This is a genomic window from Novosphingobium terrae (assembly GCF_017163935.1).
Taxonomy (GTDB): domain Bacteria; phylum Pseudomonadota; class Alphaproteobacteria; order Sphingomonadales; family Sphingomonadaceae; genus Novosphingobium; species Novosphingobium terrae.
On sequence record NZ_JABVZR010000002.1, the window covers coordinates 173,014 to 288,356 of the forward strand.

The 115,343-nt window shown below is 65.1% G+C and carries 102 protein-coding genes and 1 riboswitch (2 of these 103 only partly in view); of the genes, 46 read left to right on the forward strand and 56 right to left on the reverse strand.

From position 1 onward, the window contains the following. The 5 genes from HGK27_RS19380 to HGK27_RS19400 all read left to right on the forward strand — a co-directional run. A protein-coding gene (locus HGK27_RS19380) for a sensor histidine kinase (protein WP_206244492.1) crosses the window boundary here: on the forward strand, nt 1-881 show its 3' portion. Its footprint begins 475 nt before the window's first position; 881 of the gene's 1,356 nt are visible here — the last part of the coding sequence; its start codon lies off the left edge, out of view; the stop codon is at nt 879-881. An 89-nt stretch (nt 882-970) separates the two neighbouring features. Then, entirely contained in the window at nt 971-2,227 is a 1,257-nt protein-coding gene (locus HGK27_RS19385) for an efflux RND transporter periplasmic adaptor subunit (RefSeq protein ID WP_206244493.1), read from the forward strand. Nucleotides 2,228-2,241: 14 nt separating this feature from the next. Next, entirely contained in the window at nt 2,242-5,406 is a 3,165-nt protein-coding gene (locus tag HGK27_RS19390; RefSeq protein WP_206244494.1) for an efflux RND transporter permease subunit, read from the forward strand. Then, complete coding sequence (locus HGK27_RS19395) at nt 5,403-6,848, forward strand: efflux transporter outer membrane subunit (RefSeq protein WP_206244495.1); 1,446 nt, start codon at nt 5,403-5,405, stop codon at nt 6,846-6,848. Before HGK27_RS19390 ends, HGK27_RS19395 begins: the two co-directional genes overlap by 4 nt. 185 nt (nt 6,849-7,033) lie before the next feature. Further along, complete coding sequence (locus HGK27_RS19400) at nt 7,034-7,657, forward strand: hypothetical protein (RefSeq protein WP_206244496.1); 624 nt, start codon at nt 7,034-7,036, stop codon at nt 7,655-7,657. 154 nt (nt 7,658-7,811) lie between these two features. On the opposite strand, the gene HGK27_RS19405 is transcribed toward HGK27_RS19400, so the two are convergent. Continuing rightward, nucleotides 7,812-8,864, reverse strand: a complete 1,053-nt coding sequence (locus tag HGK27_RS19405; RefSeq protein WP_206244497.1) for an aromatic ring-hydroxylating dioxygenase subunit alpha — start codon at nt 8,862-8,864, stop codon at nt 7,812-7,814. A 113-nt stretch (nt 8,865-8,977) separates the two neighbouring features. On the opposite strand from HGK27_RS19405, the gene HGK27_RS19410 reads away from it, so the two are divergent. Next, the gene (locus tag HGK27_RS19410; RefSeq protein ID WP_206244498.1) at nt 8,978-9,607 is read left to right on the forward strand and encodes a TetR/AcrR family transcriptional regulator; all 630 of its coding nucleotides are present in this window, start codon (nt 8,978-8,980) and stop codon (nt 9,605-9,607) included. 20 nt (nt 9,608-9,627) lie between these two features. On the opposite strand, the gene HGK27_RS19415 is transcribed toward HGK27_RS19410, so the two are convergent. Next, a complete protein-coding gene (locus tag HGK27_RS19415; protein ID WP_206244499.1) occupies nt 9,628-11,733 on the reverse strand; it encodes a methyl-accepting chemotaxis protein in 2,106 nt (701 codons plus the stop codon). A 202-nt stretch (nt 11,734-11,935) separates the two neighbouring features. On the opposite strand from HGK27_RS19415, the gene HGK27_RS19420 reads away from it, so the two are divergent. Further along, entirely contained in the window at nt 11,936-12,295 is a 360-nt protein-coding gene (locus tag HGK27_RS19420; protein WP_206244500.1) for a PleD family two-component system response regulator, read from the forward strand. Between the two features lie 3 nt (nt 12,296-12,298). Here HGK27_RS19420 and HGK27_RS19425 read toward each other — a convergent pair whose 3' ends face one another. Then, nucleotides 12,299-13,450: an HlyD family secretion protein gene (locus HGK27_RS19425; protein WP_206244501.1), complete on the reverse strand. Its 1,152-nt coding sequence runs from the start codon at nt 13,448-13,450 to the stop codon at nt 12,299-12,301. A gap of 107 nt (nt 13,451-13,557) precedes the next feature. Between HGK27_RS19425 and HGK27_RS19430 the strand changes: the two genes are divergently transcribed. From HGK27_RS19430 to HGK27_RS19440, 3 genes are read left to right on the forward strand one after another with little or no spacing between them, the layout of a single operon-like run. Then, entirely contained in the window at nt 13,558-15,159 is a 1,602-nt protein-coding gene (locus HGK27_RS19430) for a DHA2 family efflux MFS transporter permease subunit (RefSeq protein ID WP_206244502.1), read from the forward strand. A 13-nt stretch (nt 15,160-15,172) separates the two neighbouring features. Next, complete coding sequence (locus HGK27_RS19435) at nt 15,173-16,579, forward strand: efflux transporter outer membrane subunit (RefSeq protein WP_241127637.1); 1,407 nt, start codon at nt 15,173-15,175, stop codon at nt 16,577-16,579. After that, on the forward strand, nt 16,579-17,178 hold the full coding sequence (locus tag HGK27_RS19440) for a TetR/AcrR family transcriptional regulator (RefSeq protein WP_241127638.1): 600 nt from the start codon (nt 16,579-16,581) through the stop codon (nt 17,176-17,178). Before HGK27_RS19435 ends, HGK27_RS19440 begins: the two co-directional genes overlap by 1 nt. A gap of 15 nt (nt 17,179-17,193) precedes the next feature. Here HGK27_RS19440 and HGK27_RS19445 read toward each other — a convergent pair whose 3' ends face one another. Then, the gene (locus HGK27_RS19445) at nt 17,194-17,961 is read right to left on the reverse strand and encodes an SDR family NAD(P)-dependent oxidoreductase (RefSeq protein ID WP_206244504.1); all 768 of its coding nucleotides are present in this window, start codon (nt 17,959-17,961) and stop codon (nt 17,194-17,196) included. After that, the gene (hisD, locus tag HGK27_RS19450; protein WP_206244505.1) at nt 17,961-19,292 is read right to left on the reverse strand and encodes a histidinol dehydrogenase; all 1,332 of its coding nucleotides are present in this window, start codon (nt 19,290-19,292) and stop codon (nt 17,961-17,963) included. Before hisD ends, HGK27_RS19445 begins: the two co-directional genes overlap by 1 nt. A 149-nt stretch (nt 19,293-19,441) precedes the next feature. Here hisD and HGK27_RS19455 point away from each other — a divergent pair, with 149 nt between their 5' ends. Together HGK27_RS19455 and HGK27_RS19460 are read left to right on the forward strand one after the other, a co-directional pair. Continuing rightward, nucleotides 19,442-20,536: a LacI family DNA-binding transcriptional regulator gene (locus tag HGK27_RS19455; protein ID WP_241127639.1), complete on the forward strand. Its 1,095-nt coding sequence runs from the start codon at nt 19,442-19,444 to the stop codon at nt 20,534-20,536. An 84-nt stretch (nt 20,537-20,620) separates the two neighbouring features. Then, nucleotides 20,621-21,808 (forward strand): CobW family GTP-binding protein, encoded by a 1,188-nt coding sequence (locus tag HGK27_RS19460; protein ID WP_206244506.1) that lies wholly within the window; start codon nt 20,621-20,623, stop codon nt 21,806-21,808. Here the strand turns inward: HGK27_RS19460 and HGK27_RS19465 are convergent. Then, complete coding sequence (locus tag HGK27_RS19465) at nt 21,805-22,506, reverse strand: ZIP family metal transporter (RefSeq protein ID WP_206244507.1); 702 nt, start codon at nt 22,504-22,506, stop codon at nt 21,805-21,807. The genes HGK27_RS19460 and HGK27_RS19465 overlap by 4 nt on opposite strands. A gap of 356 nt (nt 22,507-22,862) precedes the next feature. Between HGK27_RS19465 and HGK27_RS19470 the strand changes: the two genes are divergently transcribed. The 3 genes from HGK27_RS19470 to HGK27_RS19480 are packed head-to-tail and all read left to right on the forward strand — an operon-like array spanning nt 22,863 to nt 25,203. Next, the gene (locus HGK27_RS19470) at nt 22,863-23,549 is read left to right on the forward strand and encodes a CHAP domain-containing protein (protein ID WP_241127641.1); all 687 of its coding nucleotides are present in this window, start codon (nt 22,863-22,865) and stop codon (nt 23,547-23,549) included. Nucleotides 23,550-23,577: 28 nt separating this feature from the next. Next, nucleotides 23,578-24,768 carry a peptide antibiotic transporter SbmA gene (sbmA, locus tag HGK27_RS19475; RefSeq protein ID WP_206244508.1) on the forward strand — a complete coding sequence of 397 codons (1,191 nt, stop codon included), beginning with the start codon at nt 23,578-23,580 and terminating at the stop codon, nt 24,766-24,768. A gap of 15 nt (nt 24,769-24,783) precedes the next feature. Next, entirely contained in the window at nt 24,784-25,203 is a 420-nt protein-coding gene (locus HGK27_RS19480) for a thiol-disulfide oxidoreductase DCC family protein (RefSeq protein ID WP_206244509.1), read from the forward strand. Nucleotide 25,204: 1 nt separating this feature from the next. On the opposite strand, the gene HGK27_RS19485 is transcribed toward HGK27_RS19480, so the two are convergent. Together HGK27_RS19485 and HGK27_RS19490 are read right to left on the reverse strand one after the other, a co-directional pair. Further along, nucleotides 25,205-25,558, reverse strand: coding sequence for a putative quinol monooxygenase (locus HGK27_RS19485; protein ID WP_407674718.1), 354 nt, complete (start codon nt 25,556-25,558; stop codon nt 25,205-25,207). Further along, nucleotides 25,558-26,664, reverse strand: a complete 1,107-nt coding sequence (locus HGK27_RS19490) for an alkene reductase (RefSeq protein ID WP_206244511.1) — start codon at nt 26,662-26,664, stop codon at nt 25,558-25,560. Before HGK27_RS19490 ends, HGK27_RS19485 begins: the two co-directional genes overlap by 1 nt. A 121-nt stretch (nt 26,665-26,785) precedes the next feature. Between HGK27_RS19490 and HGK27_RS19495 the strand changes: the two genes are divergently transcribed. The 3 genes from HGK27_RS19495 to HGK27_RS19505 all read left to right on the forward strand — a co-directional run bounded on the left by HGK27_RS19495 (nt 26,786) and on the right by HGK27_RS19505 (nt 29,271). Next, nucleotides 26,786-27,667 (forward strand): LysR family transcriptional regulator, encoded by an 882-nt coding sequence (locus HGK27_RS19495; RefSeq protein ID WP_241127642.1) that lies wholly within the window; start codon nt 26,786-26,788, stop codon nt 27,665-27,667. A 56-nt stretch (nt 27,668-27,723) separates the two neighbouring features. Continuing rightward, nucleotides 27,724-28,497, forward strand: a complete 774-nt coding sequence (locus tag HGK27_RS19500; protein ID WP_206244512.1) for a hypothetical protein — start codon at nt 27,724-27,726, stop codon at nt 28,495-28,497. Nucleotides 28,498-28,587: 90 nt separating this feature from the next. Continuing rightward, entirely contained in the window at nt 28,588-29,271 is a 684-nt protein-coding gene (locus HGK27_RS19505) for a DsbA family protein (RefSeq protein WP_241127644.1), read from the forward strand. Here HGK27_RS19505 and HGK27_RS19510 read toward each other — a convergent pair. From HGK27_RS19510 to HGK27_RS19550, 9 genes are all read right to left on the reverse strand, one after another. Then, the gene (locus HGK27_RS19510) at nt 29,195-30,070 is read right to left on the reverse strand and encodes a hypothetical protein (RefSeq protein WP_206244513.1); all 876 of its coding nucleotides are present in this window, start codon (nt 30,068-30,070) and stop codon (nt 29,195-29,197) included. The two genes, HGK27_RS19505 and HGK27_RS19510, sit on opposite strands and share 77 nt — an antisense overlap. Before the next feature lie 99 nt (nt 30,071-30,169). Further along, nucleotides 30,170-33,196, reverse strand: a complete 3,027-nt coding sequence (locus tag HGK27_RS19515; RefSeq protein WP_206244514.1) for a TonB-dependent receptor domain-containing protein — start codon at nt 33,194-33,196, stop codon at nt 30,170-30,172. A gap of 350 nt (nt 33,197-33,546) precedes the next feature. Beyond that, nucleotides 33,547-34,509 (reverse strand): prolyl aminopeptidase, encoded by a 963-nt coding sequence (gene pip, locus HGK27_RS19520; protein ID WP_206244515.1) that lies wholly within the window; start codon nt 34,507-34,509, stop codon nt 33,547-33,549. A 6-nt stretch (nt 34,510-34,515) separates the two neighbouring features. After that, a complete protein-coding gene (gene pqqE / locus HGK27_RS19525; protein ID WP_206244516.1) occupies nt 34,516-35,601 on the reverse strand; it encodes a pyrroloquinoline quinone biosynthesis protein PqqE in 1,086 nt (361 codons plus the stop codon). After that, entirely contained in the window at nt 35,598-35,870 is a 273-nt protein-coding gene (pqqD, locus tag HGK27_RS19530) for a pyrroloquinoline quinone biosynthesis peptide chaperone PqqD (RefSeq protein WP_206244517.1), read from the reverse strand. Before pqqD ends, pqqE begins: the two co-directional genes overlap by 4 nt. 3 nt (nt 35,871-35,873) lie before the next feature. Then, a complete protein-coding gene (pqqC, locus tag HGK27_RS19535; protein WP_206244518.1) occupies nt 35,874-36,605 on the reverse strand; it encodes a pyrroloquinoline-quinone synthase PqqC in 732 nt (243 codons plus the stop codon). Next, nucleotides 36,602-37,504 (reverse strand): pyrroloquinoline quinone biosynthesis protein PqqB, encoded by a 903-nt coding sequence (gene pqqB / locus HGK27_RS19540; RefSeq protein ID WP_206244519.1) that lies wholly within the window; start codon nt 37,502-37,504, stop codon nt 36,602-36,604. The genes pqqC and pqqB overlap by 4 nt, the downstream gene beginning before the upstream one ends. A gap of 9 nt (nt 37,505-37,513) precedes the next feature. Further along, complete coding sequence (gene pqqA / locus HGK27_RS31440) at nt 37,514-37,597, reverse strand: pyrroloquinoline quinone precursor peptide PqqA (RefSeq protein ID WP_068087616.1); 84 nt, start codon at nt 37,595-37,597, stop codon at nt 37,514-37,516. Nucleotides 37,598-37,726: 129 nt separating this feature from the next. After that, nucleotides 37,727-38,614, reverse strand: a complete 888-nt coding sequence (locus HGK27_RS19550; RefSeq protein WP_206244521.1) for a LysR family transcriptional regulator — start codon at nt 38,612-38,614, stop codon at nt 37,727-37,729. Between the two features lie 79 nt (nt 38,615-38,693). Here HGK27_RS19550 and HGK27_RS19555 point away from each other — a divergent pair, with 79 nt between their 5' ends. Both HGK27_RS19555 and HGK27_RS19560 read left to right on the forward strand, forming a co-directional pair. Then, entirely contained in the window at nt 38,694-39,404 is a 711-nt protein-coding gene (locus HGK27_RS19555; RefSeq protein WP_206244522.1) for an SDR family NAD(P)-dependent oxidoreductase, read from the forward strand. Between the two features lie 53 nt (nt 39,405-39,457). Then, nucleotides 39,458-39,682 carry a tautomerase family protein gene (locus HGK27_RS19560; protein WP_206244523.1) on the forward strand — a complete coding sequence of 75 codons (225 nt, stop codon included), beginning with the start codon at nt 39,458-39,460 and terminating at the stop codon, nt 39,680-39,682. Here HGK27_RS19560 and HGK27_RS19565 read toward each other — a convergent pair whose 3' ends face one another. The 6 genes from HGK27_RS19565 to HGK27_RS19590 all read right to left on the reverse strand — a co-directional run bounded on the left by HGK27_RS19565 (nt 39,683) and on the right by HGK27_RS19590 (nt 45,975). Then, nucleotides 39,683-40,549 carry a hypothetical protein gene (locus HGK27_RS19565; protein ID WP_206244524.1) on the reverse strand — a complete coding sequence of 289 codons (867 nt, stop codon included), beginning with the start codon at nt 40,547-40,549 and terminating at the stop codon, nt 39,683-39,685. It abuts the gene before it with no gap. A 72-nt stretch (nt 40,550-40,621) separates the two neighbouring features. Beyond that, complete coding sequence (locus tag HGK27_RS19570; protein WP_206244525.1) at nt 40,622-41,851, reverse strand: pyridoxal phosphate-dependent aminotransferase; 1,230 nt, start codon at nt 41,849-41,851, stop codon at nt 40,622-40,624. Next, complete coding sequence (gene hglS, locus HGK27_RS19575; protein ID WP_241127893.1) at nt 41,848-43,176, reverse strand: 2-oxoadipate dioxygenase/decarboxylase HglS; 1,329 nt, start codon at nt 43,174-43,176, stop codon at nt 41,848-41,850. The genes HGK27_RS19570 and hglS overlap by 4 nt, the downstream gene beginning before the upstream one ends. A 159-nt stretch (nt 43,177-43,335) precedes the next feature. Continuing rightward, entirely contained in the window at nt 43,336-44,271 is a 936-nt protein-coding gene (locus HGK27_RS19580; protein ID WP_206244527.1) for a LysR substrate-binding domain-containing protein, read from the reverse strand. A gap of 51 nt (nt 44,272-44,322) precedes the next feature. Further along, nucleotides 44,323-45,453, reverse strand: a complete 1,131-nt coding sequence (locus HGK27_RS19585) for an AI-2E family transporter (protein ID WP_206245434.1) — start codon at nt 45,451-45,453, stop codon at nt 44,323-44,325. A 177-nt stretch (nt 45,454-45,630) separates the two neighbouring features. Further along, nucleotides 45,631-45,975 carry a cupin domain-containing protein gene (locus HGK27_RS19590; protein ID WP_206244528.1) on the reverse strand — a complete coding sequence of 115 codons (345 nt, stop codon included), beginning with the start codon at nt 45,973-45,975 and terminating at the stop codon, nt 45,631-45,633. 136 nt (nt 45,976-46,111) lie between these two features. Between HGK27_RS19590 and HGK27_RS19595 the strand changes: the two genes are divergently transcribed. From HGK27_RS19595 to HGK27_RS19625, 7 genes are all read left to right on the forward strand, one after another. Then, nucleotides 46,112-46,453: a hypothetical protein gene (locus HGK27_RS19595; protein WP_206244529.1), complete on the forward strand. Its 342-nt coding sequence runs from the start codon at nt 46,112-46,114 to the stop codon at nt 46,451-46,453. 16 nt (nt 46,454-46,469) lie between these two features. Next, nucleotides 46,470-47,012, forward strand: a complete 543-nt coding sequence (locus HGK27_RS19600; RefSeq protein WP_206244530.1) for an NADPH-dependent FMN reductase — start codon at nt 46,470-46,472, stop codon at nt 47,010-47,012. A 103-nt stretch (nt 47,013-47,115) separates the two neighbouring features. Further along, a complete protein-coding gene (locus tag HGK27_RS19605) occupies nt 47,116-48,873 on the forward strand; it encodes a chloride channel protein (protein WP_206244531.1) in 1,758 nt (585 codons plus the stop codon). Nucleotides 48,874-49,101: 228 nt separating this feature from the next. Continuing rightward, nucleotides 49,102-51,843, forward strand: a complete 2,742-nt coding sequence (locus HGK27_RS19610; RefSeq protein WP_206244532.1) for a TonB-dependent receptor — start codon at nt 49,102-49,104, stop codon at nt 51,841-51,843. 100 nt (nt 51,844-51,943) lie between these two features. Beyond that, the gene (locus HGK27_RS19615) at nt 51,944-52,486 is read left to right on the forward strand and encodes an RNA polymerase sigma factor (RefSeq protein WP_206244533.1); all 543 of its coding nucleotides are present in this window, start codon (nt 51,944-51,946) and stop codon (nt 52,484-52,486) included. Then, entirely contained in the window at nt 52,483-53,460 is a 978-nt protein-coding gene (locus tag HGK27_RS19620) for a FecR family protein (protein ID WP_206244534.1), read from the forward strand. The genes HGK27_RS19615 and HGK27_RS19620 overlap by 4 nt, the downstream gene beginning before the upstream one ends. A 4-nt stretch (nt 53,461-53,464) precedes the next feature. Continuing rightward, on the forward strand, nt 53,465-56,200 hold the full coding sequence (locus HGK27_RS19625; RefSeq protein WP_206244535.1) for a TonB-dependent receptor: 2,736 nt from the start codon (nt 53,465-53,467) through the stop codon (nt 56,198-56,200). On the opposite strand, the gene HGK27_RS19630 is transcribed toward HGK27_RS19625, so the two are convergent. Both HGK27_RS19630 and HGK27_RS19635 read right to left on the reverse strand, forming a co-directional pair. Then, the gene (locus HGK27_RS19630) at nt 56,197-56,610 is read right to left on the reverse strand and encodes a VOC family protein (RefSeq protein WP_206244536.1); all 414 of its coding nucleotides are present in this window, start codon (nt 56,608-56,610) and stop codon (nt 56,197-56,199) included. The two genes, HGK27_RS19625 and HGK27_RS19630, sit on opposite strands and share 4 nt — an antisense overlap. A 3-nt stretch (nt 56,611-56,613) precedes the next feature. After that, entirely contained in the window at nt 56,614-57,228 is a 615-nt protein-coding gene (locus tag HGK27_RS19635) for a glutathione S-transferase family protein (protein ID WP_206244537.1), read from the reverse strand. A 117-nt stretch (nt 57,229-57,345) separates the two neighbouring features. Between HGK27_RS19635 and HGK27_RS19640 the strand changes: the two genes are divergently transcribed. Then, nucleotides 57,346-58,233, forward strand: a complete 888-nt coding sequence (locus HGK27_RS19640; RefSeq protein ID WP_206244538.1) for a LysR family transcriptional regulator — start codon at nt 57,346-57,348, stop codon at nt 58,231-58,233. On the opposite strand, the gene HGK27_RS19645 is transcribed toward HGK27_RS19640, so the two are convergent. From HGK27_RS19645 to HGK27_RS19655, 3 genes are all read right to left on the reverse strand, one after another. Further along, nucleotides 58,230-58,733 carry a GNAT family N-acetyltransferase gene (locus HGK27_RS19645; protein WP_206244539.1) on the reverse strand — a complete coding sequence of 168 codons (504 nt, stop codon included), beginning with the start codon at nt 58,731-58,733 and terminating at the stop codon, nt 58,230-58,232. The genes HGK27_RS19640 and HGK27_RS19645 overlap by 4 nt on opposite strands. After that, nucleotides 58,730-59,296, reverse strand: a complete 567-nt coding sequence (locus tag HGK27_RS19650) for a helix-turn-helix domain-containing protein (RefSeq protein ID WP_241127645.1) — start codon at nt 59,294-59,296, stop codon at nt 58,730-58,732. The genes HGK27_RS19645 and HGK27_RS19650 overlap by 4 nt, the downstream gene beginning before the upstream one ends. Before the next feature lie 64 nt (nt 59,297-59,360). Continuing rightward, nucleotides 59,361-59,990, reverse strand: a complete 630-nt coding sequence (locus HGK27_RS19655) for a LysE/ArgO family amino acid transporter (protein WP_206244541.1) — start codon at nt 59,988-59,990, stop codon at nt 59,361-59,363. Nucleotides 59,991-60,062: 72 nt separating this feature from the next. On the opposite strand from HGK27_RS19655, the gene HGK27_RS19660 reads away from it, so the two are divergent. After that, a complete protein-coding gene (locus HGK27_RS19660) occupies nt 60,063-60,950 on the forward strand; it encodes a LysR family transcriptional regulator ArgP (protein WP_206244542.1) in 888 nt (295 codons plus the stop codon). Between the two features lie 72 nt (nt 60,951-61,022). Here HGK27_RS19660 and HGK27_RS19665 read toward each other — a convergent pair whose 3' ends face one another. The 9 genes from HGK27_RS19665 to HGK27_RS19705 all read right to left on the reverse strand — a co-directional run bounded on the left by HGK27_RS19665 (nt 61,023) and on the right by HGK27_RS19705 (nt 70,844). Continuing rightward, complete coding sequence (locus HGK27_RS19665) at nt 61,023-61,898, reverse strand: OmpA family protein (RefSeq protein ID WP_407674682.1); 876 nt, start codon at nt 61,896-61,898, stop codon at nt 61,023-61,025. Nucleotides 61,899-62,071: 173 nt separating this feature from the next. Further along, nucleotides 62,072-63,106, reverse strand: a complete 1,035-nt coding sequence (locus tag HGK27_RS19670; RefSeq protein WP_206245435.1) for an HlyD family secretion protein — start codon at nt 63,104-63,106, stop codon at nt 62,072-62,074. Between the two features lie 5 nt (nt 63,107-63,111). Continuing rightward, the gene (locus HGK27_RS19675) at nt 63,112-64,638 is read right to left on the reverse strand and encodes an MFS transporter (protein WP_206244544.1); all 1,527 of its coding nucleotides are present in this window, start codon (nt 64,636-64,638) and stop codon (nt 63,112-63,114) included. Beyond that, on the reverse strand, nt 64,635-66,167 hold the full coding sequence (locus tag HGK27_RS19680; protein ID WP_206244545.1) for an efflux transporter outer membrane subunit: 1,533 nt from the start codon (nt 66,165-66,167) through the stop codon (nt 64,635-64,637). Before HGK27_RS19680 ends, HGK27_RS19675 begins: the two co-directional genes overlap by 4 nt. A 122-nt stretch (nt 66,168-66,289) precedes the next feature. Beyond that, nucleotides 66,290-67,081 carry an AraC family transcriptional regulator gene (locus HGK27_RS19685; protein WP_206244546.1) on the reverse strand — a complete coding sequence of 264 codons (792 nt, stop codon included), beginning with the start codon at nt 67,079-67,081 and terminating at the stop codon, nt 66,290-66,292. Nucleotides 67,082-67,199: 118 nt separating this feature from the next. After that, nucleotides 67,200-68,153 carry a bifunctional helix-turn-helix transcriptional regulator/GNAT family N-acetyltransferase gene (locus tag HGK27_RS19690; RefSeq protein ID WP_206244547.1) on the reverse strand — a complete coding sequence of 318 codons (954 nt, stop codon included), beginning with the start codon at nt 68,151-68,153 and terminating at the stop codon, nt 67,200-67,202. A 139-nt stretch (nt 68,154-68,292) separates the two neighbouring features. After that, the gene (locus tag HGK27_RS19695; RefSeq protein WP_206244548.1) at nt 68,293-68,886 is read right to left on the reverse strand and encodes a septal ring lytic transglycosylase RlpA family protein; all 594 of its coding nucleotides are present in this window, start codon (nt 68,884-68,886) and stop codon (nt 68,293-68,295) included. Between the two features lie 139 nt (nt 68,887-69,025). Continuing rightward, nucleotides 69,026-69,949, reverse strand: coding sequence for an alpha/beta hydrolase (locus HGK27_RS19700; RefSeq protein ID WP_206244549.1), 924 nt, complete (start codon nt 69,947-69,949; stop codon nt 69,026-69,028). A 16-nt stretch (nt 69,950-69,965) separates the two neighbouring features. After that, nucleotides 69,966-70,844, reverse strand: coding sequence for an NmrA/HSCARG family protein (locus HGK27_RS19705; RefSeq protein ID WP_206244550.1), 879 nt, complete (start codon nt 70,842-70,844; stop codon nt 69,966-69,968). A 109-nt stretch (nt 70,845-70,953) separates the two neighbouring features. Here HGK27_RS19705 and HGK27_RS19710 point away from each other — a divergent pair, with 109 nt between their 5' ends. Beyond that, the gene (locus HGK27_RS19710; protein WP_206244551.1) at nt 70,954-71,838 is read left to right on the forward strand and encodes a LysR family transcriptional regulator; all 885 of its coding nucleotides are present in this window, start codon (nt 70,954-70,956) and stop codon (nt 71,836-71,838) included. Between the two features lie 35 nt (nt 71,839-71,873). On the opposite strand, the gene HGK27_RS19715 is transcribed toward HGK27_RS19710, so the two are convergent. Further along, nucleotides 71,874-72,620: an SDR family oxidoreductase gene (locus HGK27_RS19715; protein WP_206244552.1), complete on the reverse strand. Its 747-nt coding sequence runs from the start codon at nt 72,618-72,620 to the stop codon at nt 71,874-71,876. 93 nt (nt 72,621-72,713) lie between these two features. Here HGK27_RS19715 and HGK27_RS19720 point away from each other — a divergent pair, with 93 nt between their 5' ends. Continuing rightward, the gene (locus tag HGK27_RS19720; RefSeq protein WP_206244553.1) at nt 72,714-73,649 is read left to right on the forward strand and encodes an AraC family transcriptional regulator; all 936 of its coding nucleotides are present in this window, start codon (nt 72,714-72,716) and stop codon (nt 73,647-73,649) included. On the opposite strand, the gene mgtE is transcribed toward HGK27_RS19720, so the two are convergent. The 5 genes from mgtE to HGK27_RS19745 form a co-directional block, all read right to left on the reverse strand. Continuing rightward, complete coding sequence (mgtE, locus tag HGK27_RS19725; RefSeq protein ID WP_206244554.1) at nt 73,646-75,001, reverse strand: magnesium transporter; 1,356 nt, start codon at nt 74,999-75,001, stop codon at nt 73,646-73,648. The genes HGK27_RS19720 and mgtE overlap by 4 nt on opposite strands. Before the next feature lie 178 nt (nt 75,002-75,179). Continuing rightward, nucleotides 75,180-76,067, reverse strand: coding sequence for a LysR family transcriptional regulator (locus tag HGK27_RS19730; protein ID WP_206244555.1), 888 nt, complete (start codon nt 76,065-76,067; stop codon nt 75,180-75,182). A gap of 178 nt (nt 76,068-76,245) precedes the next feature. After that, nucleotides 76,246-78,426 carry a hypothetical protein gene (locus HGK27_RS19735; protein ID WP_241127650.1) on the reverse strand — a complete coding sequence of 727 codons (2,181 nt, stop codon included), beginning with the start codon at nt 78,424-78,426 and terminating at the stop codon, nt 76,246-76,248. 183 nt (nt 78,427-78,609) lie between these two features. Then, the gene (locus HGK27_RS19740) at nt 78,610-80,775 is read right to left on the reverse strand and encodes a TonB-dependent receptor (protein ID WP_241127652.1); all 2,166 of its coding nucleotides are present in this window, start codon (nt 80,773-80,775) and stop codon (nt 78,610-78,612) included. A gap of 192 nt (nt 80,776-80,967) precedes the next feature. Then, a riboswitch (cobalamin riboswitch) is annotated at nt 80,968-81,212 on the reverse strand. Between the two features lie 99 nt (nt 81,213-81,311). Next, complete coding sequence (locus HGK27_RS19745; RefSeq protein WP_206244556.1) at nt 81,312-82,367, reverse strand: LLM class flavin-dependent oxidoreductase; 1,056 nt, start codon at nt 82,365-82,367, stop codon at nt 81,312-81,314. Nucleotides 82,368-82,476: 109 nt separating this feature from the next. On the opposite strand from HGK27_RS19745, the gene HGK27_RS19750 reads away from it, so the two are divergent. Beyond that, nucleotides 82,477-83,565, forward strand: a complete 1,089-nt coding sequence (locus HGK27_RS19750; RefSeq protein WP_206244557.1) for a Gfo/Idh/MocA family protein — start codon at nt 82,477-82,479, stop codon at nt 83,563-83,565. Nucleotides 83,566-83,574: 9 nt separating this feature from the next. On the opposite strand, the gene HGK27_RS19755 is transcribed toward HGK27_RS19750, so the two are convergent. Further along, entirely contained in the window at nt 83,575-84,573 is a 999-nt protein-coding gene (locus HGK27_RS19755) for a LacI family DNA-binding transcriptional regulator (RefSeq protein ID WP_241127654.1), read from the reverse strand. A 246-nt stretch (nt 84,574-84,819) separates the two neighbouring features. Here HGK27_RS19755 and HGK27_RS19760 point away from each other — a divergent pair, with 246 nt between their 5' ends. Further along, nucleotides 84,820-87,114 carry a TonB-dependent receptor gene (locus HGK27_RS19760; protein WP_206244558.1) on the forward strand — a complete coding sequence of 765 codons (2,295 nt, stop codon included), beginning with the start codon at nt 84,820-84,822 and terminating at the stop codon, nt 87,112-87,114. A gap of 69 nt (nt 87,115-87,183) precedes the next feature. Here HGK27_RS19760 and HGK27_RS19765 read toward each other — a convergent pair whose 3' ends face one another. Together HGK27_RS19765 and HGK27_RS19770 are read right to left on the reverse strand one after the other, a co-directional pair. Beyond that, nucleotides 87,184-88,392: an MFS transporter gene (locus HGK27_RS19765; RefSeq protein ID WP_206244559.1), complete on the reverse strand. Its 1,209-nt coding sequence runs from the start codon at nt 88,390-88,392 to the stop codon at nt 87,184-87,186. Between the two features lie 181 nt (nt 88,393-88,573). Further along, on the reverse strand, nt 88,574-89,479 hold the full coding sequence (locus tag HGK27_RS19770) for a LysR family transcriptional regulator (RefSeq protein ID WP_206244560.1): 906 nt from the start codon (nt 89,477-89,479) through the stop codon (nt 88,574-88,576). Nucleotides 89,480-89,606: 127 nt separating this feature from the next. Here HGK27_RS19770 and HGK27_RS19775 point away from each other — a divergent pair, with 127 nt between their 5' ends. From HGK27_RS19775 to HGK27_RS19785, 3 genes are all read left to right on the forward strand, one after another. Beyond that, nucleotides 89,607-91,328, forward strand: coding sequence for a thiamine pyrophosphate-binding protein (locus HGK27_RS19775; protein ID WP_206244561.1), 1,722 nt, complete (start codon nt 89,607-89,609; stop codon nt 91,326-91,328). A 61-nt stretch (nt 91,329-91,389) separates the two neighbouring features. Beyond that, nucleotides 91,390-91,569 carry a hypothetical protein gene (locus HGK27_RS19780; RefSeq protein WP_206244562.1) on the forward strand — a complete coding sequence of 60 codons (180 nt, stop codon included), beginning with the start codon at nt 91,390-91,392 and terminating at the stop codon, nt 91,567-91,569. Nucleotide 91,570: 1 nt separating this feature from the next. Further along, on the forward strand, nt 91,571-92,797 hold the full coding sequence (locus HGK27_RS19785) for an MFS transporter (RefSeq protein ID WP_206244563.1): 1,227 nt from the start codon (nt 91,571-91,573) through the stop codon (nt 92,795-92,797). A 4-nt stretch (nt 92,798-92,801) separates the two neighbouring features. Here HGK27_RS19785 and HGK27_RS19790 read toward each other — a convergent pair whose 3' ends face one another. Beyond that, nucleotides 92,802-93,755 carry a DMT family transporter gene (locus HGK27_RS19790; RefSeq protein ID WP_206244564.1) on the reverse strand — a complete coding sequence of 318 codons (954 nt, stop codon included), beginning with the start codon at nt 93,753-93,755 and terminating at the stop codon, nt 92,802-92,804. Between the two features lie 211 nt (nt 93,756-93,966). Between HGK27_RS19790 and HGK27_RS19795 the strand changes: the two genes are divergently transcribed. From HGK27_RS19795 to HGK27_RS19830, 8 genes are all read left to right on the forward strand, one after another. Further along, nucleotides 93,967-94,674, forward strand: coding sequence for a GntR family transcriptional regulator (locus tag HGK27_RS19795; protein ID WP_206244565.1), 708 nt, complete (start codon nt 93,967-93,969; stop codon nt 94,672-94,674). A 112-nt stretch (nt 94,675-94,786) separates the two neighbouring features. Continuing rightward, on the forward strand, nt 94,787-96,106 hold the full coding sequence (locus HGK27_RS19800) for an NAD(P)/FAD-dependent oxidoreductase (protein ID WP_206244566.1): 1,320 nt from the start codon (nt 94,787-94,789) through the stop codon (nt 96,104-96,106). Between the two features lie 28 nt (nt 96,107-96,134). Beyond that, nucleotides 96,135-97,472, forward strand: coding sequence for an MFS transporter (locus HGK27_RS19805; RefSeq protein WP_206244567.1), 1,338 nt, complete (start codon nt 96,135-96,137; stop codon nt 97,470-97,472). Nucleotides 97,473-97,496: 24 nt separating this feature from the next. Next, a complete protein-coding gene (locus HGK27_RS19810) occupies nt 97,497-98,408 on the forward strand; it encodes a dihydrodipicolinate synthase family protein (RefSeq protein ID WP_206244568.1) in 912 nt (303 codons plus the stop codon). Then, nucleotides 98,401-99,888 (forward strand): aldehyde dehydrogenase, encoded by a 1,488-nt coding sequence (locus HGK27_RS19815; protein WP_206244569.1) that lies wholly within the window; start codon nt 98,401-98,403, stop codon nt 99,886-99,888. The genes HGK27_RS19810 and HGK27_RS19815 overlap by 8 nt, the downstream gene beginning before the upstream one ends. 163 nt (nt 99,889-100,051) lie before the next feature. Next, complete coding sequence (locus HGK27_RS19820) at nt 100,052-101,407, forward strand: hypothetical protein (RefSeq protein ID WP_206244570.1); 1,356 nt, start codon at nt 100,052-100,054, stop codon at nt 101,405-101,407. A 33-nt stretch (nt 101,408-101,440) separates the two neighbouring features. Beyond that, entirely contained in the window at nt 101,441-101,926 is a 486-nt protein-coding gene (locus tag HGK27_RS19825; protein WP_206244571.1) for a prolyl-tRNA synthetase associated domain-containing protein, read from the forward strand. Between the two features lie 40 nt (nt 101,927-101,966). Further along, entirely contained in the window at nt 101,967-103,304 is a 1,338-nt protein-coding gene (locus HGK27_RS19830; protein WP_206244572.1) for an MFS transporter, read from the forward strand. Nucleotides 103,305-103,366: 62 nt separating this feature from the next. On the opposite strand, the gene HGK27_RS19835 is transcribed toward HGK27_RS19830, so the two are convergent. Beyond that, the gene (locus tag HGK27_RS19835) at nt 103,367-103,525 is read right to left on the reverse strand and encodes a hypothetical protein (RefSeq protein ID WP_206244573.1); all 159 of its coding nucleotides are present in this window, start codon (nt 103,523-103,525) and stop codon (nt 103,367-103,369) included. A gap of 143 nt (nt 103,526-103,668) precedes the next feature. Here HGK27_RS19835 and HGK27_RS19840 point away from each other — a divergent pair, with 143 nt between their 5' ends. Next, complete coding sequence (locus HGK27_RS19840) at nt 103,669-104,589, forward strand: LysR family transcriptional regulator (protein ID WP_206244574.1); 921 nt, start codon at nt 103,669-103,671, stop codon at nt 104,587-104,589. Here the strand turns inward: HGK27_RS19840 and HGK27_RS19845 are convergent. Further along, nucleotides 104,586-105,995: an amino acid permease gene (locus HGK27_RS19845; protein ID WP_206244575.1), complete on the reverse strand. Its 1,410-nt coding sequence runs from the start codon at nt 105,993-105,995 to the stop codon at nt 104,586-104,588. The two genes, HGK27_RS19840 and HGK27_RS19845, sit on opposite strands and share 4 nt — an antisense overlap. 484 nt (nt 105,996-106,479) lie before the next feature. Here HGK27_RS19845 and HGK27_RS19850 point away from each other — a divergent pair, with 484 nt between their 5' ends. Further along, nucleotides 106,480-107,505, forward strand: a complete 1,026-nt coding sequence (locus HGK27_RS19850) for a GlxA family transcriptional regulator (RefSeq protein WP_206244576.1) — start codon at nt 106,480-106,482, stop codon at nt 107,503-107,505. Between the two features lie 359 nt (nt 107,506-107,864). Here HGK27_RS19850 and HGK27_RS19855 read toward each other — a convergent pair whose 3' ends face one another. The 7 genes in view from HGK27_RS19855 to glyA are tightly spaced (at most 24 nt apart) and all read right to left on the reverse strand, a layout consistent with a single transcriptional unit that may run on beyond the window. Next, on the reverse strand, nt 107,865-108,365 hold the full coding sequence (locus HGK27_RS19855) for a prolyl-tRNA synthetase associated domain-containing protein (RefSeq protein WP_206244577.1): 501 nt from the start codon (nt 108,363-108,365) through the stop codon (nt 107,865-107,867). 11 nt (nt 108,366-108,376) lie between these two features. Then, entirely contained in the window at nt 108,377-109,735 is a 1,359-nt protein-coding gene (locus HGK27_RS19860) for an L-serine ammonia-lyase (protein WP_206244578.1), read from the reverse strand. 3 nt (nt 109,736-109,738) lie between these two features. Further along, complete coding sequence (locus HGK27_RS19865) at nt 109,739-110,317, reverse strand: sarcosine oxidase subunit gamma (RefSeq protein WP_206244579.1); 579 nt, start codon at nt 110,315-110,317, stop codon at nt 109,739-109,741. Continuing rightward, nucleotides 110,310-113,321, reverse strand: coding sequence for a sarcosine oxidase subunit alpha family protein (locus HGK27_RS19870; protein WP_206244580.1), 3,012 nt, complete (start codon nt 113,319-113,321; stop codon nt 110,310-110,312). Before HGK27_RS19870 ends, HGK27_RS19865 begins: the two co-directional genes overlap by 8 nt. Beyond that, a complete protein-coding gene (locus HGK27_RS19875) occupies nt 113,318-113,602 on the reverse strand; it encodes a sarcosine oxidase subunit delta (protein ID WP_206244581.1) in 285 nt (94 codons plus the stop codon). The genes HGK27_RS19870 and HGK27_RS19875 overlap by 4 nt, the downstream gene beginning before the upstream one ends. Nucleotides 113,603-113,613: 11 nt before the next feature. Beyond that, nucleotides 113,614-114,867, reverse strand: a complete 1,254-nt coding sequence (locus tag HGK27_RS19880; RefSeq protein ID WP_068093503.1) for a sarcosine oxidase subunit beta family protein — start codon at nt 114,865-114,867, stop codon at nt 113,614-113,616. Between the two features lie 24 nt (nt 114,868-114,891). After that, nucleotides 114,892-115,343, reverse strand: the end of a protein-coding gene (glyA, locus tag HGK27_RS19885) for a serine hydroxymethyltransferase (protein ID WP_241127656.1). 856 nt of this gene lie beyond the right edge of the window; only the last 452 of its 1,308 coding nucleotides appear in the window; the start codon falls outside the window, past its right edge; it ends in the stop codon at nt 114,892-114,894.

The window sequence follows — 115,343 nt, forward strand, 5'->3', positions numbered from 1 at the left end:
ACGATGTGGTGCGCAAATTTCTCGGCACCTATTGGGTGGTGCTGGTGGGGCTGCTGGCGCTGATGCCGCTGGTCAATGGCATCATCCTGTGGGGATCATTGCGAGGCCTGCGCCGCGCCGCCCGCAATGCCGCCGCCATCCATCCCCGCACCCCGGGCGCAAGGATCGACGAAAGCGGCCTGCCCGCTGAGGCGCAGGTGCTGGTCCATGCCACCAATGATCTGATCGAGCGCCTCTCTGCCGCGCTGCATCAGGTGGAGGAGTTCGCGGGCAATGTGGCGCATGAATTGCGCACGCCGCTGGCCACGCTTCAGCTTCAGGTCGCCACGCTGGGCGATGCCCCGCAGCGCGCCGCTCTGGAGGCAGAGATCGCCCGTATGAGCCATGTGCTGGCGCAATTGCGCGATCTGGCCAGCATGGAGAATGCCGCCAGGGCAGCGCTCGCCCCGCTCGATCTGGGCGAACTGGCGATTGCCACCGTGGCCGACCTCACCCCGCGCGTGCTGGCCGAGGGGCGCAGCATCGCCGTGCTGGGCGCCGAGGCCCCGGTGATGGTCACCGGCAACGCCGGCCTGCTCACCATGGCCCTGACCAATCTGATCGAGAACGCCCTGCTCCACACGCCGGGCGGCACGGTGATCGAGGTGACGCTGGCCCCCACAGGCGCGGTCAGCGTCGCCGATGACGGCCCCGGTATCGCTCAGGCCGATCACGGCAAGCTCGCCCGCCGTTTCTGGCGCGCCGATCACCGCCGCAGCGACGGCGCGGGGCTGGGCCTCTCCATCGTCCAGCGCATTGTCGAGGTGCATCGCGGGCAGCTGGAAACAAGCGATTCGCCGCTGGGCGGCGCTTGTTTCACAATAAAAATTCCATGCGTCTGATCGTGATAGTCCCTGAACAACCGTAAGGTGCATGTAAGCAAGCGCGCATAATCTCAGGCGATTGTCTCGCAGCTTGGGGTTCGCAGCGCATGGATCATATCGCCACCGATGGGCAGGACACGCCTGTGCCCGTGCTGGGCAGGCACCGGCAATGGTGGATCACCGGCGTCCTGCTGGCGCTGGTGATCGCCCTGTTCTGGCTGGTGCCGCTGGTATGGCACGCGATCATGGCGCCGCCGCCCCCGCCCCCTGCTCCCGCCGACGATGGCACCTTCGCTGCGACAGATCGCGAATGGGCCACCCTGCGCTTCGAGACGGTTCACGCCCACAGCTTCAGCGATGCCGCCACCAGCGACGGCAAGATCGCGGTGGATGATGATCTGACCACGCCGGTCTTCTCGCCCTATACGGGCCGGGTGACGCGGATCATGGCCAAGGCGGGCGATCTGGTTCATGCGGGCACGCCGCTCTTCGTGGTGGCTGCCAGCGAATTCGTGCAGGCACAGAGCGATCTGGTGACGGCGCGCGGCGCCATCACCGCCGCCGACGCCCAATACCGCCAGAGCCGCGATGCCGAAGCCCGCCAGCACGATCTCTACGACCACAAGGGCGCCGCCCTGAAGGACTGGCAGCAGAGCCAGACCGATCTGGCCAGCGCCGACGCCGCCAAGCGCAATGCCGAGGCCAGCCTGCTGGCCGTGCAGAACCGCCTGCGCATCCTCGGTGCCGATGGCGCGGGAGCAGCCTCCCTTGGCGGCAGCCATGGCGAGGCCATTGTGCGCGCGCCCGTCGATGGCATCGTCACCCAGCGGCTGATCGGTCTGGGGCAGAACATCGGCAGTGTGTCGGGCGGCGGCAATGCCACGCAAGCCTTCACCATCTCCGATTTCCGCAAGGTCTGGCTGGTCGGCAATCTGCGCGAGGAAGACGCACAGCGCGCCCATATCGGCCAGATGATTCAGCTGCGCCCCTATGTCGGGCAACCCTTGCAGGCGCGGCTGACCTATGTCGCGCCCAGCATCGATCCGGCCACGCGCCGCCTGCTGGTGCGCGCCGAAATCCCCAACCCCGATGGCCGTCTGAAGCCTGAAACTTTCGCCACCTTTTCCCTGCTGACGGGCAGCGAGCGGCAATCGCTCTCCGTCGATCAGGAAGCCGTGATCTATGAGGGCAACACCGCCCGCGTGTGGGTTGCTTTGCCCCGCACGCATCGCCTCGGCCTGCGCCCTGTCACCACCGGCGCCACCGTGGATGGCCGCGTGGAGATCACCGGCGGGCTGAAGGATGGCGACACGGTCGTCACCGCGGGCAGCCTGTTCATCGACCGCGGCGCCAAGGCCGATTGAGGGGTAGCGCGGATATGAACCCCATCGTCGCCTTTGCCCTGCGTCAGCGCATCATGGTGCTGATCGTGCTGGGCGTGTTTCTGGCCGGAGGCGCTGTCGCCTTCCGGCTGCTCAACATCGAGGCCTATCCCGATCCCGTGCCGCCGATGGTCGAGATCGTGACGCAGAACAGTGGTCAATCGGCCAGCGAAATCGAGCGGTCGATCACCATTCCGGTCGAAATCCAGCTGGCGGGCATCAAGAACGTCAAGAAGGTGGAGACGATCTCGCTCTTCGGCCTGTCCGACGTGCGCGTGCAGTTCACCTTCGATTATGATTACGAGCAGGCCAAGCAGCAGGTCATCAACGCCCTGTCGCAATTGCCGCCGATGCCCAATGGCGCGCAGCCGGGCATTTCGCCGACCAGCCCGATTGGCGAAATCTATCGCTATCGCATCCGCGGGCCGAAGAATTATTCGGTCACGGATCTGAAGACCATTCAGGACTGGATTTTGCAACGCCGCTTCAAGGCCGTGCCCGGCGTGATCGATGTCAACGGCTGGGCGGGCAAGAGCAAGACCTATGAGGTGACGGTCGATCAGCGCAAGCTGGTGAGCTATGGCCTGTCGCTGGCGCAGGTGCTGAACGCCATCAACAACGCCAATGGCAATGTCGGCGGGCAGACGATCCAGCTGGGCCCGCAGGCCGCCGTGGTGCGCGGCGTGGGCCTGATCCACACGATGGACGATATTCGCGATACGCTGGTGGCCACGCCTGCGGGCGGGCGCCCGGTGCAGGTGAAGGATATCGCCACCGTCTCGGTCGGCAATGAGCCGCGTCTGGGCATTGTGGGTCAGGATGAGGATGACGATATCGTTCAGGGCATCATCCTGATGCGCCGGGGCGAGGCCAGCCTGCCCACACTGAAAGCCGTCGAGGCCGAGGTCGACAAGATCAACAATGAGGGCATTCTGCCGCCCGGCGTGCATCTGGAAAAGATCTATGACCGCACCGATCTGATCGACGTCACCACCCATACCGTGCTGGAAAACATGGTCTTCGGCGTGGTGCTGATTTTCCTCGTGCAATGGGTGTTTCTGGGCACCTTGCGCAGCGCGATCATCGTGGCGGCGACCATTCCCTTTGCGCTGGCCTTTGCGATCATCATCATGGTGCTGCGCGGGGAATCCGCCAATCTGCTCTCGGTGGGCGCCATCGACTTCGGGCTGATCGTGGATGCCACGGTCATCATGGTGGAGAACATCTTCCGCCATCTGGCCCAGCCGCCCAAGGCCCGTTTTGCGGCCACCGGCGCGCTGGACCATCAGGGCGGCATCCAGAGCTTCTTCGGCAAGCTGGGCATCATCGAACTCTCGGCCACCGAGGTGAACCGGGCGATCTTCTTCGCCGCCGCCATCATCATCGCCGGATTTCTGCCGCTCTTCACCCTGTCGGGCGTGGAGGGGCATATCTTCGGGCCCATGGCCAAGACCTATGCCTATGCCATCGTCGGCGGGCTGATCGCCACTTTCACCGTGGCGCCGGTGCTCTCGGCCCTGCTGCTGCGCGAGCAGGAGGAGGAGAAGGAAACGCTGATCGTGCGCGCCATGCGCCGCGTCTATGATCCGGCGATCCGTTTCGCGCTGGCCAACCGCATCGTGGCGCTGGGCGGCATGGGTGCGCTGCTGCTGGCGGCGGGCATCGCCGTGGGCGGTCTGGGTCTGGAGTTCCTGCCCAAGCTGGAGGAGGGCAATTTCTGGATTCGCGCCACCCTCCCCCCCTCGATCAGCCTTGAGGAGGCGCAGGGCCATGTGAACCGCATGCGCCATATGCTGATGAAGTACCCCGAGGTGAAAACGGTGATCTCCCAGCTGGGCCGCCCCGACGATGGCACCGACACCACCGGCTTTTTCAACGCCGAATTCTATGTGCCCCTGAAGCCCACCAGCCAGTGGCCCAGCGGCATGACCAAGGAGAAGCTGACCAAGCAGGTCAATGAGGAGCTGGCCGCGCCCTTCCCCGGCGTGGAGTTCAACTTCAGCCAGAACATCGAGGACAATGTGGAGGAAGCGGCCAGCGGCGTGAAGGGCGCCAATTCGGTCAAGCTCTACGGCAATGATCTGGAATCGCTGGAAAAGACGGCCTATCAAATCAAGAGCATCATGGCTGGTGTGCGCGGCATCACCGATCTTTCGGTCTTCGATGCGCTGGGTCAGCCCACGGTGAACATCAAGATCAACCGCGACAAGGCCGCGCATTACGGCCTCGCCCCCGGTGACATCAACGCCGTGGTGCAGGCGGCCATCGGCGGTCAGGCGGCGGGCAACCTTTATGAGTATGGATCGGATCGCAACTTCCCGATCATGATCCGTCTGGCGCCGCAGTTCCGTGATCGGCTCGATGCCATTCGTGCCATTCCTGTCGCCGTGCCGAACTCTACCGGAGGCGTGGCGCAGGTGCCGCTTTCGACCGTGGCGGATGTGAACCTCGTTTCGGGCTATTCCTTTATCTACCGCGAGAACCAGTCGCGCTACATCCCGATCAAGTTCAGCGTGCGCGGGCGCGATCTGGGCGGCGCGGTGCTGGAAGCGCAGCAAAAGATCGACAAGCAGGTCAGCCTGCCCCCCGGCAGCCGTCTGGAATGGGTGGGCGAATTCGGCGATCTGCAGGCCGCCATGGCCCGGCTTGAGGTGGTGGTGCCGATCAGCCTGGCGCTGATCATGCTGCTGCTGTTCCTCAACTTCGGCTCGCTCACGGATATGGCGCTGGCGGCCAGCGTGATGCCCATGGCGCTGGTGGGGGGCGTGCTGATCCTGGCCTTCACCGGCACGGCCTTCAGCGTTTCGGCGGCGATCGGCTTTATCGGGCTTTTCGGGATTTCGGTGATGGAGGGCATTCTGGTGCTGGCCTATTTCAACCAGTTGCTGGGCAGCGGTATGGCCCGCAGCGAGGCGGTCCTCCATGCCGCGCGCACCCGCTTCCGCCCGGTGATGATGACCTGCATCGCGGCCTGCGTGGGCCTGCTGCCCGCGGCTCTTTCCAGCGGGATCGGGTCGCAGGTGCAGAAGCCTCTGGCGCTGGTGGTGGTGGGCGGCATTCTGCTGGCCCCGGTGCTGATCCTGATCGTGCTGCCGGTGATGATCGACCTGTTCTCCAAGCGCCAGCCGCATCCCACCCGGCATCAGGAGGAGGTGGCATGAAGCGCGCCTCTCTCGGCCTGATGCTGATGCTGAGCGGCTGCGCGGTCGGCCCCGATTTCCACCAGCCCGCCGCGCCCAAACAGCAGGCCTATACGCCCGAGCCCCTCACGCCGATGACCGCGCCCGAAGGCCTCGCCGGGGGCACGCAGCAGGTGCGTGACGGGGTTGTGGCCGAGGATTGGTGGCGCCTGTTCGGATCGGACCAGCTCGATGCGCTGATCACCCGCGCTCTGGCCGCAAACAGCGATCTGGCTGCCGCGCGGGCGGCTCTGGATCAGGCGAGGGAAAGCTGGAAGGCGCAGCGTGGCGTGCTGTTCCCCACGGTGGACGCCGGGGCCGGCTCCAGCCGCAACAAAAGCTCGCAATATCTCTCGGCGGTCCCGGGAGACAACAGCTATACCTACAGCCTGCAGACCGCTCAAGTGACGGTAGGCTACACGCTCGACCTCTTCGGCGCCAACCGGCGCGGGGTGGAGCAGGCCCATGCCCAGTTCGATGCCCAGCGCTTCCAGACCGAGGGCGCGCGCATCTCGCTGATCAACACGGTGGCCGCCACCGCCTTTCAGGAGGCCTCGCTGCGCGGCCAGATCGCGGCGCAGGAACGGATGATCGCCATCCAGAGCGAAACGCTGGACATCCTGCACCGCCAGCAGGCGCAGGGTCAGGCAGCAGGCGCCGATGTTCTGGCGCAGGAGGCCTTGCTGGCCCAGAGCCGCGCTGCTCTGCCGCCCCTGCAACGCGCTCTGGCGCAAAGCCGCGATCTGCTGGCCTATCTCACCGGCGGCAGCGCGGGGGATGGCTCGGTGTCCGGGATCGATCTCGACAAGGTCACCCTGCCGCGCGATCTGCCGCTCTCCCTGCCCTCGGCGCTGGTGAGGCAGCGCCCCGACGTCCGCGCTGCGGAGGCCAATCTCCATGCCGCCAGCGCCGGCGTGGGCGTCGCCATCGCCAACCGCCTGCCGCAATTGACGCTGACCGCCAGTGCGGGCGGGCAATCGGGAGGCTGGGCCAATCTGCTGTCGGTGGCCAATACCTTCTGGTCGGTGGGCGGCGGGATTGCCCAGCCGATCTTCGCCGGGGGCAGCCTGCTTCACAAGCAGCGGGCGGCTCAGGCGGCTTACCGGCAGGCCGATGCGCAATATCGCTCGGCGGTGCTGGGGGCGTTTCAGAATGTCGCCGATGTGCTTCAGGCGCTGCAGACCGATGCCGCCGCTCTGGATGCCGCCGTGCAGGCCCAGCACAGCGCCGAGGCCAGCCTGGCCATCGCCCGGCGCCAGTACCAGCAGGGCCAGATCGCCTTCCCCACCATGCTGGCCGCGGAACAGACATTGCGTCAGGCCGAGCAGTCGCTGGTGCAGGCGCAAACCGCGCGCCTCACCGATACGGCCGCCCTGTTCGAGGCGCTGGGCGGCGGATGGAGGCCGGATTCCGCCCCAAAATAAAATTCCGTCTCCAGCCTTAAAATCCGCCTTCAGCTGCCGTCCACAGTAACCTCCAGACTGGATGGCAGCATCCGGCGCCCCTATGCGGCGCTATGCGTACAGGCGGTAAAACAGGTCGCTGGAGCGGCGTGTCCGAAGCAAGTCGGGCCCCAAAAGCGCTTCAGGCCGATCCCAGGAGAAGGCCCATGATCGTCAACAGCGTGACTTCGACCCCCAATGATTATCTCGTGACCCAGCGCGTCACGAACAATCTGGCAGCGAACAATCTGGCCGCCATCAACGCGCAGATTGCGCAGGACGCCCAGACCAACCCATCGGATTCCAGTCTGGAGGCCTCTGCCTCCGAGACCGTCGATATGGAGACCATGCGCGCCACGCTTGAACAGCGGATCGCGCAGGATGTCGCCTCCGGCAATCTGTCGGACAGCGACGCCACCACCGTCCGGCTGACGCTGGATGAAATCGACGGCAACGCCAGCAGCACCAGCCAGACCAACGCGACCAACACCCAGACGAACGACACAAGCGCGGTTCAGGCCGGCAACAACGCGGCCGTCAACGGCACCACCGCCCGCACCGTGGTGACCCAGACAGTCACCATCGAGGGCGGGGTGATGACCACCGTGACCTTCTACAGCGACGGCACTCAGGAAACGACCACCAGCGTGGCCACCCCGGATGACGTGCAGCAATATGGCAATCAGGCCCAGATCCAGCAGCAGAACACGGCCCAGGCCACCGCTCAGGCCACGACCATGCAATATCTGGCGACCATCGAGGCCGGCACGCTGTTCAACCAGATGGCCTGACCGTTCTGATCGGCAGGCGCGCGCCTGATCGCGGCGCCCCTGCCGCTGCGAGGTTCAGGAGGCGAAGAACGGCGCGCAACTGCTCATGAACCCCGGGAGGTCAAGCTCCTCTCCGGGGGCGTTCAGGCGGGACGGCGGAGCTGTTTCTGCCGGTCTAACCGGCTTCGGCGCGGATCTGCGCCTCAAGGCGGCGGCGGACCTTCAGCGCGCCATTGTCCACCCTTGCGCTGATCTCCGGAGGCAGCGTTGCGCCGGATTGCAGCACGCGCTCGATGGATTCGATGGCGTCGATGTCCTCGGGCTGGATGCGGCTGCCCATGCCGCGCTGCATATCGCCCAGTTGCGGGCGGTCGAGGCCGAAATCGCGGGCGGTGTTGACGAAATAATGCAGCCGCGTCGGGCTGGCCGGGGTGATCATATGGAGATAGTTCTGGATGCCCAGCGGCGCCCCGCTGGCCGCATCCACCATGGCGCCCCCGGTGCGGATCAGGCAGGGCCCGAGATATTCGGCATCGAAATGCTGATGAACCGGCCCCTGCTGATCAGGAAATTGCATGGCCAGCAAAGGGTTGAGCGGCAGGTTCTCGCCCTTGCGCTGCACCGTGATGCTCTGCGGGCTTTCGATCACGGAGACAGGGATCGCGGCCACCTTCTCGCCGCCCGGAATGGTCTTGTCATGGATAAAGGTGACGTGGCTGAGATCGAGCAGATTTTCGATCAGCAGCGTATAGCGCGCCTCCACCGTCGCCAGCGGATGCTGCTCCACCGCCCAATCCTCGCGCCCCAGACCGATGGCACCCAGATCGGGCAGCAGCGCGGGATCGGCCTTTTCGGGAGCGCCCGTCCAGATCCAGATCAGACCGCCCGCCTCCTCCACAGGATAGCGGCGCAGCGAGGATTTCTGAGGCACGCCGCTCTGGCTCGGCACGCGCAGGCAGGTGCCATCGGCGCCATATTCGAAACCATGATAGCCGCATTGCAGCGCATCGCCCACCAGCCGCCCCCTGGCCAGCGGAAAGGCGCGATGCGGGCAGATCCCCGCCACGGCCACCGCCGCACCAGCCTGCGTGCGGTACAGGATCACCGGCTCGCCCAGAATATCGCGCGCCAGCAGATGGCGGCCCAGCTCATCGGCATAGGCGGCCACCCACCATTGATCATGGGGATAGGGCTCTTGCGTGGTCAGCGGATAGGCGGCGGTGGTCATGGCTCTCTCCCTCTGGATGCCCTATGGGCTTGGGCTCATGTTTGTCATCTGACCAACTTGTTTGTCAATCGATAAACTTGCACGCTGCCTGCCACCGAGGCATGAAGGCCGCCATGCCACGTGAAGCCTCCGCAAAAGCCCGTTATGACGGGCAGGAAAACCGCCGCCTCGTGCTGGAGGCGGCGCTGCAGGTCTTTTCCGATCTGGGCTTTGCCGGGGCCAGCACTCGGGTCATCGCCGCCGCCGCCGGGATCGAGCAGGGCCATCTGGCCTATTATTTCCCCTCGAAACTGGCGCTGTGGCAGCAGGTGATCGAAGCCTTTGCCCGCGATGGCGAGGCTTATCTGGCCGAGCATCTCACCGATCAGGCCCTCGCCGATCCCGCGGCGACGGCCCGCGCCATCCTGCCGGGCTATCTGCGCAGCTTTGCCGCCAATCCACGCCTGACGCGGTTGATGCTTCAGGAGTTTTCCGTGCTCTCCCCCCGCCATGACTGGGTGGTGGAGCATATCGGCAAGCCTGTCTGGCAGCGTTTAAGCCCGCTGTTCCGGGCTTTGGCGGCGGGTGGCCATCTGGGCAGCGCTCAGCCGGAAATCGCCTATTTCAGCCTGATCGGCGCGGCGCTGATCACCTTTGGCAATCCCGAGCTGGTGCAGGCCCTGACCGGCGCCGACACCCATGGCGAAGCATGGATCGATCAGGCCATCGCCCATATGCTGCGGCCCATTCTGCCGCCATCCTAGATCGGATTGCTGCCACGCGATCAGGCGGCCAGTGTCAAAGCCGCCGCATGCTGGTGAGCAATGCGGAACTGCTCGACCTGCTCGGCCAGATCGCCCGCCAGTTGCGAGAGATTGTCCGCCGAGGCCGCGCATTCCTCAACCATCGCCGCATTCTGGCGGGTGAAGCCGCCCATATGCTCCATATTGGCGTTGACGGCGCTGACGCTGTCGAGCTGCTCCTCACTGGCGGTGGAAATGTTTTTGGCCAGATCGCTGATCTCCCCCATCCGCGCGGTGATACGATCGAGCGCCTGATCCATATTGTCGACCAGCGCCACGCCAGTCTCGACCTGATGCAGGCTGGCCCCGATCCGCGCCTTCACATCCGAAGCCGCCTGAGAGGCCCGGGCCGCCAACGCCCGCACCTCGCCCGCCACCACGGCAAAGCCCCGCCCCGCATCCCCCGCGCGCGCCGCCTCGACCCCGGCGTTGAGTGCCAGAAGATTGGTCTGGAAAGCGATGCCCTCGATCACCCAGATGATCTCGGCAATTTCCGAGGAGGAGCGCTGCATCGCATGCATCGAGTCCATCGCCTGCCGGATCACCGTGCCGCCAGCCTCGACCTCGCCGCGGAACTGGCCGATCACCCGGCTCGCCTGATGGGCCGAGCTGGTGGTCCGCTGCGCCTGCGCATTGATGTCCTTCACCGCCTGCGACATCTGGGCCAGACCCAGCGCCTGCCGCTCGGTCCTTTCGGCCAGATCGCGCGAGGCTGAACGGATCTCCGCCGAGCCGACATTGACTGCCCCAGTGCTCTGCGACACCGCCGCAAACGCCGTGCCGACCCGTTGCATCGCCATGTTGAAATCGCTCTGCAGCTGCTGGAACACGCCGTTGAAGCGCCCTTCCAGCTTGGCGGTCAGATCGCCCTCGGCCAGTCTTGCCAGACACTCCGCCAGGGCCGATACGGCGCGGGCCTGCTCCTCTTCGCTCATGCGCTTGGCGATGGCATTTTCGCGGAAGACCTCCAGCGCGGCCTGCATCCGGGCGATCTCCTGCGTATCAGCCCTGAGCTGCGCGCGCACCGACAAATCCCCCCCGGCCAGCGCCACCATATCCGCCTGTACCGCCGCCAGAGGCTGGCCGACGATGCGTTCCGCCGCGCTGCGCAACTGCCAGGCCAGCAGGCCGATCAGCACCAGCGCGGAGAGCAGCAACATCAATTGCGTATGGCGCGCCCGGGCCATCACCGCCGACATCGGCAGATCGACCAGCACCGTCCATTGCGCATCAAAACCGGGGAAGCGCACCGGCGTCTCGACCCGCATCACCGAGCCAAGCCCCGGATCATCGACAAGGGCAAAACCGCCCTTGCTCTTGGGCCCCGGCTTGCCCAGAAGCTTTTTATCCGCCGTATAGATATAAAGGCGCGTGGCCGAGAGCAGCGAAATGCGCCCACCAAAGGGCACGAAAATGCGCCCGACCACCCCCTGCAGATCATCGAGCGCCCGGTCCCCGCCGATCACGGCCACCGCATGCCCCCCTTCGATGATCGGCCATTCCACAGAGGTCATCAGCACCGAACGGTCGCCCACGATATAGGGATAGGGCTCGATCAGGATCGGTCTGGGGCTGCGCAGCGACTGGTAATAGAAATCCGAGGAAGGGCCGCTGAGGTAATCCTTCACCGGATCGAGGGCCAGCCCCCCTTTCGCATCGTGATGCCAATAGGGGATAAAGCGGCCCGTCTGGTCATGGGCCACATCATGCGTGAAATCCTTGTCATGCCCGTCGAAGGCATCGGGGCGCCAGATGGTCCATGTGCCCAGCATATCGGGATTGTCGGCCAGTGTGGCGCGCATGATCTCGCGGTAATAGGCCCGGTCACGCAGTCCAGCCGCGCGGGCCGCCTTGAAGGCGGCCTGCTCGCCCGCGATCACGCCGATGGTTTCGCGGAATTCGGCCCGCACCTCGGCAGAGGCCTGCACGGCGACGATCTCGCTGATCTGGCGGGCCTGACGCTTGGCCGAGGCCTCGAAGATGATCGAGGTGACCAGCAATGACAGTAGAACGATCACCGCGATCACCACGGCAGCCCGCAGGCTCAGCTTGGCAGAAAGGGTTGTAAGCCGTGGCTGGCCGGGCATGGGGCAGTCTCCTGAGGCCCCTCATGAAGGCTCTATGCGAAAATCCGGTGAGGAAAGGCATCAGGGATAGGCGCATAGGCCTGTTAGCACTTCGTAGAGCCTTGGCCGGGGCAACGGATTGTCCATGAAGCCGCGCCCTCGAAATACCCTAGGGAATGCCGCCTGCCCTCCAGACAATCTGAAAATATCCCGGGTAAACCCGTTGCGTTTCACGGCGAAGCGCGGGGTCAGGTGGCACAGGCAGGCGGGATCGGCAGCGGACTTTTGCGGCAGGGCCTGCTGCCTGCTGCTGGGCCTGCCGGGTGCCGGGCGAGCCCATGCGGAGGATGCCGCAGCCACGCATCAGGACATCGTCATCACCGCCCTGACCGGGCAGGCACTGGAAGGTCTGGGCATCGCCAATGCCGGCGATCTGGTGCGCGCGGGAGCCTCGATCCAGATGCCCCCCTCTCTGCTTCAGGCCGCTGATACCGCGCTCTACAAGGCCAGGAGCAACGGGCTCAACCGCGTGGAAACCACCCTGCTGCTTAGCGGCGCAGGCTCCCCTTCCGCCGCCGCGTGACGGTCACTCGCCAACCTTCACCCGGGCCGTCACCGACAGGCCGGGCCGCAGCAAATCCGCCCCGGCCTGATGGCCATCGAAGCGGATACGCACCGGCACGCGCTGCACGATCTTGGTGAAATTGCCCGTGCCCGGCTCGAAGGGCAGCAGGGAAAAGCTTGAGCCTGACCCCGGCGCGATGCTCTCCACCGTGCCGCGCAGCCCATGGCCCAGAGCATCCACCGCAATGGTCACGCTTTGGCCGACGCGCATATGGCGCATCTGCGTCTCCTTGAAATTGGCGGTGATGTAGAGGGCGTCCATCGGCACCAGCGTGAGCAGACGCGATCCCGGCTGCACATAATCGCCCACCCGCACCTGCCGGTTGCCGACCGTGCCATCCACCGCCGCGCGGATCAGCGTATGCCCCTGATCCTGCCGCGCCAGATCGATGGCCGCCTGCGCCTGCTGTTGCCCCGCCAGCGCCTTGTCCAGCGCGGCCTGCAGCCCGGGGCGTCTGGCGGAGGTCACGCCGGATTCGCGCTGCGCCACCGCCAGCAGCGCTGAGGTTTTGGCCGCGGCCTGCTCGGCGGAGACAGCCGTGGTGCGATAGGTATCGGCATCGCGCCGTGCCACCGCGCCTGTCGCCACCAGCGTATCGTAGCGGCGGCGGTCGGCATCGGCACGCTCGGCCTCGGCGGTGCTGGAGCGGATTTGCGTGCGCGCTGCTGCCACCTGCGCGACATTCAGCCTTTCCTCGGCCCCAAGGCTGACCAGCGCCGCGCGTGCGGAAGCGACATTGGCTCTGGCATCGGCAAGGCTGGCCTGCGCCGCCAGCAGCTTCGCGTCGAACTCTTCAGGATCGATGCGGACCAGCGGATCGCCCGCATGGACGGCCTGATTGTCATGCACCAGCACCGCCGAGACAAGCCCGCGTACCTTGGGCGCCACAGAGGTCGAATCGGCGGCGACATAGGCATCGTCTGTCGATTCGGTCGACGGGCTCATGGCGATCCAGCCGATCCCCGCCAGAGCCGCCGCAATCGCCACCGCCGAGGCAATCACCGTGCGCTGCCCGGGCCCGCGCCGCGTGCTTTCAGGCGCCTGTGCAGCGCCGTTTCCGGAGGGTTCCGGCTCGGCCCGGCGGGCTGTGATCTGCTGTACCGCTTCACTCATTGAGACCTCCTGCATCGCCGCCTGAAGACGTGCCCTTGCGAATATGACGATTGTCATTTACATGACGATCATCATATTTGTCGAGATGGAATCGGAAAGGGCCACAGATGACAGCTTGGCTGAAAGGGATCGGGCAGGATTGGGCGCATGACCCGCAAGGCATGCCCACGCCTCGCAAATTCCTGATTCTGGCCGTGATGGCCTTCGGGCAGTTCATGGCCCTGTTCGATATTCAGATCGTCTCGGCGTCTTTGCGGGATGTTCAGGCGGGCCTCGCCGCCGGGCCGGATGAGATCAGCTGGGTGCAGACCGCCTATCTGATGGCCGAACTGGTGATGATTCCGCTCTCGGGCTATCTGGCGCATGCGATGTCGACGCGCTGGGCCTTCACCTTCTCGGCGGCCAGCTTCACCTTTTTCAGCCTGATGTGTGGCCTCAGCTGGGACATGGGCTCGATGATCGCCTTTCGCGCGGCACAGGGCTTTACCGGGGGCACGATGGTCTCGCTGGTTTTCGCGACCGCCTTCACCATCTTCACCGGCAAGCAGCGCGCGATGATCCCGGCCATTCTGGGGGCGGTCAGCGTGCTGGCCCCCACCCTCGGCCCCAGCGCGGGCGGCGCGATCACCGACTGGCTCGACTGGCGCTGGCTGTTCTTCATCAATGTGGTGCCCGGCATCGTGGTGACTTTGCTGTCATCGCAGGTGATCCGCGTCGACCGCGCCAATCCCGCCCTTTTCGCCCGCATCGACTGGAGCCATCTCATCGCCATGGCGGTGTTTCTGGCGGGTCTGGAATATGTGCTGGAAGAAGGCCCCCGCCATGACTGGTTCGGCGATCAGACCATTGCCATGGCGGGCTGGTGCTCTCTGGTGGGCTTTGTGCTGTTTCTGGAACGGTCCTTCTTCTCGCCCAATCCGCTGGTGAAACTCAGCCCCTTTCGCCAGCCGACCTTTGCCTTTGCCTGCATTTTCAATCTGGTGCTGGGGGTGGGCATGTATTCGGCGATCTATCTCGTGCCGGTCTATCTGGGGCAGGTACGCGGATACGACTCGCTGCAGATCGGCGAGACGGTGATCGTTGTCGGTCTGGCGCAGATGATCAGCGTGGTGGTGGCGGCCTCGCTCAGCCAGAAGCTGGATGCGCGCATCATGATCACCGTGGGCTTGGTCTGTTTCGCGCTCAGCCTGTGGCTTTCCTCGAACATGACCAGCGACTGGGGGTTCTGGGAGCTGGCGCCAAGTCAGGCCTTGCGCGGCTTTGCGATCATGCTCTGCATCGTGCCCAGCGTGACGATGGCGCTGGCCGGCTTCCAGCCCGCCGAGCTTAAATATGCCTCGGGCCTGTTCAATCTGATGCGCAATCTGGGCGGGGCCATCGGCATCGCCGTGGTCAACACGCTGCTTCAGGACCACACACGCATCGACAGCCTGCGCCTTGGCGAGGCCATGGCCCATGGCGCCGCCCCCATCAATGACACCATCACCGCCATGGCCGGGCGGATGGGGGCCGTGGCCCCCGATCCGCATCAGGCTTTGCTTTCCGCCCAGGGCCTGTTCGCCCGTGTGGCGGGGCGTGAGGCGCTGACCCTGGCCTTCAACGATGTGTTCCGCCTGCTGGCCTGGATGTTCATCGCCGCGCTGGTGATGGTGCCCTTCTGCCGACCGCCCGCCAATGCCGCCCCGCCGCCGCCCGATGCGGCGCATTGAGGAGATGCTTCCCATGACACGCCTGATCGCGGCTCTGCTCGCCACCAACCTGCTAACAGGCTGCACCGTCGGGCCGGATTACCGCAAACCCGATGTTGCGCTGACCGCCGCCTATCACACGCAAACCGCCATCGCCCCGGCGGAAGCGCAATGGTGGAAGCGCTTTAACGATCCTGTGCTGGATGGGCTTGTCGATCAGGCACTGGCCCAGAACATGGACATTGCCGCAGCCGCCGCGCGGATCAATCAGGCGCGCGGACTCGCCAAGGCGGCAGGCGCGGCCCTGCTGCCCACGGTGGGCGTGGGCGCTTCGGCGGAGCGCGACCATACATCCCTGCAGACGCCCTTCGGCGCCGCCTCGCGCGAATTGGGTTTCCCGCGGGATTATTCGCTTTATCAGGCAGGCGCTCAGGCCAGTTGGGAGATCGATCTCTTCGGCGGCCTGAGGCGCGGGCGTGAAGCGGCGCGGGCCGATCTGGCCTCCACGCTGGCCAATGCCGATGCGGTGCGCCTCAGCATCGCTGCCGAAACGGTCGATGCCTATCTGCAATTGCGCGGGCTTCAGGCGCGGCTGGCGGTGGCGCAGGGCCAGTTGCAGACCGAGAAACAGCTTGTCGATCTGATCCGCCAGCAGAGCGATCAGGGCGTCGCCTCCGACCTGTCACTCAACCGCACTCTGGGCGAGCAGCAGGGCATCGAGGCCTCCATCCCGCCGCTTCAGGCCGCGATCACCGGGCAGATCAACCGGCTTGCCGTGCTGGGCGGCCAGCAGGCAGGCACCGGGGCGGACGCCTTGGCCAATGCCGTGGCGATCCCCCTCGCCCCCGATCCGGGCGGCAGCATCGTGCCTGCCGAACTGATGCGCCGCCGCCCCGATCTGGTCGCGGCGGAGCGGCAGGTCGCCGCCGCCAATGCGCGGATCGGTGTCGCCATGGCCGAGTATTATCCGCATATCTCGCTGGATGGCTTGCTGGGCGTGGCCACGGTGGGCGGGGCCAGCATGTTTACCGGCAATGCGCTTCAGGCCAGCGGCGGCGGCGCCTTGCGCTGGCGGTTGTTCGATTTCGGCAAGGTGGATGCGCAAGTCGCCCAGGCGCGCGGGCGTGAGACCGAGGCACTGGCGCTCTATCGCGGCGCGGTGCTGCATGCCACCGAGGATGTCGAAAATGCCCTCACCCGCCTCGCTCAGGGCCGCGCCGAAATTGCCCTGCGTGAGCAGCAGCTTGCATCGCTCACCAAAGCGCGCGACCAGGCGCGACAAGCCTATGGCGCCGGTGTAGTGTCGCTGATCGATGTCCTTGATGCCGACCGCGCGCTGCTCGCCGCCTCTGACCGACTGGCCATGGCGCGGGCCGACACCGCGCGCGCCAGCGTGGCGGCGATCCGCGCGCTGGGCGGCGGATGGGAGAAAAGGACCTGATGATGAGTGAAAAACTGTCGCATAAGGAACGCACCCGCGCCCGCATCCTCGATGAATCCGCCAAGGCCATGCGCGAACATGGTTTCGACGGCATCGGCGTGGCCGCGCTGATGAAGCGCGCCGGGCTGACCCATGGCGGTTTCTATGCGCATTTCGAGAGCCGCGACGATCTGGTGGCCCATACGATCGACCGCCTGTTCGAGGACAATCGCACCTCTCTGGTGCGTCATCTTGAGCAGCCCGATCTCAAGGCTGGCCTCGCCGCCTATATTGACGATTATCTCTCCGAAGAGCGCATCAACTGGCGCGCGCGCGGCTGCGCCCTGACCTCGCTGATGAGCGAGGTGATCCGCCTGCCGCCCGCAGCACGCACCGCCTTCGCCGCCGGGATCGAGCGTTTCCGCAACCGTCTGCGCGATGTGCTGGTAGCGCTGGGCCATGAGCGGGCCGAGGAAGAGGCCACCTCCGCCCTCTCCGAAATGGTGGGTGCAGCCACGGCGGCGCGGGCCTTTGGCGAGGGCGAGATCGCCTCAGCCTTCCTGCAAACCTCGCGCCAGCAGATCAAGCAGCGGCTGGGGCTGTCCGGCTCTGGCGCCTGACAGCCCTGACCTTGTTCAGTCCGCAGTCCAGCCGCCATCGACGATCAGGCTGGTGCCGGTGATCAGCGCCGAGGCCTCGCTGGCGAGGAACACCACCGGGCCCATCAGATCCTCCACCGTGCCGATGCGGCCCAGCTTGATCTTGGCCAGCACGCTGGCACGGAAGGCTTCGTCCTCGAAATAGGGCCTGGTCATCGGGGTTTCGATAAAGGTCGGCGCGATGGTGTTGGAGCGGATGCCATGCGGCGCCAGATCCAGCGCAAAGGCCTTGTTCATCCCCTCGATCGCCCATTTGCTGGCGCAATAAAGCGAGCGCTTCGGCCCGCCGACATGCCCCATCTGCGATCCCATATGGATCAGGCTGCCCTTGATCCCTTCCGCGATCATCGCCTTCACCGCGCCTTGTGCGACGAAGAAGGCGCTCTTCACATTGAGGTCCAGCACGGTGTCGTAATCACCCTCGCTCACCTCCCACAGGGGCATCGGGCGGTTGGTGCCCGCATTGTTGACCAGCGTGTGGAAGGCCGGGCGCCCGGCAAAGAAGGCCTCGACGGCAGCGAGATCGCTGACATCCAGCACCGCCGCCTGCGCCTGGCCGCCCGCCGCGTTGATGGCGGCCGCGCCCTCTTCGATCTCACGCGCGGTGCGGGCGGCAAGGGTCACCTGCGCGCCCGCCTGCGCCAGAGCGGCGGCGGCGGCAAGGCCAATGCCTCGCCCCGCCCCCGTCACCAGCGCGCGCTGCCCATCGAGCCGGAAAGCCGGGGTTTGGGGCAGCGCTTCCATCAGACTGCCGTCAGTTCGCTGGGCTCGACCTGCCCGGCATAGGGCACGTCGCGATGGCCGAAGCGACGCACGCGGATGTTGGCCTGCTCGCCATGACCGGCAAAGCCTTCCAGCCCGCAGAGGCGGCTGCAATATTCACCGATCAGCGCCGAGGCCTCATCGGTGGTGACGCGCTGATAGGTGCAGGTCTTGAGGAACTTGCCGACCCACAGACCGCCCGTGTAACGCGCCGCCTTCTTGGTGGGCAGCGTGTGGTTGGTGCCGATCACCTTGTCGCCGAAGCTGACATTGGTGCGGTTGCCAAGGAACAGCGCGCCATAGTTGGTCATGTTCTTCAGGAAATAGTCGGGGTCCTGAGTCATCACCTGCACATGCTCGCTGGCGATCTCGTCAGCCACGCGCACCATTTCCTCATAGCTTTCGGCCACGATCACCTCGCCATAGGTTTCCCATGCCTTGCGAGCATGATCCGCCGTGGGCAGAATTTCAAGCAGGCGATCGATTTCCTTCATCGTCGCGCGGGCGAAAGCCTCGCTGTTGGTCAGCAGCACGCCAGGGCTGTCCGGGCCATGCTCGACCTGACCCAGAATGTCGGTGGCGGCCATTTCGGGATCGCAGCCGATTTCGTCGGCAATGATCAGCGTCTCGGTGGGGCCGGCGAACAGATCGATGCCGACGCGACCAAACAGCTGGCGCTTGGCCTCGGCCACAAAGGCATTGCCGGGGCCAACCAGAATATCCACCGGATCGATCGTCTCGGTGCCAATGGCCATGGCGCCGATCGCCTGAATGCCGCCGAGCGCATAGATGGCGTCAGCGCCAGCCAGCGCCTGAGCCGCCACGATAGCGCGGGCAGGCTTGCCCTGAAACGGCGGCGCGCAGGTGATGACGCGCTTCACGCCCGCCACCTTGGCCGTGATGACCGACATATGCGCCGAGGCCAGCAGCGGATACTTGCCGCCCGGCACATAGCAACCCGCCGCATTCACCGGCAGGTTCTTGTGGCCCAGCACCACGCCCGGCAGCGTCTCGACCTCGACATCCTTGATGCTGTCGCGCTGGATCTGGGCGAAATTGCGCACCTGCGTCTGGGCGAATTCGATGTCCTTGCGCTCTTGCGGGGTCAGGCTTTCCACCGCAGCGTCGATCTCGGCCTGAGACAGGCGGTAATCCTCGCGGTCCCAGCCGTCGAACTTGATGCTCATGTCGCGCAGGGCCGCGTCGCCGCGCTTCTCGATATCGGCCAGCGCCGCTTCCACGATATCGCGCACCTTGCGGTCGGCTTCTGCCTTCACCTCGGCTGCCGCGCCGCGCTTGAGATACTGGGCCATCGTCATCCTCCTCTTCGAGCGGCAGGCACGCGCCCGTCCCGACTCGTTGACGACGATGCATACATAATCATAGAAATTTTCCAACCCGGGATTTTTGAAAATATGAAAAGCCAATTTCTGTGGATTTTATGAATGAATGCATATTCAATTTGCCTTGCAAGCCTTTCACCCGCTACCACCCTGCCATGGCTCGCGATCCCAACCCCTCCGCCCCTGCTGTCTCCGTCCATGACGTGGCGCGCGCGGCGGGCGTCTCGCAATCGGCGGTGTCGCGCGCCTTCACGCCGGGCTCCAGCCTGTCGCCCGACAAGCGTGACCGCATCATCGCCATTGCCGCGCAGATGGGATACCGGCCCAATCCGCTGGCCCGCTCGCTGCTGCGCGGCAAATCGAACATCATCGGCGTGGGCGTGGGCGATCTGGCCAACCCCTTTTTCGTGCAAACGCTGCAATTGCTGTCCGAAGCGCTGGAAACCGCCAATCTGCGCCTGATGCTGTTCCCCGCGCATCGTTCAGAGGACGGGGGTTCCTCGGGCGCCGAACCCTCCATTCAGGAGGTGCTGCATTACCGCATCGATGCGCTGGTGCTGTTGTCGGTCAGCCTGTCCTCGAAGCTGGCCGAGGAATGCCGCCGCGCTCAGGTGCCGATCATCCTCTACAACCGCACCACAGGCCAGCACGACGCCTCCTGCGTGGTGGGGGACAACACCACAGGCGCGCGCACCATCGCCGCCCATCTGCTGGGCGGGGGGCATCAGCGCCTCGCTTTCCTGGCCGGAACGCCGGAAAGTTCCACCAATGCCCAGCGTGAGGCGGGCTTCAACGCCTATCTCGCGGAGCAAGGCCACGCCGCCCCGCTGCGCGAGGAAGGCCATTTCTCCTTCGATGCCTCCATGGCCGCGACACGCCGCCTGCTGGTCCGCGCGGACCGCCCCGATGCCATCTTCTGCGCCAATGACACGATGGCTCTGGCCGCGCTGACCGTCGCCCGCCATGAGTTCGGGCTGGATGTGGGGCGCGAGATCTCCATCGCGGGCTATGACGATGTGCCGATGGCCAGCTGGCCCTCTTTTGCGCTGACCAGCTATTCCCAGCCCGCACGGCCCATGGTGGATGAGACCGTGCGGCTGATCCACGCCCTGCGCGCCCATGGCGAAAGTCATGAAGAGGTGACATGCCCCGGCACGCTGATGGTGCGCGGCAGCACGAGGCCTGTCGATATGGCGCGTTTCAAGGGGAGCTAATGGTCAGAGACTGCCTGATTGCTTGCGGCATTTAATGATACAATATATCATTGAGCCCTACGCACTCTCCAGAAAGCTGATTCCTTGGCCACCTTGCTGTCCGGCGCCACGGCGCAAATTCCTGTCTCCCTGCTCACCGGTTTTCTTGGAAGCGGGAAGACCACCTTGCTTAACACGCTGGTCCGCGATCCAAGGATGAGCCGGGCACTGGTGATCATCAATGAGTTCGGCTCGATCGGCATCGACCATGATCTGATCGCCGCCTCCAAGGAGGAGGTGGTTGTGGAAATGTCCAGCGGCTGCCTGTGCTGCACGATCAGGGGCGATCTGGTCCGCACCCTGCGCGATGCGCCATGGCGTTTTGCCCGCGATGGCCTCTGCTGGTTCGACCGGGTGGTGATCGAGACCACGGGCCTCGCCGATCCGGTGCCGATCCTCCACACGCTGATGACCGATGAGCAGATCGCCTCGCTCTATCGGCTTGACGGGGTGATCACCACGGTGGATGCCGCCACCGGCATGGCCACGCTGGACCGGCAGGATGAGGCCGTGCGACAGGCCGCCGTCGCCGACCGGCTGGTGCTGACCAAAAGCGATCTGGTGAGCCCTGCAGATCTCGAAAGGATGGAGCGAAGGGTGCGGGCCATCAATCCTGCAGCGCCATTGATTCATGTGGTGCAGGGCGCTGTCGATCCGGCGGTTTTGTTCGATGCCGCTCTCTATGATCCGGCGGCGCGGGGCGAGGATGTGCAGGCCTGGCTCAATGCCGAGGCCTATGCCTCTGGCCACCATCACCATGGGCATCACCATGGGCATGATCATGCCCACGAGCATCATCATCACGACATCAACCGGCATGACGACCATATTCGCTCGGTCTGCCTGACCTTCGAGGAGCCGCTCGATGGCGAGGGGGTGGAGCGCTGGCTCGATACGCTGATGATGTTCGCCAGTCAGGATATTCTGCGGGTGAAGGCGATCCTCAATCTGGCGGGGGAAGCGGGCCCCATGGTGCTTCATGGCGTGCAGCATGTCTTCCATCCGCCCATGCGGCTGCAGGCATGGCCGAGTGAGGATCGCCGCTCGCGCATCGTCTTCATCACGCGCGATCTGGATGAGGAGGCGCTGCGCTCCACGCTGGGGCTGCTGACCCGGACTCTGACGCGCTTTTCCATCTATGGCCCGGAAGGATCAGCGCTGGCGGGGATGAGCCCGCAGCTTCAGCCTTTGCCCTCGGGGGATGGTGGCGGGCTGTTCGATCTGGCCCGTTAGGAGGCCCCCGCCAGGCCGATCAGATATGTGATCGCCCCCATGCCCAGCAAGCCGGTGGCGGCCAGCAGGCTGGTCGCCCAGGCGGGGCATCGCTCCAGACTGTCCGGGATCAGGTGGAAGGCGGCGATAAACAGGAAGATGCCACCCATCCCCGCCAGCAGGACACAAAGCACCGGCGCCGGAAGATCGAGCGAACCGCCAAGCAAGGCCCCGATCAGCGGCGCCAGCGCGTTGAGGACCAGCCACAGCCGTGCCCTCCCCCGCCCCGCCGAGATGCTGACGATGTTCACGCCGTCGGCCAGATCATGCGCCAGAATGGCCAGCGCCACCATCCAGCCCGCAGCACTGGTCAGTTGAAAGGCCAGAGCGATGCTGGCCCCATCCATCAGGCTGTGCAGCACCAGAAAGGCCGGGATGAGCGAGGTCTGCCTGCCGGTCATCCGCCTCTGCCCAAGGCGGGCCAGCAGCACGCAGGTGACCAGCACAGCCGCCGTGATCAGCAAGGGCCAGAGCGCGACGTGACCATGCAGCGCCAGTGCCTCAGGCAGCAGATCGAACAGCGCCGCCCCCATCACCATCCCGGCGGCAAGCGCCTGAAACAGCCCCACTTTCGTAGGCATGCGCAGCACAAGCTGCCCTCCGGCAAAGGCCGAGCATCCCGCCAGAGCCCCAAGCAGCGGTGGCCAGGCGCTGATCATCTCCACTTGCATGAGCCAGGCCGTGATGCGTGAAAAGGATTGCGGCCCACCGACCGGAAAAGACATTTCGACAAGCGCGCCGCCTGCTATTAATGATACATTGTTACATATGGGAAGTTTTCATACGCGTTCAAGCTGTTGGCGGAAATTTTTCACATGGAATCCCCGCAGCCAGCGTCACACGCCCCTAACCTTGGCATTTATGGTGACTGCCGGGCCCTTCAGCACCGGAACCCCAAGCCCGAATGGCGCCCAACCGTGAGGGAAACGCGGTTAACGGTGGAACCCGAAACTTTCGCCCATCGGGAAATGATATATTATACCCTTAATTCGGGATCGCTTCGGGAGTTACCAGAGTGCTTGGTTCTTATGCGGCGCGGGCGGGCGCCGTCGATGCTTTGCGTGCGCGCTTCGGCAACAGCCTTGCGCGCGCCCTGACATGCTTTGCGTCCATGGCGATGCTTCTGTCGAGCGCGGTGCCGGTTCAGGCCGGGGTGCTGCAATGCGTGCCCTTTGCCCGGGCCATGTCGGGCATCAACATTCATGGCGATGCCGACAGCTGGTGGGGGCAGGCCGCCCATCAGTTCGACCGCGGGTTGCGCCCCAAGATCGGCGCCGTGCTGGCCTTCCGCGCCACCTCGGTGATGCCGCATGGCCATGTCGCGGTGGTCGATGCCATCCTTGATGACCGCCATATCCTGCTCGACCATGCCAACTGGTCGCAGCCCGGGCTGATCGAGCAGGGCGTGCTGGCGGTCGACACCTCGGCGGCAGGCGACTGGAGCGAAGTCCGCGTGTGGTACGGCCCGGTCCATGGGCTGGGCAGCCGCGAAAGCCCTGCCTATGGCTTCATCTATGGCAGCGCCGCCAGGCCCGCCATCTCCGCCTTCGACCGCGCCTTCGCCTCGATGAACGCTGCCGTGCAGACGGAAGGCCAGGCTGACGGCGCCGATTATGCCCAACCCGATCGCTTCGCCGTCATGGATGAACGCCCGGTGCCGCAAAACGCCAGCGCCAACCCCGATAGCACCTTCGCGCGCTGAGCCCGCGCGCCACATTGCCGGACGGATCATGTTTCGCTGCTTCTTCCCCAACCCTCGCGTGTTTTTTCCGTCCTGCCTGCTCTTTGTGATCCTGTGCATCGCGCTGTGGTATGGCGGGGCGCGTGATCTGGGCAGGGTGATGGAACAGGGCGGCGCCGATCAGCCCGGCATGGTCGGCATCTCGCTGTTCTGGTCCTGGCCTTATCTCTGGTTCTACGCCTATTTCTGGCTGTGCAGCGCGCTGCTGGCGGCGGTCTGCCAATTGGTGGCGCCGCATCGCTGGTGGGCCTGGTCCATTCTCGGCTCCGCGCTGGTGATCTTTTCCACCTGGCTGCAGGTGCAGGTCAGCGTGGCCATCAACGACTGGTCCGGCCCCTTCTACAATCTGGTGCAAAAGGCGCTGAGCAGCAGCGGTCAGGTCACGCTCGGCCAGATCTATGGCGACCTGCTTGTCTTCGGCGAGATCGCTCTGGCCGCGGTGACGATGGGCATGCTGACAGCCTTCTTCAGCAGCCATTACGTCTTCCGCTGGCGCAGCGCGATGAATGAATTCTACGCGCAGCACTGGCAACGCCTCCGCCTGATCGAGGGCGCCGCGCAGCGCGTGCAGGAAGACACGATGCGCTTTGCCACCACCATGGAGGATCTGGGCGTCAGCCTGATCAATGCGGTGCTGACGCTGATCGCCTTTCTTCCCGTGCTGGCCACGCTGGGCGCGCATATCACCATGCTGCCGCTGATCGGCCATGTGCCGCATGCTCTGGTGGTGGCCGCTGTGGCATGGTCTCTCTTCGGCACGCTGTTTCTGGCGCTGATCGGCATTCGCCTGCCGGGGCTGCAATTCGCCAACCAGCGCGTGGAGGCGGCCTATCGCAAGGAGCTGGTCTATGGCGAGGACGATCCTTCGCGCGCCCAGCCGCAGACGCTGACCATGCTGTTTGCCGATGTGCGCCGCAACTATGTCCGGCTCTATCTGCATTACACCTATTTCAACCTGGGCAAGATCCTCTACCTGCAGGTGGACAACATCTTCGGCTATATCATCCTTGCCCCAACGATCATCGCCGGGGCGATCACGCTGGGCCTGTTGCAACAGATCCTGAACGCTTTCGATCAGGTGCGCAGCTCTCTGCAATATCTGGTCAATTCATGGACGACGATTGTGGAGCTGACCTCGATCTACAAACGTCTGAGGGCCTTTGAAACGGCAATGCCGTGATGGCATAGGAGGGTTATGACGGCCTCCATCCCCCTGCCTGACGACCATCCCGTCATCGTCTTCGACGCGCAATGCGTGTTGTGCTCAAGCCATGCGCAATTTGTGCTGCACCATGACCGACGCGGACATTTCCTGCTGGCATCGATGCAGGGCAAGGTCGGCGCGGCGCTTTACCAGCGCTTCGGCATCGATCCGGCCAATCCCGACACGCTGATCGTGGTGGAACGCGATCAGGCCCTGCGGGACAGCGATGCGATCATCGCGATCTGGTCCGCCCTTGGCTGGCCATGGCGGGCGCTGCGCCTGCTGCGCCTGATCCCGCGCGCCCTGCGCGATCCGGCATATCGCTGGATCGCGCGCCATCGCTACCGCCTCTTCGGGCAGCGCGAGAGCTGCTGGGTGCCGGATGCCGCTCAGGCGCGCCGGGTGCTGTAGCCTATTGATCCCTGCCGATCCGCTCATCCCAGGGGCTGCCCAGATGCGGATAGAGCTGGCTGCGGAAGGCGCGGAAGGCCTCGCTTTCCACAAAGCGCCGATAGGTTGCCTCATCGGCAAAGCTGGTATCGAGGATAAAGTGATTGGTCGGCGCCAGTTGCCGGATCAGCATCACCGAGCGCACCGCCGGATCGTGGCGGGCCTGAGCGGCATAGGCTTTCAGGATCTGCGCGCCCTCCGCCTCATGGCTGGGCATCACATCGACATTCACGATGGTATGGACAGGCCCCTCCGCCGCCGAGAGCGGCGCGGCGCCCAGCAGCATCACGGCGGCGAAAAGGGCTGTGCGACGCATCACGCCACGGCCCCCAAGGCCAGAGCCGGATAATCGGTATAGCCCTGCGCGCCGCCGCCGAACAAAGTCGCGGCATCGGGCTCGGCCAGCGGAGCGCCTGCCTGCAAGCGCGCGGGCAGATCGGGATTGGCGATGAAAGGCCGCCCGAAAGCCACCAGATCGGCATAGCCATGGGCCAGCACCCAATCGGCCTTGGCCCGATCATAGAGGCCCGCCACGATGATCGGATGGCGGAAACGGTCGCGCAGCTCCTGCCGGAAGTCCTCGGTGAATTCGGGCGCATCGTCCCAATCGGCTTCCACCAGATGGAGATAGGCGATGCCCCGCGCCTCAAGGAAATCGGCGGCCTCCAGAATGGTGGGCAGAATATCGGGGCAGGCCATGCCGCGCGCGGTCAGGAAAGGCGCCAGACGGATGGCGGTGCGCTCGGCACCGATTTCACCGGCGACGGCATTGACCACCTCGCGCAGGAAACGCAGCCGGTTCTGGCGGGATCCGCCATAGGCATCGGTGCGGATGTTCGAGCTGGTGCGCAAAAACTGATCGATCAGATAGCCATTGGCGCCATGCAGTTCCACACCGTCGAAACCGGCCTCAATAGCGTTGCGGGCAGCCTTGCGGTAATCCTCAACGATGGCTGCGATTTCGGCGGTTTCCAGCGCGCGCGGTGTGGGGCATGCCACCATGGCGCCCTGCCCTGTCGCGGGATCGACCTTCCAGATCGCGCCCTCGAAGGGAATGGCGGAGGGGGCCACCGGCAGCGCCCCATCATGGAAATCGGGATGCGACATGCGCCCGACATGCCAGAGCTGCAGGAAGATCCGCCCGCCGGCCTGATGCACGGCCTTGGTCACCAGCTTCCAGCCCTCCACCTGCTCGGCGCTGTGGATGCCGGGGGTAAAGGAATAGCCCTTGCCTTGCGGCGAAATCTGCGTCGCCTCGCTGACGATCAGCGCCGCGCTGGCCCGCTGGGCGTAATAGGTGGCATTGAGCGCATGGGGCACATCGCCGGGCTGGGCGGAGCGCGCGCGGGTCAGCGGCGCCATCACCACACGGTGAGGCAAGTCATGGCCGGACAGGGAAAAGGGCGAGAACAGGCTGGTCATGGGAAGCTCCTTGCGAAGGTTGGGCTTTTCCTAGACCTTTCTCTTGCGTGGCATTATCCTGAAAATTCTCAAATGATCCTCCACCTGTGGGAGACAATCGCTGCTCGACGATCTCAACGAATTGCGTACCTTCGTCCGCATCGCCACCGAGGGCAGCCTGTCTGCCGCCGCCCGCGCGATGGGGCTGGCGCTCAGCGTGGTGAGCAAGCGCCTCGCCACGCTGGAGGCGCGCACCGGCACGCGGCTGATCGCGCGCAGCACACGCCGCCTGTCGCTCACCGACGAAGGCGCCCGCCTCTTCGAACGGGCCCAGCGCATTCTCGCCGAAATCGCCGAGGCCGAGGCGATGCTGACCCATGGCACGCTGGAGCCGCATGGTTTGCTGCGGGTGAGCGCGCCGGTGGCTTTGGGGCGGGCCCATGTCAGCCCGGTGTGCCGCGATCTGGCGCGTGACCATCCGCGCCTGTCCATCGACCTGCAACTGACGGACCGCGTCACCGGGCTGATCGATGAGGGGCTGGATATCGCCATCCGCATCGGCATGCCTCAGGAGTCCGGGCTGGTGGTGCGCAAGCTGGTGGACAATCACCGCATCATCGTTGCCGCGCCCACCTATCTGGCCAGCCACGGCACCCCGCTCACGCCCGAGGATCTGGCCGATCACGATTGCCTGCATCAGGGCCCCGGCGCGATCTGGCCGCTGGTCGGGCCGGAGGGGCGGCAGGTGGCGGTGGATGCGCAATCGCGCCTGCGCTGCGACAATGGCGAGGTCTGGCATGATTGGGCGCTGGATGGCGCCGGTCTGGCGATGAAAAGCTGGATCGATGTGGCAGAGGATGTCGCGGCGGGGCGGCTGGTGCAGGTGCTGCCCGCATGGCGGAGCCCTCCGGCCCCGATCTGCGCGCTGCTGCATGCGCGCAAGCTGGTGCCCACCCGCGTCCGCATCTTTTTGGAGGCCATGGCCACCCGCCTGCGCCAACATGGCCGCCCCTTGCCGTCGTAGCCCCCGGCAATTGCACGCGTGCAACGCCCCGGGGCCTGTCCCGAGCCGGAGGCAGTTTGGCGAAAGCTCATGATCCGGGCCTTTCCGCCGGATCTGCGCAGCGCTATTCGACTGGAATCATGACCATCTTCCCCAAAGCCCTGACCGGCCTGCTGATCGCCTTCTCCGCCATGCTGCCCGCCGCCGCTCATGCCGATCTGACGGCTGTCTATGGCGTGCCGGGCACCGACCACCGGATGACCGTGGCCATCGCAGCGAATGGCGACATTCGTGCCGAGATCGATGATCCATCGATGTATTGGGTGGTCCTTCAGGGCGTGGGGTATTACATCCAGCTCACGCCCAAGGCCACGCATGTCAGCGCGCTGGATGATATCGCCGTGGTGACGCGTGAGGCGATGGACAAGCTCGACCCCGGGCAACAGGCGCAGCTGGCCGGGCATTCCTCTGTCCATACGCTGCTGGCCAAAGGCACAATGGCTGTCGGCGGCAGAACGGGCGATGCCTATTTCATGCAGGCGCCTGACGGAACCATCTCACCCATGCCCTGGGTGGTGATCAGCCATGACCCGGCGCTGGCTCCCCTAGGTCAGGCCATGGCGGAGCAATTTGCCATGTCCGCCAAGATGGACCCCTATGCTATGGCCGGCACAGGCGAGGATTTCGCCAGGGCCGAGGCGGTGCTGCGCAAGGGCGCACCGATCCTGTTTGCCGGGGCGCAATTGCTCTCCGTATCGGAAGCGAAAATCGACGAAAGCCGCTTTGCCCTGCCCGCTCCGCGCGAAACGCGCGATCAGATCCGGCAATGGTACAGCATGCAGGAACATTGAGGGGGCTTGCCTTGCCTGCGGTTGACTGCCTAGGGGAACCTCTTCTCCGGCCCGTCTTCGGGCAGGCCGGTTTCTGAAAGGCGATAAAGCGTGAAAAAGCCCTCCCTCAAGGCCTGTGCCGCCACGGTTGCCGCCCTTCTGCTTGGCGGCATCGCAGCGGCGGGAGTCCAGACCGCCGCGGCGGCAAGGGCGGGCGACAGCAGCAACAACGATGCCCGCGCCATGCTGCTCGATGCGCTGCAGAACGATCCCGGCGTGCCGAAGGTTGAGCCGGCGGGGTATGACGCCACGATCGTCGTCTTTTCCGACTATCAATGCCCCTATTGCCACCAGATCCATCCCCGGCTGGAAGCCTTGCTGCGCGAGGACAAGAAGCTGCGCATCGTCTACCGCGACTGGCCGATCTTCGGCGCGGTCTCGAAGGAAGCGGCGCGGGCGGCGATGGCCTCGCGCTATCAGGGCAAGCATGCGGCCTTCAACGATGCACTGCTCAACACCAAAGGCCGGCTGACCAGCGAGGGCATCCGCCAGGCCGCCGTGAGCGCGGGTGTCGACTGGAACAGGCTGCAGGCCGATCTGGTGAAACATGGCGCCGAGATCGATGGCGCCATCGCCCGGACCGGCCATTATGCGGGGCTGATCGGCCTGTCCGGCACGCCCGCGCTGATTGTCGATTCCTATCTGCTGCCCGGCGCCGTCAGTGTCGAGACGCTGAGGGAAGCGGTGCAGCATGCCCGGAAGAACCAGGCGGCGCGGGCGGCGGAGCAGATCTGACGGAGGCCACGCGGTCAGCCAAGGCCTGTGCCTGTCTGATCAACCGGGCATAGGAGGCCTGTCTGGGCAGCTCCTGCGCATAGCACCGTTCGAAGATCAGATCCTTGTCGGGATGTTGTGCGTAGCGGGCCTTGCAGGCGGGAATCGCCTCCACCTTGGTGGGCTGGATCAGAATGGTGATGCGCTGATCCTGCAACAGCGTGACGCCGATCTGGTCGGGCGGGTTGGGGGCGACCTCATCCTGCCCCTGTTCGAACAGCATGGCCTTGGCGATCATGCCGGGGGCGACAGGCTTGATGGGCAGAGGCGCGAATTTTTCCACGGCGGCATCATTGTTGATGGCCGCAGCGTAAAGCCCCTCGTCATCGAGCGCCGCAATGGCATTCACGGCCTGCCCTTTTGGGGCGGAGGCGCGCAACCATGCTTCCACCAGCGGGCGCGTGGTGACGATCAGCTGCGTGCCATGGGCATCGGTATAAGCCAGCCCGTCGAGCGGGAGGTACTGGGCGTAATCCTCCAGATCGGCGATCGTGGCGCGGCCAACGCCGGTAAAGCCGGAGACATGGACCGGGCCGATCATCGCGCGCAGCATGGCGGCCAAGCGGGCGGCGGCGGCCTTATTGCGCGCTTTCTGACCGGATGGAGGATGTTCGGCATTGGCCTGAGCGGCAGCCTTGTCCCGCGCCGAGAGATAGAGGCTCAGAGCCCCTGGCGTTTGTGCCTGCACCGGCAAGGGGATCGCCGTCAGCGCGCAGAGGGCACCCGTGCAGGCCGCTTTGAAGGCCCATCGTCTGATCATAAGCTTGCCGCTCCAACGGATTGATGCAGCATCCTGAAAAGCGATCGCCGCGGTTGCTGTCAACCACGGCGATCCGTTGCATCGGAGGATGTTACCCCGTCAGAACTTGAAACCGGCGCTCACCCGGAAATAGCGGCCCATGATGGCGCTGTAGTAGCGCTGGACATCCACCGAATAGGGGAAGGGCAAACCGCGATTGAACACATTGTTCACCAGAAAGCGGAAATTGACATTCTTCGACACATCCACCCCGATCGAGGTGTTGAAGGTCACGTAGGAATTGATCGTTGGATACTGATAGGCAGAATCGGGCGAGTTGGGATTGACCTTCGTCGATCCGTAATAGATGCCCTGCACCATCCAGTTGAAGGCCTTGCGCGAGTAATTCGCCGTGGCCGTGAAGGTGTTCGCCGGGTCCTTAGACTGGCCCGCCACCTGCTGCAGATCTTCCGTGCCGATGCGGTAATAATGGCGGAAGGTGTGCAGGTAATTGACGTTCAGATCCAGCACGCCCGCCGAGGATGACAGCCCCAGCCGCTCCAGCGGCAGCGTATAGGCCAGATTGCCCTGCAAGGCGCGGAAGACTTCCTCGCCGATGTTGAAATTGCTCGACGCAAAAGAGGTCACCTGACCGGCGCTGTTGCGGGTGAAGGTCTTGCAATAGGGGCTGGAAAGTGAGGAATCGTAGCAGGCCGTCATCAGATCGGTCAGGCTCAGGCTGGCGATCTCATTGCGGATGTCGATGTTGACATAGTCCGCGCTCAGGGTCAGCCCGCGCAGCATCGGCGGTTGCACCACCGCGCCCACTGTCCAGCTGTTGGCCACTTCATTCTGCAGGTTCGGATTGCCGCCCGCCGTGCCCTTCACGCTGGCCGCCACCACCGAAGAGGTGAAGTTGGCGGGAAGACCGGCAGCAGCGCAATTGGCCGCGCGTGTGGCAGGATTGCTGCCCGCGGTGATATAGCCCTTGTCGCAAGGGTCATTGGCCACCGCTGCCACCGTGCTGACCGGCGCGAACAGCTCGGTGATCGAGGGCGCGCGGAAGGAGCGCGTGAAATTGCCACGGAAGGTCAGCCCCTTGACCGGCGCATAGCTGCCGCCACCCGTATAGGAGGTGAAGCCGCCCGTCAGGCTGTGCTTCACATAGCGCACCGCCGCATTCACATCGAGCTGCGCGATCAGCGGCACATCATTGTCAGGCGCGACGATCGGCGCGCTGAACTCGCCGAAGAACTCGTTGCTGTGGAAGCTGCCAGCCACGGCAGAGACCGGCGCCAGATTGCCATAGGACACGCGCGTGCCATCGGCCTGCAAGGCGCCCGCATAGAAGGCACCCGGATCGAAATTGGCGCTTTCGCGGCGATATTCATAGCCCGCCACGCCCTTGGCATGGCCGCCGGGCAGCTTGATCAGCTCGCCCTTCACATCGGCCACCACATCCGTCTGGGTGTTGAGCTGATGGGTAAAGGCATTGGCGGTGACATAGTCGATCGCCGCCTGGCTGGCATTGCCATAGCCGAAGATATCGAGCGGCGCGCAGGTGCTGCTGATCGTGGGATAGGCCGCATTGGTGTAGCCCGACGCGCAGGCGATCTGGCCGCTGCTGGTGGTCACCGCATTGACCGCATTGTTGAAATTCTGGGTCACCAGCTCGCGCGAGGCGGTCGAGGAGGTGGAGCGGCCATAATTGACCGTCACATCCCAGTCGAACTTGCGCTCACCCAGCGCGAAATCGCCGTTCAGACCGCCCACCATGCGCAGCAGATCGCTGCGGGTGCGGAAAGCACCGGTCGAAAGATCGGTGTTGGCGCGCGTGAGGTAGAAGTGATCCGTGGGCAGACCATAGCCGGCCAGATTGCTGATGATGGTCTGGCGGTCCGCCGCGCTCAGATAGGGGTTGGCGGTGCTGATGATCAGATTGCCGTTGGGCTGGCCCGCAGCGGCGAACTGCCGCGTGTTGTAATAGGGCTGCTTGGCCAGATTGGTGCCATAGTTGCGGCCCAGCCAGAACTCGCCGCTGAAATGGATGTGGTCGGTGAAATCGTAGTGGCCCAGCAGCGTGCCTTGCAGACGCTCGCTGTCGGCCAGGAAATTGTCGTAATCGCTGATGGCAAAGCCGCTGCCGCCCGCCTGATAGGCGGCATTGCCCGTCAATTGCCCATTGACGAAGGGCGTCAACTGCCCGGCGCTGTTGAAGGTCAGCGCCTGCCCGGCGGCATTGGTGACGCCTGCATAAGTCTGCCCGCCGACAATCGGATAGGAATCCGCCACCAGCGGCATACCGGTGTTGGTGAAGAGATTGTAGTGCATCCCCCCATAATAGAGCTGATGCGTATAGCTGTTGCCCGCCGTGGCGGTGCCCGAGAAAGCCCTGCTGCCGCCGATCAGGCTTGAGCGGTCACCATTGGTCAAACCATGCTGGCGATCATAATAGAGGCTGACGGTGATATTACCGCGCCCCTCGGCGAAATTCTTGCCCGCCAGCAGCGAGACATTGCTGTCTTGCGCGTCACCCTGCCCGGAAACGCCCTGCGAGGCGTTGACCGAGAAGCCCTGATAGTTCTTCTTCAGAATGACATTGACGGTGCCCGCAATGGCATCAGACCCATAAATCGGCGCGCCGCCGACCGAGACGGTCTCGATCCGGTCCACCAGAGCCGGGGCGATCTGCGAAAGATCCACCGGCGACCCGGCCACGGCGCCCGAAAGCGAACTGCTGGCCGCAGTGACGAAACGGTTGCCATTGACCAGCGTCAGCGTGCGCTGCGATCCCAGATCATAGAGATTGGCAAAGGTCTGCCCCGCGCCGAAATAGCCCTGGCTGCCGAAGGGGCTGTTGCCCGGCACACCAAAGCCGGGCTGGTCGAGCAGCGCGATGCCAAGGTTGGTGAAACCGCGCCTGGCGATCTCATCACCCGTCACCCGCGTGACCGGCTGCGCCGTAATCTCCGCCGTGGGGATGCGCGATCCGGTGACGACGATGGTGTTCGCCTCGGTCTGATCCTGCTCTGACGGCGTCTGCGCGGTCTGCGCCATGGCGATACCGGCAGGCATCAGGCTGCACAGAGCCGCACCGATCAGCAGGCGCAGGTGGTGGCGACGTGCCCCTTGGATGGGTTCTCTCATGATCAGGTCCCTGTTGCCGATCGCCTGATGCACCCCCAGACGACCGATACCGCCCATCGCCTCTCCAGCGACGTGCTGACATTGATGTAAGCATGATGCGGCGTATCAAGCCCTCAACGCGCCGCAGAGCATGGGCGCCGTTTAGGATTTGAATGGTAAATATCTCACTACCTGTCGGTTTTAACCAAGATCAGGTGTTGAGCCCCGCCCAGCGACTCGCGAGGCCCCTGCAGAAAGGGGCATATGGCGGTTTTTGTTGGAGAAAAGACCTGAGCACAGCAGCGGACTGCTGCCCGCCGGCCTGCGCCGGGCAACAATCCGCTGATCTTTTGCGCGATCAGTCCGCGATATCACCCTTTGGAAGAGGCCGCATAAGCATCCGTGGCGCGGATCAGCCGGTCGAGGATTCCTGCTTCGGAGAAGGCATGGCCCGCGCCCTCGATCAGATGGAACTCGGCTTCCGGCCAGGCCTTGTGCAGATCCCAGGCGGTGCGCGTGGGGCAGGCCATATCGTAGCGGCCATGGACGATGGTGCCGGGAATGCCGCGCAGGCGACTGGCATCGCGGATCAGCTGATTGTCCTCCAGCCAACCGTGATGGACGAAATAATGGTTCTCGATCCGCGCAAAGGCCAGAGCGAAATGCGGGTCCTCAAAGCCCGATGTGGTGTCCGGATCGGGCAGCAGGGTCAGTGTGCGCCCTTCCCAGAGGGTCCAGGCCTGCGCTGCGGCCAGTTGCTCTTCCACATTGTCGCCGACCAGCCGCTTGCGGTAGGCCTTGCGCAGATCGCCATGTTCTTCGGGCGGGATCGGCGCGAGGAACTCTTCCCACTTATCCGGATGCACTTCGGAGGCGCCGAACTGATAATACCATGACAGTTCCGCCTCACGCACGGTGAAGATGCCGCGCAGCACCAGCTCGCTGACCCGCTCGGGATGGGTTTCCGCATAGGCCAGCCCCAGCGCAGATCCCCATGAACCGCCGAACACCAGCCACTTATCCACCCCGGCCAGCTCGCGCAGCCGCTCGATATCGGCGACCAGATGCCAGGTGGTGTTGGCCTCCAGCCCGGCATGCGGGGTGGAGCGGCCGCAACCGCGCTGGTCGAACAACAGCACATCATAGGCAGAAGGATCGAACAGGCGGCGATGTTTGGCCGAAATCCCGCCGCCAGGGCCGCCATGCAGAAAGACCGCAGGCTTGGCGCCCGGCGTGCCGCTGCGCTCATAATAGATCACATGGCCGTCACCGACATCGAGCGTGCCGGTTTCATAGGGTTCGATGGGCGGATAGAAGGTGCGAAGCTGCGTCATGGCCCCTTATTGCATCCTGCGCGGCACAAGTTCCAGTGTTTCAGAAGCAGCGGCTGCCACGACCGCTTCCTCGATCAGATGATGGTCGGGCGCGCGGTGGCAGGCCGGATCGGTTTTCGCTGCGTCGCCGGCCAGCGCCAGAGCCTGACAGCGGCAACCGCCCCAGTCGATCTCACGCCGGTCGCAACTGCGGCAGGTTTCGGGCATCCAATCCGTGCCACGAAAGCGGTTGAAAGCGTCCGATCCCAGCCAGATTTCGGCCAGAGAGGTTTCCTTCACCGAGGGAAAGGTGAAGCCGGGCAAGGTCTCCGCCGCATGGCAGGGCAGCGCCTTACCCGAGGGCGAGATGTTGATGAAGCGGTTCCCCCAGCCCCCCATACAGGCCTTGGGCCGGGCGGCATGATAATCGGGCACCACATAATCGATGGCGATCCGCCCCTTCAGCCTTGCCCGCGCGGCCTCGACAACGCTTGTGGCAAAATCCAGCTGTTCGCGGCTGGGCAGCAGCGCATCGCGGTTAAGCAGCGCCCAGCCGTAATATTGGGTATGGGCGATCTCCATCCGCTCGGCGCCCAGTTCCTCACCCAGCGCGATCATCGCCTCGACGCGAGCGATGTTCTGCTTGTGGATCACGAAATTGGCGGTCAGCGGCAGGCCGGAGTCGCGGATGCGGCGGGCCGCCTCCAGCTTTTTGGCATGGCCGCCGCGATAGCCGCCGTAATGATCGGCTTTCTCCGCATCGGCATCCTGAAAGCTGAGCTGCACATGGTCCACGCCCGCCGCGATCAGCCCTGCCATCGCCGCATCGCTGAGCAGCACGCCCGAGGTGATGACATTGGTGTAGAGCCCCGCCCCCGCCGCATGGGCGATCAGTTCGGGCAGATCGCGCCGCGCCATCGGCTCGCCCCCGGAGAAATGGACTTGCAGGATGCCGATCCGAGCCGCCTGATCCAGCACATGTTTCCACTCATCGGTGGAGAGTTCCGATTTGGGCGCATCCATCTGCAACGGGTTGGAGCAATAGGCGCATTGCAGCGGGCAGCGATGCGTGAGTTCCGCAATCAAGCCCATCGGCGGCGCGGGAATATTCATAGCTGGATGGCCCCCTTCGCCGACAGATCCTCAAGAGTGGCGATCACATCAGTTTCGATCTCCCCGCGCGGCGCATCGAAGCGGGCGGCCAGATCATCGACGATAGCTGCAATGGCGCGCTCACCATCGACCAGCTTCAGAATTTCCACCGCAATCTCATCGGGCATAAACAGCTTTTCGGGGGCCAGCAGCACCCAGCTGTCACGCACGCTGTCGAAGCGGAATTTCACGCCGCGCCGGAACGCGGGCACATCACTGACAGCGCCCATGGCTCAACCCTCCGGCACAAAGGCGCCCGGCGGGATCATCCCCGGCGCGACATAGGCCAGATAAAGCCCGTCCAGCTGGCACCACAGCACATCGCATTTGAAGCGCAGCGCAGCCAGCACCGCCTGCTGCTTCTCGACCGTATCGGCATGCTCCTTCACATAGGCCAGCGCCCAGGCGCTGTCCTGCGGGGCTTGCGTCAGGCGCGGGGTGAAATAGGCCAAAGTCTCCGGCTGGATGAAATCGTAATGGGTCAGCATGCCCGAAACCCGCTCGGCAATGACCTGTGGCGAGAAGAGTTCGGTCAGTGATGACGCCACCGCCTCCAGCAGCGAACGGTCCCGCACGAAATGGAGATAGGCATCCACCGCGAAGCGCGTTTCAGGCAGGATCAGCGCCGCGCTTTCCACCATCGCCCTATCAAGCCCGACACCCTCGGCCAGCTTCAGCCAGCGTTCGATGCCGCCGGGCTTGTCACCATCGCCATCATGGTCCTCGATACGGCGGCGCCATTCGCGGCGCTGCTCCACCGTGGGCAGGCGCGCCATCAGCGTGGCATCCTTGGCGGGGATCGAGGCCTGATAGTAATAGCGGTTGAGCGTCCAGGCCTGAACCTGCCCAAGGCTGAGCTTGCCGTCATGCAGCAGGCGGTGGAAGGGGTGATGGATATGGTAACGCTCGGCACCAATCTGGCGCAGCGCGGCTTCAAGGCCTTCAGGGGACAACAAGTCCGTCATAGGGTGAACTCCATGCCGTCCTCGGCCACGCGCCAGCCTGCGGCTTCGAGCTTTGCGCGTTCGGCGCTGTCGGCCAGCAGCACCGGATTGCTGTTGTTGATATGCAGGGTAACCTTCTGCCCCACGGGTACATCGCTAAGGGCCGCCATCGTCCCCTCCGGCCCGGAGAGGCTCATATGCCCCATCCGCCGCCCGGTCTTGGGGCCGAGGCCTGCCGTCACCATCTCGTCATCGCGCCACAGCGTGCCATCGAAGAACAGCAGATCGGCGCCCGCGATGCGTGCTTTAAGCTCCGGCGTCATCGCCGCGCAGCCGGGGATATAGAGCAGACGCTTCCCGCCAGCCGTGATTTCCAGCCCCACAGTGGTGTCATCCACCACGATGGATGGCGGCTCAGCCCCGCTTTCCAGATAGAGCGGCACCTTGCCGGGCACCGCGAAGAGGGTTGCAATCAGATGCTGATCCAGCGCGAAAGCCTGTTCCAGCGCCTGAACAAGCCGCGTCACCACATCCCGGGCCAGCACCTCGAAGATCGGATTGGCGTCCAGCACGCCATGGATGCGCGCGGTGGCATGCAGCGCGAAGGGCTGCCGCTCCCGCAAGGTCAACAGGCCCGCGATCACATCGACATCGCCGCCTGTCAGCACCACCCCCGTAATCGGCGAGTGCCGCAGCCCTTGCTTCGGGTGCAGCGCAGGCGTCGCGTTAATCTGCTGCCGCAAATCCGGCGAGGCATTGATGACAAACCAATGCTCACCATCGCCGCTCACCGCGATGCTGGCCTGCGTGCGCGCCAAAGCGGCAGGATCACCCGCACGGGCACGCCGGCACCCTGCCCCATGCGAGTTCCATTGGGGGAAGCCGCCACCGGCCGCCGCCCCCAGAACGATGATGTTCACCGAGGCGGCTTAGGCAGGCAGCTCCGCGGAGGCGTAACAGTTGATCTCGGCGCCGAGCACGATTTCGCGGATTTTGGGCGTCTTCCACTTCATATGCACTCTCCTGACTGTTTTATCCTCGGCAGTTGGCTGCCGGGACTCGCATGCTAACCGATGCACCGTCCGCCGCGATAGGACCAAGGTACAGGATGCGACGAGCCGAGGCCGCCGCAAGCCCGGCGCTCAGGCCTGGAACAGCGCCTGTTCCTCGGCGAAGATGCGCATGATCTCATCGGCCACGGCGCGGATCGCGAAGGCTGTCCGGTCGCGGCGGCGGGTCAGCAGGAACAGGTCGCGCGGCGGCGGAAGGCTGCCCAGATCGATCAGCCGTAACGCGGGTTCAGCCCGGCCGATATAATGCGGCAAAAGCGCAACCCCCACGCCCGATCTCGCCGCAATCGCCTGAGCCGCATGATTGTTGGCGCGAAACGCCAGCCGCGCTCTGGGAAACTGCCGTGCCAGCCACGCCGCGTCGCGGACGAAAGCATCAGCCTCATCGAAGCCGATAAAGGTCGGCGGCGCTCCGCCCTCGATGCGGCGGCAGGCCTCCGGCGTACCGTAAAAGCCATTGTGGATGGCGCCGAGCGGACGGGCGATCACATCGCCATCCTCGGGGCGATCCATGCGGATGGCGATGTCGGTCTCATGCCGCTCCAGACTGACCGAGCGCAGATTGGTCGCCAGATCGAGATCGAGCCCCGGATGGCGGCAAGCCACCTGAGCCAGACGGGCCGTCAGAAAACCCAGCGCCAGTCCGGGCGGCGCATTCACCCGCACCAGCCCCGTCGGCATGCCCTCGCCCTCGCCATGCCCCAGTGTCTGGAAGGCCTGATCCATATCGCTGACGGCATCCAGAGTGCGGCTCCCGGCAGGGGTCAGCACATAACCTTCGGGGCGGCGCTCGACCAGTCTGGCGCCCAGCCCCTCCTCCAGCGCGTGCAGCCTGCGCGCGACCGTTGCATGATTGACGCCCAGCGTGCGTGCCGCTCCCGACAGCGTGCCATGCCGCGCCAGCGCCAGAAAGAAGCGCAAATCCTCCCAATCCATCGCTGTGCGTTTTCGATCAGCCATGGTGCAAGGATAGTGAATTTTCACGCAGTCACCAAGGGCCTAAATCCGGCTCCACACCATCCAGCAAGGAGCAGTGACCATGTCCGATCTTCAGAAAACCGCCATCGTGACCGGGGCCTCGCAGGGGCTTGGCGCCGGCATTGTGCAGGCCTATCGGGCGCGGGGGTGGCGCGTTGTCGCCACCTCGCGCTCGATCCAGCCTTCCAGCGATCCCGACCTGCTGACCATCCCCGGCGACATCGGCGATCCGGCAACCGGCCAGCGCGTGGTGGCAGAGGCCATCGCCAGATTTGGCCGCGTGGATACGCTGGTGAACAATGCGGGCATCTTCATCGCCAGCCCCTTCACCGATTACACCGAGGAACAGTACCGCCAGAAGCTGCACACCAATCTGGACGGTTTCTTTTTCATCACGCAGGCCGTGATCCCCCAGATGCTGGAGCAGGGCACGGGGCTGATCGTGCAGATCACCACCACGCTGGTCGATCAGGCGCGCTCGGGCGTGCCTTCGGTGCTGGCCTCGCTGACCAAGGGTGGGCTTGCTGCCGCCACGCGCAGTCTGGCCATCGAATATGCCTCACGCGGGATTCGCGCCAATGCGATCTCGCCCGGCGTGATCAAGACGCCGATGCATGATGCCGCCACGCATCAGGCACTGGGCGGGATGCACCCCATGGGCCGGATGGGCGAGATCGGGGATATCGCTCAGGCGGTGATGTATCTGGAGGACGCCACCTTCGTCACCGGCGAAACCCTCCATGTGGATGGCGGCATGATCGCCGGTTGCTGATCTTCAGAGGGAGGCACCCCGCCTCCCTGCCTCTTATCGAAAGGACCATCATCATGCCCATCGTCACCGTTCAGGTCACCCGTCAGGGCACCGTCCCCGGCGCCGACCGCACCACCTCCGCCCAGAAAGCAGCGATCCACAAGGGCGTCACCGATCTGCTTCAGCAGGTGCTCGGCAAGGACCCCGACGACACATTCGTGATCTTTCAGGAGATCGAACTGGAAGACTGGGGGCGCGGCGGCACATCGCTTCCCGCATGGCGGCAGAGCAAGGGCTGATTACGCTTGCCGGTCAACCTGCCGCGTGGCTGCGCGCACCATGGCCGCCTGTGTCGAGGTCGATGAGGCACTCGGCACAAAGGCGGCGGCGATGCTGACTGCCGCCATATAAGGATCGGAGTCGGTATAGGCGCCATGGAGAACACGCCCATTGGCCAGATGCGTCACAATCGAGCCATCCTGCAGGGCATCCAGCTGCCGCTTGGCATCGATCATCCCGGCCAGCGAGGTGGTTTTGGCCGTCCGCAGGTCGACCGGCTGCCCCCAGCTGTCAGTATAGGTGGAATCATCGGAGGAGTCCGAAGGGGCCGCCTTGTTCACCACCCCTTGCAACAGGGCCAGAACGGGGACCGTGCCGTCGATTTTGGCGGTGGGGGTCTTCGGCGGCGCCGGGATGCCCGCCTCTCTGGCCTTGATGGCGGCGGCGGCGTCAACCACCTTGCCCAGATCGCCGTTGAAGCGGTTCACCACATCGACAAGCGCGGAATTGGCATTGAGCTGCTTTTCCAGCCAGGCGCGATCGTCATCGGTCAGCGCGCTGGAGGTCACCTTGATGCCGTCCTTGCCGCCGGTGAAATCAAAGGTGGCATTGGCCAGATCGGGGCGCTGGGCGATGATCGACTGAAACGCCGCAGTGACCGTGTTGGCCAGATCCTGCGTATCCTGAACGAGCGCGCCTTCCGCCTGCCATTGGGCATACATCTGCGTTCTGGTGATGTCGAAAGGCGTGGTTTGCTTGGCCTGAAGCGGAGCCGCATTCGGATCGTTCCGCGTGGCGGCATCGGGCGCTGTCTTCTGCGTGGCGAGGGCAGCAAGGCTGGCGAACAGCGTCGGGACCGAGGTGAGGCTGTTGCTGATATTCGTCATATCCGCTCCTTTTGCCCAGGAGAGAACGGCGGAAAGACCATGCAATTCAGAGCTGCACGCGTTTTATTGCCCTTATGATCCAGCCAGAGACAGGGCAGCGCAAGCCGCCGCCATACGCTGCAACGCCGTCTCCAGCTCCGCATCGGATGTGGCGTAGGAGATGCGGAAATAGGGCGCGAGACCAAAGCAGCTTCCCGGCACCACCGCCACATCCCAGTCGAGCAGATAATCGGCAAAGGCGCGATCATCGATGATGATCCTGCCATCGCGGGTGCGCGCACCGATCAGCCCCCCGCAGCCCGGATAGGCATAGAAGGCGCCTTTGGGGTTGCGGCAGGACAGGCCCGGAATGGCGTTGAGCCCGCTCACCACCAGATCGCGGCGGGCCTGAAAGCGCGCGCTGCGTTCGCGCATGATGGCGTCCGGCCCGTCCAGCGCGGCAATCGCCGCCGCCTGACTGACCGAGGAAGGGCATGAGGTCGACTGGCTCTGCACGATGGCCATGGCCGCGATCAGCGGCGCCGGGCCCGCGCCATAGCCGATGCGCCAGCCGGTCATGGCATAGGCTTTCGAGACGCCGTTCACCGTCAGGCAGCGCTCGCGCAGATCGGGGGCCACTTGCGCGAATGTGGCGAAACGGGCGCCATCATAGAGGATATGCTCATAGATATCGTCCGACATCACCCAGAGCCGGGGATGGCGCCGCACCACCTGCGCCAATCCGGCCAGCGCCGCTTCATCATAGGCCGCGCCCGAGGGGTTGGAGGGCGAATTGAGCAGCAGCCAGCGCGTGCGCGGGGTGATCGCCGCCTCCAGCTGATCGGGCCGCATCAGGAAATCGGCCTCTGCCGTGCAGGTGACGATGATCGGCACGCCCCCGGCGATCTGCACGATATCGGCGTAGCTGGTCCAATAGGGCGCCGGGATGATCACCTCATCGCCCGGATCGAGCGTGGCCATAAAGGCGTTGTAGAGCACCTGCTTGGCCCCCGCGCCGCAGGTCACCTCATTCTGGGCGAAGGTCAGATCATTGTCGCGGGCGAATTTGCGCCGCACCGCCTCTTTCAGCGCCGCCGAGCCATCGAGCGGGGTATATTTGGTCTCGCCGCGGCTGATCGCCTGGCGGGCAGCCTCCTTGATGTGTTCGGGCGTGTCGAAATCCGGCTCGCCGGCGCCAAGGATGATCATGTCGCGGCCCTGCCGTTTCAGCGCCGCCGCCTCCCCCGAACGGACAAGGATTTCCGACACGCCGATCCCGGCAATCCGCGAGGCCGGGCGGAAGCTCTGCGTCATGACGGTCATGCCTCACCCCGCGCGGCGAAGCTGGTGCCCAAAGCGGTCTCCACAGCCGCGATCGAGGCCTGTTCGATCGCCGCATAAAGCGCAAAGGGATCGAGCACCTTCTGCCCCAGCGCCGCCTCGAAAGCCTGACGCGAGGAATGGGCGGCAAAGCTGGCCTGCTCGGCCCCGCCAAGGTTCGACTGGAAAATCCCCGCCGCGCTGACGGGCAGAAAATCCTCATACAGCACGGGCTCGGCCAGAACCCGGCCTTCCTCGATGCAGCGTTCAAGGCTGGTGGCGGGATCGATGGGCGTGCTGCTGTCGGCCACGCGATAGCGGAAAAAGGCGAGGCCCTGCTGGCGCAGACTGTCCAGATCGTCCGGAAAGCGTGAGAAGGCCGACGTCAGCCGGGCGACATAATCGGCGCCCTGCGATCCGCTGTCCGCGCGGGCTTCGTCAAGGCAGGCATCGTAGAGCGCCCGGCCCTTGGGCGTCAGAGCCGCGCCGCGCTGCTCGATCTCGCCGAAACGGGCGGTATGGGTGCCCTTCGCCTCGCCCTGCTGGTCGGTGAAGCGGATCGGTTCTTCCAGGGCCTTGAAGCTGGTCTGGCGCAGCAGGATCGGCACCTTGCGCGTGGGCGGCCCCTCGATCACCGCCTTGGCATCGATGCCGCGCGCCGCCATAGCGCGATGGGCGGCATCGATATCGAGCGTGCGCGGCGTCAGATGGTTGATATGCGGCCCGGCGAAGGAGACCACATCGGCGATCAGGCGATGGGCGGCATTGAGGCGCCGATAGGTCTCATGCGAGACACGCGCATCGCCATGCCAGCGGAAGATATCCAGCACCTCGCGCACGAAGCTTTCGGCGTCCTGCGGGGTGAGACCACCCTCACGCTCGGCCTGTTCCAGCAAGGCGATGCCGCGCTGGGAAACGATCTGGCGTGAGGCCAAAATCGCGGCGGCCTGAGCGCGCAAATCCTCATCCTCGATCAGATCGAGACGCAGCAGCGAGGTGAAGACCCGAAACGGATTGGCCAGCAGCGCCGCCGGATCGATAGGGCGAAAAGCCGCGGAATGCACCGGCACCCCCGCCACCGAGAGATCGTAATACTCCACCGGATGCATGCCCATCACCGCGAAGATCCGCCGCAACAGCGCCAGCTCCTCCGCCGTGCCCACCCGGATCGCGCCATGCCGCTCGACATCGAGGCGTTCCAGCTCTCCAGCGCCGGAGAGCGCTGCCTTAAGGTCGGCCTGCTGCCCCAGTGCCTCGGCATTGGCATCCCGGACGATCTCGATCAGATCGCCATAGAGCGGCACCTCCTCGCGATACATCGCGGACATCGCCGTGGAAAAAGCGGTGCGGATCGCATCGGCAGGCACGATATCAGGCACGTTGGTCTCCATCTCCGGATGACGCGCCGGGCGAGGCGCGCCGAGGGGAGATTATGGCCTCTTCCATGCTTGCCAGCAAATGATGCTCTTGCGCCATGTCATTCCATTTCAGAATGACCTCTCACTCTCTTCCGCAACCACATGATGCAGCGCATCCTGCTCCGCCTGCTGCACCAGCCACTCACGGAAATGACGCAAGGGAGCATAATCGCGGCGCTCGGCCGGCCAGGCCAGGAAATAGCGCTCGCCGCCGCTCATCGGCGCGTCCAGAGCGAGGATCAACTCGCCGCGCTGCAATTCGCGCTCGATCAGGAAGCGGGGCAGCAGCGCCACCCCCATACCGGCAGCGGCGGCTTGAGAGGTCAGGGTGAATTCATCGCACACCATCCCGCGCAGATCGGTGACCGGGCAATGCATCGCGGTAAACCAGCGCTCCCACGCATCGGGGCGGGAGGCCAGATGCAGCAGCGGCACATTCAGGACATCCTCGATCCGGCCGAGCGGATGGCGCCGGGCAAATTCCGGGCTGCAGACCGGAATGACCACCTCACTGAGCAAAGGCACCATGCGCGCGCCGCTCCAATTCTCCATCCCGTAATGGATGGCCGCATCGACATGATCCAGCGCGAAATCGAAAGGCGCCAGCCGCGTGGTGAGATTGACGGTGATCTCGGGAAAGGCATCGGCAAAGCCGCGCAGGCGCGGGGCCAGCCAGCGCGCGCCGAACGTCGGCAGCACCGCCAGATTGAGCGAGCCCCCACGCGGACTGGCGCGAAAGCCCAGCGTCGCGGCGGACACCATATTGAGCGCATCGCGGATCTCGCGCGCATAGGCTTCCCCGGCGCGGGTCAGGCGCACGGTCTGCCTTTCGCGATGGAACAGATCGGAGCCCAGAATGTCTTCCAGCGCGCGGATCTGGCGGCTGATCGCGCTTTGCGTCAGGCTGAGTTCTGCAGCGGCGGCGGTGAAGCTCTCCAGCCGGGCGGCAGCCTCGAAAGAGCAGAGCAGTTGCATGGAGGGCAGAAAGCGGCGCACGAAAACCACGGAGCATCATCCTGCAGCAGGCTGGAACGCCATCATTCCAGAGCGGAATGGTTAGGTGGCCTGCTCCGCCTCGTCAACACAAGGCGGGTCAACACGGGGCGGGTCAACGCGGGGGCCGTTCGCGGCCTTGCCCATGCGCCGCTCGGTCAGAATGTCCCAGCCGGTCAGAAACAGCGCCCCGACCACCGGGCCGATCACAATGCCGCTGATCCCGGCCACTTCGATGCCGCCCAGCGTGGTGACCAGCACCAGCCAGTCAGGCAGGCCGGTGTCCCGCCCCACCAGAATGGGGCGCAGGATGTTGTCGATCAGGCCGATCACCAGCACGCCCGACAGCACCACCACCACCGCCTGCCAGATCGCGCCCGTCGCCAGCAGGTAAAGCGCCACCGGCCCCCAGACGATGGCCGGACCGATGGCGGGCAGCAGCGCGCCGATCACCATCAGCATCCCCCACAAGAGCGCCGCCGGCAGCCCCACGATCCAGAAGGTAATCGCCCCCAGCGCGCCCTGCGCCAGCGCCACCAGCCCCGATCCCTTCACCGTGGCGCGCACCACAATGGCGAATTTCTCCGCCAGCCTGGCAGCGATGTCCGCCTCCAGCGGCAGGCTGCGCAGAATGGCCGGAGCGATCCGCTCACCATCGCGCAGCAGGAAATACATCACATAGAGCCCGATTCCGAAGGCCAGCAGAAAGCCCGCCGCATTGGCCCCGATCGACAGGGCCTGACGCGCGATCATGCTCAGACTGTTGTTGAGCGCCTCGGCCAGCCGGGCCTGTGCCAGTTCGAAACTGCCCAGCCCCGAGGAATCGAGCCAATGCTGCAGGCGCAGCGGCAGCGCATCGTGAAGCTGGCCGAAATAGCGCGACACATCGATCTGGCCACCGCGCATCTGGTCATAGACCTCGGCGGCCTGCCCGGCCACCAGACTGCCGAGGATCAGCGCGGGAAGAACGACCGCCACGGTGATGATCAGCATCGCCAGCCCCGCCGCCCGGTTGCGATGCCCCGGCCAACGGCGAAGCAAGGTCTGGAACAGAGGCTGAAACAGCAGCGCCCCCAGCGCCGCCCAGAGCAAGGCCCCCATAAAGGCCGAGAGGATCAGCCCAAGCCCCAGGCTGATGAGTGCCAGAAACAGAAGAAAACCGCCGCTCTCAAGGCGCTTTCGGTCGAATGCCATCATCTCGCTTTCACTGGCCTGCCTTGCGCCATGCAGTCTTTCCCCCGGATCGCCCCGATCACTGCATGGCAAGGCGGTATGTCGGTCATGGGTGAACGTTCATGGGTCGGGATGGGTCCCAACCATGCCGGACAAGTGCCCGAAGCCAAAGCAAACATCACCTCTGTAACCAGCATGTCAGCCCGCCGCAGGCAGATGAAGCGCCAGCCAGACCGTCGGCTCGGCGGTGTAGGTGACGCGATGGGCCTGGCCCGAAGGGATCAGCAGATGATCGCCCTTGCTCAGGGAGCGCTTGCCCAGCCCGTCCAGCCATAGCTCGGCCGATCCCTCAAGGATCATCACCCATTCGTCCCAGTCCTGCACATAGGGCCGGTCCACCGGCGTGGTCTGGCCGTGGGAGACAATACGCTCCAGCCTGATGCCGGGGCGCGAGAGAATATCCTCGAAACGCTCCTCCTCCTGCCCGCCGCGCGGCAGGCTGAGAAGGTTGCCGACAAAACATGCGTCCGATGAAGCGTCCATGGCGCAACTATGCGCGCGACCCGTGCTTTGGGGAAGCCCCGAAACAACAATCACGAGATAACCCCGAAGACTATCGCAAAGCTATGGAAAATCATCCAGTTGATGCTAGGTCATGCGCGCAAGCAATGGAGACGCTATGTTCGCCCTGGCATTACTCATCGCGGCCCAGGCCGCACCTGCGATGACTCCCCAGATCGGCGGGCCGCCGCCCGGCGGACACGCCTTCAAGGTCTTCGGCATCGGCGCCACCACCTGCGCGGCCGCCTACAGCAACCGCAACGCCGAGGCGATGTCCGAAGCATGGGTGCTGGGCTATTTCACGGCGCTCAACACGCGGGACACCACCGGCGTCGGCAAAAGCGTGAATGCCGAAGGGGTGCTGGCCGCCGTGAAGCAGGCCTGCGTGCAGGAGCCGTCAGCCTCGCTGGATCGCACGGCCCATGGCGTCTATTCCTTTATGCAGAGCCTGGGCGGGTAAGGCCGGAGCCTATGGCATGAAGATCCTCGCCATCTCGGGAAGCGGTCGGCAGGCCTCGACCAACACGGCCATGCTGCGGACGATCGCGGCCATCGCCTGCGGGCAGCATGAGGTCACGGTTGACAGCGATCTGGCGCGCCTGCCGGTCTTTACGCCGGATCGCGAAGGGGACGCGCTTCCCGCCGAAGTGCTCCGCTTCGCCGATCTGATCCGCGCGCATGACGCGCTGATCATCGCCAGCCCGGAGTATGTCAGGGCGATCCCGGGCGGGCTGAAAAATGCCATCGACTGGCTGGTCTCGCGCGAGGAGCTGGTGGGCAAGCCGATGGCTCTGGCCCATGCCTCGCATCGCGGAAACGATATGCTGGCGCAGCTGAGGCTGGTGCTCTCCACAGTGTCCGACGGGTTTTCGCCCGGCAATTTCCTCCGCATCGATCTGATCAACATGACGCCGGAGCAGATCGACGCCAGGCTGCGCCTGCCCGAGAACACGCAGGCCATTCACGCCTTCCTCGCCGCGCTGTACCAGCAGGTTGCGGCATCGACGGCTGTCGGCTGATCGGCCACCTCGCGCCCTCCATGCCCTCTTCTTCTCACAGCACCTTGATTGTAAGGAGGTTTGCGAAGGGCTCTGCGTGAGGTGAAGAGGTGTGAGTTTGCACATGCGATCGGCCAGATTGCCCAAACATCATCGCTTGCGGCAGGGCATCATCGCGGTGCGGCGCTGGCTGCGCGCCAGTGAAGGCGCCTATATTGTGCTGGCGGCGGTGGTGGGCACCATGGCGGGCCTCTCCACGCTGATCCAGAGCTGGCTGGCCCATGGCCTGCAGCATATCTTCTATGGCGTGACGATCAACCGGCTGAGCGCCCTGGCCTCGATCCGCCATCCATGGCGCCTGCTGGCCCTTCCGCTGGGCGCGCTGGCGCTGATCGGCCTCAACCGCTGGCTGGCCTTGCGCGGGCGCACAGCGGTCGACGTGGTGGAGGCCAATGCGCTGCATGGCGGGCGCATCGCCATGTTCGACAATCTGGTGATCGGCGCGCAGACCATCATCTCCAATGGCTGCGGCGCCTCGGTGGGGCTGGAGGCGGCCTATGCGCAATTGGGCGGAGGCCTCGCCTCATGGCTGGGGCAAAAGGTGCATCTGCGCCGCGCCGATCTGCGCACCCTGGTGGGCGCCGGGGCCGGGGCAGGCGTGGGCGCCGCCTTCGGAGCGCCGCTGGCCGGCGCCTTCTATGCCTTCGAGATCGTGATCGGCACCTATAGCACGGCAGCGGTGGCGCCGGTGATCACCGCCTCGCTGGTGGCGGCCGCGATCATGCGGGCCATCGGCCCAGAACCATGGCTGATGGCAACCACGGCCGTGCGCCAGATCACGCTGGGGGATTATGCCGCCTATGCGCTGCTGGGGCTGCTGTGCGCCGGGCTGGGCATTGCGGTGATGCGGCTGGTCACCGCCGCCGAGCGCGTGATGCAGGCCGTAACGCGTTCCAGCCCGTGGCGACCTTTGGCCGGTTCGCTGCTGCTGATGCCGATTGCCTGGGTGTCGCCTCAGGCGCTGTCGGCGGGGCACGGGGCCTTGCATCTCGATCTGGCGCTCAAGCCGCCGGTGGCGTTTCTGCTGGGCGTGCTGGCGCTGAAAGTGGCGGCCTCGGTGGTGTCCTTGGCCAGCGGCTTTCGCGGAGGGCTGTTCTTTGCCTCGCTGTTTCTGGGCTCGCTGGCGGGGCAGGCCTTTGGCGAGATTGCCAATCTCTGGGGCTTTGCCATCGATCCCAATGATGCCGCGCTGGTGGGCATGGCGGCGCTGAGCGTCTCCATCGTGGGCGGATCGATGACGCTGGCGCTGCTGATGCTGGAGATCACCCATGATTTCGCGCTGATGGGGGTGGTGCTGACCGCCGCCCTGATCTCCAGCGCGGTGACGCGTGAGGCCTTTGGCTATTCCTTCTCGACTTGGCGGCTGCATGTGCGGGGTTCGGACATCCGCTCGCCGCGCGACATCGGCTGGATGACCACGCTGACTGCCGGGCGGATGATGCGGCGCGATTGGGTTGCCGTGCAAACCGGGACCAGCGTGGGCACGTTTCGCCAGACGGTGCCGCAAGGCTCGGTCAGCAAGGCTATTCTGGTGGATGAGGGCGGCCATTATGGCGGGATCATCCCGATGGCGGCGGCGCATGCCCCGACCCTGGATCTGGAGGCGGGCATCGAGACGGTGGCGCGTCTACAAGACAAGGTGCTGATGCCCGCGATGGGCATTCGCGCCATCCTCGACACGCTGGATGAGGCAGGGGCCGACGAACTGGCGGTGGTGAATGCGGAAGGGCTGGTGGTGGGCGTTTTGAGCGAGAAACATGCCCGCCGCCGCTATCTGGAGGAAATCGAGGCAGACCAGAAACGGATGTTCGGAGAGACGTAGGCCCGAAGCCTGCTGCCGAGAAGCTAACGCGACAAAGACAAGAACGGGATTGCAAAGGGTGATAACCCTTTGCCCGCCGGAGGCACACCTTTTCAGCATTTCCCTGATTGTGTCAGTTTCATGAAAATATCGACTTAAATTTATTCGATAATTTCTCCATCCCCCATGTCCCCGCCGGTAAAACGCGGCGTCTTCGGATCAGACTTTCTGCCTGCTCTGGGGACTTTCATGATCCGTACTTCCTTCAAGACCCGCTCATCCCTGCTGGCGCTGGCCTGCGTTCTGGTGCCGCAACTGGCATCGGCCACCACCGCGCCGGACAACACCGACACGCCCGACACCATCGTCGTCACCGGCCTTGGCCAGAGCATCAACGCCACGCAAAATCTGAAGCGCCATGCCTCGGTCGAGATGGACTCGATCCTCGCCGACGACATCGCCTCCTTCCCCGAAACCAATCTGGCCGAAGCGATCCAGCGCGTGCCTGGCGTTGCCATCACCCGCGACGCGGGCGGCGAGGGCAAGCAGGTCTCGCTGCGCGGCTTCACGCCCGATTACACGCTGGTGCGTCTGAACGGCATGCCCGCGCTGTCGACCAGCAATTCGATCGACTCGCGTGGCAGCACCTCCAACTCGCGCTCCTTTGATTTCAACATCTTCGCGGCGGAACTCTTCAACCGCATCGATGTGCGCAAATCGGGCGAGGCCAGCATCGAGGAAGGCGGCATCGGCGGCACCATCGATCTCTACACCGCCCGCGCGCTGGACTACAAGGCGCCGCGCTTTGCCCTTTCCGCGCAGGGTTTCTACAACAGCTACAGCAAGGCCGCTTCCCCGCGCATCGCCGGTCTGGCCAGCTGGCGCAACAAGGAAGGCACCTTCGGCGCGCTGGTCTCGGTGGCCTACAGCGAGCGCGAGGTGGTGGAAAAGGGCTTCTCCACCGTGCGCTGGGGCACCGGCGGCTGGAAGGCCAGCAATGTCTCATCCTCGGTCGATGCCAGCACCGCCGCGCGCCTTAACGCCGGGGCGGCCAGCAGCAGCGCGCTCTATTTCCCGCGCTATCTGCGTTACGACCTCTATGACTGGAAGCAGAAGCGCCTTGGCATCACCACCTCGCTGCAGTTCCACCCCAGCAGCGATCTGCAGTTCGATCTCGACGGGCTTTTCGGCAAGCTGAAAGACCAGCGTGACGAATATCACCTCGATGCCAATGCCTGGAGCACCAGCTCGGGTCTTTCCAACACCACGATCAACAGCCTTGGCGTCACGGGCAACAACATCACCTCGGGCAGCTTCGGCAATGTCTGGGTGCGTTCGGACACGGGCCGCTACAACACCACCAATGATTACTACCAGCTGTCGCTCACCACGAAAGCGCGCCTGTCAGACCGGCTGACGATGGATGTGCTGACCGGTTACAACCTCGCCAAGCTCTCCATGAGCCGCTATGAATTCTACTACACCCATGGCGATGCCACCCATCTGACGGGCGGCACCACGATGAATTACGATTTCAGCCAGAACGCCAATCTGCCGGTCATCAATTACGGCATCGATACCAGCAATCCCAACAGCTATATCTTCAACCTGCTGCGGCTTCAGCGCATCAATGTCATTCACAACAACATGACCGGCAAGCTGAACCTGCATTATGAATTCAACCCCGATCTCACCCTGCATGTCGGCGGTTTTATCAACCGCCAGATGATCAATTACCGCGCCTATGCCCAGACCGACATCACCAGCAATGTCGCCAACTCCAGCCCGACCTCGGCGCTGACCACCCTGCCCTTCAATTACGCGAGCGGACTGGGCGTTTCGGGCCTGCCCTCGGGCTGGGCGGTGGCCGATCTGAACAAGGACATCGCGGCGATGAACGCCGACAGCTACAATCTGGCCATCGACACCGGCGCCACCTTCCGCGTGATCGAAACGGTCAGCGGCGGCTATGGCGAACTCGGCTTCCAGGGCAGCCTGTTCGGGCGCGATATCGACGGCAACGCCGGCCTGCGCATCGCCAACACCCATACCAAGTCCGAAGGCTATGTCGGCGGGCTGTGGGTTGGCCAAGCGAACAATTATCTGGACTTCCTGCCCTCGCTCAATGCGGTGATGAAGTTCGGGCGCAAGCTGCAGCTGCGCTTTGCCGCGGACCGCAATCTGTCGCGGCCCACTTTGGGCAATCTGTCCATCGGCGGCGGTTCGGTCGATCCCAACAACCGGATCATCACCACGGGCAATGTCAATCTGAAGCCCTTCCGCGCGGATTCACTCAGCCTCTCGGCGGAATATTATGCCTCGCCGCGCACGATGTTCGCCATCACCCCCTTCTTCAAGCACATCGAGGACCTGATCATCAGCTCCTATTACGATCAGCCCTTCTCGGCCACCGGCCTGCCGCTCAGCCTTCTGAACGCGGCCACCACCACCAACAGCGCCGACACCATCTTCACCATGAAGAGCTACAGCAACGGCCAGCAGGCCAATGTGAAGGGCGTGGAGCTGACCGGCAATGTCGGCTTCGACTTCCTGCCCGGCCTGTTCAAGAACACCGGCGTACTGGCGAATTACACGCTGGCCGATGGCAGCGCGACCTACACCAATGCCACCACCGGCGTGCCCTTCCGCGCCAGCCTGCCCAATCTGACGCGCCATTCGGCCAACATCACCGCCTATTACACCGACAAGAAGGTCGATGCCCGCGTCTCGGTCAGCTATCACGGGCGTTATCTCACCGATCTGCCCTCGGCCAATGGCAATGATATGGCGGGCTACAACGCCAACACCCATGTCGATGCCTCGCTGCGCTACAACATCAACAGGCTGCTCGCCGTCACCTTCGATGCGGTGAACCTGACCAATGCGGCCGACAGCCAGTTTGTCGGCAATGTCGCGGATGGCTCGAACCGCGTCTACACCTACCTCAAGAGCGGCCGCTCCTTCATGGTCGGCGCGCGTATCGGTCTCTAAACCTCTGGCGGCACGGCGGGAAAAGCACCTCGCCGTGCCGCTTTCACATCCCTGCAACAAACGGACCCTACCGGCCATGCAGCATCCTCGCCGGCATTCCATGAACACCATCGCCCCGCCTTCTCCCGCGCCTTCCACAGCGGCCTCGCGTCTGATCGCCGATCTGGCCCAGACGCTGGGGCGCCTGCGCGCCTATGTGCGGGCCCATGTCGGCGATGCGGCCGATGCCGAGGACATCGTGCAGGAAAGCCTTGAGCGCACCCTGCGCCGCGCGCATGAGACCGATATTGCCCGCCCGGATTTCTTCGCGATCAGCGTGGCGCGCAATCTGATGGTGGACCGCCACCGCCGCCAACCTGCCTTCAACTGCGAGCTGGAGGACACGCTGCCCTGCTCTGCCCCCCTGCCCGACCAGCAGCTGAGCGACCGCGAACGCCTCGCCCGTTTCCACGCCGCGCTGGAGGCGATGACACCCCTGCGCCGCGACATCTTCATCCGCCGCCGCATCGACGGCCAGAGCCGCGAAGACATCGCCCGCGCCCTGAACATGCAGTCCGAAGCCGTGAAAAAGCATATCACCCGCGCCATGGCGCAACTGACCCTGGCCCTCGACGATGACATTGCGGTGAATACGACCGCATGACCAGCCTCACCCTCGATGATCTGGAAGCAGCCGCCGACTGGCTGGACGAAGCCGCAGACGGCTGGTCTCCCGAACGCCGCGCCGATTTTCTGGCATGGCTGGCCGATCAGCCGACACGGCTGGAAGCGGTGCGCCGCGTCGCCCAGACCATGGCCGATCCCATGCTGGATGCCGCCCTGCGTGAAGCACTGGCGACGCCAGCGCCAATCGCGCCGCCCATTGCAGCCCCTGCCGACACCCCAGCTTTCGAAGCCCCCGCCCCGCTCCGCTGGTTCAAACCGGCGCTGGCGATGGCGGCCTGCCTTGCGCTGACGGTGATGGGCGGCGGCTGGCTCTGGATGCAACAGGGCCAAAGCGGCCTCCATCTGGAAACCGCCGCCGGGCCCGGGCTGGTGCAGCAACTGGCCGATGGCTCCACGGTCCATCTCGACGGGCGCAGCGATCTCACCGTCCATCTGCGCGCGGGCAGCCGCGATCTCGATCTGGCGGCAGGGCGTGGCCTGTTCGAGGTCGCCCATGCGCCGCAGCGGCCCTTCACCGTGCGCAGCAACGGCGTGGCCGTCACTGCTGTCGGCACCGTTTTCGAGGTAGCGCAGATCGGCACCGATACGCTGGTCCGTGTGCAGCAGGGGCGTGTGCGCGTCACCGATGGCGGCACATTGCGCTTTCTCGATGCAGGGCACGGACTGCTGCTCTCGGCCAGTCACAAAGCCACGGCCCTCTCCTTCCCCCCCGATCCGGCCGCCGCCGCCAGCGACTGGATCGACGCACGCGGCGACCGGCTCGACAGCGTGCTGGCCCGCCTTGCCCATGCCAGCGACAGACCCATCGATTGCGCGCCCGATCTGGCCGCCCGCCCGATCAGCGGCCGCTATCGCCTCAGCGATCCGGAAGGCAGCCTGCGCCTGATCGCCATGGCCAATGGCTGGACGCTGGAGCCCAGCGCAAGCGGCTGGCACCTGCGCCCGGCCTGAGGGGGTGCCGCTCGCTTCGGCAGCGCTGATCGCGGCGTCATCGCTGGCGGCCCATGCCCCGGCCACGGCGCCCGATCCGCGCCTGAACGCCCCCATCGCCGCAGGCTCCGCCGCTCAGGTGCTGGGCGAGGTGGCGCGACAGGCGGGACTGGCCGTGGCCTGGAAGCAAGGCGACCTCGACGGGCTGCGCCTGCCCGCCCTGCCTGCCGGGCAGCACCTGTCACAGGCCCTCGCCCGGCTGTGCCCTCCAGCGGGGCTGAACTGCCGGATCACGACGGGCGGCCTGCTGGTGAGCCGCGCTCCTCGCCCGGCGCCCCATCCCGCGCGCCCGCAACGCGCCAAACCGCCACCTATGCCTGCCGCCATCGAGGATGCGCCCATGCTGGTGGTTTCGGGACGGCGCGGCCTTTCGCCCATGCTCGACACAGAGCGCAGCTTTTCGCTCACCACCATCGATGCGGGCGAGATCAGCCGCCGCGCGCCGCAATCCATGGCCGCCCTGCTCGACGGTATCCCCGGCGTCTGGACCGACACCTCGGCAGGCACCAGCGCCAACACCGTGCGCGTGCGCGGCATGCCGCTGGACGGTTACAGCGCGCTGGCGGTCGAGGAAGACGGCCTGCCCATCCAGCACATGACCCTGCCATGGACCGACATCGACCAGTTCATGCGCCCCGATATCATGCTGGAGAGCGCCGATTACGTTCATGGCGGGCCTTCCTCCATTCTGGCCAGCAATGCCCCGGGGGGGCTGCTGGATCTGCATATCCGCAAGCCCACCGCGCATCTGGCGGGCGGCGCCAGCCTGACCGTCACAGATTATGGCCTGCTGCGCGCCGACGGCTGGATCAGCGGCCCGGTGGGATCATGGAAGGTGATCGCGGGGGGCTATCTCTCGCGCGATCCCACCGTGCGGCGCATGGCCCAGACCCTGGGCGGCGGGCAGGTGCGGCTGCGGGCCCAGCATGATCTGCCCGATGGCTCGATCCGGCTCAGCCTGCGTTATCAGAATGATACGAGCCTCAACACCTCCTCTTATCCGCTGGTGTCAAAGGGCGGCACGCTGAGCGCCCTGCCCGGTTTCGATCCGCTGCGTGACAGCTGGTTCGGAACGGATCTCAACCATGTGACGTTCACCACCGCTCAGGGTTCTGTCACCCGCGACATCGGGCGCAACAACCGCAACCGGCTGATCGCGGGCAACGCCGTGCTGGTGTTGAACCTCGGCCCCGCCACCCGGCTGACGGCACGTCTGGGCCTGCGCCACTCCGCCACCGAGCGCAATGCGATCCTGTCGAGCGGGCCGCCTGTGACCGCCAGCGCCTATCTGGCTCAGAACCGCAGCACTCTGCTGGCTGCCTTTCCCGGCGCCACGCAACTGGCCTTGCGCACCACCGACACCGGCGCAAGCTACACCGACACCACCGGCAATGGCCTTGTCGAGGTGGTGCAGCCCACCAGCGCCACGGTGGGGCTGGATGAGGCGCTGGGCACGCTGGAACTCACCCACACGCTGGAGGCCGCCGGGCGGCACAATCTCACGCTGGGCACCTATGGCGCTGACAGCTTGTGGCGCTACACCCGGATTGTGGCGCGGGCGCTGGTGTCGGCGCAGGCCGAAGGGCAGTTGCTCGATCTGGTGGCGGTGGACGGCAGCGGGCAGCAGATCGGTTCACAGACCGATGGCGGCTTTCTCAGCCGCAGTTCGACATGGGAGCAGACCCACGGCCACCTCCAGATGCTGGCCGCCTATCTGACCGACGAATGGCAGCTGGCCCGTGACTGGCGCGTGGATGCCGGACTGCGGCACGAGGAGGAAAGCCTGCGCGGCACGGTCTCACTACCGGTCACGCTCAATCTGGCGACGGCGACATCGCTGGCGGGCAGCGCCACGCAGGAGGACAGCGGCCAGAGCGTGCCGTATCGCGGCAGTTTTGCCGCCACCAATGCCACGCTGGCGGTCAACTGGCATCCGGCTCAAGGCCCGCTCAGCCTTTTCGCACGGGCCACGCGCAGCCACAGCCTTCCGGGGTTGGGCAATTATCGCAACAGTCCCAATCCAGCCACCGCTCATGCCGTGGCCGTCAGCGAGGGGGAACTGGGACTGGTGCTGGATCGCAAGGCGCTGCATCTGTCGATCACGGGCTTTGCCAATTATTTCAGCGGGCTGGATGTCAGCGCCAGCACCATCGATGCGCGCACCGGAGCGATCCTGACCATCCCGCGTCTGGCCGATGCCACCGCTGTGGGGCTGGAAGGCGAAAGCCGGATGCGTCTGGCCCGCTGGCTCTCGGCGCGGCTGAGCGTGACATGGCAGCGCTCACGGCTGAGCGATTATCTCTACACCGATGCCAGCAGCGGGGTGAGTGTCACCATCAACAACAACGGCCATGTGCCTCAGCGCGTGCCCGATGTGATGGCCATGGCCAGCCTGAGCGCCGATCTGCCGGTGCGCGGGCTTTCCATGGGCATGGATGTGACCGGCATGGGCCGCCGCTTTGCCGATGACGGGAACACGCTGCGCCTGCCGCCCTACGTGCTGGTGGGGCTGAACGCGCAATGGGCCATCAATGCCGCGACCAGCCTGAGGGCTCAGGTGAGCAATCTGCTCAACACGGTGGCGGTGATGCAGGGTGACACGATTGCCGGTGTCGGCCCCGGCAGTGCGGCCGGCCTTTATGTGACCGGGCGCTCGCTGCCGGGGCGGGTGGTGCAGTTGCAGCTGTCGCGGCAATTTTAGAGCGCTGGAAGGATCTCGTTGAATTCCAGCACATTGCGGTCAGGGTCGCGGATAAAGCAGACGCTGCGGCGGCCATGCCCCATCTCGACCGGCCCTTCGGTGATGGCGATCCCTTCCTGACCCAGCCAGGCCACCAGCTCCGCCATGCTTTCGATGATGAAGGCGGCATGGGTGTAGCCGGGGCGCTTGATCGCGGCGTCGAGCAGCACATTGCCTTCCTCGGCGGCGGTACCGTTGAAGATCAGATGGATGCGCAGGCCGGTGGGGTGAACCAACCCGCAGGCCTTGCCCTCCTCGGAAAATTCCTCGGGATCGCGCAGGAAACCCAGCTTCGCGTAAAAGGCTTCCGATACAGCCAGATCGGTTACCCGAATGCCGACATGGTCGAGCTTGAGTGTCTGGAACTGCATGGCTCAGGCCTCCAATCCGGCACGGGTCCGCGCGAAGGGGAGAAATCCGGGAAGCTGCTCGACCTTGCGCAGCCAGGCAAGCACGCGCGGGTAACCGGAGAGATCGACATTCCCCTCAGGCGCGCGCTCGATATAGCTATAGAGCGCGACATCGGCGATCGTGGGCTGAGCGGTCCCCGCAATCCATGACCTTGCGGCCAAAACCTGCTCAATCACGGCCAGCGTGGCATGGGCGCGGGCGACCACCTCTTCGGCGCGGAAGGGCGCATCGAACACCGTCACCAGACGCGCGGCGCAAGCGCCATAGGCGATCTTGCCCGCCGCCACCGAGAGGAAGCGCTGCACCTCGGCCTCTTCGACCGGGTCGGTCGGCAACCAGTGCGAGGGGCCGATCTTGCGCGCCACATAGACCAGAATGGCGATGGAATCGGCGACGATGATGCCGTCATCATCCAGCACCGGCACCTCGCCAAAGGCGTTGAGGGCCAGAAATTCGGGCTGCTTATGCGCGCCTGCCGCCAGATCGACATGGATCAGCTCATGCTCGACCCCGGCCAGCGACAGGAACAGCGCCGCGCGATGGGCATGGCCGGAAAGCGGGAAATGGTAGAGTTTCATGGGTGGGACCTCGCTGTGCGGATAACGCCTGACCTGTATCGCTCAGCGCAGAATGGATGATAATCTGGCAGATCCGCACTTCATTCTTGCGATCCACGATGATAATGGTCACCAGCGATGGAACAGCTCAAAGCCCTGCGGACCTTTATCGCCGTGGCCGAACAGGCCAGTTTCGCTCAGGCGGCGCGGCGGCTGCATATGTCGCCCACCACTGTCACGCGCACCGTGGCCGCGCTGGAGGACAGTCTGGGCACGCCGCTGCTGATCCGCACCACGCGCAGCGTGCGCCTCACCGAGGAGGGCGCCGCCTTTCTGGAACGCTGCCGCGCCGGTCTGGCCGAGATCGACGGCGCTTTCGAGGCGGTGCGCGGCACGGGTCAGGCCCCGCGCGGCACGCTGACCGTCACCGCGCCGGTGATGTTCGGGCGGCTGCACATCCTGCCCATCGTCACCGAGCTGATCCAGCGCCACCCCGGCCTCAATGTGCGATTGCTGCTGCTCGACCGCGTGGTGCGGCTGGTGGAGGAAGGCGTGGATGTGGCCGTGCGCATCGCCGATCTGCCCGACAGCGCGCTGCATATGCGCAAGGTCGGCGAGGTGCGGCGCGTCTACAGCGCCAGCCCGGCCTATCTGGCCGAAAAGGGCGAACCCCATCATCTGGCCGATCTGCGCCATCACCGCATGATCGCCATCGAGGATGAGGTTGGCGCCCATCGCCTGTTGGACACCGGCCATAACAGAACCGGCGAGGGCCCGCCGCGCCTCTCCGTCAACAGCGTTCAGGCGGGAATCGAGGCGGCAATCAGCGGGCTCGGCATTGTGCGGACGCTGTCCTATCAGATCACGCAGGATCTGCAGGCGGGCAGACTGCGGCAAATTCTCACCGATGTGGTGAGCCCCGCCCTGCCCGTGTCCCTGCTGTTCCAGAGCGGGCGGCGCAACACGCCCAACATTCGCGCCTTCACCGATCTGGTGCAGGAGCGCCTGCGCGGCGGCGCGCTTTAATCAGCCGCTTCGCGCAGCACTCTTTGCATAAAGACCAGATCCAGCCAGCGGTCGAATTTGCGGCCCACTTCGGGCAAGCGCCCCACCTCGGCAAAGCCCAGAGCGTGATGCAGCGCGAGCGATCCGGCGTTCCCGGCCTCGATCCCGCCGATCATGGCATGGAGCCCCGCCGCAACGGCCTGCTCGATCAGCGCCTCCATCAGCGCCCTCCCCACGCCCTGCCGATGGCTTTCGGGATGGACATAGACAGAATGCTCGATCGTATGGACATAGCCGGGCCATGGCCGGAAATCGCCATAGGAGGCAAAGCCCAGCAGGCGATCCCCAACCTCTGCGACCAGAACCGGAAAGCCGCGTTCTCGCTTGCCGGCCAGCCAGCTCTGGCGTTCCTCCAGCGTCACAGGCGTGTCATTCCACACCGCCGTCGTCTGCAGCACGGCATGGTTGTAGATCGCCATGATCGCGGCAAGATCACGCTCGCCGGCGTCGCGGATGATCATGATCTGAACCCTCCCATACGGCCGATCACCACGGCATAATGACAGGGCCGTGGACCGGGATTGTAAAAACAGACTTCCGCAGCCGCGCCAAGGGCCAGACAGTCGCCCGGATGGAGCAGCGTCTCCAGATCGCCTTCGCGGATGGCAAGGCTGCCCTCACGCAGCCAGATCGCATGATGCTGGAAGGCATAGCTCGCGGCGGGAAAGCAGGCCCGGGCGCCCGGCGGCATCTCGATCTCGACGATGTCCAGCGGGAATGGGTCCAGTCCAAGGACCTGTCGGCGCAGATAACCACTCTCCGGATCGACCCAACTCTTGCGGTCCTGCGCCCGGTTCAGGCGGCTTCCGCTTTGCTCGGCGCGCGCGAACAGAGCGGACAGGGTGAGGCCGAAAGCATTGCCGAGCCGCGCCAGCAAGGCCGCTGTGGGGCTGACATCGCCGCGCTCGATCTTGCTGATCATCGCCTTGGAAACGCCGGAGCGTTCAGCCAGATCGGCAATGCTCCACTGATGCGCCAGCCGCTCCGCCTTGAGGCAGTGGGCGAGTTGGCCAGCGCTATCCACTATATGATCCATTTAGCTACTATTGTTGAAATCGCCCCGCAGGTCAACGGTTGAAACCCTTGCGTCAGGTCCCGGGGGGCAGTGCATGCAGCGCCAGAGACGCGGCCAGACTCAGCATCACCACGCCGACAAAAGCATCGAGCATCCGCCATGCCGCAGGCTTGGCAAAGACCGGTTTCAGCAGTCGCGCGCCATAGCCCAGGCTGATAAACCATGTGAAACTGGCCGTTGCCGCCCCTGCCACGAAGATGGGCCGCAGCAGCGCGGGTTGCGAGGCGCCAGCGGCGCCCATCAGCAACACCGTGTCGAGATAGACATGGGGGTTGAGAAAGGTGAAGGCCGCCGTGGTGGTCAGCGCCCGGGCCAGCGTGACGCCGCCGGCCTCGGTGACCAGCATTGCCTCGGGCGCGGCCATGCGGCGCAGGGCCGCCACGCCGTACCAGCCCAGAAAAGCGGCGCCCCCCAGCGACAGGGCCATGGTGAGGCGGGGAATGGCGGCCAGAAAGGCTCCCATCCCGGCCACGCCCAGCGAGATCAGCAGCGCGTCGGATGCCCCGCACAGCAGGACAATGGCGCCGACATGCTCGCGCCGCAGCCCTTGCCGCAGCACGAAGAGGTTTTGCGCGCCAATCGCCATGATCAGTGCGCCGGACAGGAGAAATCCCGAGGCGAAAGGGGTAAAAAGGCTTGTCATGCGGTGGGAATGGGCAAGGGCGATGAATAAGTAAAACTTGTTCTTCTTATCCTGATGAAGCAATGCTTCATCATGCTGGACTATCCATCGCTCTGCGCCGTCTCCGCTGTCGTCACCGAGGGCAGTTTTGAAAAGGCCGCTGCCGCGCTCGCCATGACGCCTTCCGCCGTGTCGCAAAGGGTGCGCGGGCTTGAGGAGCGGCTGGGCTCGATCCTGATCCTGCGCGGATCGCCCTGCATGCCAACGGACCTGGGCAGCGCGCTCTGCGCCCATCTCGACCGGGTGCGGCTGCTCGAACATGATATGGGCGCTGTGTTGGGGCAGCAGGCAGACAATCCCGCAGCGCTGACCTTGCGGGTGGCGGTCAATTCCGACAGCCTCGCGACATGGTTTCCCGCCGCCATCGCCACCTTTGCCCGCCAGACAGGCATCGCGCTGGACATCCGCATGGATGATGAGGAGCACACCGCCGACCGCCTGCGCTCAGGCGATGTGCTGGCCGCGGTGACGGCGGACACAAGGCCCGTGCAGGGCTGCAAAACCGCACATCTGGGCGCCTTGCGCTATGTCGCCTGCGCCAGCCCGGCTTTTATCGCCAGACATTTCGCGCAAGGCGTGACGGCGGAAACGCTGGCCCATGCGCCCTATCTGCGGTTCGATCGCCGCGATCTGTTGCAAGCCCGCTGGGCGCGTGAAGCCTTGGGCGCCGAACCGACCGGCCCCGTCCACTGGGTGCCCTCCACCACCGCCTTTATCGATCTGACGCTGGAGGATCTGGGCTGGAGCCTGCATCCCCTGTCTCTCGTGCAGGATCATCTGGCCGCCGGGCGGCTGGTGGAACTGCCTCCGCAGCGCCCCCTTGATGTGACGTTGCATTGGGTCGTGCCGCGCCTGCATTCGCCATCGCTGCAGCATTTGTCGGCAGCGATCCGCGAGGTGGCAGGGCGCCTGCTGATGTAACAGCCCCAAACGCCAGCAGGGCGGGCTACCGAAGTAGCCCGCCCCACTTTTTCACGCCTGAAGCGATCAGCGTCAGCCGTTGACGTCAACTGCCTTGCTGACCAGAATGTTCACCGACACGCGGCGGTTCTGGGCCTTGCCCTCGGGCGTGTCATTGCTGGCGGCGGGGTCAGCCGTGGCCATGCCGCTCGGGGTCAGCATGCGATAGGGCTTCCAGTGGCAAGCCTGCTGCAGGTAATGGATCACGCTGCTGGCACGCTTTTCGCTGAGCGCCTGGTTCGTATCGTCGCTGCCGGTCGAGTCGGTGTAGCCCACCACCAGGATCAGAGCGTTTTCAGTGCCTTCAGCCTGAGTGGCGGTCTGGCAGAGCTGGTTCTTGTCCTCAGCCGACAGCACGGCCTTGCCGGTGTCGAAGTGGACATTCATCGTGCTCTTGATGTTGTACTTGTCGATGTCGCCCATGCGGCCGCGCAGCGCCTCGGTGGCGGCTTCATTGGCGGTGAAGCGCTGATCTGTGCCATTATGGATCATATTGGCAGTCTTGAGGTCGCCATTGCGCAGGGTGATCTGCGCAGCGAGCAGGCCATCGGGCGCCTGAACCGTCTTCACCGTCACCGGCAGACCGTTCATCAGCGAGCCGGGGCTCAGCTTGTTGCTGCCGAACAGACCTTTACTGGCCTTGATGGGCGTATTTTCATTGAAGCTGATGATCTGCTTCGTACCATCGGCGCCCGTGACTTGCATTTTATTGCCAGTGCGGGCGGAAATGAAGCCCTTTACCTCAGGCCCGGCAGGCAGCTTTGAGGGGTCGGGGGCCTGCTCACCGGTGACGGTGATGTCGCTGCGGGGCGCTGGCTGCTGGTCCTGCGCGTAAAGGCTGGAAGCCATTGGCATGGTACTTGCCGCCAGAAGGGCAATCATCCCTGTTTTCTTGAACATAGCACGCATAACGAGACTCCTTGCAAACACTGTTCTTGGCTTGCGCTTTTAATTCTGTCTCGCAGATGAAAAGTGCCCGCAAACCGGTTTTCACTTGGACGAAACGGGCTTGACATGCGGCAAGTTGCAATTTTGGCACCAGTGATCCCATGCAACGCACGGCTAAACACAGCTGAACGGGGTCAGCTGGCGGTCTGAACCGTGGGAATCACCGACATGCCGACATGCAGGCGATTCGCGCCCGTCTGACCCGGATCGATGACGATCCGCACCGCGAGTCGCTGGGTGATCTTGGTGAAATTGCCGGTGGCATTTTCCGGCGCCACGGCGGCGAAGGAGACGCCGGTTGCCGGGGCGATGCTTTCCACATGGCCCTTCAGCACCAGCCCGGGCACGGCATCCACCGCCACGCTGGCCGCCTGACCGGGCCGGATGCGTGCCAGCTGGGTCTCGCGGAAATGGGCCTCGACATAGGCCTGCGCCACCGGCACCACCGCCAGCAGCGGCGCGCCCACCTGCACATAATTGCCCACCCGCACCCCGCGCTGGCCGATCACGCCATCCACGGGCGCGCGCACCTGCGTGTAGGAGAGGTTGAGCTTTGCCGCCTCCATCGCCGCCCGCGCCCGCGCCACAGCGGCCTCGGCATCGGCCAGCCGGGCCTGAAGCACCGGCAGCTGCGAGCGGGCCGCATCATGCCCGGCACTGTCGCGCCGTCTGGCGGCCTGATCGGCGGCCAGACGGGCACTGGCCTCCTGCTGCTCCTGCCGGCTGCCCGAACCGTCGCTGGCCAGATCCTGATAACGCCCCGCATTGGCCTGCGACAGGCTGATCGCCGCCAGATCGGCCTCCACATTGGCGCCGGCCTGAGCGATCAGGCTGGACTGGCGCGCCAGTTCACGCCGCAATTCCTCGGCCTTGGCCTGCGCCGAGGCGAGGTCGGCCTCGCTGGCCTGAAGCGCGACCCGGTAATCACGGTCATCGATCACGGCCAGCAGCTGGCCTTGCCGCACGCTCTGATTGTCGGCCACCAGCACCTGCGCCACAGTGCCCGAGACCTTGGGCGCCACCGTGCTGAAATCGGCGCCGACATAGGCGTCGTCGGTGGTCTGGCTGCTGCCGGCGCCTTCGTCGCGGGCCACGGCCCAGCCTGCTCCGGCAAGGGCGATCAGGCCAAGGCCGATCATCACGGGTTTGGGCGAAAGGGGGATGGGCATCATCGTCAATCCTTCGAGGGAGGCGCGGGAGGCGCGACATAAGTGAGGCACAGCGTCGGCGGGATCAGCAGCAGGGCCAGCAAAGCGGCAGCGCGATAGGCGTCGGCCACGGCCAGCGTGGCGGACTGGGCATGCACCTGTTCGAACAGGCCCGGGGCATGGTCGCCCAGCATGCCAGCACGGTCGGCAAAGCCGCGCAGATGGGCAGAGGCGCTCACCAGCAGCAGCCTTTCGACCAGCACCGCCCCGATCACCGAGGCCAAGGTCTTGAGCGTGTTGATCAGACCCGAGACATAGGGCGCCTCGGCAGGCCCGATCACGCCCACGGCCAGATAGAGGAAAGCCACCACGGACAGCGGCTGGCCAAGCGTCTGCAACGCCTGCGCCAGCCAGAACTGGCGCACCATCCAGTCCCCGGTCACGCCCGAGGCGATCCAGCAGGAAAGGCCGATCAGCAGCAGACCAAGCGCCATCACCTGCCGCGCATCCACCCAGCGCCGATAGAGCAGCCATGAAACCAGCGGCGCCAGAGCCAGCTGCGGCAGGGCAATGATCAGGCCGATCGGCGCGATCTGCTGCGGGCGGAAGCCCTGCGCCTCGCCCAGCTGCACGGCAGGCAGCAGCGCGGCGGCAATAATCACCACCAGCATGGCCAGGAACACCGGCATGCCAAGGCCATAGTTGCGGCGGCCCATCAACTGCAGCTTCACAAAGGGCGCCGGATGAAACCACTCGCTGACCAGAAACAGCGCGATCAGCGCCAGCCCGGCGGTGAAGCTTCCGGCAATCAGCGGGCTGTGGAACCAGTCCAGCCGCTCGCCCTCTTCCAGCGCAAAGGCCAGCAGCATCAGCCCGGAGGGGCCGGCCAGCAAGGCGGGCAAGTCCATCTCGCGCAGCCGCTCAAGGCGCAGCGGGTCTTGAGGCAGGCCCCACCAGATGGCCCAAAGCACGGCCAGAGCGGCAGGGATCACCTGCCAATAGGCCAGACGCCAGTCTCCCAGCCCGTCGATCCATGTCGCGGCGAGCCAGAGCGCCAGATTGGGGGAGAAGGTGGCCGTCAGCGAATAGAAGCCCAGACCCTGCAGCTTGATCGCCGGGGGCAGAAAGCGCAGGGCGGCGCTCATCAGCAGCGGGATCATCGCGCCTCCGGCCAGCCCCTGCACCGCGCGCAGGCCCATCATCCAGCCCAGATCGGGCGCCAGCGGCAGCAGCACCGCGCAGAGCAGAAAGACACCGGTGATCGCCAGATGAAAGCGCCGCAGCGAGAAGGTGCCCGCCAGCCATGAGGCCACCGGCATCGCCGCCAGCTGCGCCCCTTCATAAATGGTGCTGAGCAGATGGGCATCATCCGTGGCCAGTCCGCGCGCTCCGGCGATATCGGCAAGCGCCAGCCCGCCGACCCGGTCGTTCAGCCCGGACATCATCGCCGCCAGCAGCACCCCGCCCAGCCCGGTGGCGATGCGCAGGTTCCAGACCGGAGCTGGCGAGGGGGCGGGTTTCGGCGGTGCCTCCAGCGCCACTGCAGCCGTCATGCGCCATGCTCCGGCGCGGCAGGGGGCGTCCATCCGCCGCCGATGGCCTTGTAGAGCGCCACCAGCGCGTCATTATGGGCCTGCCGGGAGGCCACATAATCAGCCTCACGATCCAGCCTCGCGCGCTGGGCGATCAGCACGGCCAGATAGCCGGTCGCGCCGGCCTGATAGCGCCGCTGCGCTACATGAGCCGCCACCCGGCTCTGATCGACGCCGGTTTTCGCGGCGGCCATCTGCGCCTCGCTGGTGCGGACTTCTTCGATGGCATCGTCGATCTCATGCCAGGCGCGCAGCACCGTGGCGCGGTAATGGATGGCAGCGGCCTGCTGATTGGCCTTGGCAAGGTCCAGCTGCCCCGCCAGTCGCCCGCCCTGAAAGATCGGCAGGCGCAGGATCGGCCCCAGCACAAATTGCCGCGCATCCCACAGCGGCAGATTGCTGAGGTTCAACGCCTGAAACCCCAGACTGCCCCCCAGCGAGACCGAAGGGTAGAAATCGGCCTTCGCGCTGCCGATGTCAGCCGTGGCCGCATGCAGGCTGGCCTCCGCCGCGAGGATATCGGGCCTCCGCCGCGCCAGATCGGAGGGCAGGATGGGGGGCGGCGCCGCGGCAATCTCGGGCAGGGTCCGGGCCGGGCTGGCCAGCATGGAATCGAGCGCATGAGGCTCCAGCCCCGCCAGCAGGGCCAGCGCATTGCGGGCTTGTGCCGCCGCGCGTTCCAGCGCGGGCAATTGCGCATCGATGGCGGCCAGTTGCGTGCCTGCCGTGGCGGCATCGAAGCGGGTGGTCGCGCCGCGATCGAGGCGCTTTTCCGCGATGCGCTGCCCTTGCTCCACCGCCGCGCGATTGTCGCGCAGGATCGCCAGCTGCGCCTCCGTGGCGCGCAGATGGAGATAGGTGCGGGCCACCTCGGCGCTGAGCGAGACCTGCAGGGCCTCACGATCAAACCACGCCGCCTGCGCCAGAGCGCGGCTGCCCTCACGCAGACGTCGCGCCTTGCCCCAGAGATCGAGTTCCCAGCTGGCATCGACACCGGCCTGAAACAGATCATACTCGCTGGAGTTGCTGGCGGGCAGCGTGGTGGAACCGAAAGCGGCCGTGCCCCCGGCGTCTTCATTGGCCGGGCTGCCCGAACCGGTCAGCGAGAGAATGCCCTTGGGGCTGGCCCTTTCCCGCTGATAGGAGGCCCCTGCCCCCGCCTGAGGCAGTCCCGCCGCCCCGGCGATCCGCAGCGCGGCCCGTGCCCGGCCAATGCGCGTTCCGGCCTCCGCCAGATCGAGATTGCCGGACAGCACCTGCTTTTCCAGCGCATCGAGCGTGCCATCGCCAAAACCCTGCCACCACGCTGGCGTGGGTGCGGCCTGCCCGGGCAGGGCACTGGCCGCAACGACGGTCGCGCGGGGAGGCGGCAAGGCGGTCGGCGCCTTGAAATCAGGGCCCGCCGTGCATCCGCTCAGGGCTGCCGCTATGCCGAGGGCGCAGAGGCTGGCGGTCAGGGCGCTGCGCGGGGCGATATCATCCGGGAGCATGGCGGGGCACTTTCAAGGCATGGAAACAAGGCCTTGCCTCTAGCGCGCCGCATGAAATCGTGATGTCGCAAGTCTGGCAGATTATAGCTTGATCCTGCCAATTCGTGATCAGCCGCGCCGGATCACGCGATGACGCGGGTTTCCAGATATTTCCCCGGCGATTGGCCCAAAATCTTCCTGAACATGGTGATAAAGGCGCTGGCGCTTTCATAGCCCAGATCCAGCGCGATGGTCTGAACCGCCACGCCTTGCGCCAGTTGCTCCAGCGCCAGCATGATCTGGAACTGCTGGCGCCAGCGCAGGAAACTCATGCCCGTTTCCTTCTGGATCAGGCGATGCAGGCTGCGCTCGCTCATGCCGATGCGCTGGGCCCAGAGGGCGATGGTCGCCCGGTCCGCCGGATCGGCGGCCAGCGCATCGGCGAGGCGGCGCAAGCGCGGATCTGCGGGCATCGGCAGATGGAGATGCTCGATGGGCGCCTCCTCCAGCGTGTTGAGCATGGTGCGGATCAGCGGTGCGGCACGGCCTTGCGGATCATAAAGCACCGGCAGGCGCGAGACCTCGATCACCAGCTCGCGCAGCAGGGGCGAGATCGCCATGGCACAGCATTCGCGCGGCAGTGCCTCGGCCAGATCGGGCGCGATAAACAGGCAGTAGAGTTCAAGCGCCCCCACCGCCTTCATGCTGTGAAGCACCCCGCTGGGAATCCACAGGGCGCCCTGCGGCGGCACCAGCCACCGACCCTTCGCCACATCGCAGGTGATCAGCCCGCGCACCGCCAGCACCAGCTGCGCCTTACGATGGGCATGGGGCTCTTTTTCCCAACCCTGCGTGACCATCTCCATGCCCATGGCCGAAACGGCACGGGGTGCATCCTGCGGCTCGAAGAGTTGATCGGTGTCGGGCCATGGCATGGCGCGGCGCTCCCTCGGCATGGCGCCATGGTTCAGCACCATGGCGGGAGTGGAACAGTCTTTCCATCAATGCTCCGGAATGACCATGCCTGCAGCCTATAGGGAGATCGCCGCCCCGCTACCAGCGGTAGATCATCGCCACATTGCAGCGTTCATAGCGCTTGCCGTAAAGCTCCATGATCTCCTCGGAATGAACGAAACCCAGCTTTTCATAGAGATGGATCGCCGCCTCGCATTTGCGGTTGGTCAGCAGATAGAGCGTCTCGATCTTCATGGCGCGCGCCTTGTCCAGCATGGCGGCCAGCAGGAATTCCCCCGCCTTGCGGCCCCGGGCAGCGGCGCTCACCCCCATCTTGGTGAGTTCGAACACCCCCTCACCCATGCGGATCAGCGCGCAGGTGCCCACAATCCCGGCATCCGGCGTTTCGATAAAGAGAATCTCGCCGCCCTGATCGATGATCAGCTCACGCGGGCGGGTGAGGATCTGGATGTCATTCTCCTCCAGCGTGAACATGGCCTGCACCCATTCGGCATTGATGCGATGGAAGGCCTCGGCCAGATCGTCGGCATAGGGGCGGATGGACAGAGCCGGGGGCTGCGACAGCACCCGGTTTTCCAGCGACTGCCGATCGAGCGCCGCCTCCATCTGGGCGATCTGGGTGAGGAAAGGCCCCTCCAGCCCCTCGCACAGCCCCTTCACCGCTGCATCGACGCGCGGCCAGACGCTCACCGTGCCCTGCGCCATCATGGCCTGGCCCGCGCTGGTGAAGCGGATGGTCTTCTGGCGCTGGTCCGCGCCATCGCGGGTGGTTTCCAGCAGGCCCATCTCCATCAGCCCGGCGAGCGTGCGGGTGACCACCGGCTGGCTGATGCCCAGCACCTCCACCGCCTTGCCCACGGTGATCGGGCCATAGCGATGGATCGCGGCCAGCATGGGAAATTGCGCGGGCTGGATGGGCAGGCCCGCCTCGCGAATGATGCGCGCGGCATCGGCCTGCAGCCTTTCGGCCAGCCGCTTGAGCCGACTGCCCAGAAACAGGTCACCATAGTCTTTCAACACGTCCGCCATCATGCGCTCCGAATCTATATAGCATGATATATATCGAGGCATGTTTGCTGTCCATGGGGTTTGCCGGAGGAGCAGCCTGCGAGGACAAATGAAAGGCACGGATCAATCCGCGCGCAAATCAGGCGTTCAAAACCCGCCAGCCTCAGGGCGCGATCACCTGCGTGTTGGCCCCCGATTGCGCCAGTTGCGCCCGCAGATCGGCCAGCACCCGGCCTGAAACCGCAGGCCGGGGCGCCGCCGGTTCCCCCGCCCGCAGGCGACGGCGATCCGCCTCCGAGGGTTCCACCACACGCAGCCTGACCGGCGCGACACCGCTCTGCCGGATACCCAGCAGATGCGCCGCCCCGCGCGACAGGTCGATCAGCCGACCATTGCGCGTGAACGGCCCGCGATCATTGACCCGCACCACGATCACCCGCCCGGTGTCCAGCGCGGTCACCTCGACATAGCTGGGCAGCGGCAGGGTGGTATGCGCGGCGCTAATGCCATCAGGGCGGAAACGCTCGCCATTGGCGGTCTGCGATCCCGATTCCGGGCCATACCAGCTGGCATAGCCGAGGCGATCATAGGCAGGATCGGCGGCGGGCACATAGGTGGTGCCGCGCACCGCATAGGGCCGCCCGATCCGCACCGGACTGTCGCTGACCGGACGGTAATGCACGCCCGAGCCGCAGGCCGAAAGCAGCAGCGCCAACATCGTCACGCCATAGCGGCAGGCGGGTTTTCCGAGCGTCATGCCAGTGCCTTAGCGCATGGTCCCGTCAACGCGCCATGCCGCCCGCCCCCGCTTCACACAGATTTGCGACGAAAGGTTATGGCCCCCGCACTGGCCGAAACGCCAGATGCGAGGGCCTGCACACCAAGCCTTGCCGCCATCAGGCTGGCAGCCAAGGCATCACCCCTGCAACAAAGCCATGGATGCTCTCCAAAGCTTCTTCGGCGGCCTGCAACACGCCAGAATTGGCCGAAAACACATGCGGCATCCCGGCCCAGACATGCGCCGCCACGCTGCCGCCCGCCGCCTGAAGTCGCGCGGCATAGCGCAGGCTGTCGTCGAGCAGCACTTCATCCTCGCCGACATGGATCAGCACCGGCGGCAATCCACCCAGCTCGCCATAGAGCGGGGAGACCAGCGGCAGGCAGCGGCTGTGCTCGCCCAGATAAAGCGTGGCGGCATCCTGCAAAGCCTGCCGGGACAGCAGCGGATCAGCCGAGGCGCGGCTCTCCATGCTGGTGCCGGTCAGCGCCAGATCGGTCCAGGGAGAGAACACGACGGCGCCCACAGGCTGAGGCAGATCCGCTTCATCGCGCAGGCTGGCCAGCAGCGACAGAGCCAGGCCGCCACCCGCGGAATCCCCGGCCAGAACGATGTGCCGATGCCCTTGCGTGACCAGACCGCGATAGGCTGCCATCGCCTCCGTGGTCGCCGCGGGATAGGGGCGCTCCGGGGCCAGCGCATAGTCAGCCACGAAAGCCTGCAGCCCCGCGCGCCGTGCAACCTGCCCGACATAGGCCCGATAGGCCTGCGCCGAACCGATCACATAGCCCCCGCCATGGAGATAGAGCATCGCCCCCTGAGCCAAAGCGCCGGGCGGCCTGCACCACCAGCCCGGCACGCTGCCCACGCTGGCGGCCTCATACTGAATGCCCTCGGCATGCGGCGTATGGGCGATGATCTCATCGAAGATGGCGCGGCCCTGTGGGCTGAGCGGCAAGGGAGGCTGAAGCGCGATCATGGCGCGCATGGTCTGCATCGCGGCCTTGTCGGCGTCGCGGAGGGGGTGATGGTGGATGGTCATAGCCTGTCTCCCGGGTTCAGGCGGCGGTCCACCACGCGGCGGCCTGCTCGGCAAAGGCGCGATAGCTGCGCGGGGCGCGGCCCAGCACGGCGGCGGTTGCGGCCAGTTCCTCCGCCGAGGCCACCGCCCCATCAGATTGATAGCGGCGCAGCATCAGCACCAGATCGCGCGCCAGCCAGCCGGGGCCACTCGCCTTGAGCATCTGCTCCACGGTTTCTGTGGCATCGCCCGCGTAATGGATGCTGCGGCCCAGCACATCGCTCCACAGGGCGGCGAGGGCCTCGCCTGTCAGCGCATCCGGGCCGACCAGCGGATAGGTCACGGCGGGCAGCGGGGCTTCGGCGCGCTCACGGCGCAGCAATTCGCGCGCGGCGGCCAGAGCGATATCGCCGGTATCGACCATCGAGATGCCCTTGCCGCCCACCGGCATCACATAGAAACCCGGGCCGGTCAGCGGCTGTTGCTGGCGCAGATCATTCTGCATGAAATAGGCCGGTTGCAGGATGGTGGCGGGCAGATCCAGAGCGGCGATCATCCGCTCCACCGTGGCCTTGCCGGCGAAATGCGGCACATCGGCATAGGCCTCGCCGCGATAGACCGAGAGATAGACGATGCCCTTCACCCCGGCCTCACGCGCGGCATCGACGGCCAGCATCGCCTGGGTCAGCTCATCGGCCACATTGGCGACCAGCAGGAACAGCGTCGAAACGCCCTGAAGCGCGGCGAGAATGCTGCCGGGATCGGAGAGATCGCCGGTGACCGGCTCGACCCCGGCGGGGAAAGCGGCTTTCCCGGGCGAACGGGTCAGGGCGCGCACCGAAACCTTTTCAGCGGCGAGATGGGCGAGGACTTGCGAACCGATGGTGCCGGTGGCGCCTGTAACCAGAATGGTCATGATGGGGACTCCTTGCTTTGGGATCGGCGCCCTTTCGCGCCGCCCCGCTTCAATGATCCGTTTCAATTTCGAGCAGAAGCTGGCAAGATCGAGACAGGATGTTCCAAAAATGAAACCTCAACTCGATTTCGACGCGCTGCGCAGCTTTGACATGATCGCCCTGCATGGCGGTCTGGGCCCGGCCTCGCGGGCGACGGGGCGGCCCAAGCCCACCTTGTCGCGCCATCTGGCCGAACTGGAACAGGCACTGGGCGTGCGCCTTGTGGAGCGCGGCGAACGCAGGCTGCGCCTGACCGAGGAAGGTCGCCGCCTGCATGAGCAGACCCATGGGCTGCTGGTGGATCTGACCGATGCCGCTCAGGCCGTCGCCAGCGGCGCGGAGGTGCCGCGCGGCGTGTTGCGGATCAGCGCCCCGGTGGTGCTGGCGCATGTCGCGCTGATGCCGGTGGTGAAGCGCTTCTGCGATCTCTACCCCGAGGTCAGGCTGGAGGTGATCGCCGAGGATCGCCATGTCGATCCGGTCGAGGAGGGTTACGATCTGGTGCTGCGCATCGATCCGGCGCCGCAGGAGCGGCTGGTCGGGCGGCGGATCGCTTATGACCGGCGGCTGATCGTGGCCGCGCCCGCGCTGCCGCAGCCATCAGCGGGCCCAGAGGCAGAGATGCCTGCGGTGATGCTGGCCAGCGCCAATCCGGCCAGCACATGGCGGTTGAAGCCGGTCCACGGCGGGGCGCTGACGATCAGGCCGCAGGCCCGGCTCAGGCTGTCCTCGCTGCTGATGGTGCGCGATGCGGTCATTCAGGGCATGGGCTGTGCGCTGCTGCCGGGGTTGCTGGTGCAGCCCGATCTCGATGCCGGGCGCCTTGCCTGCTGGGGCGAGGTCGATCAGGCGCCGGTCGAAATCTGGGCGCTTCACCCCTCGCGCCGGCTGACCAGCGCGAAATTGCGCGCCTTTCTGGCCGTGCTGGCCGAGATCGGCACACAGCAAGGCTGAGAGAGCCGACGCAGCGCATCGGCTCCCCATATGCGTCAGGCGTTTTGCGCCCAAAGGATGGCATCGGCCCCGGCGGGCTGACGCATCGGGCTCGCCGGATCGGTGGCGGCATGCCAGACGGCTTCGGCCACGTCGGAGGCATGGGTGACGGGGTCGGTCGAGGTCTGCCAGCCCTCCAGAATCCGGGCGACCACATCCTTGTAGTGCTCGGGAAAATCCATGCCCATCCGGGCGCGGGCATTGTCACCGAAAGCCGTATCGGGGGCGCGGCCCGGCAGCACGATCCTGGCGCGGATGCCGAAGGGCTCCAGTTCCAGCGCGAGGCTCTCGGTAAAGGCATTCACCGCCGCCTTGCTGGCCGTATAGACCGAGAGCAGATGCAGCGGACGCAATGTCACCGTCGAGGTGACATTGACAATCACACCGGCCCCGCGCTCACGCATCTGCGGCAGCACGGCCTTGACCATGGCGATGGTGCCCAGCGTGTTGGTCTCGAAAACCTCACGCGCCTTTTCGATCGAGGTGCCCTCGACCGCATTGAGCAGGCCCACGCCCGCATTGTTGACCAGCACATCGATGGGCCCGGCATCCTTGATGGTCCGGGCGATGCTGTCGGCATCGGTCACATCGAGCGGCAGGATGGTCAGCCGGTCGGAGGCGGGGAACAGATCCTTGTTGGGGGTGCGCATCGTGGCAATGACATGCCAGCCGCGATCGAGGAAGAGGTGAGCCGTGGCAAGGCCAAAGCCCGATGAGCAACCGGTGATCAGAACAGTGTTCATGGATAAGCTCCTGTTGGGGGCAGACCAGAGGTAGGTTCGCCACGCCGGACGTGCTATGGCTGGAAATCCGGCAATCATGTCTGAAAGTCCGAAATGTCCGATCCGCTTGCTTCTGATCCTCTGGCGCATGTCGTCAGCCTGCTGGCACCCAGCGCGGGCTGGTCCAAGCTGGTGACGGGGGCGGGAGCATGGCGCGTCCACCGCTCCGAGGATGGGCGGCCCTTCTATTGCGCGGTGCTGGATGGGGCCTGCCGCCTCTCGCTGGCCGGGCAGGAGGAACTGGTGCTGGAGCAGGGCGATTTCGTGCTGGTGCCCGCCGCCGCCGATTTCTCCACCTCAAGCCTTGTGCCGCCACCACGCGATGCGCCCCTGCTCCATGCCGAGATCGGCCCCGGCCTGTTCTGGCTGGGCGCCCGCGATGCGCAGCCCAATGTCCGCATGCTGGTGGGCCATTGCAGCTTCGGCTCGGACGACACCGCTTTGCTAGTCTCGCTGCTGCCGCGCGTGGTGCATATCAGGGGCGAGGCGCGGCTGACGCGGATCGTCGAACTGCTCAATGAGGAAACCCATGCAGGGCGCCCGGCGCGCGATGTGATCCTCTCGCATTTGCTGCAGGTGCTGTTGATCGAGGCGCTGCGCGCCACCACCGGCCCCGCCGCCCCGCCGGGCCTGCTGCGCGGTCTGGCCGATGAGCGGCTTTGCGCTGCCCTGCGTTGCATGCATGGCGATCCGATCCGGGCATGGTCCATCAAGGATCTGGCGAAAGAGGCAGGCCTGTCCCGCTCGACCTTCTTCGACCGGTTCCGCGCCGAGGTGGGCGTGGCGCCGATCGAATATCTCACCGGCTGGCGCATGGCGCTGGCCCGTGATCTGCTGCGCCAGACCGGATTGGGCCAAACCGCTCCGAGACTGGCGCGGATCGCCCAGCAGGTAGGCTATGGCTCGGCCAGCGCTTTCAGCGTGGCCTTTACCCGGCATTTCGGGCTCTCACCCTTTGCCTATGCCGGGCAGGCCCGGGAGGAGGCTTAAAGCAGCGTCCCTGACAGCATCGCCAGCGCGATCGAGAAATAGATCACCAGCCCGGTCACATCCACCAGCGTCGCCACAAAGGGCGCCGAGGCGCTGGCCGGATCGAAGCGGAAGCGCTGAAGCACGAAAGGCAGCATTGATCCCGCTAGCGAACCGAAGGTGACGATGCCCACCAGCCCCGCCGCCACCGTCGCGGCGATCAGCACCCAATGCGGGCCGTAATCATAGAAGCCCAGCATCTGCCATGTCGCGATGCGCGCGATGCCCAGCAGGCCAAGGATGGCGCCCAGCGTCAGCCCGGCAGGCAATTCGCGCAGGGCCACGCGCCACCAGTCCCTCACCCGCAGCTGGCCCAGCGCCAGCGCGCGAATGATCAGCGAGGTGGCCTGACTGCCGCTGTTGCCCCCCGAACTCATGATCAGCGGGATAAACAGGGTGAGGACAACGGCCCGCTCCAGCTCGGTCTCGAAATGCTGCATCGCGCTGGCGGTCAGCATTTCGGAGAGGAACAGCACGCTGAGCCAGCCCGCCCGCTTGCGGATCATCGCCAGAAAGCCGGTGTCGAGATAGGGGCGGTCCAGCGCTTCCACGCCGCCGAATTTCTGCGCGTCTTCCGTATGTTCGGCCACCAGCGCATCGAGCACATCGTCCACCGTGACGATGCCCAGCGGGCGGCCATCGGCATCCACCACCGGCAGCGCCAACAGGTCATGGCGGCGGATCAGATCGGCCACCACCTCGCGGTCGATTTCGGGCGAAACCGTCACCGGCCCCCGGCCCCGCGCCAGATCCAGCGCGGGCGACTCCGGTTCCGCCGCGATCAGGCGGCGCAAAGAGACCGTCGCCACCAGACAGCCCGACGTATCGATCAGAAAGACCGAATAGATGGTTTCGCGGCTGCGCTCCACCATGCGGATATGCTGCAGCACCTGCGCGACCGTGGCATCGACACGCACCGCGACATATTCGGTGGTCATCATGCCGCCCGCGCTGTCTTCCGGCCAGGCCAGCAGATTGTGCAGCGAATGCCGCACCTCGGGCGCGAGGGCAGCCAGGATCGGCGCGGCGGCGCGCGGCTCCATCTCGGCCAGCACGTCAGCGGCGCGATCCTCGGCCATTTGCGAAACGAACTGCACCGCGCGCGGCAGCGGCAGCAGAGCGATCACCTTGGGCGCCGCGGTGAATTCAGGCCGATCCAGCGCACCCACGGCGCGCACATCGGGCATCTGCGCCAGCCTGCGCGCGGCTTCCGCCAGCGGCAGCGCCTGCAGCATCTCCACCACATCGGCAAGATAGAGCCCGCGCTTTGCGGGCCGGACACCGGCGGAAACGCCGGCAATCAGAGTCATCATTGAACACCTTCCGTCCGCACACCCCTGCGGACGAAAGCCAGCGCCTAACTAGCCAACGACCGGAGGATGTGCGGTCATACTGGAACTGTCGCTGGACATGTTCTCGCTTCCTGAATCGACGCAGGACTCTGCGCCGCCTGTCCTGTGCGCCCAAGAATGCGGGCCGTCAATCGCAATGTCAGCCCGCCAGCAGGTCGCGCAGCCAGCGATGGGCCGGATCGCGCTGCGTGCGCTCGTGCCAGACCATCACCTTGGAGAAGCCCGGAATGGCGAGCGGTGGCTCACGCATCGTCAACCCGGCCACGCCCTGCACCAGACGGCGCGGCACCACGGCGATCAGATCGCTGCCATGCAGCACCTGCGCCAGCACCAGAAAGCTGGTGACCGAAAGCATCACCTGCCGCTCCCGCCCGATTGCCGCCAGCGCCGCATCGGTCACTCCCCGAAAGCCGCCGCCCGCCAGCGACACCAGCGCATGATCGAGCGCGCAGAAGCGATCCAGCGACAGCGCCCCCTCACCCGCATCAGGATGCCCTTCCCGCATGGCCACCACATAGGTTTCATCGAACAGCGGCCGCTCATGCAGGCCCGGCGGCACCGAGGGCGGCGCCATCAGCGCCAGATCGAGATCGCCTTGTTCGAAATGCCCCAGAGTCGCGCTGCCTTCGGTCAGCACCGCCACGCGGATGCCGGGGGCCTGTTGGCGCAGCCGTTCCAGAAAGGGCACCACCACCACCTGCAGGGCATAATCGGTGGCGGCCAGAGACAGCGTCAGGCGGGCCGAGGCCGGGTCGAACGCTGGCGGGGTCAGCAGCGCCTCGGCCTCGGCCAGCATGCGGCGCAGGGGCTCGGCCAGTTGCAGCGCGCGGGGCGTGGGCACGATGCCGCGCTGGCTGCGCAGGAACAACGAATCGTCGAAAGCATCGCGCAGCCGGGCCAGCATGCCGCTGACCGCGGGCTGCGTCAGGTTCAGCCGTGCCGCCGCGCGGGTGACATGGCGCTCGGTCAGCAGCGCATCGAGCGCCTTGAGCAGGTTGAGGTCGAGCTGCCTGATATCACGGGTCATGATGATGATTAAGGCGAGGGATCAGCGCCTGTCCATCTCCAAAGCGAAAGGCCGGGCAGCAGAGCAGCGATCAGCTCGCCCCCAACCTGCGGCTGATCGAAGACGCGGCGCTGCCCGCCCCTGGCCTCCACAGCTGTTTCTGGCGGGGCCCTGCTCTCATGCCATGGCCCCGCCTTCTTTAGGGCCCCGTGCTGCCCGTCACCCGCAAGCGGTTCACCACTTCGGGCGCATCGTGCAGGCGCAGGAACAAGGTGCCGTCGGGCGCCGGATGCGGCACCTTGATGGTGAAGCCCGGGTAGCCTTCCGGCACGCTGACGGCGCCGTCAAAATCCTGCTTCGCCGCGACGGAGGCAAGCAGATAGAGCCCCTCCCCGCTCAGGCTGCAAGGGGTAGCAGAAGCGGTTGGGGGGGCAGCCGGGCAGGTCACCTGCCTGAGCTTGGGCAAACGCACCAGCATGCCAAGGCTCATCCACTCGCCCGCCACGCCGCCGCGCAGCAGACGGGCCCGCAGCGGCCCGAACGCCGAAGCGCCCAAGGCCTGAGCCGGGGTCAGATTGGCGACCAGAATGCCCTGATCCACCAGCGTCAGCCCGCTGCCGAACGCCAGCTTCGCACTGGCATCGCCATTGACCGTGGCCACTTCCACCTGATCGCGCGGGCTGAAATGCTCCTTTTCGCGGGCCTTCAGGGTGAAGCTCAGGCGGGTGTCGGCAGGGATTTCATCCGGACTGTTGAGCGACAGCTCCAGCGCCACGCCCGGTTCGGGATGGATCGGCTCGGAGCTGTGCGCGGTGATCTGGGCGACGGGCTGCACCTGCCTGACGGGCTCCACCGTGATGCTGGCCGGATGAGTGCCTTCCGGCCCGAGGATGGTCAGCGTGACAGGCTCCGGCTTGCCGGACGTGGCGGGCAGGGTCACCGCCAGCCCATGCTCGCCATCGGCTTTCCACACCACGGGGGCGGCGGCCCCATTGGCGGGTGTGACCGTCACCCCGGTGACGCAGGAGGCCGGGGCCCCCGTCAGCAGCATTTGCCCATCGCCCTTGGGTGCGCCATTGGCCTGCCATTGCCAGCTTCCGGCGGATTGCAGCGTTACCTCCGGACCGGTGAAGGCGTCGTAGCCCCACATGCCATGCATCGTGGCCGTCACCGGGCCCGACAGATCGGGCGACGGCGTGGCAGGCTGACCGATCACCAGCCCCCCGCGTGAGGCATCGGGCGTGAGCGGCAGATCGACATCGCCACTTTTGAGATGAACCCGCAGCGCCAGATCATGGCCATAGGTGGTGGCATAGAGCAGCGGCGCCCCCACCATGGCCAGCGTGGCGGATTTGGCCCCGAAGCAGGGGACGCTGGAGGCCGTGGTCACATGCAGCACCGGCGGCGGCGCGGGCTTCACGGCGGGCAGCGCGGCCATCAGCACCGATTTGGGATTGGCGAAAGAGGGCGGTGTGTTGAGCGCCAGAGACAGCCTGTCCTCATGCGCGGCACCAAGCGCCGGAATATATTGATATTTGGCCGTGCGCATCGCCCCGAAAATGCCGACAATATCGCGCACCGCGCTGATATAGGGACTGAAATAGCCGAACCCGCCCTGAGGCGTCGCGCTGAGGCTGAGCGCCAGATCGGTCGCCGAGGCCGAGAGCGCGCTGCTGCTCGACGTGTCATCGCTGCCCAGCACCACCGATTGCTTGGAATCGAGCAGGCAATTGGCCTGAAGCTCGCTCTGGCGTTGCAGGCAGGCTTCGTTGATCTTGATGCGCAGGCTGTCCGCCACCATGGGGGCCAGATGCGCCAGAGCCTCGGGCTGGGTGGCGGAAATGCGCTTGATTTCGGAAAGATAGGCATCGTAGCGGCTGCGGTCGAGCGAGGCCTGCTCCAGATCCTGAGCGGCGCGCACAAAGGCGCCCGGGCGGGCCTGCACCGCATCGCGCAAGGTCTTGAAATCGCCGCCCGTCTCCGGGGCAAGATAGAGCACCAGATGCTGCGCATTGTCGGGCACGGTCAGTTCGATCGGGCCGCCGCCATGGCCGGCGCGTTTCCACGCCTCCGCCTTGTCGAACCAGGCGTTGGGGGGCGGGTTGGTCGGATCGCGCAGGAAGGCCGCGATCAGCAGGTAATGCGCGCTTTCATCCTTGGGCAGCGCGGCCTCGACCTTCACCTTGTCGCCCGCCGCCAGATGGGGGACGGCGGCAATCGGCAATGTCACGCCCTGACGCGTCACGCTGATGCGGATGTCCGGCCCGGCCAGATCGAAGGGCGCAGGATCGGCCAGCGCTGCCCCGGCGGACAGCAGGGACAGGCCGGCGGCAAGGGTGAGGCCAAGGTTCGGGGCGATGTTCGGCACAGGGATTTTCATGCTGCTCCGCGCGTGTTCGGGCAGGCCGGATGGCTCCCCTCCTCCGGCCCCTAGCGCTGACTGGCATGACCGGCGATGAATGAAACGCCGATCTGTTCAGGGAGGTTCCGAATTCTCTGCCCTTGATCGCCAGCATCACACCGCCACATAGGGCGGCATGATGCTGCGTTTAACGCATCAGCCTCAGAAGGTTTTGGAGAGGGTAAAGCGTGCCGAGCGTGGTTCCAGCGGATGGGTCTGGAAGCCGGTGATGCCCTCGGCGGGCTCGCCCTGCAGGCGGCTGGTGTAGTAATAATCTGCCGCCGCATCCTTGCTGTTGAACAGGTTGAAGATGCTGGCGGTGAACTTTAGCCCGGCAGGCAAGGCGTAGGAGACATCGAGGTTCCACTCGCTGTAACCGCCATCCTGCGGATATTTCTCGCCATCATTGAGCGAATGGGTGCCCAGTCGACGCCATTGCAACCCGCCCGAAATCGGCCCCAACCCGTTCACCAGCACGCCTGCGGAATAGATGAAATTGGGCGCGTCGGCGATATAGGGCTGGTCCAGCCCGTAGGCGGCCAGATCACTGGTGTGATAGCGCGGCTTGGAGAAAGCGAGATCCGCGTTCAGTTCCAGCCATTTGAAGGGATGGTACTGCCCGCCGACCTCGAGGCCCTGACGGCGGCTGGGGGCGCCGGCCTCATCCTGACCGGTATCCGGATTGTAGGTCAGCTCGGAGCCGAAATCCTGCTGGAAGACGGCCAGCTGCAGCTGCAGCTTCGGGATCAGATTGCTGCGCAGGCCCAGCTCGACACCGGTCGTTGATGAGAGCAGCGGGGTGGCCACGCCGCTCGCCTGAATGCCCTCGGCCGCGACCGTGCCGAACACGCCGCGCACATCGTTGGAGTGGAAGCCCTTGCCCCAGCTGGCGTAAAATTCGGTTTTGGCGAAAGGCCCGATGATCAGATTGGCCTTGGGCTGGGCCAGCCATTGATGCTGGGCATAGCTGCCGCCGTCGATCTCGCTGCGGTCGGTAGCGTGGTAATATTCCTCACGCAGACCGACGACCGCGCGCAGCCATGGGGTGAAGCGCACCGTCTCCTGCACATAGGGCGCCAGATCGAGCAGCCGCACATGATCGGCGGTGCAATTGCCATTCACCGCGCTGAAGGTGGTGGTGTTGCCGTCATCATCCTGAGCGTTGCAGTAAGGCAGAATGGTGGTGCGCCGCAGCGTATGCTTGCGGTCGACAAAGGCGCCGTCATAGCGAGCGTTCAGCCCCACTACGGTCTCGAAGCTGATCCCGCCCAGATCGTGTTTGACCTTGTAGCTGGCCGCACCGCCGATGGTGGTGCGCCGCTCATCCTGCTCTTCCTGATCGCCATTGACCGGATCGAGCAGATAATGGGTGAAGTTGTTCCACAGCGTCATGGTGGAATGGATGGCATAGGCGCTGACCGAAAGCTGACCGCTGCCCAGCCCCTTCTCAAGATGGCCCGACAGGCTGAAACGCTCCGACAGGCTGTGATCGGTGGGATCGAGCGTGCCATAGCGACCGATCACCCCCTCCTCGATGGCGCGCTCGGGCTGGTCGGTGATGAGGCCGCCGCCGCTTTTGTAATACATGCCGGTCAGGCTGAAGCCATCCGTCGCCGTCCCTTGCGAGTAGCGCAGCGCGGCGTTGACCTTCTTGAAGTTCTGCTTGGGTTGCCACGGCCCATCGTAATGACCCAGATCGACCGCCCCAAGCAGCTTGCCGCCATTGCTGAAATGCAGCGTGCCGCCGCCGAACAGCTCCTGATAGCCATCGGTGCCGATGGTGACGGCCATCTGCGCGGGCATATCATCGAGCAGCCGCGTATGCGCCGAGGCCACCGAGCCAAAGTCGCCAATCCCGGCGGTGTAGGGCCCCTTGGTGTAGTCGATCCCCGCCACCAGTTGGGGGATCAGGAAGTTGAGATCGGAATAGCCCTGCCCATGGGCGTTGGTCGGGCGGTTGACGGGCATGTCATCGACAAAGCTGGCGAAATCGGTGCCGTGATCGAGGTTGTAGCCGCGAATGAGATATTGCTGCGCCTTGCCCTCGCCCGAATGGATGGTGACGACGAGGCCCGGCACAGCTTCAAACAATTGGCTGGCACGATAGATCGGGCGCAGTTCCACTTCCGCGCGCGTCACCGTGCCCTCGCTGGCGGTCGACGCCTTGCCCAGCAGGTCCTGACGCGAGGCCGTCACCACGATGGTGGACTTGTCTGCGCCGTTCTCGGCATCGCTGGCCGTATCATCGGCCAGAGCGACCTGCGCCATGCCAAAATTGGATATGGCAAGGGCCAGAGCCATCGCGCTCGAAAATCCCGGATTCTTCACGAATACATTCCCCACGCCAGGCGACGGGCAAGGGGCAGAACCAGACCATGCCGCAACGGCACGCCCCGTTCTTCGCCAGAACAGGCAGGCAGGCGCTATCGCCCGCCATGCTCTGGCGCTGATGGCCCCCGGCCATGGACACGTCGCTCAGACGGACAAGCACCGTGCCATGGCCACCCCCTGGGCCCCGGCAAGAGCGACCCCACGCTGGCAGGTCTCCTGGCTCGCGGGTCATCGCACGATACAAAGCCTTCCCGAGGCCCGCATGCGTTAGCGTCTGCCCCAGTGGCCGCGCTCCGTTCCTGTGACGAAGCACTGCAAGTATCGCACTCACCGCTCACAGTTGCAGGGACAGCCCGGTTTCGGATCGGCCAGAACCGATCCTCTCCGCGTTCCCATTTTAAGCCCTTGCGGGCACCAGTGCGGGTCGGATGCGAACCGGTCTCTCCGGCCTGCATCCAGCGCCGCTATGACCAGAATGCTCGCGGCGGTGCAACTTGAAATTTCTGATCGATCCGGGGCCTGAAGCCACCCTGCTACAGCGGCGCGTGATCGAGCCTTGGCAGCACATGCCGGGCGAACAGATCTGCCTCCGCCGCATGGGGATAGCCCGAGAGGATAAAGGCATCGATGCCCATCTCGCGATACATGGTGAGCTTGGCCAGAATCTGGTCCGGGTTGCCCACCAGCGCCGCGCCGCAGCCTGAACGGGCCTGCCCGATGCCCGTCCAGAGATTCTCCTCGGCATAGCCATCGACGGCCTGCTCACGCAGCGCAGTCTGCGCCTGCACCCCCGCCGATTGCGAATCCAGCGAGCGCGCGCGAATGGCCGCCCCCTGCGCCAGATCGAGCCTGGAGAGCAGTCGGTCGGCGGCGGCGCGCGCCTCTTCCTCGGTGTCGCGCACCACGACATGGACGCGATAGCCGAAGCGCAGGCTGCGGCCATGGCGGGCGGCCCGCTCCTTCATATCGGCGATGGTGGCGGCGATTTCCTCGCGCTTGCCGGGCCACATCAGATAGACATCGCAACCCTTGGCGGCGGTTTCACGCGCATCGGGCGACAGGCCGCCGAAATAGAACAGCGGCGCCTTGCCCGAAACCGTGCTGATCCGCGGCGGATCGAGCTTCAGCTTCCAGAATTCACCCTCATGGTCGAGCGGCTGCCCGTTCAGCAGGCTGCGCAGGATGGACATGGCCTCGGCAGTGCGGGCGTAACGTTCGCGCGAGCCCAGCACCTCGCCCGGCATTTCGGAGGAGATGATGTTAACCTTCAGGCGCCCACCCAGCATCCGGTCGATGGTGGCGATCTGGCGGGCCAGTTGCGGCGGCCAGCTTTCGCCGATGCGCACCGCCATCAGCAGGGCCATGCGGCGCAGCAGCGGGGCGATTCCCGCCGCGAAAGCCGTGGTGTCGATCCCCAGATTGTAGCCGGAGGGCAGCAGGATGCTGTCGAACCCGCCGCTTTCCGCCTGAAGGGCGATATCGCGGCAATGCTCCCAGCTTGATTGCAGACGCGCATCGGGCACCCCGAGGAATTCGTAATCGTCGTCGCACAGGGCCGAAAACCAGCTGACTTCGCAAGGGGTGCTCATTGGGCCTTCTCCGTGGCGTTGCGGATCAACAGAAATTCCATCTTGCGCTCAACCCTGATCTGCGTGGTATGGGGTGGTGACATCGTTATCACCTATAGGATCAGTCGTGATGGTAGAGCAAGTGCGTTACGGCCTCGTTGGCACCGGCATGATGGGTGCGGAGCATATCACCAATCTGGCCATCACGCCCGGTGCGGTGGTGACCGCCATCGCCGATCCGGTCGAGCGTTCACTGGGCTGGGCGCGCATGGCGCTTGGCGATAAAGCCGAGGGTGTTCAGGCCTTTGCCGATAGCGCCGCGCTGGCGAAAAGCGGTCTGGTCGATGCGGTGATCGTGGCCAGCCCGAACTATACCCACCGCCGCGTGCTGGAGCCGCTGTTCGATGCAGGTCTGGCCATCCTCTGCGAAAAACCGCTTGCGACAACGTTGGACGACGCGCGCTGGGTTGTGGCTCAGGCCGAGGCTTCGCCCCGCCCCTTCTGGACGGCGATGGAGTATCGCTACATGCCCCCGGCTGCCGAATTTATCGCGCAGTTGCATGGCGGACGAGTCGGCAAGCTGCAGATGCTTTCGATTCGCGAGCATCGCTTCCCCTTCCTGCCCAAGGTGGGCGACTGGAACCGCTTCAGCCGCAACACCGGCGGCACGATGGTGGAAAAATGCTGCCATTTCTTCGATCTGATGCGGCTGATCGTGCAATCCGAGGCAGTGCGCGTCTATTGTTCGGGCGCGATGGATGTGAACCATCTCGACGAACGCTATGATGGCGAGACGCCCGACATCATCGACAACAGCTTCACCACCGTCGACTTCGCCAATGGCGTGCGGGCCCTGCTGGACCTTTCCATGTTTGCCGAAGGCGCTGAAAATCAGGAAGAAGTCACCGCCGTGGGGGACAAGGCCCGACTCGATGTGCTGATACCGGAAGGTGCGCTGGTCTACAGCCCGCGCGTGGGTTTCCTGAACCCCAAGCAGGTCGAGCGGACCGTGATCGGCGTCGACGAAGCGGCGCTGCAGGCGGGCAGCCATCACGGCTCCACCTTCTATCAGCATCAGCGCTTTATTGCCGCCGTGCGCGGCGAGGGCCCGGTGGAGGTCACTGCGCGCGACGGTCTGATGGCCGTGGCGATCGGCACGGCGGCGGAGATCAGCGCCCGCGAACATCGCGTGGTGGAAATGAGCGAACTCGGCTTCTGAACCGCCCTATCAACGGGGGGCACCTCCCGTCGATTCTCTGCGGATCAGCTCATAAGGCACCTCGCGCGAGGCTTTTTCGCCCGCCGGTGCCAACAGCAGATCGGCGGCCTGAAAGCCCAATTGGCGCGTCGGCTGGCGGATGGTGGTGAGCGGCGGCCAGACGAAACTGGCCAGCGCATCATCGCCAAAGCCCGCCACCGACAAGGCCCCCGGCACGGCCAGCCCGCGCCGATGCGCCACGCTGAGCACGCCCGCCGCCATCTCGTCATTCGAGGCAAAGATGGCGGTGGGCGGCTCGGCCAGCGCCAAAAAACCTTCGGCGGCAGCGGCGCCCGAGGCGAAGTCGTAACCGCCCTCGCGCACCAGCCTGGGGTCGGGCGTGCGGCCCGATTCGGTCAGAGCGGCGAGGTAACCGGCATGGCGCGCCACGCTGCCGGCATAGCTGGGATGGCCCATGACAAAGCCGATCCGCTGATGCCCCAGCGCCAGCAGATGGCGGGTCATGGCATTGGCCGCCGCCTGATTGTCGATAAACACGGCGGAACGTTCCACCGCCCCGGTCGGCGTGACACGCACAAACGCCACATCGCGGCGCTGCAACAGGTCAAGAATGTCCTGCCGGTCCGAAATGGGCGGGGTCAGGATCAGCCCGTCAATGCCGGTGGAGTCGATCAGGCTTTCGATCTCCTCGACCAGCTCTTCCGAGCGGTGATCATAGGGTTGAGCGATCATGCGGATGCCATCGCGCCGACAGCGCTCATGGATGCCAGCCTGCATTTCATGGACATAGAAGGGGCTGGGATTGTCACAGGCCAGAGCGATCTGGAAGGTGCGGTGGCCAACCAGACTCCGCGCGGCGGCGCTGGGGCGGAAGTTCAGCTTGGTGATGGCAGCCTGCACGCTTTTGCGCGCCTTTTCAGAGACACGCGGCTGATTGTTCAGAACGCGTGACACCGTTTTGATCGAGACACCCGATTCATGGGCAACGTCCTTGATCGTAGCGCGCAAGACAGGCTCCTTTGCTGCGGCGTGCCTGCGCCGATCCGCTGGCAGACGCATCCTATCTGGCACGCGAGCCGCCAAAATCAAACTCAACCTTTGCGCTTGGGCTTTCTGCCATGCTGCGTCAGCCCCCTTCGCAAGGTCCGATCGCAGCCACCGCGATAGCCTACGTTGTCACCCTAGAGACAAAAACTCTCTTCTCTATGGATTTTGTAGAGTTTATGGAAAGCCGATCACTCAGGGAGGCTTTTGGTGAATAGGATAATCTCGACCCTCACGCTGCTGGGCGGAACGGCTTTGGCCAGCGGCTTTCTGGCCGTCGACACCGCTTATGCAGCGGCACCGGACGGCAAGGCAGACACCCCCGCCGCTGCCGATCAGGCCGCGCCCGATGATGGCGCGGCACCCGGTGGCATCGTTGTCACCGCCCGCTTCCGCAATGAGCAGTTGCAGAACGTGCCCATCGCCATCTCCGTGGTGAAGGGCGACACAGCGCAATCACGCAATCTCAACACCATTCAGGACATCGCCGCGACGGTGCCCAGCCTCGATTTCCGCAACGGCGCCTCCAACAAGGACCGCAACATCTTCATCCGCGGCATTGGCACGATCACCACCTCGCCGGGCGTGGAATCCTCGGTTTCCACGGTGGTTGACGGCGTGGTGCTGGTCCGTCCGGGTCAGGCCACATTCGATCTGGTCGATCTCGATCATATCGAGGTGCTGCGCGGGCCGCAGGGCACGCTGTTCGGCAAGAATGCCTCGGCAGGCGTGGTCAACATCGTCACCAAGGCGCCCTCCGACCATCAGACCGGCGTGATCGACGTCGGCTATTATCAGGGCAATGAGGAGCGCATCCGCGCCGGGCTCTCGGGGCCCATCAATGACTGGCTGGGCTATTCGATCAGCGGGCTCTACGGCAATTATCAGGGCAATGTCCGCAATCTGGGCACCAACCACTGGGTCAATGGCTATGAGCGCTGGGGCGGTCGCGGCAAGCTGGTGGCCAAGCCCACCAGCAATCTGACCATCACGCTGGCCGGCGACTACCTCCACAACAAGGACACCACACCCAACGGTGTCTATGCCAGCACATCGCAGACCGCCTTTGGCGGCGCCACCACCAACAGCACCGCGCTGGCCGGGCTTCTGGCGCAGGAAGGCGTGACCGCCAGCGCCAACAACAAGACCGTCAACTCCACCTTCGACACCTATGTGAAGGATGACAATTACGGCGGCTCGCTGACAGCCGAATGGCGGCCCGGTGACTACACCGTCACCTCCATCACCGCCTATCGCGAATGGAAGAACCGTCAGGTGCCCGATTGGGACCAGCGCTCGATCCTGGCCACCGGCTTTCCGCAGGGGTTCGACAATGGCTATGTCAACTTCAACCAGTTCAGCCAGGAGTTGCGCCTTGCTTCGCCTCAGGGCAAGCTGATCGACTATGTGCTGGGCGCCTATTACCTGCATGCCAACACCAATGAAATCTATCAGCGCACGGTCACCCAGCTGCTGACGGCCACCACCACCCAGACCAACTCCGGCACCGCCACGTATGGCACGAGCGCCGACAATCTGGCCCTGTTCGGCGAGGCCAACCTGCACGCCAGCGACAAGCTGACCTTCATCCTCGGCGGTCGCCTGATCTATGACCGGCTCAGCTATTACGACCAGCGCAATGCCGATACCGCAACCGGCGTGACGGGCATCCGCCCCTCCATCGGCTACAACACCGGCAGCGTGAACCATGTGGACGGCAGCGGGCGCGTTGGCGTGCAGTATAAGATCGTGCCGCAAGCCACAGCCTATGCGACCTATTCGCGCGGCTACAAGGGCCCGGCCTATAACGTGTTTTTCAACATGCAGGCCTTTGACCAGATCGCGCTCAAGCCCGAAACCTCCAACAGCTATGAGGTCGGCCTGAAGGGCGGCACGCGTGATGGCACCTTCAGCGGCAGCATCGCGGCCTATTGGACGGACTTTTCCGGCTATCAGGCGAACTATCAGGACAGCTTCCTTGGCGCCCCCGTCACCCGCCTGATCAATGCGGGCACGGTGCGCACGCGCGGCATCGAGCTGGACGCCACGGCCCGCCCCACGGACCGGCTGACGCTGAACTGGGCGGCGGTCTACAGCAATGCGCGCATCCGCCATTTCAACTGCCCGGCGGCCACCACCTGCCCCAATTATGATGGCGATCCCCTGCCCTTCGCCCCCGACTGGAAGCTGAGCGGCGGTGGCGCCTGGCGCATTCCGCTCAATGACACGCTGGGCGTGGAACTGCAGACCGACTGGACCTTCCGCAGCGCCACCCAATTCGCCCTGACCCAGACCCCCAGCACGATCCAGCCATCCTATGGCATCTGGAACGCCAGCCTGGCCCTGATCGACAAGCGCAATTGGGAAATCCGGGGCGTGGTGAAGAACCTGCTCAACACGCATTATTCCAACCTGTTGGGCAATGGCACCACGGCAGGCACGGTGCGCTTTGTCCCGCGCGACAATGACCGTTATGTCGGCGTCAACGCCAGCTACCACTTCTGAAGACAACGAAAAGGGGGCGGCGGGTTTTCAAGCCCGCCGCCCCCTTTTTGCGTTCAGGTCAGGCTTCTTTCAAGCCGGGCGTGACTCAGGCACCATCCACCTGAGCCACATCAAAGCCAGAAAATAGGACGAGACGCCAAAGCCGAAAAGCGGCCCATAACCAAGGCCCGCCGTCAGGACCAGACCGGCCACCTTGGTCAGCACCATGCCGCCAATGTTGCCGCACAGCGAGCCAAAGCTGGTCACCCGGCCGATCTGGCGCGGCGGCACGATATCGGCGATCAGCGCAAAGAGGCTGGTCGAAAAGCCCTGATGCCCGGCCAGCGTCAGCGCCAGCAGCGCCACGGCCCACCAATAGCTGTGCGTCATCAGCGTGAAGGGCAGAGCCAGCACGCAGCAGGACGACACCAGCATCACCGCCTGACGCGTGGCGCGCGTGCTCCATCCCCGACGCTGCATCGCCGTCCCCGCCATGCCCGAGAGCAGCGATCCTGCCGCCGAGCCGCAATAAGCCACCGCCAGCGGCGGCCCGAGATCGAGGCCCGTCAGCCCGAACTGGCGGTTGAAATAGTCCGGCATCCAGAACAGCAGCAGCCACCATGTCGCATCGGACAGGATCTTGGCGACGGCAATGGCCCATGTCCGCCTTTCGCGCAGGATCGAGCCTTGCGGCGCCTCGCTCACCGGGGCGTTATCCTGGCGCTCGGCGATGGTGATGCCGCGTGTCACCGCCCACCAGCATCCCGCCCAGACCAGCCCCACCAGCCCCGCCGCCACGAAGGTGCCGCGCCAGCCCCAGGCCACCGCCGCCAGCGGGATCGCCAGCGGCGCCAGAATCGCGCCAAGGCTGGTGAAAGCATTGGACAGGCCGATCGCCGTCGAACGCTGATGCGGAGCGAAGATGGTGATCATCGTCTTCATGCCCGCAGGTGTGCCCATGGCCTCTGTCGCGCCCAGCGTGACCCGGCACAGCAGGAATTGCGCCATGCTGCGCGACCAGCCATGCGTCAGCGCGGCCAGCGACCATGCCGCCACGCCCACGGTGTTGGCCCATTTCCAGCCCAGCCGGTCCACGATCCAGCCCGCCAGCAGCAGGCCGCCCGCCACCCCCGCCTGAAACCAGGCCGCCAGCGTGCCGTAATCATTGTCGCTCCAGCCCAGATCGGCGGAGATCGTGGGCTTGAGCACCGAGATGATCTGCCGGTCCACAAGGTTGAGCACGCCTGCCGTCAGCGCAAAGGCGAAGAGCAGGTTGCGGCGGCGCGGTGTCAATTCCATGCGAAGCAACGATCAGGAAAGAGGGGGAAACCATCGCGGACGGAATATGCAGCGGCATCGGCAAGCGTCATGGGCAGCCTTGATCCAGACAGGTGACAACGATGGCGCATTAGCAAATTCTACTAAATCGATAGAATATATTTTATTCATCCTCGCGAAGAAAAAGCCCGGCGGCCGGCGCTCACGCCTCGCTCTGCCGCGCGAACACCTGCGCGGCGATGCGGGCAAAGGCCTGCACCGCCGGCGAGGCCTCGCTGGTCTTGCGCCGCCGCAGACCGATCTTGCGATGCCCGGCCTCGGCCAGCGGCATGGTGCGCAGAGGCGGTAGCCAGCCCCGCGCCGTCACCCGGTTGACCAGTGCCACCGCGCCGATCCGCGCCACCAACTGATGCGTCAGCGCCACCGAATTGGTCGAGAGCGTGCGCCTTGGCCAATCGACACCGGCGTTCAGAAACATCGCCTGCGCATGGGCAAAGGCCGAACCGCCCGGGCGCGGCATCACCCAAAGCTGGTCCAGCGTATCGGACAATGTCAGCCTCGTGCGGCCCGTCAGAGGCGAGTCTTCGTGAACCGCCAGCAGGAAGGGATCGGATATCAGCAGATCCTCCGAAATCTCAGGCGAGGCATGGGGCTGGCCGACCGAGGCCACCACGACATCGAGATCCCCTGCCACCAGCGCATCGTTCAGCGCGCCATCCAGCCCTTCGATCACCGAGACCGACAGCTGCGGCAGTTCAGCCAGCAGTTGTTCCAGCACATCGGGCATGAACTGCTCGACCAGACTGGGGGTAACGCCCACCGCCAGCGGCCCGATCCGGCCCCGGCGCAGCAAGGTCACCTCCTGATCGGCATGATCGAGCACAGCGCGGATTTCCCGCGCCCGCCGCACCAGCGCCAGCCCCAGATCATTGACCACCGCCCCGCGCGCCGTGCGGATCAGCACCGGCGCGCCCAGCCGCTGCTCCAGCACCGCGATGCTGTTCGACAGCGCCGGCTGCGACAGGTTGAGAACCTGCCCGGCAAGGCTGAGCGAGCCCTGCTCGTGAATGGCCAGCAGATGAGCCAGATGGCGCGGATCAATCATCATGCCCTCTCCCGGTGCCTCTTTGCGAGGAGGTATCACTCAGGCTTATGCACCATGCAACTTATACGATTTGATTGGATAGCACTTCTCTCGCAAACGGATCATCCCATCGCCAGACGGAAAGCCCGCCATGCCAGACCCGGACCTGCCCACCCATGTTTCCATGACCGGCGCCGAGGCTCTGGTGCATATGCTGCATCATCTGGGCATCCGCGATGTCTTCGGTCTGGCCAGCGGCAAGCTGTCCCCTTTGTTCAAGGCCCTTTCCGAGCGCGAGGATATGCGCTTCACCGGCGTCAGGCATGAAGCCAGCGCCGCTTTCATGGCCAGCGGCATCGCCGCCTCCACGGGGCGGATCGCGCTGTGTCTGGGGGAAACCGGACCGGGGGGCCTCAATCTGCTGAGCGCGCTGGGCGGCGCATGGGCCAATCATCTGCCGGTGCTGGCGATCACCTCCAGCAACCCTTCCGCCATCATGCATCCGCATCGCGGCGGCTTCAGCTCCACGGACAATGAGGCGCTTTATCGCCACCTCACCACATGGAATGCGCGCGTCACCATCGGCGAGCGGCTCCCCGAACTGCTCCACCGCGCCCTGCGCGAGGCGCTGAGCGGGCGCCCCGGCCCGGTGCATCTCGACATTCCCACCGAGATTCTGGGCGGCACCTATCGCTACAGCCGCGCCGAACTGGATGCGCCCATGGCACGCTTTATGGGCCGCCCGCCCGCCCCCCATGCGCAGGATGTGGCGCAGGTGGTCGATCTGCTGCGCAAGGCCAAACGCCCCCTGATCGTGGCAGGCGGCGGTGTGGCCCGGTCGGGGCCAGAGGCCTGCGCCCGCCTTGTCGCACTGCTGGACAGGATCGGCTGCCCGGGCGTTACCACGCAGATGGGTCTGGGTGTCATCCCGCAGGATCATCCGCAATGTCTGGGCCAGGGCGGCTTTGTCGGGGGCAGTGCCGTGGTCGAGGCCTTGCAGCAGGCCGATCTGGTGCTGGCTTTCGGTTGCCGTTTCTCCTCCTTTATGTGGGTCGATGGGCCGCCCCAATGGGATGACCGGCCCGACCGCAAGCTGGTGCAGATCGACATCGATCCGGCCGCTCTGGGGCAGACCCTGCCCCTGACCATCGGGCTGACCAGCGATGCGGGCCTCGCCATAGACGCTCTGCTGCAGGCGCTGGAGGGGATCGCCCTCTCCCCCTCGCCCGACTGGCTACCGGGGCTGATGGCCAGCCGCGATGCCTATCGCGATTCCATCGCCCTGCACGCGATTGAAGGCCGGATGCATCCCGGCGCTCTGGCGCAGGGCATCGCGCGCCATATCGGCCCAGACGATCTGGTCACCTTCGATGGCGGCCACACCAGCTTCTGGAGCAATGAGTTCACCCCCGCTCTGGCCGCCCGCACCCGCTTTCACGAGCCCGGCATGTCCCATCTGGGCTTCGGCCTGCCCGCCGCTCTGGCCATGGCGGGCGCCCATCCTGACAAACGCGTCTTCTGCCTGACGGGTGACGGCGCCTTCGGCTTCACCCTGCAGGAGCTGGACACCGCCCGGCGCTACGGGCTGAAGGTCATCACCATCATCCACAACAATGCCAGCTGGGGCGTGATCCGCGCCGCCCAGCGCAAACATGGCTTCGAGATCGGCACCGATCTTGAGGGCACCGATTACGCCGCCATCGCCCGCGCCTTCGGCTGCCATGGCGAGCGCCTCGAACGGCTGGAGGATCTGGACGTTGTGATGGCCCGCGCCCTTGCCGCGGAGACCTCGGTGGTGATCGATGCGCAGGTCGGCTGGGCGCCGCATCCGATGTTCGCCACCTTCGGACGGAGCACCGCCAACCGTCTGTAACTTATCTGTTTGCATTGCCCCCACAAGGCCGGACCACAAGGCCAGGGGAAGGGAGAGAACCATGACATTCACCATCATTCAGGCCCTGAAGGCTGCCTGCACCGCCACGCTGGCAGGCAGTCGCGACAGCACAAAGGTCATCAGCGGCCATGCTGCCCCCCGGCCCGACACTTTGGGCAATGGCTCTTCCCCGGCAAACCGTCGCAGCTTCAGCCTTTCCCTCTCCCATGTGATGCGTTGAGATGCCCTCCCGCCCCTCCGTAACCATCTCTGAAACCACCGTCGCGCTGATCCTCGCCTGTTGCTTCGGCACGGTGATGCTTGACCGCATGGAGCAACTGTTCCTCGGCCCCGATCTGGAACGCGGCCTGCATCTCTCGCCCAGCCAGATCGGGCTGCTGGCGGGGGCGGTTTCGGTGTGCTGGGCGCTTTCCACCTTTGTCTTCGGCATGGTGTCGGACCGGGTGGGGCGCAAAAGGGTGCTGGTGCCCGCGATGGTGGTCTTTTCGCTTTTGTCTTGGGTGTCGGGTCTGGCGCGCAATTTCGAGGAGATGCTGCTGATCCGCGCCCTGCTGGGTCTGGCCGAGGGGCCCTGCTGGTCGGTGATCATGGCAACGATGGAGGACCTTTCCACCCCCGAACGGCGCGGGCGCAATGTCGGCATGGTGGTCTGCGCCGGATCGCTGGTGGGGTCGGCCATTGGCCCGGTCTTCGCCACGCAGATCGCCGCGCATTTCGGCTGGCAGGCGGCCTTTTTCGCGGCGGGCATTCCAGGGCTGATCCTGGCCGCCGTGGTCGCGCGCCATGTGCCCGAACCGGCGCGCGGGCCCCATGCCGGCCCCGCCAGCCCCTCCGCCAGCCTTGCCACAGCCCGCGCGGTGCTTGCCTCACGCGATCTGTGGCTGTGCTTCCTTGCCGCGCTGATGCTGACGGTGTGGATTTTCGCCTTCAACGCCTTCGCCCCGCTGTTTATGAGCCAGACAAAGGGCTTTTCCGGCACGCAGATCGGCTGGATTCTGGGCGCTTCGGGCTTTGGCGGCTTTCTCTATTGCCTCAGTTGGCCCGCTTTGTCCGACCGCATCGGGCGACGCCCCGCCCTGCTGACGGCGGCGGTGATCGCCACCGCCCTGCCGCTCGGCTTTCTGCTGCCCGGGCTCGATGCGCGGCTGCTGGTGCCGGTGGCCATGCTCACCTCGACAGGCCCGGCCATTGCCGCGCTGGCCATGGTGCTGGTGCCGATGGAGCTGGCGCCCGGCGGCCAGACAGCCACCGCCGTAGGCTTCGTCTCCATCGGCGGGGACGCGCTGGGTGCCACGCTGGGGCCCGTGGCGGGCGGCTATCTGGTCGAGCGCTTCGATCTCACCGCGCCGCTATGGCTGGCGGCGGGCGCGGGGGTGGCCATCGTGCTGGCTTGCCTGTTCCTGCGTGAAACCCGCCCCAATCGGCTTGAGACAGCGCACCCTGCCTGATGCCTCAATGATCGGCCAGCAGAGGCTCGCTGCCTTCCCTCGGACGGTGAGCGGCAAGGCATGACAGCACCGAGGCCACGACCAGCACCATCGCCAGCCCCTCGAACATGGTGGGCCAGCGCTTCTCCCACAGGAAGCCGTAAAGCAGGGCGAACAGCGTTTCGAACAGGATCATCTGCCCCACCATCGTCAGCGGCAGCAGGCGGCTCATGCGGTTCCACAGCCCATTGCCGATGATCGAGGAGAACAGCGCGACGCCCGTGCAGACGCCGGCGAACATCAGCCAGTCATGCGCGCCCTGCCCCATCCCTTCGAAGAGCAGCGCGGGCGGCACCAGCAGCAGGGCCTGAGCGCCGGTCATAACCCCGATCAGCAGGCTCCAGTCATGGCCGGAAAAGCCGTCCAGCCGGGCCAGCCAGCGGCTGTTGCCCACCGCAAAACCCGTCCATGACACCAATGCCCCCACCGCGCAGGCAAAGCCGCTCACCTGCGTGAGAAAGGAGGCACTGCTGGCGGCGCCCAGCGATTGCCATGCGATGCAGGCGATGCCCGCCATGCTTAGAGCGAGCGAGGGCAGCAGTCTGGGCAGCGGCACCGCCCCCTTGCTGCGGCTGCCGATGATGGTGACGGTGACGGGCAGAAAGCCGATCACCAGCGAGGTCATCGCCACGCCGCCCAGTTGCACCGCGCTGGCCAGCAGCACGTAATAGAGGATGTTGCCCAGCAGGCTGAGCCAGGCCAGCGCGATCCATTCCGCGCGGCCCAGTGCCGGCGCGATCCGCCGCCAGTGAGGCGCCAGCAGCGCCAGCGCGAACACCCCGTAAGCCAGATAGCGCCCCGCCGACAATTGCAGCGGCCCAAAGTGATTCGCGACATCGGGCACCACGAAAACCAGGCCCCAGAAGGCCCCCGCCGCCATGCCGAAGGCCAGGCCCAAGGGGATGTTTTTCGCTGACATTCTTCTCTCCGGCGTCCCTCGCGGCGGCCCTTGATTCAGGGCGAATCAAAATGCGTTGCAAGCCCTATAGACGGAATGACTTCTTTCAGTCTATGTTGTGTCTACAGATTGTATTTCGACTCAGGTCGCAGTCACAGCCGCACCCCAAGCGGCGGCATGGAAAAAGCAGCTCTTCACGAGCAGCGGAGAGGCAGGTATGAAAGCGCCAGACATGATCGAAGCTGACGCGTCCCTTGACCAACCTTTGGACCGCAAGACTGTCCTGAACGACAGCCTGCGGCGCCGAATCGTGACCATGGAGCTGGCTCCGGGCGCGGTGGTGGACGAGGTGGCGCTGGCCGAGGAATTCGGGCTCTCACGCCCGCCGGTGCGCGAATTGATGCGCCAGCTGGCCGCCGAGGGCTATCTGGAGCTGGAGCCCAACCGCCCGGCCCGCGTCTCGTCCATGAGCTATCAGTCGCTGCGCAATTTCTTTCTGGCCGCGCCGCTGCTCTATGTCGCCACCACGCAGCTGGCCGCGACCAACGCCACACCTGCCGAGATCGACGGGCTGAAAGAGATCCAGCGCCGCTTCCGCATGGCGATCGATGCCGGCGATGTCAGCGGGCGCGTCCATTACAACGACCGCTTCCATTTCCAGATCGGCCAGATGGCGCATAACGACTATCTGATGCCCAGCCTGCGCCGCCTGCTGATCGATCATTCCCGTCTGGGCATGACCTTCTATCAGCATCCGCCCACGCAGGAGATGCAGGATAGCCTGCAATCCGCCGTGGAACAGCACGATCAGATCATCGAGGCCATCGCCAGCCGCAGCCCTGACCGGGCGGGCATTCTGGTGCGGGCCCATTGGGATCTCTCGCGTCGGCGCATGTCCGATTACGCCACGCCCGAAGGGCTGGACATCCAACTGACCTGATCGGTCGGCGCCGCTCCGCGCCACAGCTGATCCCCCCTTAAGCTCGCTGCCCGTGGCACCCGAGGGTGTCGACGCGCGCGCTCCATAATCGTTCAAGCCATGAGTTTCTGCCATGCATAGCGTCAAAGATCTGCCCGCCGACGACACAGGCTGCGGCTGGTATCACCTCAGCCCCAAGCGCAACCCCAAAGCGCCGCATCAGGGCGAAAGCCATGCGCGCTGGGTCATCGTGGGCGCGGGTTTCACTGGTCTGGCGGCGGCGCGGCGGCTGGCCGAACGCTTCCCCGCCGACGAGATCCTGCTGATCGAGGCGCAAGAGGTCGGCTTCGGCCCCTCGGGCCGCAACGCCGGTTTCGCCATCGATCTGCCGCATGACATTGGCGCGCCCGATTACATCGGCGATATCGACACCGCCAAGCTGGTCCTCAAGCTGAACATGACCGGCCAGAACCATCTGAAAGAGGTGGTGGCGCAGCATGGCATCGACTGCCAGATGCGCGCCTCGGGCAAGTATCAGGGCGCCATCGAGGATCGCGGCATCGCCATTCTCGACGCCTATCGCGGCGGCCTCGACAAGCTGGGCCAGCCCTATGAGGTGATCGAGGGCAAGGATCTGCCCGATCACATCGGCACCCATTTCTACCGCAAGGCGCTCTTCACCCCCGGCACGGCGCTGATCCAGCCCTCCGCGCTGGTGAAGGGGCTGGCCGAGACACTGCCCGCCAATGTCACGCTTTATGAGGGCACGCCGATCACCGGCGTCGATTACGGCCAGAAGGTCACGCTGACCCACGCCAAGGGCCGCATCGTGGCCGACAAGCTGCTGCTGACCACCAATGCTTTCGGCATGGCCTTCGGTTTCCTGAAGAACAGCTTCGTGCCCACCTTCACCTACGGCAGCCTGACCCGCGTGCTGACGGCGGACGAACAGGCCCGCCTTGGCGGCAAGGACTTCTGGGGCCTGATCCCCGCCGACCCGATGGGCACCACCCTGCGCCGCACCGCCGACAACCGCCTGCTGGTGCGCAACAGCTTTGCCTTCATCGCCAATGGCAAGGCCAATCCGCATTATCTCGACAAATTCCGCAAGCAGCATCGCATTTCCTACGACCGCCGCTTCCCGATGCTGCCCGATGTCGAGTTCGACTACACCTGGGGCGGCGCGCTGGCCATGGCCCGCAACCACCAGTCGCAGTTCGGGCAGCTGGCCGACAATGTCTACGGCGCGATGGGCTGCAACGGCCTTGGCGTCACGCGCGGCACCGCGACCGGCCTGCTGCTGGCCGACTGGCTGGCGGGCGAGCGCAACGAGGTGATCGACTTCCTGCTCGCCTCACCGGGGCCCAACCGCAATCCGCCGCGCCCTTTCCTCGACATCGGTGTGAACGCCAGCTTTGCCTGGGGTCAGTATCGCGCCGGTCTGGAACGCTGAAAAACCACAAGAAAACGGGAGAATAACCATGCTTATGAAGGGCCAAACCCTCGAAGACATTCCGCTCAACCGCTTCCACAAAAGGCTGACCGTGCGCTCTGGCGGCGGCTCCTTTGTGGACGGCTATGTGCTCAGCATCATCGGCGTCGTCATGGTGCAGATGGCTGATGCCTTGCATGTGAGCAGCCTGTGGCAGGGGCTGATCGCCGCCTCCGCGCTGATCGGCATCTTCTGCGGCGGCATGGTCGGCGGCTGGCTGACGGACCATTTCGGGCGCAAGCGCGTGTTCTTCGTGGGGCCGGTCCTCTTCATGGCCTTCTCCATCGTCCAGCTGGCGATCACCGCTGGTTGGCAGCTGTTCGCCTGCCGCTTCATGCTCGGCGTGGCGGTCGGCATCGAATATCCGGTGGCCACAGCGCTGCTGGTCGAATTCCTGCCCAAGACGGCGCGTGGGCCTCGCCTCGCCACGCTGACCATCCTGTGGTTCGCGGGCGCCGCCTGCGCCTACATCATGGGCAATGCGATCCTGCAATTCGGCGGGCCCGAGGCATGGCGTCTGGCGCTGGCCAGCACCGCGATCTTTGGGCTGATCCTTTTCGTGCTGCGTCTGGGCACCCCTGAATCGCCGCGCTGGCTGATCAGCAAGGGCCGCCGCGAAGCTGCCGACCGCATCATCAAGCAGGTCTTCGGCCCGCAGCACTCCATCGCCGATCTGGCCGCCGAGCCCGAGCGTTCGAACATCTCGCTCTGGGGCCTGCTGAAGGCCGGTTACGGCAGCCGTCTGGCCTTCGTCTCGCTGTTCTGGACCTGCTCGGTGATCCCGGTCTTCGCGGTCTATGCCTTTGCGCCCAAGGTGCTCGAAGCGATGAATCTGCATGGCGAGATGGCCGCTTTCGGCTCCATCGCCATCACCCTGCTCTTCGTGGTGGGCTGCGTCATCGCCACCGGCCTCATTAACGGCATGGGCCGCCGCCCGATGGTGATCCACAGCTTCCTGTGGTCGGGTCTGGCGCTGCTGGGGCTGGGCTATGCGGCTGATGCCTCGCCGCTGATGATCCTGATCCTGTTCGGCAGCTATGCGGTCTTCATCGGCGGCGCGCAGGTGCTGCAGCTGGTCTATCCCAACGAGATCTTCCCCACCGAGATCCGCGCCGTGGCCGTGGGCTTCGGCACCAGCTTCTCGCGCATCGGCGCGGCGGCGGGGACGTGGCTCGTGCCCATCTCGCTCGACCGCTACGGCATCGGCATCACCATGTACATCGCGGCGGGCGTGACGCTGGTCGGCCTGATCGTCTCGCTGGCGCTGGCGCCCGAGACCCGCGCGCTCAATCTGGCCGAAGCCTCAGCCCTCCCAAACCGTACCTGATCCCCCTTTCAACGGAGACGTCCCATGAAGTTCGAAGGCATTTACACCCCGGCGATCACGCCGCTGACCGCAGACAACCAGATCGACTGGCCCGCTTTCGACGCGGTGCTGGAGCATCTGATCGCCAGCGGCGTGCATGGCATCATCATCGGCGGCTCGACCGGCGAATATTACGCCCAGACCGCGCAGGAGCGTAAGGAACTGGCCGAGCGCGCCCGCAAGGTGATCGGCACCCGCCTGCCGCTGATCGTGGGCACGGGCGCCATCCGCACCGAGGACGCCGTGGACTTCGCCCGCCACGCCAAGGAAATCGGCGCCGACGCCATCCTCGTCACCACCCCGCCCTACGCCCTGCCCACCGAGGCCGAGATCGCCGCGCATGTGCTGGCCGTCGATGCCGCCGCCGATCTGCCGATCATGCTCTACAACTACCCCGCCCGCATGGGCGTGAGCATGGGCGATGACTTCTTTGCCGCGATCAAGGGCAACAAGAACATCCAGTCGATCAAGGAAAGTTCGGGCGATCCGATCCGCCTGCACCGCCTGTCGCGCGATTATCCCGAAATCGCCGTCTCCTGCGGCTGGGACGATCAGGCGCTGGAGTTCTTCGCATGGGGCGCCACCAGCTGGGTCTGCGCCGGTTCGAACTTCACCCCTGCCGAGCATGTCGCGCTCTATCAGGCCTGCGTGGTTGAGGGCGATTTCGCCAAGGGCCGCAAGATCATGTCGGCCATGCTGCCGCTGATGGACTTCCTTGAGAACGGCAAGTTCGTCCAGTCGATCAAGGCAGGCAGCGAATTCATCGGCTTGCAGACCGGCGGCGTGCGCGCGCCCCTGCAGCCGCTGAACACTGACGAAAAGGCCGAGCTGGGCGCCGTGATCACCGCGCTCAAGGCCGAAGTGGCCGAAGCCACCAAGGAGAAGGTCCTTGGCTGAGCTGCTTTCCAAGGCCGAATACGCCGCCATCGCGGCGGATCTCGACACGCCGCGTCAGGCCTTCATCGATGGCGCCTTCCGCGACGCCATTTCCGGCAAGACCTTCGAGACGACCAACCCCGCCACCGGCGCCTCGCTGGGCCACATTGCCGCTGGTGATAGCCGCGACGTGGACGCCGCCGTCGCCGCCGCCAAGGCCGCCTTCGAGGATGGCCGTTGGTGGAAGCTGGCCCCCTCGGAGCGCAAGCATATCCTGCTGCGCTTCGCCGATCTGCTGGAAGAACACAGCCACCAGCTTTCCGTGCTGGAAGCGCTCGACAGCGGCAAGCCGGTCGCCGAATGCGAGACGGTGGACGTGCCCGAGACGATCCACACCATCCGCTGGCACGCCGAACTGATCGACAAGGTGTATGACAGCACCGCGCCGGTCGGCAACAATGCCGTCGCTCTGGTGGTGCGTGAGCCCATCGGCGTGGTCGGTCTGGTACTGCCCTGGAACTTCCCGCTGCTGATGCTGGCGTGGAAGATCGGCCCCTCGCTGGCGTCGGGCTGCTCCATCGTGGTCAAGCCTGCGGCGGAAACCACGCTGACGGCGCTGTATGTCGCGAAGCTGGCGCAGGAAGCGGGCATTCCCGCTGGCGTGTTCAACATCGTGCCCGGCAGCGGTCGCGAGGTGGGCGAGCCCATCGGTCGCCATGAGGACATCGCGATGGTCAGCTTCACCGGCTCGACCGCGACGGGGCGCAAGTTCCTGAGCTATGCGGCGGAATCGAACCTCAAGCGCATCGTGCTGGAGCTGGGCGGCAAGAACCCCGCCGTGGTGATGGACGATGTCGAGGATCTGGACGCCGTGGCCGAACATATCGCCGCCGGTGCCTTCTGGAACATGGGCGAGAATTGCTCGGCCTCCTCGCGCCTGATCGTGCATGCCAGCGTGAAGGATGCGCTGATCGACCGCGTGGTCGAGAAGCTGAAAGACTGGAAGTTGGGCGATCCGATGGACCCCGAGCATCGTCTTGGCGCCATGGTCAGCAAGGCGCATTTCGAGAAGGTGAAGACCTTCCTCGACGAGGCCGACAAGGCTGCCTTGCGCGTGGGCGGCGGCACGCAGGACGGCGTGTTCGTCGAAGCGACCATCGTCGATGGCGTGAAGCCCACCGACCGCCTGTTCCAGGAGGAGGTCTTCGGGCCCCTGCTGGCCGTTACCACCTTCGAGACGCTGGACGAGGCCATCGCGCTGGCCAATGACACCATCTACGGTCTGGCCGCCTCGGCCTACACCGGCAGCCTAAAGCACGCGCTGCGCCTCTCGCGCGAGATCCGCGCCGGTGTGGTGACGATCAACTGCTTTGGCGAAGGCGACATCACAACGCCCTTCGGCGGCTACAAGCAGTCCGGCTTCGGCGGGCGCGACAAGTCGCAATGGGCGCATGACCAGTACACCGAGATCAAGACCATCTGGATCGACGCCTCGGTGTAACACCCGGCCTCCCGTCGCCCGGCCTCTGTCAAGGGGGCGGCGGGGGGCCACCACTGCAAACCGGCCATGACGGCCAAAACCCCGCGCTGCGGGGCACGGGGAAGCTTTGCCCGAAAACGGGGGCAAGCCGAACGATAGAACACACCTTGGGGAGGGTATGACCATGATTGCCACTGTTACGCTTGCCGCTGCCACCGCGCTCGCCTCACCCGCGACTGCCGCCGATGTCACGGCTGACACCACCACCGCCGCCACGGTGATGGCCGATCCCGCGCCGCTGCCCGCAGCGCCGCCGATCCAGAACACCGGTGAACCCTCGCGCTTCTCGCCGCCGCCCGCCAGTCCGGCTGCGGCCAAGGTTGCCGCCGCCGATACGCCGGTGGACAGCGCGGGCAAGCTGAAGCTGGGCGGCGCGATCCGTGGCCGCTACGATCTGCGCTTCAACGACGCCAATGGCGCGGGAGCGCGCAAGACCTCCAGCCATCTGTCCTTCGACACGGTGATCCTGAGCGCGGATTACGATTCCTCGAAATTCTTCGCCTCGGCGCAGTACCGCTTTTACGGCGGCAATTTCATGTATGGCAAAGCCTCTGGCTACACGAATTACCCCGGAGAAATCAGTTTTCCGGTCTATGCCTATGCCGGCGTGAAGCTGGACGCGAAGAACAAGGTGGCTTTCGGCCTGCAGCCGGTGCCCTTCGACGACCAGTTCTTCGGATCATCCTTTCTCAACAGCCTTGGCTTCGTCTATGGCATGGAAGAAACCTACAATGTCGGTGCCACCTTCGCTCACGCAGGCAAGCGCCTGAGCTTTGCCGGTGGCTTTTTCCCCGCCCCCGCGCCCGCCGCTTTCGGCATCAGCGCCGACAGTTCGCGTTATTCGGTGAACATCGTCAAGGGTGATCCCTCGCTGGCCGATGGCTCCAGCAATGCCGAGCGCAACATGGCCATCGGCAACATCCGCTACAAGCTGATCTCCACCCCGAGCAGCAGCCTGACCCTGACCGCTTCGGCCTGGATTTCCCAGATCCACAATTTCGACACGCGTCAGGATGGCGCCCGGCACAGCTTCGCGCTCAGCCTGAAGGGGACGCAGGGGGCATGGCATGCCGCAGCCCGCGTGGCCCGTCAGGACATCTGGGACCGCAACCCGGGCAACCGCGAGGTGGTCTCGGTCGGCGATTATGACGGCGCCTACAACATCGCCGCTCATGGCACGCTGGTTTTCGGCGAGGTGGGCCGCAACATCGATACGGGCAAGTTCCCGATGAAGCTGGATCTTTACGCCAACTATGCCCGCTTCCTGAAGGATGCGGCGGGCTTCAAGGACACCACCCGCGTCAATGTCGGCGCCTATTGGACCGACAAGGCGCATCAGCGCATCCGCGTCTGGACCGAAGCGCTGATCGGACAGAACGATCCCAACATCGGTGCGGGACAATTCTCGCAAGGCGCGGCCATGGGCGGAGATAATCGCACTAAAGTCTCGGTGCTGTGCGTCTTCGGCTATTATTTCTGACCCGCCGACGATGATTTGACCATGAGGAACAGGATGACGGAAGACAGCATCTATACAGAGTTCGAAGATCGCAGCATCGTCTTCGAAAATCTGGAGCATGAACCGGTCCATACCGTGGAGGACAGCGCCGGGATCCATGCCGCGCTGCCTGCTGCCCATACCAAAAACCTGTTCCTCAAGGACAAGCAGGGCGCCTTCTGGCTGATCACCCTGCCACATGACAAGCGCGCCGATCTCAAGGCCTTTGCGGCGCTGCTCGGCGCGGGCAAATTCTCTTTTGGCAAGCCGGAGGATATGGAGCGCCTGCTGGGCGTGCAGCCCGGCGCCGTCACCCCGCTGGCGGCGGCGAATGCACCCGAGGGCCAGATCAACCTCGTGTTCGATGCCGCCTTCCGCACGGCGCAGCGCATCGCCGTCCATCCCTTGCGCAACACCGCCACGATTGCCCTGCCCTTTGTCGCGCTGGAAGCCTGGCTGCGGGAGAAAGACGTCGCCACCCAGACCGTCGCTTTGCCCTGAGGCTGGCCATTTCCGCGCGTTTCACAGATAAGGATACCTCATGACATCACCCGCAACACCGGTCAGGATCGAGGATGTGGCGGTCAACCGCTTCCACCAGCATCTGACCCTGAGCGCCTGCATCGGCTGGTCGATGGTCGGCTATATCGTCAGCGTGATCGGCGTGGCGACCATCCCCATCGCCGCGCAGCTGCATCTGAGCGGCAATGAACAGGGCATGGTCGCCGCCATGGAGCTGCTGGGCGTGTTCTTCGGCGGCTTTGTCGGCGGCGCGCTGACCGGGCGCTTCGGGCGCCGCCGCCCCTATGCGCTGGGGCCGCTGATCATCCTTGCGGTCTCGCTGTCCATGTATTGGGTGCAGAGCAGCGCGGTGATGGCGGTGCTGCGGGTGTTCTCGGGCCTGGCCGTGGGCATCGAATACACCTCTGCCGGTTCGCTGCTGACCGAATTCATCCCGCAAAAGAGCCGTGGTTCGCGCCTCTCTCTGCTGACGGTGATGTGGTTTGCGGGGGCGGCTCTGGCCTATATCGTGGGCACGTCGGTGCTGAGCAGTTGGGGCCCGGGGGCCTGGCGCCACATCATGGCGAGCCCGGCGCTGATCGCCGCCACCATGCTGCTGCTGCGTCTGGATGCACCGGAATCGCCGCGCTGGCTGCTGAGCAAGGGCCGCCGTGATGAGGCCGATCGCATCATCAAGAAGGTCTATGGCCCGGCCTTCTCGCTGGACAATCTGGGTGAGCATTCGCCCGCCAGAGCCATGCGCTTCCTCGATGCGATCCGCGCCGGTTACGGGCCGCGCATCCTGTTCGTGGTGGTGTTCTGGGCCTGTGCGGTGGTGCCGATGTTCGCGCTCTATGCTTTTGTGCCGCGCCTGTTTTCCGCGCTGCATCTCACCGGAGACATGGCCTCTTACGGCTCGATCGCCATCACCTTGCTGCTGGCGCTGGGCTGCGTGATCGCCACGGGGCTGATCAACATCATCGGGCGCCGCACCATGATCATCGGCAGCTTCCTGTTTTCCGGCTTTGGCCTGCTGGGGCTTGGCCTGTTTCCCCATGCGCCGGGCTGGGTCGTGCTGCTGCTGTTCGGCATCTATGCGCTGTTTATCGGCGGTGCGCAGGTGCTGGAAATCGTCTATCCCAACGAGCTGTTCCCCACCGAAATCCGCCCTGCTGCCGTGGGCTTCGGGGCGTCTCTGGCGGCGCTCAGCTCTTCGGCGGGCACATGGCTGGTGCCGGTGGCGCTGGAGCTGATCGGCATCGGTCCCACGATGCTGGCGGCAGCAGCGATCACCTTTCTGGGGCTGCTGGTCTCCCTTGTGCTGGCGCCCGAAACGAAGTCGCTCAGCCTTGAGGCGGCAGCTTCGCTCAAGCGCTAAGAGGAGCGGTGATACAGGGAGACTTGGGCGCATGACACCCGGGTCTCCCTGCAAGGCCCGGATCAGAAGCGACCGGCCAGAGCCTGCAGCAAGACATCAAGCCCTTCAGGCCCGACAGGATTGCCTTGAGGACGCTTCTTTTTCGCATTGCGATCAACGCCGAATTGCGACGTATTCAGCAAGAAGGCAGCATGGTTCGTGGTCTGGACAAGATATGCCATATGTCCTCTCCAATGTTGGCCAAATCTGGTTGGTCCTGTTGATGATGATGGGATATGGAGCGAATGACGTAAAGTTCTGATTTGGCAATGTTTACATTGGAAACAGCCAAACCGGGGCCACGTCGGGACAGGGAGTGCCAAGCTTGCCCAAGACCAAGATCCACCTTGTTGGCAACATCACCGATTTCGACATTCGCTTGCTGCGCGTCTTTCGCGCGGTGGTTGCCGCGGAAGGTTTCGCGGCGGCGGCGGTGGAGCTGAACGTCACCCGCTCGGTGGTCAGCACCAGCATCGCCGATCTGGAACAGCGCGTGGGGCTGCGCCTGTGCCATCGCGGCCGTGCGGGCTTTGCGCTGACCGAGGCAGGCGCCAGCGTGCATGAGCAGACGTTGCAGCTCTTCGCCCAGCTTGAGGCCTTTCAGAGCAGCATTGCCGAATTGCACAGCTCTCCGCGCGGGCGGCTGCGGCTGGGCATCACCGACAATCTGATCTGCATTCCCGAAATGAACATCGTCAATTCGCTGCGGGTGTTTCGCACGGCAGCGCCTCAGGTGCAGATCGACATCACCACCCTGCCCGCCAATGAGATCGAGAAGGCGATCCTCAACGGCGGCATCGATGTCGGCGTGATTCCGCAGGAGCAGAAGACAGAAGGCCTTGAATACATCCATCTTTATGATGAACCCTCCGGCCTCTATTGCGGTCAGCGCCATCCCGCTTTCGACCGGCCCGACGCAGAGCTGTCGCGTGACGAGATCGAGCGGATGGACTGCGTGGGGCTGAGCTATTCGCTGCCCGAGCGGATCGCCGCAACCTATCGCCGACATGAGCTGGCGGCGCGGGTCGGCGATACGGAAGGTGTGGCCTTCCTGATCATGACGGGGCATTTCATCGGCTATCTGCCGGTCAATTATGCAGAGCGCTGGCAGGAGAAAGGCGCGATGCGCCGCCTGTTGCCTCAGGCCTTCGGTTTCATCCGGAATTTCTCCGCCGTCACCCGCGAGGTGGCGCATCGCGACAAGGTGCTGAACGCCTATCTGGAGGCGCTCAGCGAAGTCTCCTAAGCTGCGGGTACAGCTTCGGGGGTGGGGTCGATGTTGCGGTTCTGCCGGACCATGCCGATGATGATGATCGCCAGGGTCAGGGTGCCGGTGGCGACGATTTCCCCACGATGCTCGGGCAGGAAGGCCATGGTGGTGAGCGCGCCGCAGATGAACAGGATCGTCGCCCAGGTGAGATAGGGGTAAAGCCACATGCGGCAGACAATGGGGCCGCCCCGGCGCAGCAAGTCCCGTCGCCCGCGCAACTGGCTGACCGCAATCACCAGATAGACCAGCAGGGCAATCGCGCCCGAAGTCGAGATCAGGAAGTTGAAGACCGAAGCGGGCGCCAGAAAGTTGATCGCCGTGGTGGCCAGACCCACCAGCGTGCTGGCCATCACCGCGCCGCGCGGCACACCGCCGCCGGAAGTGCGGCCCACAAAGCGTGGAGCGTCTCCGCGATGGGCCAGCGAAAACAGCATGCGCGATGAGATGTAGATCGCCGAATTGAGGCAGCTGGCCACCGAGGCCACGATCACCGCATCGATCAGCAGCTTGGCATTGCCGATGCCCAGCACCTCCAGCGTGCGCTGATAGGCGCCATGGCTGGGCAGCAGCGGATCGTTCCAGGGCACCACCGAAATGACGATGAAGATCGACCCCAGATAGAAGATGCAGATCCGCCAGATCACCGACCGCGTGGCCTTGGCGATCTGCTTTTCGGGATTGGCGGATTCCGCCGCCGCGATGGTCACCGCCTCGGTGCCGATGAAGCTGAACATGGTCGTCAGCAGCGCGCCCACAACCGCGCCAAAGCCATTGGGCATAAAGCCGCCATGCTGCACCGTCAGCACCACCACGCCTGCAGCATGGAAGGGCAGCAGCCCGGTGAGCGCGCAGAAGCCGAAAGCAATGAAAGCCAGGATCGCAATGACCTTGATCATGGCGAACCAGAATTCGAACTCGCCATATTTGCCCACGCTCAGCAGATTGGTGAGGGTGAGCAGCGCGGTCATGCCGAAGGCGAATTGCCACACCGGCACGTCAGGGAAATAGGAATTGAGAATGGCACCGCCCGCCAGCGCTTCCCATGGGATCAGCAGCACCCAGAACCACCAGTAGAGCCAGCCGATGGTGAAGCCCGCCCAAGGCGCGATCGCGCGTTCGGCATAGGTCGAGAAAGAGCCGGTGTCAGGCGAGGCGACGGCCATTTCCCCCAGCATCCGCATGATCAGGATGACCAGCACGCCGGTCGAGGCATAGGCGAGGATCGTGGCGGGGCCAGCACTGGCAATGGCATGGCCCGAGGCGACGAACAGCCCCGCCCCGATGATCCCCGCAATCGAGATCATCGAGACATGGCGCTGCTTGAAACCGGTACTTAACTGAGACCCGGCGCCCGGTGGATGGGATGTTTCGATCACGGACATAAACCTCCGATCGATGATGTCTGGACGCGCAGCATTCCCTCCTGACCAGACAGGTCAGGCCGGCACGCTTCTACGTCATGGAATGCGGGACCCTATGGCGGCCCCGCCAGAGAGAGCTTCGATATCAGCCGCCTGTCGGCAGCCTCTGGGTCGATCTGCTATCGGGAATCCTGATCCGCATGGCTCATGGCACCGCTCCTGTGTTTTGCCGATTGTGATTCGGCTTCATCAAGGATCATGCGCTCAGCCGATTGCATCGTAACAGGTGCAAAATGCCGATGTTCAGGTCCAAACATTCAGACCTATTTCCGCGCATTTTCCTTGTACCTCTCCTGTCGCAAATCTTCTGAAAGCAGGTCCCGTCCTTTCTCGATGGAGGGGCCTGCTTTTGGGAAAAGGCAGGATCGACCATGCAGACAGGCACAGCCCCCTTGATAACACTTGCAACCATGCTGCCACCTTGCTGCACGCAAGGAGGCGCAGCATGACACAAGGCAAAATGGCAGGAGGCGCCAGCCTCAATGTGGCGATCGTGCTGGCGGAAAACTTCACGCTTTCAGCCTTTTCCCTCTTTATCGATCATATCCGCCTCGCCGCGGACGAAGGCGACGGCAGCCGCCAGCGCAATGCCCGCTGGTCGGTGCTGTCAGCCGGGCAGCGCAGCATCCGCTCCAGCTGCGGGCTGGATGTTAGCGCCACGGCAGGTTTCGGCGATCCCACGCATTATGACTATATCGTGGTGGTGGGCGGCCTGCTGCGCACCGAAAACCCCATCGGCGATGAAGCGGCCAGCTTCGTGCTGCGCGGCGCTCAGGCGGGCGTCACACTGGTCGGGCTCTGCACCGGCACCTTCATCCTGTGCCGCCTTGGCCTGATGCGCGGGCGACGCTGCTGCGTCAGCTGGTATCACCATCAGGATTTCATTGAGGAATTCCCCGATCATATGGCCGTGGCCGACCGCCTCTTCATGGCCGACGGCAAGCGCATCACCTGCGCGGGCGGCGCCGGCACTGCCGATCTGGCGGCCCATCTGATCGAGGCCCACTTGGGCCGCTCCGCCGCGCAAAAGGCCAGCCAGGTGCTGATGTTCGACCGATCACGCCGGGGCAATGAGAGCCAGCCGCACCCGCCCATCGTCGCTGAAGCCGCCAAGGGCAAGATCGCCCGTGCCATGCTGCTGATGGAGCAGAACATGGCCGATCCCGTCTCGATCGAGGCGCTTTCGGCGCAGCTCAACATGTCCAAGCGCCAGCTGGAGCGGCTGTTTCACGATGCTGTCGGCAATGGCCCCGCCGCCGTCTATCGCGACATTCGCCTGCGCTACGCCTCATGGCTGCTGGCCACCACCACACGCTCGATCACCGCCATTGCGCAAGAGGCCGGCTTTGCCGACTGCGCCCATTTTTCGCGCATTTACAAGCTGCGCCACGGCGTGCCGCCCACGGCTCATCGTCGCGACCAGCCTCAGGTGGCCGTGGGAGAACTGGCGGGGCAGCGGGTTTACGGGTGAGATTTTAAAAAGAAAATGCGAGGGGGTTACCCCCTCGCGCTCCCATTCCGTCTTCCGACGCAAGGGCAGTGGTGCCCGAATGGTGTGCCTAAACTCTCGACCTGCGCTGGTTAAGGCGCCGCAGGCTTGAAATCCGATAGCACCGCCTTGGAAACACTGCCTGCGGCGCGGCGACCTTGCTCCAAGGCCGAACCCGAAGCGCAAGGCAGACGCAAAAGGGAGCGCGAGGGCGATGGCCCTCGCATTCTCTCCTTCAAACCTTCTTCAATCCCGACTTCAAGCCGGAGCGGAGACCGGAAGCCCCCGCTCCGGCACCTGACGCTGCCCGCCCCCGGGCCCGTCAGGCAAACGCGGGCCTGTCAGACCACCACCGGTTCAGGCAGGCTCACGATCCGTGATGCGTGACCTTTCTCGCCCAGAAAGGCGATCAGATCGTAGAAGGGCACGGCGATGGTCGCCGTGTTGCGCAACGGATGGACGGCGATCCGCTCCGCATCCCTGAAGCTTTCGTCGAAAACAAGGCTCACGCTTTCCGGCGCCGCATTGACCACGGCCAGCGGCGTCACCGCGCCCGGCGTTACGCCCAGCAGGCGCTCCATGTCGTCGGCCTTGCCGAAGGAGAACTTACCCGCTCCAAGCACCTGCGCAAAGGCCTTCAGATCGGCGCGGCGTTCGCTGGGCAGCACGATCAGCCAGAAATGGCCGCTCTTGTCTTTCAGGAACAGGTTCTTGGTATGGGCGCCGGGCAGCGCCTCATGGATCGCCGCGCTTTCCTCGACGGTGAAGACCGCCGGATGTTCCAGCTTTTCGACAGCCACGCCGCGCTGTTCGAAGTCGCGATAGATTTCGTCTTCCGTCATCGTCAGTTCCATCAACATTCGGGGAAATTCACGGCAAGGCCACCCTGAGAGGTTTCCTTGTATTTGGCATGCATGTCGCTGCCGGTGCGCATCATGGTTTCGATCACCTGATCGAGCGAGACGATATGCTTGCCATCGCCCCGCAGCGACAGCGAGGCAGCATTGATCGCCTTGACCGCGCCGAAGGCATTGCGCTCGATGCAGGGCACCTGCACCAGCCCGGCGATGGGGTCGCAGGTCATGCCGAGGTGATGCTCCATGGCGATTTCGGCGGCATTTTCGGCCTGCTGGTTGCTGGCGCCCATGGCGATGGCCATGCCTGCCGCCGCCATGGCGCTGGCCGTGCCGACCTCGCCCTGACAGCCCACTTCCGCCCCCGAAATCGAGGCATTCAGCTTGGTCAGCACGCCGATGGCGCTGGCGGCCAGCAGGAAATCATGCATGCCCGCCCGGTTCGCATCGGGCCAGAAATCGCGATAATAGCGCAGCACCGCCGGCACCACGCCCGCAGCACCATTGGTGGGCGCGGTCACCACCTTGCCGCCTGCCGCATTCTCCTCATTCACCGCAATGGCGAAGAGGCTGATGTGGTCCATGATGTTGTGCGGGGCCTGCCGGTTGCGAAAGCGGTCGCCATCCAGCTTCTGACGCAGCTTCATCGCGCGGCGCGGCACTTTCAGGCGCCCGGGCAGGATGCCATCGGTGCTCATACCCCGGTCGATGCAGTTCATCATCACCGCGATCACCCGGTCGAGATAATCGTCCAGCTCCGCCGGAGAGGTCTTGGCATGCTCATTGGCGCGCATCACCTCGGGGATGGTCAGGCCGTTCTGCTCGCAGATTTCCAGCAGTTCGACGCCGGTGCGGAAGGGGAAAGGCGGCTGCGCCTCATCCTCCAGCGCGGCATCGCCCACCATATCCTCGGGCACGATGAAGCCGCCGCCGATCGAGCACCAGCGCTGGGCCAGCACCTCGCCGCCCTCATCGTCCAGCGCCCGGAAGCGCAGGGTGTTGGGGTGGACCGGGGTTTCGCTGCCACGGTCGAAGTAGATGTCGCTGTCAGGGTCGAAGGTGATCTCCCTCCCCCCGATCCGCAGCCGCCTGGTTTCGCGCGCCGCCTCCACCACGGTGTCGATCTGCTCGGGCTCGATGGTGTCGGGCAGGAAACCGGCAAGGCCGAGGACCACCGCCTTGTCGGTGACATGCCCCGTCCCCGTCCAGGCCAGCGAGCCGAGCAGATCGCATTGCACCTTGCTGAAAGAGAGCCCCTTCAACGCCTGGGCAAAGCTGTGCCCCGCCTTCATCGGCCCCACCGTATGGGACGAGGACGGCCCGATGCCGACGCGGAACAGATCTCTCACCCCCAGCATGGATCAGCCCTCTTCCTCAGCGATGCGCAGCAGCCCTTCAACATAGCGCGCGAAGGACCGCCAGACCTCGATATGGAAGCTGTGAGCGCCAGTGCGCCACAGCACCACCTCGGCCTTGTCATACATGGTGCGGGTGCAGGCACCGACCGGGAAGGCGCTCTCACGCAGATCGAGCGCGCAGCCGCTGGCCAGCAGATCCTCGACATGCGGGCTGTCCAGCCCCAGCGCAACCTGACGATGGCTGACATCGACCAGCGCGACCAAAGCATCACCCAGCTTCTCCTGAACCGAGCTGGCCCAGCCATCATGCGGCTCGCTGGAGATCAGCAGCCATTCGTCAGGCCCCAGCCAGAGCGCGCTCAGATCATCCTGCGTGGCGGAGCGGTTGGCCTCGCGCGGCAGGGTGATGCCAAGGCGCTCGCTCACCGTGTCGATAAGGTCATCCGAGACGCGCAGCACGGCGCGCCCGAAATGGCCCAGCGGCGCGATGGTCTTGCTCTTGCCCGTGAAGGGCGAGGCGACAGCGGCGCTGCTCGCCTCCTTGACGGAGGCGGCAGGCGAAACAAGAGTCAGCTCAGACATTGACGCGGGCACCTTCCGGATCGAAGAAAACAGTGGGCGCAACCTGCACCCCAAGCACGCCCTCGGGCATCGGCACATAGAGGCTTTCGCCCAGCCGCCCGCGCCCGCCGCGCACCAGCGCCAGAGCAATGGGCTTGCCCAGCACCGCGCTGTAATAGGATGAGGTGACATGGCCGATCGGCACCTTGGGCGCCGCAGGATCGACGATCTGCGCGCCCTCCTCCAGCACGGTGCGCCCGTCGCTGGAGATCAGGCCGACCAGCTGCTTGCGGTCCGGCGAGGTGAGCGCCGGGCGCTGCAAGGATCGCTTGCCCACGAAATCAGGCTTGGCCTTGCCGATGGCCCAGCTCAGGCCCGCGTCATCGGGCGTGACCGTGCCGTCCGTCTCCTGACCGACGATGATGTAGCCCTTTTCGGCGCGCAACACGTGCATCGTCTCGGTGCCATAGGGCACCATGTCGAAGGCCTTGCCGCGCTCCCAGATCGCTTCCCAGACTTGGCGGCCATAGCCAGCGGGCACATTGACCTCGAAGCCCAGCTCGCCGGTGAAGCTGACGCGCATCAGGCGCAGCGGCACGCCGCAGATCTTGCCGTCGCCGATGCTCATATGCGGGAAGGCTTCGGCCGAGATGTCGAGATCCTCGATCAGCGGCGCGATCACCTCGCGGGCCTTGGGGCCCTGCACCGCGATCACCGACCATTGCTCGGTGGTGGAGGTCAGCCAGACCTTCAGCTCGCCCCATTCGGTCTGGAGGTAATCCTCCATCATGTTGAGCACGCGCGCCGCGCCGCCCGTCGTGGTGGTGACGTGGAAGCGGTCCTTGGCCACGCGGCCCACCACGCCATCGTCCATGACAAAGCCGTCTTCGCGCAGCAGCACGCCATAGCGGCATTTGCCCACGCCCAGCTTGGTCCAGGCGTTGACGAAGAAGCGGTTCATGAACTCGGCGGCATCGGGCCCGACGATCTCGATCTTGCCCAGCGTGGAGGCGTCGAAGATGCCCACGCTCTTGCGCACGCCGACGCATTCGCGGTTGACGGCGGCGTGCAGATCCTCGCCCCTTTTGGGGAAGTAATGCGCGCGCTTCCAGTTGCCCACATCCTCGAAGGCCGCGCCCTGCCCGACCGCCCAGTCGTTGATGGCCGTGACGCGCGCCGGATCGAACAGCATGCCGCGCGCATGGCCCGCCAGCGTGCCGAAGGTGATCGGCGTATAGGGCGTGCGGAAGGTGGTGAGGCCGATCTGCGGAATGGAGCGCCCCGTCGCTTCGGACACGATGCCCAGCGCGTTGATGTTGGAGAGCTTGCCCTGATCGGTCGCCATGCCGGTGGTGGTGTAGCGCTTCACATGCTCGATGGAGAGGAAGCCCTCACGCGTGGCCAGCACGATGTCCTTGGCGGTGACGTCGTTCTGCCAGTCGACAAAGGCCTTGGCCTTGCTGAGATCGGCGGAGGTCGGCGCCGCGCCCAGATAGCCACCAGAACCGATGGCATGCTTGAGCGTAACCTGTGGATAGGCGGCAGGTCCGGCGGGGGTGAAACCGGCAGCCTGAGCAGCCTCGCGCCCAGCATCCACACCATCGGCCAGAGCCTCGGCCAGAGCAAAGCGACCGCGCGAGGCACCGGCAGAGCGTTCAGCCTCGGCGGATTCGCCGGGCAGATAGGCCTGAAGCTTGTTATCCCACACCAGCTTGCCGCGCGACTGCGAGAAGAGATGCACGCTGGGGGTGAAGCCGCCCGCCATCAGCACCACGTCGCAGGCGAAATTGCTGCGGAAGCCTTCCGCCGTGACGGTGATGGACGAGACGCGCAGCTTGCCCGAAGTGCCCTCGATCTTCGCATCGGTCAGCACATTCAGACCAGCCTGCACGGCGCGATCCGACACCACCGAACGGCCACGAATATCGGCGATCACGGCGATCTCTACACCGGCGGCCTTCAGCTCATGCGCCGCGCGATAACCGCTGTCATGCGCGGTGACGACAGCCACCTTCTGGCCCACGGCCACGCCATATTCCTGCAGATAGCTGCGCGCGGCATCGGCCAGCATGATGCCGGGGCGGTCGTTTTCGGGGAAGACCAGCGGGCGCTCGATGGCGCCGGTGGCAATCACCACCTGCGCGGCGCGCACCTGCCACAGACGTTCACGCGGGGCACCCTTGGCCAGCACGGCCAGATGATCGGTCAGCTTTTCGCACAGGCCGATCCAGTTGTGCGGATAATAGCCAAAAGCGATGGTGCGCGGCAGCAGGGTGACGTTGGGCTGGGCCTTCAGGAACTCCAGCACCTCATTGCGCCATGCGCCTGCCGAGAACCAGTTTTCGCCGTCGCCGCTGATGCCCTGACCACTGATATTCGTGTCGGCGGCGGCCAGCAGCGAGCCACCCATCACCGGGCGGTCATCGGCCAGGATCACGCGCGCGCCGGTGGCGGCGGCTTCCTTCGCGGCGGCCAGACCCGCCGGGCCCGCGCCGATCACCAGCACGTCGCAATGGGCATAACGCTGGGTGTAGACATCGGGATCGGGCTGGCTGGGGGCGATGCCCAGACCGGCGGCCTCCCGGATGCGCGGCTCATACCATTTGTCCCAGGCGCTTTTGGGCCACATGAAGGTCTTGTAGTAGAAGCCCGCCGGGATGAAGCGGCTAAGGAATTTGTCGTTCACCTCCATCCGGTCGTTTTCGAGGCTGGGGTTGCGGTTCTGGCTGACCGCGTTCAGCCCCTCATACAGCTCCACCTGCGTGGCCAGCAGATTGGGCGTGTAGCGCGCGGCGTCGCGGCGGATGCCGACCAGCGCATTGGGCTCATCGGCGCCAATGCCCAGAATGCCGCGCGGGCGGTGGTACTTGAACGAGCGGCCCACCAGATGCACACCATTGGCCAGCAGCGCCGAGGCAAGCGTATCGCCTTGGTGGCCGGTGTAGCTCTTGCCGTCGAAGGTGAAGGTGAGAAGGCGCGAGCGGTCGATGCGACCGTGGCCCTTGATGCGGAAGTGCTTGCTCATGACCGTGTCACCTCGGGAGCCTTCTCGCCCACCTTGTAGGTGGCGAGGAAATGGTCGGTGCGCGTGTCGCGCAGGGCGTTGAAGAAGCGGGCACAGCCGTGGAGATGGCGCCAGCGCTCGGCATGCACGCCCTTGGTGTTCTCGCGCAGGTAGAGATAGCCGGTCCAGTCCTCGTCATTGAGGTCGGCGGGCTGCACCGGGCGGTCGATATGGGCCTGGCCACCATAGGCGAATTCCAGTTCCGGGCGTTCCCCGCAATAGGGGCAGTTGATGATGAGCATGATGCGCCTCTTTAGTGGGCGACGGCCGCGGCGGCGGCTTCGTCGATCATGAATCCATCGCGGAAACGCTCGATCGTGTAGGGAGCGTTGATCGGATGCGGCTCGTCCTTCGCGATGGTATGCGCGAAGAGATGCGCGGCGCCCGGCGTGGCCTTGAAGCCGCCCGTGCCCCAGCCGCAATTGACATAGAGCCCCTTGACCGGCGTCTTGGCGATGATCGGCGAGCGGTCGGGCGTCACGTCCACGATGCCGCCCCAGTTGCGCAGCATCCGCATGCGGCGGAACTGCGGGAACAGCTCGCAGATCGCTTCCAGCGTATGAGTGGCGATGTGCAGGCCGCCGCGCTGGGTGTAGCTGGTGTAGATATCCGTGCCCGCGCCGATCACCAGCTCGCCCTTGTCGGACTGGCTCATATAGGCGTGGATGGTGTTGGACATCACCACACAGGGGAAGATCGGCTTGACGGGTTCGGACACCAGCGCCTGAAGCGGATAGCTTTCAAGCGGCAGGCGTACATCGGCCATGCCCATCACCACGCTGGTATGGCCCGCCGCCGAAACGCCGACCTTGCGCGAACCGATAAAGCCGCGCGTGGTCTCCACGCCCAGCACGGCGCCATTGGCGTCGCGGCGGATGCCGGTGACTTCGCAATTCTCGATGATGTCCACGCCCAGCGCATCGGCGGCGCGGGCATAGCCCCAGGCCACCGCGTCATGGCGCGCCGTGCCGCCGCGACGCTGAAGCGCCGCGCCCAGCACCGGATAGCGCACATTGGGATCGATGTTGAGCGAGGGGCAGAACTCCTGCGCCTGCTCGGGGGTCAGCCATTCATTGTCGACGCCATTGATGCGGTTGGCATGGACGTGGCGCTTGAACACCTGAATGTCATGGATGTTATGCGCCAGCATCATCACGCCGCGCTGCGAGAACATCACATTGTAGTTCAGCTCCTGGCTCAGCCCTTCCCAGAGCTGAAGCGCGTGATCGTAGAGCGCCGCGCTCTCGTCGAAGAGATAGTTGGAGCGGATGATGGTGGTGTTGCGGCCGGTGTTGCCGCCCCCGATCCAGCCCTTTTCCAGCACCGCCACATTGGTGATGCCATGGACCTTGGCGAGGTAATAGGCCGCGCCAAGGCCATGCCCGCCGCCACCGACGATGATGGCGTCATAGCCGGGCTTGGGCTGGGCATTGCGCCACTGGGGTTTCCACCCCTGATGGCGGCCAAGCCCGTGGCGCAGAAGGGAAAGTGCGGAAAAGCGCTGCATGGGAGCGTACTTTCGTAAAAGGGATCAGCCGCGCGCGGTGTCGTAGATCGGATAGCGGGCGCACAGGGCAACCACCTCGGAGCGGACCTCGCGGATCAGCGCATCGGGCACCTCGCCCTGCGAGGCGGCATCGAGGATGCGGTTGATCAGCTGGCCGACTTCCTCGAAAGCCGCCGCATCGAAGCCGCGCGTGGTGAGCGCGCCCGAACCCAGACGAATGCCAGATGTCACGAAAGGTTTCTCCGGATCGAAGGGGATGCCGTTCTTGTTGCAGGTGATGCCCGCCTCATCGAGGACATGCTCGGCCAGCTTGCCGGTCAGGCCCTTGGGGCGCAGATCGACCAGCACGACATGGGTATCGGTGCCGCCCGAGACGATCTTGTAGCCATTGCGCTCCAGCACGGCGGCCAGGGTCTTGGCGTTCTCGATCACGCGGCGGGCGTAATCGGCGAAATCGGGGCGCAGCGCCTCGCCGA

Coding starts and splice junctions, on each gene's coding strand:
- HGK27_RS19870 (WP_206244580.1), bottom strand. CDS start 113,321: ATGAGCAAGCACTTCCGCATCAAGGGCCACGGTCGCATCGACCGCTCG.
- HGK27_RS19720 (WP_206244553.1), top strand. CDS start 72,714: ATGTCCGATCCGCTTGCTTCTGATCCTCTGGCGCATGTCGTCAGCCTG.
- HGK27_RS19395 (WP_206244495.1), top strand. CDS start 5,403: ATGAAGCGCGCCTCTCTCGGCCTGATGCTGATGCTGAGCGGCTGCGCG.
- HGK27_RS19800 (WP_206244566.1), top strand. CDS start 94,787: ATGCATAGCGTCAAAGATCTGCCCGCCGACGACACAGGCTGCGGCTGG.
- HGK27_RS19560 (WP_206244523.1), top strand. CDS start 39,458: ATGCCCATCGTCACCGTTCAGGTCACCCGTCAGGGCACCGTCCCCGGC.
- HGK27_RS19440 (WP_241127638.1), top strand. CDS start 16,579: ATGATGAGTGAAAAACTGTCGCATAAGGAACGCACCCGCGCCCGCATC.
- sbmA (WP_206244508.1), top strand. CDS start 23,578: ATGTTTCGCTGCTTCTTCCCCAACCCTCGCGTGTTTTTTCCGTCCTGC.
- HGK27_RS19775 (WP_206244561.1), top strand. CDS start 89,607: ATGCCAGACCCGGACCTGCCCACCCATGTTTCCATGACCGGCGCCGAG.
- pip (WP_206244515.1), bottom strand. CDS start 34,509: ATGACGCAGCTTCGCACCTTCTATCCGCCCATCGAACCCTATGAAACC.
- HGK27_RS19400 (WP_206244496.1), top strand. CDS start 7,034: ATGATCGTCAACAGCGTGACTTCGACCCCCAATGATTATCTCGTGACC.
- HGK27_RS19415 (WP_206244499.1), bottom strand. CDS start 11,733: ATGCCCGGCCAGCCACGGCTTACAACCCTTTCTGCCAAGCTGAGCCTG.
- HGK27_RS19480 (WP_206244509.1), top strand. CDS start 24,784: ATGACGGCCTCCATCCCCCTGCCTGACGACCATCCCGTCATCGTCTTC.
- HGK27_RS19785 (WP_206244563.1), top strand. CDS start 91,571: ATGCCCTCCCGCCCCTCCGTAACCATCTCTGAAACCACCGTCGCGCTG.
- HGK27_RS19590 (WP_206244528.1), bottom strand. CDS start 45,975: ATGGACGCTTCATCGGACGCATGTTTTGTCGGCAACCTTCTCAGCCTG.
- HGK27_RS19855 (WP_206244577.1), bottom strand. CDS start 108,365: ATGACGGAAGACGAAATCTATCGCGACTTCGAACAGCGCGGCGTGGCT.
- HGK27_RS19670 (WP_206245435.1), bottom strand. CDS start 63,106: ATGCCCATCCCCCTTTCGCCCAAACCCGTGATGATCGGCCTTGGCCTG.
- HGK27_RS19825 (WP_206244571.1), top strand. CDS start 101,441: ATGACGGAAGACAGCATCTATACAGAGTTCGAAGATCGCAGCATCGTC.
- HGK27_RS19695 (WP_206244548.1), bottom strand. CDS start 68,886: ATGACGCTCGGAAAACCCGCCTGCCGCTATGGCGTGACGATGTTGGCG.
- HGK27_RS19820 (WP_206244570.1), top strand. CDS start 100,052: ATGATTGCCACTGTTACGCTTGCCGCTGCCACCGCGCTCGCCTCACCC.
- HGK27_RS19700 (WP_206244549.1), bottom strand. CDS start 69,949: ATGACCATCCACCATCACCCCCTCCGCGACGCCGACAAGGCCGCGATG.
- hglS (WP_241127893.1), bottom strand. CDS start 43,176: ATGTCCGCGATGTATCGCGAGGAGGTGCCGCTCTATGGCGATCTGATC.
- HGK27_RS19770 (WP_206244560.1), bottom strand. CDS start 89,479: ATGATGATTGATCCGCGCCATCTGGCTCATCTGCTGGCCATTCACGAG.
- HGK27_RS19410 (WP_206244498.1), top strand. CDS start 8,978: ATGCCACGTGAAGCCTCCGCAAAAGCCCGTTATGACGGGCAGGAAAAC.
- HGK27_RS19810 (WP_206244568.1), top strand. CDS start 97,497: ATGAAGTTCGAAGGCATTTACACCCCGGCGATCACGCCGCTGACCGCA.
- HGK27_RS19640 (WP_206244538.1), top strand. CDS start 57,346: ATGGAACAGCTCAAAGCCCTGCGGACCTTTATCGCCGTGGCCGAACAG.
- HGK27_RS19445 (WP_206244504.1), bottom strand. CDS start 17,961: ATGGAAGCGCTGCCCCAAACCCCGGCTTTCCGGCTCGATGGGCAGCGC.
- HGK27_RS19635 (WP_206244537.1), bottom strand. CDS start 57,228: ATGAAACTCTACCATTTCCCGCTTTCCGGCCATGCCCATCGCGCGGCG.
- HGK27_RS19630 (WP_206244536.1), bottom strand. CDS start 56,610: ATGCAGTTCCAGACACTCAAGCTCGACCATGTCGGCATTCGGGTAACC.
- HGK27_RS19565 (WP_206244524.1), bottom strand. CDS start 40,549: ATGACGAATATCAGCAACAGCCTCACCTCGGTCCCGACGCTGTTCGCC.
- HGK27_RS19835 (WP_206244573.1), bottom strand. CDS start 103,525: ATGGCATATCTTGTCCAGACCACGAACCATGCTGCCTTCTTGCTGAAT.
- pqqD (WP_206244517.1), bottom strand. CDS start 35,870: ATGGGCGCTGTCAGTGATGTGCCCGCGTTCCGGCGCGGCGTGAAATTC.
- HGK27_RS19385 (WP_206244493.1), top strand. CDS start 971: ATGGATCATATCGCCACCGATGGGCAGGACACGCCTGTGCCCGTGCTG.
- HGK27_RS19795 (WP_206244565.1), top strand. CDS start 93,967: ATGATCGAAGCTGACGCGTCCCTTGACCAACCTTTGGACCGCAAGACT.
- HGK27_RS19780 (WP_206244562.1), top strand. CDS start 91,390: ATGACATTCACCATCATTCAGGCCCTGAAGGCTGCCTGCACCGCCACG.
- HGK27_RS19865 (WP_206244579.1), bottom strand. CDS start 110,317: ATGTCTGAGCTGACTCTTGTTTCGCCTGCCGCCTCCGTCAAGGAGGCG.
- HGK27_RS19435 (WP_241127637.1), top strand. CDS start 15,173: ATGACACGCCTGATCGCGGCTCTGCTCGCCACCAACCTGCTAACAGGC.
- HGK27_RS19665 (WP_407674682.1), bottom strand. CDS start 61,898: ATGCGTGCTATGTTCAAGAAAACAGGGATGATTGCCCTTCTGGCGGCA.
- HGK27_RS19615 (WP_206244533.1), top strand. CDS start 51,944: ATGAACACCATCGCCCCGCCTTCTCCCGCGCCTTCCACAGCGGCCTCG.
- HGK27_RS19685 (WP_206244546.1), bottom strand. CDS start 67,081: ATGCCATGGCCCGACACCGATCAACTCTTCGAGCCGCAGGATGCACCC.
- HGK27_RS19490 (WP_206244511.1), bottom strand. CDS start 26,664: ATGACCAGCCTGTTCTCGCCCTTTTCCCTGTCCGGCCATGACTTGCCT.
- HGK27_RS19680 (WP_206244545.1), bottom strand. CDS start 66,167: ATGCTCCCGGATGATATCGCCCCGCGCAGCGCCCTGACCGCCAGCCTC.
- HGK27_RS19425 (WP_206244501.1), bottom strand. CDS start 13,450: ATGAGTGAAGCGGTACAGCAGATCACAGCCCGCCGGGCCGAGCCGGAA.
- HGK27_RS19860 (WP_206244578.1), bottom strand. CDS start 109,735: ATGCTGGGGGTGAGAGATCTGTTCCGCGTCGGCATCGGGCCGTCCTCG.
- pqqE (WP_206244516.1), bottom strand. CDS start 35,601: ATGAATATTCCCGCGCCGCCGATGGGCTTGATTGCGGAACTCACGCAT.
- HGK27_RS19690 (WP_206244547.1), bottom strand. CDS start 68,153: ATGATGGCGGACGTGTTGAAAGACTATGGTGACCTGTTTCTGGGCAGT.
- HGK27_RS19595 (WP_206244529.1), top strand. CDS start 46,112: ATGTTCGCCCTGGCATTACTCATCGCGGCCCAGGCCGCACCTGCGATG.
- HGK27_RS19465 (WP_206244507.1), bottom strand. CDS start 22,506: ATGATCAGCGCCTGGCCACCGCTGCTTGGGGCTCTGGCGGGATGCTCG.
- mgtE (WP_206244554.1), bottom strand. CDS start 75,001: ATGATGACTCTGATTGCCGGCGTTTCCGCCGGTGTCCGGCCCGCAAAG.
- HGK27_RS19555 (WP_206244522.1), top strand. CDS start 38,694: ATGTCCGATCTTCAGAAAACCGCCATCGTGACCGGGGCCTCGCAGGGG.
- HGK27_RS19620 (WP_206244534.1), top strand. CDS start 52,483: ATGACCAGCCTCACCCTCGATGATCTGGAAGCAGCCGCCGACTGGCTG.
- HGK27_RS19875 (WP_206244581.1), bottom strand. CDS start 113,602: ATGCTCATCATCAACTGCCCCTATTGCGGGGAACGCCCGGAACTGGAA.
- HGK27_RS19605 (WP_206244531.1), top strand. CDS start 47,116: ATGCGATCGGCCAGATTGCCCAAACATCATCGCTTGCGGCAGGGCATC.
- HGK27_RS19730 (WP_206244555.1), bottom strand. CDS start 76,067: ATGACCCGTGATATCAGGCAGCTCGACCTCAACCTGCTCAAGGCGCTC.
- HGK27_RS19405 (WP_206244497.1), bottom strand. CDS start 8,864: ATGACCACCGCCGCCTATCCGCTGACCACGCAAGAGCCCTATCCCCAT.
- HGK27_RS19550 (WP_206244521.1), bottom strand. CDS start 38,614: ATGGCTGATCGAAAACGCACAGCGATGGATTGGGAGGATTTGCGCTTC.
- pqqA (WP_068087616.1), bottom strand. CDS start 37,597: ATGAAGTGGAAGACGCCCAAAATCCGCGAAATCGTGCTCGGCGCCGAG.
- HGK27_RS19675 (WP_206244544.1), bottom strand. CDS start 64,638: ATGACGGCTGCAGTGGCGCTGGAGGCACCGCCGAAACCCGCCCCCTCG.
- HGK27_RS19570 (WP_206244525.1), bottom strand. CDS start 41,851: ATGACCGTCATGACGCAGAGCTTCCGCCCGGCCTCGCGGATTGCCGGG.
- HGK27_RS19390 (WP_206244494.1), top strand. CDS start 2,242: ATGAACCCCATCGTCGCCTTTGCCCTGCGTCAGCGCATCATGGTGCTG.
- hisD (WP_206244505.1), bottom strand. CDS start 19,292: ATGGCCCAGTATCTCAAGCGCGGCGCGGCAGCCGAGGTGAAGGCAGAA.
- pqqC (WP_206244518.1), bottom strand. CDS start 36,605: ATGACGGACTTGTTGTCCCCTGAAGGCCTTGAAGCCGCGCTGCGCCAG.
- HGK27_RS19655 (WP_206244541.1), bottom strand. CDS start 59,990: ATGACAAGCCTTTTTACCCCTTTCGCCTCGGGATTTCTCCTGTCCGGC.
- HGK27_RS19660 (WP_206244542.1), top strand. CDS start 60,063: ATGCTGGACTATCCATCGCTCTGCGCCGTCTCCGCTGTCGTCACCGAG.
- HGK27_RS19850 (WP_206244576.1), top strand. CDS start 106,480: ATGACACAAGGCAAAATGGCAGGAGGCGCCAGCCTCAATGTGGCGATC.
- HGK27_RS19845 (WP_206244575.1), bottom strand. CDS start 105,995: ATGTCCGTGATCGAAACATCCCATCCACCGGGCGCCGGGTCTCAGTTA.
- HGK27_RS19805 (WP_206244567.1), top strand. CDS start 96,135: ATGCTTATGAAGGGCCAAACCCTCGAAGACATTCCGCTCAACCGCTTC.
- HGK27_RS19600 (WP_206244530.1), top strand. CDS start 46,470: ATGAAGATCCTCGCCATCTCGGGAAGCGGTCGGCAGGCCTCGACCAAC.
- HGK27_RS19485 (WP_407674718.1), bottom strand. CDS start 25,558: ATGCGTCGCACAGCCCTTTTCGCCGCCGTGATGCTGCTGGGCGCCGCG.
- HGK27_RS19515 (WP_206244514.1), bottom strand. CDS start 33,196: ATGAGAGAACCCATCCAAGGGGCACGTCGCCACCACCTGCGCCTGCTG.
- HGK27_RS19610 (WP_206244532.1), top strand. CDS start 49,102: ATGATCCGTACTTCCTTCAAGACCCGCTCATCCCTGCTGGCGCTGGCC.
- HGK27_RS19750 (WP_206244557.1), top strand. CDS start 82,477: ATGGTAGAGCAAGTGCGTTACGGCCTCGTTGGCACCGGCATGATGGGT.
- HGK27_RS19830 (WP_206244572.1), top strand. CDS start 101,967: ATGACATCACCCGCAACACCGGTCAGGATCGAGGATGTGGCGGTCAAC.
- HGK27_RS19510 (WP_206244513.1), bottom strand. CDS start 30,070: ATGATCAGACGATGGGCCTTCAAAGCGGCCTGCACGGGTGCCCTCTGC.
- HGK27_RS19790 (WP_206244564.1), bottom strand. CDS start 93,755: ATGTCAGCGAAAAACATCCCCTTGGGCCTGGCCTTCGGCATGGCGGCG.
- HGK27_RS19715 (WP_206244552.1), bottom strand. CDS start 72,620: ATGAACACTGTTCTGATCACCGGTTGCTCATCGGGCTTTGGCCTTGCC.
- HGK27_RS19735 (WP_241127650.1), bottom strand. CDS start 78,426: ATGAAAATCCCTGTGCCGAACATCGCCCCGAACCTTGGCCTCACCCTT.
- HGK27_RS19745 (WP_206244556.1), bottom strand. CDS start 82,367: ATGAGCACCCCTTGCGAAGTCAGCTGGTTTTCGGCCCTGTGCGACGAC.
- HGK27_RS19430 (WP_206244502.1), top strand. CDS start 13,558: ATGACAGCTTGGCTGAAAGGGATCGGGCAGGATTGGGCGCATGACCCG.
- HGK27_RS19765 (WP_206244559.1), bottom strand. CDS start 88,392: ATGGAATTGACACCGCGCCGCCGCAACCTGCTCTTCGCCTTTGCGCTG.
- HGK27_RS19585 (WP_206245434.1), bottom strand. CDS start 45,453: ATGGCATTCGACCGAAAGCGCCTTGAGAGCGGCGGTTTTCTTCTGTTT.
- HGK27_RS19710 (WP_206244551.1), top strand. CDS start 70,954: ATGAAACCTCAACTCGATTTCGACGCGCTGCGCAGCTTTGACATGATC.
- HGK27_RS19705 (WP_206244550.1), bottom strand. CDS start 70,844: ATGACCATTCTGGTTACAGGCGCCACCGGCACCATCGGTTCGCAAGTC.
- HGK27_RS19645 (WP_206244539.1), bottom strand. CDS start 58,733: ATGATCATCCGCGACGCCGGCGAGCGTGATCTTGCCGCGATCATGGCG.
- HGK27_RS19880 (WP_068093503.1), bottom strand. CDS start 114,867: ATGCAGCGCTTTTCCGCACTTTCCCTTCTGCGCCACGGGCTTGGCCGC.